100 protein-coding genes, 1 tRNA gene, 2 pseudogenes and 1 riboswitch (1 of these 104 cut by a window edge) are annotated in these 104,419 nt (G+C 40.6%); of the genes and pseudogenes, 56 read left to right on the top strand and 47 right to left on the bottom strand.

The features are described 5' to 3' along the window. From M5U24_RS01260 to M5U24_RS01305, 10 genes are all read left to right on the top strand, one after another. Positions 1-236, top strand: the 3' end of a protein-coding gene (locus tag M5U24_RS01260; protein ID WP_099326243.1) for a U32 family peptidase. It extends 1,780 nt beyond the left edge of the window; 236 of the gene's 2,016 nt are visible here — the last part of the coding sequence; its start codon lies beyond the left edge, outside the window; the stop codon is at positions 234-236. Positions 237-383: 147 nt separating this feature from the next. Continuing rightward, complete coding sequence (locus tag M5U24_RS01265) at positions 384-1,667, top strand: aspartate aminotransferase family protein (protein WP_230408008.1); 1,284 nt, start codon at positions 384-386, stop codon at positions 1,665-1,667. A gap of 98 nt (positions 1,668-1,765) precedes the next feature. After that, on the top strand, positions 1,766-2,338 hold the full coding sequence (locus M5U24_RS01270; protein WP_099326242.1) for a cytochrome b N-terminal domain-containing protein: 573 nt from the start codon (positions 1,766-1,768) through the stop codon (positions 2,336-2,338). A gap of 169 nt (positions 2,339-2,507) precedes the next feature. After that, positions 2,508-2,765, top strand: a complete 258-nt coding sequence (locus tag M5U24_RS01275) for a hypothetical protein (protein WP_099326241.1) — start codon at positions 2,508-2,510, stop codon at positions 2,763-2,765. Positions 2,766-3,102: 337 nt separating this feature from the next. After that, positions 3,103-4,401: a nucleotide sugar dehydrogenase gene (locus tag M5U24_RS01280; RefSeq protein WP_099326240.1), complete on the top strand. Its 1,299-nt coding sequence runs from the start codon at positions 3,103-3,105 to the stop codon at positions 4,399-4,401. Positions 4,402-4,403: 2 nt separating this feature from the next. Continuing rightward, positions 4,404-6,530 carry a glycine--tRNA ligase subunit beta gene (gene glyS / locus M5U24_RS01285; RefSeq protein ID WP_099326239.1) on the top strand — a complete coding sequence of 709 codons (2,127 nt, stop codon included), beginning with the start codon at positions 4,404-4,406 and terminating at the stop codon, positions 6,528-6,530. Between the two features lie 538 nt (positions 6,531-7,068). Beyond that, positions 7,069-7,755 (top strand): Crp/Fnr family transcriptional regulator, encoded by a 687-nt coding sequence (locus M5U24_RS01290; RefSeq protein WP_099326238.1) that lies wholly within the window; start codon positions 7,069-7,071, stop codon positions 7,753-7,755. A 149-nt stretch (positions 7,756-7,904) separates the two neighbouring features. Then, positions 7,905-9,491: an AMP-binding protein gene (locus tag M5U24_RS01295; protein ID WP_099326237.1), complete on the top strand. Its 1,587-nt coding sequence runs from the start codon at positions 7,905-7,907 to the stop codon at positions 9,489-9,491. Then, a complete protein-coding gene (iolM, locus tag M5U24_RS01300; protein WP_099326236.1) occupies positions 9,488-10,648 on the top strand; it encodes a scyllo-inosose 3-dehydrogenase in 1,161 nt (386 codons plus the stop codon). The genes M5U24_RS01295 and iolM overlap by 4 nt, the downstream gene beginning before the upstream one ends. Before the next feature lie 285 nt (positions 10,649-10,933). Beyond that, positions 10,934-11,779, top strand: a complete 846-nt coding sequence (locus M5U24_RS01305) for a polysaccharide biosynthesis/export family protein (protein ID WP_099326235.1) — start codon at positions 10,934-10,936, stop codon at positions 11,777-11,779. Between the two features lie 42 nt (positions 11,780-11,821). Here M5U24_RS01305 and M5U24_RS01310 read toward each other — a convergent pair whose 3' ends face one another. Continuing rightward, positions 11,822-13,192 (bottom strand): flippase, encoded by a 1,371-nt coding sequence (locus tag M5U24_RS01310; protein ID WP_099326234.1) that lies wholly within the window; start codon positions 13,190-13,192, stop codon positions 11,822-11,824. Between the two features lie 233 nt (positions 13,193-13,425). Here M5U24_RS01310 and M5U24_RS01315 point away from each other — a divergent pair, with 233 nt between their 5' ends. The 9 genes from M5U24_RS01315 (at position 13,426) to M5U24_RS01355 (ending at position 27,704) form a co-directional block, all read left to right on the top strand. Next, on the top strand, positions 13,426-15,027 hold the full coding sequence (locus M5U24_RS01315; protein ID WP_099326232.1) for an alkaline phosphatase family protein: 1,602 nt from the start codon (positions 13,426-13,428) through the stop codon (positions 15,025-15,027). Positions 15,028-15,082: 55 nt separating this feature from the next. Next, complete coding sequence (locus M5U24_RS01320; RefSeq protein ID WP_099326231.1) at positions 15,083-16,450, top strand: cobalamin-dependent protein; 1,368 nt, start codon at positions 15,083-15,085, stop codon at positions 16,448-16,450. Then, positions 16,447-18,720, top strand: a complete 2,274-nt coding sequence (locus tag M5U24_RS01325) for a four helix bundle protein (RefSeq protein ID WP_197705229.1) — start codon at positions 16,447-16,449, stop codon at positions 18,718-18,720. The genes M5U24_RS01320 and M5U24_RS01325 overlap by 4 nt, the downstream gene beginning before the upstream one ends. A 79-nt stretch (positions 18,721-18,799) precedes the next feature. Beyond that, positions 18,800-20,242 carry an O-antigen ligase family protein gene (locus tag M5U24_RS01330; protein ID WP_099326230.1) on the top strand — a complete coding sequence of 481 codons (1,443 nt, stop codon included), beginning with the start codon at positions 18,800-18,802 and terminating at the stop codon, positions 20,240-20,242. Then, positions 20,230-22,335: a hypothetical protein gene (locus M5U24_RS01335; protein ID WP_099326229.1), complete on the top strand. Its 2,106-nt coding sequence runs from the start codon at positions 20,230-20,232 to the stop codon at positions 22,333-22,335. Before M5U24_RS01330 ends, M5U24_RS01335 begins: the two co-directional genes overlap by 13 nt. 57 nt (positions 22,336-22,392) lie before the next feature. Continuing rightward, on the top strand, positions 22,393-23,340 hold the full coding sequence (locus tag M5U24_RS01340; protein ID WP_099326228.1) for a lysophospholipid acyltransferase family protein: 948 nt from the start codon (positions 22,393-22,395) through the stop codon (positions 23,338-23,340). A 254-nt stretch (positions 23,341-23,594) separates the two neighbouring features. Beyond that, the gene (locus M5U24_RS01345; RefSeq protein ID WP_099326227.1) at positions 23,595-25,037 is read left to right on the top strand and encodes a radical SAM protein; all 1,443 of its coding nucleotides are present in this window, start codon (positions 23,595-23,597) and stop codon (positions 25,035-25,037) included. Between the two features lie 97 nt (positions 25,038-25,134). Continuing rightward, complete coding sequence (locus M5U24_RS01350; RefSeq protein WP_157820659.1) at positions 25,135-26,214, top strand: glycosyltransferase family 9 protein; 1,080 nt, start codon at positions 25,135-25,137, stop codon at positions 26,212-26,214. An 86-nt stretch (positions 26,215-26,300) separates the two neighbouring features. Continuing rightward, complete coding sequence (locus tag M5U24_RS01355) at positions 26,301-27,704, top strand: radical SAM protein (RefSeq protein ID WP_197705228.1); 1,404 nt, start codon at positions 26,301-26,303, stop codon at positions 27,702-27,704. A 294-nt stretch (positions 27,705-27,998) separates the two neighbouring features. Here M5U24_RS01355 and M5U24_RS01360 read toward each other — a convergent pair whose 3' ends face one another. Both M5U24_RS01360 and ahcY read right to left on the bottom strand, forming a co-directional pair. Beyond that, positions 27,999-28,283, bottom strand: a complete 285-nt coding sequence (locus M5U24_RS01360) for a MoaD/ThiS family protein (RefSeq protein ID WP_099326224.1) — start codon at positions 28,281-28,283, stop codon at positions 27,999-28,001. A gap of 338 nt (positions 28,284-28,621) precedes the next feature. After that, the gene (gene ahcY, locus M5U24_RS01365) at positions 28,622-30,022 is read right to left on the bottom strand and encodes an adenosylhomocysteinase (protein ID WP_099326223.1); all 1,401 of its coding nucleotides are present in this window, start codon (positions 30,020-30,022) and stop codon (positions 28,622-28,624) included. A gap of 400 nt (positions 30,023-30,422) precedes the next feature. On the opposite strand from ahcY, the gene M5U24_RS01370 reads away from it, so the two are divergent. After that, the gene (locus M5U24_RS01370; RefSeq protein ID WP_099326222.1) at positions 30,423-30,977 is read left to right on the top strand and encodes a GNAT family protein; all 555 of its coding nucleotides are present in this window, start codon (positions 30,423-30,425) and stop codon (positions 30,975-30,977) included. Between the two features lie 178 nt (positions 30,978-31,155). Here the strand turns inward: M5U24_RS01370 and M5U24_RS01375 are convergent, their stop codons facing one another. The 7 genes from M5U24_RS01375 to M5U24_RS01405 form a co-directional block, all read right to left on the bottom strand. Next, a complete protein-coding gene (locus M5U24_RS01375) occupies positions 31,156-32,781 on the bottom strand; it encodes a hypothetical protein (RefSeq protein WP_197705227.1) in 1,626 nt (541 codons plus the stop codon). Next, complete coding sequence (locus M5U24_RS01380; protein ID WP_298201361.1) at positions 32,775-33,863, bottom strand: DEAD/DEAH box helicase family protein; 1,089 nt, start codon at positions 33,861-33,863, stop codon at positions 32,775-32,777. The genes M5U24_RS01375 and M5U24_RS01380 overlap by 7 nt, the downstream gene beginning before the upstream one ends. A 199-nt stretch (positions 33,864-34,062) precedes the next feature. Next, positions 34,063-34,359, bottom strand: coding sequence for a GxxExxY protein (locus M5U24_RS01385; protein WP_230405687.1), 297 nt, complete (start codon positions 34,357-34,359; stop codon positions 34,063-34,065). A gap of 84 nt (positions 34,360-34,443) precedes the next feature. After that, positions 34,444-34,725, bottom strand: coding sequence for a KilA-N domain-containing protein (locus M5U24_RS01390; protein WP_197705225.1), 282 nt, complete (start codon positions 34,723-34,725; stop codon positions 34,444-34,446). Positions 34,726-35,019: 294 nt separating this feature from the next. Beyond that, positions 35,020-36,033 carry a hypothetical protein gene (locus tag M5U24_RS01395; protein WP_205713319.1) on the bottom strand — a complete coding sequence of 338 codons (1,014 nt, stop codon included), beginning with the start codon at positions 36,031-36,033 and terminating at the stop codon, positions 35,020-35,022. A gap of 125 nt (positions 36,034-36,158) precedes the next feature. Continuing rightward, positions 36,159-37,457, bottom strand: a complete 1,299-nt coding sequence (gene ltrA / locus M5U24_RS01400; protein ID WP_099326186.1) for a group II intron reverse transcriptase/maturase — start codon at positions 37,455-37,457, stop codon at positions 36,159-36,161. A gap of 447 nt (positions 37,458-37,904) precedes the next feature. Continuing rightward, on the bottom strand, positions 37,905-38,360 hold the full coding sequence (locus M5U24_RS01405) for a site-specific DNA-methyltransferase (RefSeq protein WP_197705427.1): 456 nt from the start codon (positions 38,358-38,360) through the stop codon (positions 37,905-37,907). 59 nt (positions 38,361-38,419) lie between these two features. Between M5U24_RS01405 and M5U24_RS01410 the strand changes: the two genes are divergently transcribed. Then, positions 38,420-39,457 carry an IS630 family transposase gene (locus tag M5U24_RS01410; RefSeq protein WP_099326220.1) on the top strand — a complete coding sequence of 346 codons (1,038 nt, stop codon included), beginning with the start codon at positions 38,420-38,422 and terminating at the stop codon, positions 39,455-39,457. Here M5U24_RS01410 and M5U24_RS01415 read toward each other — a convergent pair. The 8 genes from M5U24_RS01415 to M5U24_RS01450 form a co-directional block, all read right to left on the bottom strand. Continuing rightward, positions 39,429-40,535: a DNA methyltransferase gene (locus M5U24_RS01415; protein WP_099326219.1), complete on the bottom strand. Its 1,107-nt coding sequence runs from the start codon at positions 40,533-40,535 to the stop codon at positions 39,429-39,431. The two genes, M5U24_RS01410 and M5U24_RS01415, sit on opposite strands and share 29 nt — an antisense overlap. Before the next feature lie 52 nt (positions 40,536-40,587). Beyond that, the gene (locus M5U24_RS01420) at positions 40,588-40,854 is read right to left on the bottom strand and encodes a hypothetical protein (RefSeq protein WP_099326218.1); all 267 of its coding nucleotides are present in this window, start codon (positions 40,852-40,854) and stop codon (positions 40,588-40,590) included. After that, positions 40,841-41,113 carry a BrnT family toxin gene (locus M5U24_RS01425; RefSeq protein WP_099326217.1) on the bottom strand — a complete coding sequence of 91 codons (273 nt, stop codon included), beginning with the start codon at positions 41,111-41,113 and terminating at the stop codon, positions 40,841-40,843. The genes M5U24_RS01420 and M5U24_RS01425 overlap by 14 nt, the downstream gene beginning before the upstream one ends. A 201-nt stretch (positions 41,114-41,314) precedes the next feature. Then, a complete protein-coding gene (locus tag M5U24_RS01430) occupies positions 41,315-42,373 on the bottom strand; it encodes a hypothetical protein (RefSeq protein ID WP_164995347.1) in 1,059 nt (352 codons plus the stop codon). 247 nt (positions 42,374-42,620) lie between these two features. Then, positions 42,621-42,866, bottom strand: coding sequence for a hypothetical protein (locus M5U24_RS01435; RefSeq protein WP_099326215.1), 246 nt, complete (start codon positions 42,864-42,866; stop codon positions 42,621-42,623). Then, positions 42,832-43,128: a BrnT family toxin gene (locus M5U24_RS01440; protein ID WP_099326214.1), complete on the bottom strand. Its 297-nt coding sequence runs from the start codon at positions 43,126-43,128 to the stop codon at positions 42,832-42,834. The genes M5U24_RS01435 and M5U24_RS01440 overlap by 35 nt, the downstream gene beginning before the upstream one ends. A 370-nt stretch (positions 43,129-43,498) precedes the next feature. Further along, entirely contained in the window at positions 43,499-43,657 is a 159-nt protein-coding gene (locus M5U24_RS01445) for a type II toxin-antitoxin system PemK/MazF family toxin (RefSeq protein ID WP_099326212.1), read from the bottom strand. Next, a complete protein-coding gene (locus M5U24_RS01450; protein WP_298201362.1) occupies positions 43,648-43,941 on the bottom strand; it encodes a hypothetical protein in 294 nt (97 codons plus the stop codon). The genes M5U24_RS01445 and M5U24_RS01450 overlap by 10 nt, the downstream gene beginning before the upstream one ends. A gap of 288 nt (positions 43,942-44,229) precedes the next feature. Here M5U24_RS01450 and M5U24_RS01455 point away from each other — a divergent pair, with 288 nt between their 5' ends. Beyond that, positions 44,230-44,355, top strand: a complete 126-nt coding sequence (locus M5U24_RS01455) for a hypothetical protein (RefSeq protein WP_298201363.1) — start codon at positions 44,230-44,232, stop codon at positions 44,353-44,355. Between the two features lie 126 nt (positions 44,356-44,481). Here the strand turns inward: M5U24_RS01455 and thrC are convergent, their stop codons facing one another. The 9 genes from thrC to M5U24_RS01500 all read right to left on the bottom strand — a co-directional run bounded on the left by thrC (position 44,482) and on the right by M5U24_RS01500 (position 56,104). Next, a complete protein-coding gene (gene thrC / locus M5U24_RS01460; RefSeq protein ID WP_298201364.1) occupies positions 44,482-45,750 on the bottom strand; it encodes a threonine synthase in 1,269 nt (422 codons plus the stop codon). Positions 45,751-45,806: 56 nt separating this feature from the next. Then, positions 45,807-45,928: riboswitch (SAM riboswitch) on the bottom strand. Between the two features lie 87 nt (positions 45,929-46,015). Further along, positions 46,016-47,326: a DUF1015 domain-containing protein gene (locus M5U24_RS01465; RefSeq protein WP_164995350.1), complete on the bottom strand. Its 1,311-nt coding sequence runs from the start codon at positions 47,324-47,326 to the stop codon at positions 46,016-46,018. A 328-nt stretch (positions 47,327-47,654) separates the two neighbouring features. After that, positions 47,655-48,059 (bottom strand): nucleotidyltransferase domain-containing protein, encoded by a 405-nt coding sequence (locus M5U24_RS01470; protein WP_099326210.1) that lies wholly within the window; start codon positions 48,057-48,059, stop codon positions 47,655-47,657. Positions 48,060-48,143: 84 nt separating this feature from the next. Further along, positions 48,144-48,392 carry a type II toxin-antitoxin system HicA family toxin gene (locus tag M5U24_RS01475; protein WP_298201365.1) on the bottom strand — a complete coding sequence of 83 codons (249 nt, stop codon included), beginning with the start codon at positions 48,390-48,392 and terminating at the stop codon, positions 48,144-48,146. Then, positions 48,376-48,582 (bottom strand): type II toxin-antitoxin system HicB family antitoxin, encoded by a 207-nt coding sequence (locus M5U24_RS01480; RefSeq protein WP_099326208.1) that lies wholly within the window; start codon positions 48,580-48,582, stop codon positions 48,376-48,378. Before M5U24_RS01480 ends, M5U24_RS01475 begins: the two co-directional genes overlap by 17 nt. Positions 48,583-48,741: 159 nt before the next feature. After that, entirely contained in the window at positions 48,742-49,908 is a 1,167-nt protein-coding gene (metK, locus tag M5U24_RS01485; protein WP_099326207.1) for a methionine adenosyltransferase, read from the bottom strand. After that, entirely contained in the window at positions 49,905-51,221 is a 1,317-nt protein-coding gene (locus tag M5U24_RS01490) for a 3-deoxy-D-manno-octulosonic acid transferase (RefSeq protein WP_099326206.1), read from the bottom strand. Before M5U24_RS01490 ends, metK begins: the two co-directional genes overlap by 4 nt. Before the next feature lie 82 nt (positions 51,222-51,303). Then, positions 51,304-53,946 (bottom strand): preprotein translocase subunit SecA, encoded by a 2,643-nt coding sequence (gene secA / locus M5U24_RS01495; RefSeq protein WP_099326205.1) that lies wholly within the window; start codon positions 53,944-53,946, stop codon positions 51,304-51,306. 394 nt (positions 53,947-54,340) lie between these two features. Further along, the gene (locus M5U24_RS01500) at positions 54,341-56,104 is read right to left on the bottom strand and encodes a formate--tetrahydrofolate ligase (protein WP_099326204.1); all 1,764 of its coding nucleotides are present in this window, start codon (positions 56,102-56,104) and stop codon (positions 54,341-54,343) included. A 730-nt stretch (positions 56,105-56,834) separates the two neighbouring features. Here M5U24_RS01500 and M5U24_RS01505 point away from each other — a divergent pair. Continuing rightward, positions 56,835-58,103, top strand: a complete 1,269-nt coding sequence (locus M5U24_RS01505; RefSeq protein ID WP_099326203.1) for a carbohydrate porin — start codon at positions 56,835-56,837, stop codon at positions 58,101-58,103. A 138-nt stretch (positions 58,104-58,241) separates the two neighbouring features. On the opposite strand, the gene purM is transcribed toward M5U24_RS01505, so the two are convergent. The 13 genes from purM to purF form a co-directional block, all read right to left on the bottom strand. Continuing rightward, a complete protein-coding gene (gene purM / locus M5U24_RS01510) occupies positions 58,242-59,312 on the bottom strand; it encodes a phosphoribosylformylglycinamidine cyclo-ligase (protein ID WP_099327092.1) in 1,071 nt (356 codons plus the stop codon). Next, the gene (locus tag M5U24_RS01515; RefSeq protein WP_099326202.1) at positions 59,309-60,337 is read right to left on the bottom strand and encodes a glycosyltransferase family 2 protein; all 1,029 of its coding nucleotides are present in this window, start codon (positions 60,335-60,337) and stop codon (positions 59,309-59,311) included. Before M5U24_RS01515 ends, purM begins: the two co-directional genes overlap by 4 nt. 2 nt (positions 60,338-60,339) lie before the next feature. Beyond that, positions 60,340-61,761 (bottom strand): radical SAM protein, encoded by a 1,422-nt coding sequence (locus tag M5U24_RS01520; protein ID WP_099326201.1) that lies wholly within the window; start codon positions 61,759-61,761, stop codon positions 60,340-60,342. A gap of 377 nt (positions 61,762-62,138) precedes the next feature. Continuing rightward, complete coding sequence (locus M5U24_RS01525; protein WP_099326199.1) at positions 62,139-62,387, bottom strand: hypothetical protein; 249 nt, start codon at positions 62,385-62,387, stop codon at positions 62,139-62,141. Positions 62,388-62,877: 490 nt separating this feature from the next. Continuing rightward, entirely contained in the window at positions 62,878-63,099 is a 222-nt protein-coding gene (locus M5U24_RS01530) for a YgiT-type zinc finger protein (protein WP_099326198.1), read from the bottom strand. 3 nt (positions 63,100-63,102) lie between these two features. Then, the gene (locus M5U24_RS01535; protein ID WP_099326197.1) at positions 63,103-63,387 is read right to left on the bottom strand and encodes a DUF4258 domain-containing protein; all 285 of its coding nucleotides are present in this window, start codon (positions 63,385-63,387) and stop codon (positions 63,103-63,105) included. 151 nt (positions 63,388-63,538) lie between these two features. Continuing rightward, positions 63,539-63,862: a hypothetical protein gene (locus M5U24_RS01540; protein ID WP_099326196.1), complete on the bottom strand. Its 324-nt coding sequence runs from the start codon at positions 63,860-63,862 to the stop codon at positions 63,539-63,541. A gap of 65 nt (positions 63,863-63,927) precedes the next feature. Beyond that, positions 63,928-64,689 (bottom strand): hypothetical protein, encoded by a 762-nt coding sequence (locus M5U24_RS01545; protein WP_157820657.1) that lies wholly within the window; start codon positions 64,687-64,689, stop codon positions 63,928-63,930. Between the two features lie 270 nt (positions 64,690-64,959). Then, positions 64,960-65,490 (bottom strand): hypothetical protein, encoded by a 531-nt coding sequence (locus tag M5U24_RS01550; protein WP_157820656.1) that lies wholly within the window; start codon positions 65,488-65,490, stop codon positions 64,960-64,962. A 36-nt stretch (positions 65,491-65,526) separates the two neighbouring features. Continuing rightward, positions 65,527-65,715, bottom strand: coding sequence for a hypothetical protein (locus tag M5U24_RS01555; RefSeq protein WP_157820655.1), 189 nt, complete (start codon positions 65,713-65,715; stop codon positions 65,527-65,529). Between the two features lie 155 nt (positions 65,716-65,870). Further along, positions 65,871-66,065: a hypothetical protein gene (locus M5U24_RS01560; protein ID WP_157820654.1), complete on the bottom strand. Its 195-nt coding sequence runs from the start codon at positions 66,063-66,065 to the stop codon at positions 65,871-65,873. Positions 66,066-66,078: 13 nt separating this feature from the next. Then, the gene (locus tag M5U24_RS01565; protein WP_099326192.1) at positions 66,079-67,071 is read right to left on the bottom strand and encodes a radical SAM protein; all 993 of its coding nucleotides are present in this window, start codon (positions 67,069-67,071) and stop codon (positions 66,079-66,081) included. 24 nt (positions 67,072-67,095) lie between these two features. Then, the gene (purF, locus tag M5U24_RS01570) at positions 67,096-68,523 is read right to left on the bottom strand and encodes an amidophosphoribosyltransferase (protein ID WP_099326191.1); all 1,428 of its coding nucleotides are present in this window, start codon (positions 68,521-68,523) and stop codon (positions 67,096-67,098) included. A 414-nt stretch (positions 68,524-68,937) separates the two neighbouring features. Here purF and thiE point away from each other — a divergent pair, with 414 nt between their 5' ends. The 29 genes from thiE to M5U24_RS01715 all read left to right on the top strand — a co-directional run bounded on the left by thiE (position 68,938) and on the right by M5U24_RS01715 (position 96,274). Then, positions 68,938-69,624, top strand: coding sequence for a thiamine phosphate synthase (gene thiE / locus M5U24_RS01575; protein WP_099326189.1), 687 nt, complete (start codon positions 68,938-68,940; stop codon positions 69,622-69,624). A 316-nt stretch (positions 69,625-69,940) separates the two neighbouring features. After that, positions 69,941-70,462 carry a hypothetical protein gene (locus M5U24_RS01580; protein ID WP_099326188.1) on the top strand — a complete coding sequence of 174 codons (522 nt, stop codon included), beginning with the start codon at positions 69,941-69,943 and terminating at the stop codon, positions 70,460-70,462. Between the two features lie 96 nt (positions 70,463-70,558). Further along, positions 70,559-71,239, top strand: a complete 681-nt coding sequence (locus M5U24_RS01585; protein WP_099326187.1) for a CsgG/HfaB family protein — start codon at positions 70,559-70,561, stop codon at positions 71,237-71,239. A gap of 623 nt (positions 71,240-71,862) precedes the next feature. Next, positions 71,863-73,785: a flagellar hook-length control protein FliK gene (locus M5U24_RS01590; protein WP_298201366.1), complete on the top strand. Its 1,923-nt coding sequence runs from the start codon at positions 71,863-71,865 to the stop codon at positions 73,783-73,785. 11 nt (positions 73,786-73,796) lie between these two features. Beyond that, positions 73,797-74,210, top strand: a complete 414-nt coding sequence (locus tag M5U24_RS01595) for a flagellar hook capping FlgD N-terminal domain-containing protein (protein WP_099326184.1) — start codon at positions 73,797-73,799, stop codon at positions 74,208-74,210. Positions 74,211-74,355: 145 nt separating this feature from the next. Then, complete coding sequence (locus tag M5U24_RS01600) at positions 74,356-75,954, top strand: flagellar hook-basal body complex protein (RefSeq protein WP_099326183.1); 1,599 nt, start codon at positions 74,356-74,358, stop codon at positions 75,952-75,954. A 467-nt stretch (positions 75,955-76,421) separates the two neighbouring features. Continuing rightward, entirely contained in the window at positions 76,422-76,658 is a 237-nt protein-coding gene (locus M5U24_RS01605; RefSeq protein WP_099326182.1) for an antitoxin AF2212-like protein, read from the top strand. After that, positions 76,655-77,068, top strand: coding sequence for a type II toxin-antitoxin system VapC family toxin (locus M5U24_RS01610; protein WP_099326181.1), 414 nt, complete (start codon positions 76,655-76,657; stop codon positions 77,066-77,068). The genes M5U24_RS01605 and M5U24_RS01610 overlap by 4 nt, the downstream gene beginning before the upstream one ends. A gap of 461 nt (positions 77,069-77,529) precedes the next feature. Then, on the top strand, positions 77,530-78,258 hold the full coding sequence (gene flgF / locus M5U24_RS01615) for a flagellar basal-body rod protein FlgF (protein ID WP_157820652.1): 729 nt from the start codon (positions 77,530-77,532) through the stop codon (positions 78,256-78,258). 20 nt (positions 78,259-78,278) lie between these two features. Beyond that, positions 78,279-79,067 (top strand): flagellar basal-body rod protein FlgG, encoded by a 789-nt coding sequence (flgG, locus tag M5U24_RS01620; RefSeq protein ID WP_099326178.1) that lies wholly within the window; start codon positions 78,279-78,281, stop codon positions 79,065-79,067. Positions 79,068-79,157: 90 nt separating this feature from the next. Next, on the top strand, positions 79,158-80,102 hold the full coding sequence (gene flgA / locus M5U24_RS01625) for a flagellar basal body P-ring formation chaperone FlgA (RefSeq protein ID WP_169703722.1): 945 nt from the start codon (positions 79,158-79,160) through the stop codon (positions 80,100-80,102). 69 nt (positions 80,103-80,171) lie between these two features. Further along, complete coding sequence (locus tag M5U24_RS01630; RefSeq protein WP_099326176.1) at positions 80,172-80,792, top strand: flagellar basal body L-ring protein FlgH; 621 nt, start codon at positions 80,172-80,174, stop codon at positions 80,790-80,792. Positions 80,793-81,212: 420 nt separating this feature from the next. After that, entirely contained in the window at positions 81,213-82,361 is a 1,149-nt protein-coding gene (locus M5U24_RS01635) for a flagellar basal body P-ring protein FlgI (RefSeq protein WP_099326175.1), read from the top strand. 238 nt (positions 82,362-82,599) lie between these two features. Next, a complete protein-coding gene (locus M5U24_RS01640) occupies positions 82,600-83,556 on the top strand; it encodes a sulfotransferase (protein ID WP_099326174.1) in 957 nt (318 codons plus the stop codon). A 53-nt stretch (positions 83,557-83,609) separates the two neighbouring features. Continuing rightward, positions 83,610-84,713 (top strand): glycosyltransferase family 4 protein, encoded by a 1,104-nt coding sequence (locus M5U24_RS01645; protein WP_157820651.1) that lies wholly within the window; start codon positions 83,610-83,612, stop codon positions 84,711-84,713. 19 nt (positions 84,714-84,732) lie between these two features. Then, positions 84,733-85,137, top strand: coding sequence for a nucleotidyltransferase domain-containing protein (locus M5U24_RS01650; RefSeq protein ID WP_099326172.1), 405 nt, complete (start codon positions 84,733-84,735; stop codon positions 85,135-85,137). An 8-nt stretch (positions 85,138-85,145) separates the two neighbouring features. Next, a complete protein-coding gene (locus tag M5U24_RS01655; RefSeq protein ID WP_298201367.1) occupies positions 85,146-85,283 on the top strand; it encodes a hypothetical protein in 138 nt (45 codons plus the stop codon). Next, the gene (locus M5U24_RS01660) at positions 85,283-85,579 is read left to right on the top strand and encodes a DUF86 domain-containing protein (RefSeq protein WP_298201368.1); all 297 of its coding nucleotides are present in this window, start codon (positions 85,283-85,285) and stop codon (positions 85,577-85,579) included. Before M5U24_RS01655 ends, M5U24_RS01660 begins: the two co-directional genes overlap by 1 nt. Before the next feature lie 131 nt (positions 85,580-85,710). Further along, a complete protein-coding gene (locus M5U24_RS01665) occupies positions 85,711-86,868 on the top strand; it encodes a glycosyltransferase (RefSeq protein ID WP_157820650.1) in 1,158 nt (385 codons plus the stop codon). A gap of 44 nt (positions 86,869-86,912) precedes the next feature. Next, complete coding sequence (locus M5U24_RS01670; protein WP_099326169.1) at positions 86,913-87,947, top strand: hypothetical protein; 1,035 nt, start codon at positions 86,913-86,915, stop codon at positions 87,945-87,947. 161 nt (positions 87,948-88,108) lie between these two features. Continuing rightward, positions 88,109-88,894, top strand: a complete 786-nt coding sequence (locus tag M5U24_RS01675; protein ID WP_099326168.1) for a sulfotransferase — start codon at positions 88,109-88,111, stop codon at positions 88,892-88,894. 94 nt (positions 88,895-88,988) lie between these two features. After that, positions 88,989-90,800, top strand: coding sequence for a hypothetical protein (locus tag M5U24_RS01680; RefSeq protein ID WP_298201370.1), 1,812 nt, complete (start codon positions 88,989-88,991; stop codon positions 90,798-90,800). Between the two features lie 15 nt (positions 90,801-90,815). Beyond that, positions 90,816-91,712 carry a sulfotransferase gene (locus M5U24_RS01685; RefSeq protein ID WP_099326166.1) on the top strand — a complete coding sequence of 299 codons (897 nt, stop codon included), beginning with the start codon at positions 90,816-90,818 and terminating at the stop codon, positions 91,710-91,712. A 15-nt stretch (positions 91,713-91,727) separates the two neighbouring features. Continuing rightward, entirely contained in the window at positions 91,728-92,729 is a 1,002-nt protein-coding gene (locus M5U24_RS01690; RefSeq protein WP_099326165.1) for a glycosyltransferase family 1 protein, read from the top strand. After that, positions 92,729-93,604, top strand: a complete 876-nt coding sequence (locus M5U24_RS01695) for a sulfotransferase (RefSeq protein WP_099326164.1) — start codon at positions 92,729-92,731, stop codon at positions 93,602-93,604. Before M5U24_RS01690 ends, M5U24_RS01695 begins: the two co-directional genes overlap by 1 nt. Continuing rightward, the gene (locus tag M5U24_RS01700; RefSeq protein WP_099326163.1) at positions 93,582-94,589 is read left to right on the top strand and encodes a glycosyltransferase family 2 protein; all 1,008 of its coding nucleotides are present in this window, start codon (positions 93,582-93,584) and stop codon (positions 94,587-94,589) included. The genes M5U24_RS01695 and M5U24_RS01700 overlap by 23 nt, the downstream gene beginning before the upstream one ends. A 27-nt stretch (positions 94,590-94,616) precedes the next feature. After that, positions 94,617-95,762 (top strand): glycosyltransferase family 4 protein, encoded by a 1,146-nt coding sequence (locus tag M5U24_RS01705; RefSeq protein WP_099326162.1) that lies wholly within the window; start codon positions 94,617-94,619, stop codon positions 95,760-95,762. A gap of 13 nt (positions 95,763-95,775) precedes the next feature. After that, positions 95,776-96,042, top strand: coding sequence for a hypothetical protein (locus tag M5U24_RS01710; protein WP_099326161.1), 267 nt, complete (start codon positions 95,776-95,778; stop codon positions 96,040-96,042). Next, positions 96,035-96,274, top strand: a complete 240-nt coding sequence (locus tag M5U24_RS01715) for a type II toxin-antitoxin system HicA family toxin (RefSeq protein ID WP_099326160.1) — start codon at positions 96,035-96,037, stop codon at positions 96,272-96,274. The genes M5U24_RS01710 and M5U24_RS01715 overlap by 8 nt, the downstream gene beginning before the upstream one ends. Before the next feature lie 36 nt (positions 96,275-96,310). On the opposite strand, the gene M5U24_RS01720 is transcribed toward M5U24_RS01715, so the two are convergent. From M5U24_RS01720 to M5U24_RS01735, 4 genes are all read right to left on the bottom strand, one after another. Beyond that, on the bottom strand, positions 96,311-96,616 hold the full coding sequence (locus M5U24_RS01720; RefSeq protein ID WP_298201372.1) for a HigA family addiction module antitoxin: 306 nt from the start codon (positions 96,614-96,616) through the stop codon (positions 96,311-96,313). A 111-nt stretch (positions 96,617-96,727) separates the two neighbouring features. Further along, positions 96,728-96,961: a hypothetical protein gene (locus M5U24_RS01725; RefSeq protein ID WP_099326158.1), complete on the bottom strand. Its 234-nt coding sequence runs from the start codon at positions 96,959-96,961 to the stop codon at positions 96,728-96,730. 5 nt (positions 96,962-96,966) lie between these two features. Continuing rightward, positions 96,967-97,200 carry a hypothetical protein gene (locus tag M5U24_RS01730; protein ID WP_099326157.1) on the bottom strand — a complete coding sequence of 78 codons (234 nt, stop codon included), beginning with the start codon at positions 97,198-97,200 and terminating at the stop codon, positions 96,967-96,969. A 34-nt stretch (positions 97,201-97,234) separates the two neighbouring features. Further along, entirely contained in the window at positions 97,235-97,666 is a 432-nt protein-coding gene (locus M5U24_RS01735; RefSeq protein ID WP_169704355.1) for a hypothetical protein, read from the bottom strand. Positions 97,667-98,369: 703 nt separating this feature from the next. Here M5U24_RS01735 and M5U24_RS01740 point away from each other — a divergent pair. The 3 genes from M5U24_RS01740 to M5U24_RS01750 are packed head-to-tail and all read left to right on the top strand — an operon-like array spanning position 98,370 to position 100,317. Further along, positions 98,370-99,518, top strand: a complete 1,149-nt coding sequence (locus M5U24_RS01740; protein ID WP_298201375.1) for a glycosyltransferase — start codon at positions 98,370-98,372, stop codon at positions 99,516-99,518. A gap of 15 nt (positions 99,519-99,533) precedes the next feature. Further along, complete coding sequence (locus tag M5U24_RS01745; RefSeq protein WP_298201378.1) at positions 99,534-99,860, top strand: hypothetical protein; 327 nt, start codon at positions 99,534-99,536, stop codon at positions 99,858-99,860. Positions 99,861-99,918: 58 nt separating this feature from the next. Further along, positions 99,919-100,317 carry a hypothetical protein gene (locus M5U24_RS01750; RefSeq protein ID WP_298201380.1) on the top strand — a complete coding sequence of 133 codons (399 nt, stop codon included), beginning with the start codon at positions 99,919-99,921 and terminating at the stop codon, positions 100,315-100,317. A gap of 307 nt (positions 100,318-100,624) precedes the next feature. Here M5U24_RS01750 and leuS read toward each other — a convergent pair whose 3' ends face one another. After that, the gene (leuS, locus tag M5U24_RS01755) at positions 100,625-103,126 is read right to left on the bottom strand and encodes a leucine--tRNA ligase (protein ID WP_298201382.1); all 2,502 of its coding nucleotides are present in this window, start codon (positions 103,124-103,126) and stop codon (positions 100,625-100,627) included. A gap of 422 nt (positions 103,127-103,548) precedes the next feature. Between leuS and M5U24_RS01760 the strand changes: the two genes are divergently transcribed. Continuing rightward, positions 103,549-103,624: transfer RNA gene (locus tag M5U24_RS01760), tRNA-Ala, on the top strand. 16 nt (positions 103,625-103,640) lie between these two features. Here the strand turns inward: M5U24_RS01760 and M5U24_RS01765 are convergent. After that, positions 103,641-103,844: pseudogene (locus M5U24_RS01765) on the bottom strand (tyrosine-type recombinase/integrase); the annotation flags it as partial. Positions 103,845-104,120: 276 nt separating this feature from the next. Next, positions 104,121-104,419, bottom strand: a pseudogene (locus tag M5U24_RS01770) (IS66 family transposase); the annotation flags it as partial.

The following is a 104,419-nucleotide window of genomic DNA, read 5'->3' on the forward strand; positions in this document are numbered from 1 at the left end:
AGGTATTGAGGATCGAAGCGCAATATTATGAAGAGGCTTTCATAAAAACCCTTGTTGGCTTGTATCGAAAGTATTTAAATATTGCAAATGAATATTCCGGCCTTTCATTGCCAATACAAGAAGGCGATTGGGACATGCTGGCAAAAGAAAGTCCGAGGGGGTTTAATTTGGGTGGATATGTACAAGACATAACCCATTCCCGGAGTACTGCAGCGGTAATGAGAAGTATAAAATAGCGAGGTGTTCTTAATGCAGTCGGCAAATTGCCGATCGAGGACTGAGGATTGTTCTCTCGCTTGTCCATCTCTTGCTATGCCAGCTTAGTAATTTCAAATTAAATCGCGCACGTACATTATTTCAATAGTAATCGGAGGCATACAACGGTGAACTACATAGGACCTGAAGCCATTCTTCAAAAGAAACAGGAATATCTTATTCCTTGTGTCTATCATTTTTATAAAAAGCCGATGCAGATCGTCCGGGGAGAGATGCAATATCTTTATGACCATAAAGGGAAAAAATATCTGGATCTTTATGGCGGCGTCTCGGTGATGAATGCGGGGCATTGCAATCCTGAAATTGTTGAAAAAATATGTGCACAGGTAAACACGCTGCAACATACTACGACAATATACCTGACACAACCCATTGCAGACCTTGCGGAGAAGTTATCGGAGATTACCCCGGGAAATCTAAAGCGGTCGTTTTTCTGCGCAAGCGGGTCAGAGGCAAATGAAGGCGCTGCGCTTATCTCACAGTTATTTACGAAAAAGAGCAAATTTGTCGCTATTGAGCAGGGTCTTCACGGACGTACAAAGCTGACGATGAACCTTACCGGCATTCCCATGTGGAGGACAGATCCGTATCCATCCGGTAATGTGACACACATCCCCGCTGCATACTGTTACCGCTGCGCCTACGGCCTTACCTATCCCAATTGCGATTTAAAGTGCGCCAGACGTCTTGAGGATGTTGTACGGGATGGAGATTTTGCCGCCTTAATAATTGAACCTATACAGGGAAACGGGGGAATTATTACACCGCCTCCAGAGTATTTTCAACTCATAAGGGAGATTCTCAATAAATATAAGGTACTCCTGATAACAGATGAAGTGCAGACGGGTTTTGGCCGTACCGGAAAAATGTTTGCCATTGAACATTGGGACGTTGTGCCTGATATTATGTGTATGGCAAAGGCATTGGCGAACGGAACACCCCTGGGCGCTTTTATTACCAATGACGCTGTTGCGTCGGCATATACCAGGCCCGGGGCTTCAACAACCGGGGGAAATCCCGTATCAGCAACCGCCGCACTTGCCACAATTGACGTCATTGAGAATTATCGTCTTGTTGAGAAGGCAAAAGAACTGGGCGATTATTTTAAAAACGCATTGAACGATTTGCAGCAAAAATACCGCATTATCGGCGACGTCAGAGGGATGGGCCTTATGCTGGGCGTGGAGCTGGTAAAAGAGGATAAAATCCCGGCGTTTGACGAAACAGATAATATTTTGGAACAGTTAAAGGATCTGGGGATCCTTGCGGGCAGGACAGGTATATCAAGAAATGTACTCACATTCCAACCACCTCTGGTGATTACACAAAACGACATCGACCACCTTTGCATGGTGTTAGGGATAATTTTATCAAAAGTATCAGATGGCTAACTACAGTCAAACAAATCTATGGTCAGAGGCCAGAAGTCAGAAGTCGGAAGTCAGACCATATTTGTTTGGCTATATTGTCAGGAGGTTGCAGGAATTACATGTCTAAACCAGGCGTATCGGGAAATGAATCCCAAAACACGGGTATTTTAAAGGAAATCATCGAAACAAACATAACCAGGAAACTGATCCCTAAAGGATTAAGTTGGTTAGGGTGCATGGGTGGATTATCGCTGCTTGCTTTTTTAATCCAGTTGGGAACAGGCATATTTCTTATGTTCTATTTTATTCCCAGCCCGAATGAAGCGGCAGCAAGTTTTCAGCGTGTGAGCCATAGTGTTCCGTATGGATGGTTGATTCAGCGCATACATTCCGTTGGACCGCATATTATGATTGGAATGGTTTTCAGCCATATGCTCAGGATTTATTTTAAAGGAATTTACCGGCATCCAAGGGAATTACACTGGGTATCTGGGGCAAACCTCCTTATTTTAACACTGCTCATGTATTACACCGGCAGTTTTTTAAAGGCAAATACTGCCGCGGAATTATCGAAATTCCAACTTACTTGTTTTTACACATTACACATTGCCGGTATTCCGCTTGCAATGATGCTCTTTATGGGTATGCATTTTTTTATGGTGAGAAAGACCGGGATATATGAGCAATTATAATTTTCAAAAAACGGAGGGAACGAAACAACTCATAAAAATACATAACGGTAAAATGCTGCAACATAAATTCACTAATACCCACCTCTATTCTGCCGATAAATCCGGTAGCATTGAATGTCAAATTTATTCCGCAAAACAGTAAGACAGACAATTTTAAAAAGAAATTATCATGTTAAATGCGACGGGAAGCACAAATTATACCGCCATTGCAGCACATATCGCAGTTCTCGCCCCAAAGTATGATCCCAAAAAAGAATCTATCCTTAAGAGAACCAAAATACAATCAACAAACAACTCAAACAAGTCCGGGGTAAGCACCGAAGGCGAACCGGAACAACCACATACGGTGCATTCAAAACCGCAAAGCACTGAAAACAATCCGGGATATAATGAAGCGCCTGTTTCCAACATTGACTTTGTCACATAACTTCTGTCTTATGCCGGCTTGAAATTGGAATCTATCACATGTTATACGGAGGAAAAAACCACTCTCATTACAGTATGGTATAAATTTTCTTGTAATCATTTTTTTTTGTTGCAATTTTTTACTTAACTAACTATTATCTTGTCCCTTACAAACTACAATATAGTAATATTTTTTGATGTCCCCTCGATTTTTCAAAAATCTAAATTTATGTATAGGAATTTCAATATTTTAGTAGAGACGCATTGCATGCGTCTCTTTGTTGTGTCAACATTTTCTTTACTCACAGCAGTTTCCAGACGTATGCAATGCGTCCCTAAATTATTACCAATTTTTAATCATGGAAAAATTGCTGGAAAAAATTAAAACAAAAAAGGCAAAAATAGGCATAATTGGTCTTGGTTATGTCGGCCTTCCCCTTGCGCTTGAGTTTGTGCGCAGCGGATACTGTGTGACAGGCATTGATAGAAACAAAGACCATGTCGCCTCTCTGAACAGGGGAAAATCATATATTGGGGATGTCAAAGACGAAGATATTGCGCAATTTGTAGAAAAAAGACTTTTTCTTGTAACTGATGACGCCTCTGCCATATCTACACTTGACGCCATAAGTATATGCGTGCCAACTCCTTTAACAAAAACGAAAGACCCCGACATGTCTTACATTATTAATGTCAGCCAGGAGATAAAAAAGCACATGCGCAAGGGTCAGCTTTTGGTATTGGAAAGCACCACCTATCCCGGTACAACCGAGGAGTTGGTCTTGCCGATATTAGAGGGTGATACACTCCGGGTCGGAAAGGATTTCTATCTTGCCTTTTCACCGGAACGGGTTGATCCGGGGAACAAAGTTTACAGTATCAGGAATGTTCCCAAAGTTGTGGGCGGCGTTACAAAACAATGCACAGAGCTAGCCATGAGTTTGTATGGACAGATCGTTGAAAAAATTGTCCCCGTTACATCCACAAAGGTTGCAGAAATGGTGAAATTACTGGAAAATACCTTTCGCAGCGTAAACATAGCGCTTGTAAATGAAATTGCCGTCATGGCAGAAAGGATTGGGATAGACGTCTGGGAAGTGATTGACGCTGCCAGGACAAAACCATTTGGATTCATGTCGTTTTATCCCGGACCTGGTCTGGGTGGGCATTGCATACCGATAGATCCGTTATATCTGTCCTGGGTTGCGAAAAAAAATGGCTTCGAATTGCGTTTTGTTGCGCTTGCCGACCAAATTAACAGTGCAATGCCTGAATTTGTTGTGGAAAAAATTACCGATGCGCTAAACAATTTTGAAAAAAGTGTAAAAGGTTCTGCAATACATATCCTCGGGGTTGCTTATAAAAAAGACGTCGGCGATATCCGGGAGTCCCCCGCATTGGAAATAATGCATCAATTAAAAAACAAGGGGGCGAAATTGACATATTCTGACCCGTATATCCCGGAAATCAACTATCACGGTCTTTGCACAAAATCAAAGACGCACACAAAAGAATTTTTTTCAAAAATTGATTGCAGTGTTATCGTAACGGATCACTGCTGTTTTGATTACGACTTAATCGTCTCCCATTCAAAGTTAATAGTGGATACCCGCAATGCTTTAAAAGGGGTTAACAGAAAACATATATTCCGACTCTAACAATGACTGATCTGCTTTTTGAAATAGGTACTGAAGAAATTCCTGCCGGTTATATAACGCCCGCACTCAATCAGATAAAAACATTATTCGGTGAACGTTTCAAATATTTCCGTCTGACATTTCAAAGCATTTACTGTACGGGAACACCAAGGAGGCTGGTAGTTTTTATCAAAGGCCTGCCGGAAGAACAGGAAAGCGTCACAGAAGAAATACAAGGCCCTTCTGTTGCAATTGCCTTTGATAAGGCGGGAAATCTTACAAAGGCGGGCTTAGGGTTCGCAAAATCACAAGGCATAGAGAGCAACACCCTCCAAACAAAAAAAACCGCAAAGGGAGAATATTGTATTGCAATAAAACAGATTACGGGGGAAAAGACGCTGCATCTATTGCCTGGCATTCTGGAAGAAATTATTCAAAAAACATCCTTCCCGAAATCAATGAAATGGAAAACCAACAACCTTTTTTTCGCCAGGCCGATACGCTCCCTCCTTGCATTATTCGGCAATAAGGTTGTTCCGCTTGAGATAAATGGCATAAAGGCGGGAAATGTTTTTTCAGGTCACCCTTTTCTGTCAGGGAAAAAGATTGAAATCCAGGTTGCAGACTGGGAGCAGTATAAGCAGTTGCTTAAACAGGAGAAAGTTATTGTAGATATACCGGAAAGGCGCAATATACTGAAAGAAAAAATAACGAAACTAATGAAACAGCACGGGGCAACATTTGATGATGAATCATTGCTGGATGAGGTTGCCAATCTGGTAGAATATCCCAATGCCGTAACATGCAGTTTCGACGATAAATTTCTTGATATTCCCGATATAGTGATAGAGACGGCAATGAAAGAACACCAGAGATACTTTCCTGTTAAAAAAGCAGACGGAAAGCTGATAAATAAATTCATCGTGGCGCTGAACCGCGACGAACCTAACGAAAACTACCCCATACAGGGCAATGAACGTGTTCTGAAAGCGAGGCTTTATGACGCAAGATTTTTCTGGAAAGAAGACAGAAAAATTCCCCTTGAAAAACGTGTAGAAGACTTAAAACAGCTTGTCTTCCTTGAAAAACTCGGCAATTACTACGAGAGAACCGGCAGGATTGTTGCCCTGACCGATTACCTGTCAAAACAATTAATCAGATTTAATCATCCCGATTTTAGTATTGCTGATATTGATGCTGCAAAACGCGCAGCACTACTATGCAAGACAGACCTCCTCACCCAGATGGTTGGCGAATTCCCATCATTACAGGGAATTATGGGCAGGGAATATGCCGCATGGGACGGAGAAGAACCCGCTGTTGCACTGGCGATAGAAGAGCATTATCTGCCCCGCTTTGCAGCGGATAAAATCCCGTCTTCAATAATCGGCGCTATCGTTGGACTTGCCGATAAGTTTGATACGATATCCGGTTGTTTTGCCCTTGGATTGCATCCAACGGGGTCGCAGGATCCTTATTCTCTGAGGCGCCATGCCTACGGAATAATTCGTATCATAGAGGAGCATGGATTCACCTTGATGCTTGAAGAAGTTCTTGGCCAGTCATTATCCATACTCATGTCCCAGACACAAAGCTCTTTATTTACTTCTGACAAATTAATACCGGAAATAAAGAACTTCTTCAGAGAGCGATTATTCCATACAAATATTGAAAAGGGCTGTAGTCATGATCTCGTAAACGCTGTTTTGAATGCGGGCGCAGGGTTTGACGATATGTATGATTTTTTACAGAGATTAAAGGACGTTTCCATGCTTTCAAAAGAAAAATACTGGCCAGACCTGGTATCTGTGGTGGAAAGGACATTCAACATAAGCAAAAAGGTAAAAGGCGAGGGGATGGTTAGTACAAACTTATTAAACGAAAAAGAAGAACTGCAATTGTGGGAAATTTACACCGCTAATGAAGCAAAAATCAGAACCATGATTCAGGATAAGAAATATGTTGAAGCCTCGTTTACGTATAACGAAGTTTTTGCTGAACCGGTGCATGCGTTTTTCGAAAAGGTTTTTGTAAATGTTGAAGACATGGAGATTCGCAATAATCGATTATTGCTGTTAAGGGAAATTAATCAATTATACTCGGAGAAAATAGCCGACCTCTCACAAATAATTATGACAGAAAAGGATTGAAGTTTATACCTTTTAAAATAGGTAATAATCTGGTTTTTTGAAAAAGAATTTGCCATACATATATAGCACAGTGTGCGTGGCAAAAGATTTGCTGTCTTATAACACACCCCAGGCCCCTCTTTTTATAGAGGAGATAAGAAGTTTCCGTAGAAGAAAAAGTTGAATTTTTATGCAATGTCCGGAATGTGATGTTGAATTTTTAAATAAGAAGATTGTGCATAGTGAATGTCACGAGATGAATTTTTGCGTTTTTGAAGATACTCACGCGTGGGGTATGTTCCCAGTGTAGCAGCGAGTACCTTGAACCTGAAGTTACAAAAAAAATTGACTATATAATTGACCATCATATAGAACCCGAAAAATATGAGAAGATACCCGTGTATTCTTTAAAAAATTTTAACCGTATGTAGGATGGGTCAAACTAACGTAATGGAATGGTTTTTCAAAAGACTAAAGTGTTACTGAATGGCTAAATCGATACCAAATAATTAAACACCTGCAGGACATGATAATTTTACACTTAACTACCTGATTATTTATGTATGAAACGAATATATACTTACACTTAAAAAATGTGCCGTTATTTAATAGCCTCGCCAATGAGCAATTAAAAACACTTTTTAGAGCAGGCATTACTAAGAGTTTTCCAAAAGACCACGTAATTTTTTATCAACACGATCATGGAGATACATTTTATATTGTAATCACAGGAAAAGTAAAAATTACCCTTTTAAATGAAGACGGCAAGGAGATCGTGCTTTCGCTCTTAAAGGAAGGCGATTTTTTTGGTGAAATGTCGCTCATGGACGATGAAACACGGTCTGTAAGCGCAGTCTGTGTAGAAAACACCACATTGTTTTTGTTTACAAGAAATCAATTCCACAAACTTATTTCAAATTATCCAGGCTTATTGACAAAAATATTTACCGAAATATGCTCAAGGCTCAGACATGCAAATAAGAAGATTGAAAGTTTGGCTTTTTTGGACGTTTGCGGCAGAACAATACAATTACTCCAACAGTTAAAACTTGAGCAGGGTGAAAAAACAAATGCCGGCATTGAAATATCACATGCACCAACTCACAAAGAAATTGCCAGCATGGTCGGGGCATCACGGGAAACAATCACGAGAATTATTAAAGTGCTTAAGGATAACAATACACTTGTCTCTTACAAAGGTAGAAAAGTCATTTTAAGAGAACATGCCAATAATTTATTGATATAATTTCTTTTAAATGTGACAGACGTCATATCCTTTAGTAAAAATAAAATTATAATATACCCAATAAATCAGCTTCTGCTGGAAACTATTTGAAAACGTCCGAATATGTTTTAGTCAGTACTATACAAGTCAAAATCTATTGGTGATGAGAAATGATTAAAAACATCTTAACAACAAAGAAAAGAAAAAGCAGGTTTCCGCTCCGTAAAAGACAGAAAGGATTGCAATACATAAAAGAAGTATGTTGCACTTTACCGGAAATATTAGAACGCTATGCCGCTGAGATTCCGAATAAAACGGCCATCATCTATCATCACAAAAAGATCAATTACCATGGATACAACACGTTGGCAAACAGCCTGGCAAATGAATTGTTGAACATAGGAGTGAAAAGAGGCGACCGGATAGGTTTAATGCTCCCAAGAATTCCTGAACTTGTGATAAGCTTCATGGGAATCGCCAAAGCCGGGGCCATAGTTGCGCCAATTAATTACGAGCTGACAGAAGAAGGCATACGCGCCATTTTCAAAAATATTATGCCTGCGTGTTTGATAGTCCACAGCACGCATATTGAACAAGCAATTCGGGCCTTGCCTCAAAATACCGATATACCCATTATTCTTGTGGGGGAATATACGGGATGCGGCATACCATGGAATGATATTATAAACGGCGGGAAAACAGATAACCCTAATCTTGACATTCAGACGCATGAGGTTGTTTATTTAAATTATACATCAGGCTCTACGGGAAATTCAAAAGGGGCGGAAACTACACATTCCAACATATATTGGAATACCATTGCCGCAATCGACATACTGGGATTGAAGAGTGATGATATACATCTTTGCATGTTTGCCCCCTTTGCCCATCCCCATGAAATATTTGCCCGTTCGCTTTTCCTTGGTGGAACGATTACGCTTGTTGAAAAGATTTATCCCAAATCAATAGCGAATGCAATTTCATCCTGTAAAGTAACCTGTATGATGGGCCTTGCCCCTTTGTATGAAAACTTACTGGATGTTCTCGAACATGGAATGTTTGATGTTAGTTCTCTCAGAATTCCGGAAAGCGGGGGCATGTACACCCGTACAAACCTTATAGAAAAATTTAAACAAAAAACAGGCGTCCCGATTATTCCCGTATGGGGCAGTACCGAAACTACCGGAATCGCTATTGCCAATCGCCCTGGCGACGATATCCCAAAACGCTCAATCGGGAAACCATGTCCAACATATGAGATAAAAATTGTTGACGAAAATAATAATGAACTTACTCATGGAGAAATCGGAGAGATGATCTTCAAAGGACCGGCAGTTGTGCAAAATTATTATGGCAATGCCGGCAATACCTGTTCTCAAGACGGATGGTACCACAGCGGCGACCTTGGAATGAAGGACGAAAACGGCTATTTTTATTTTATAGAGAGAAAATCGGGGATGATGAAGGTCGCCGGATTAAAGGTGTATCCGCAGGAAATTGAGCGCGTTTTGCTGGAACATCCTTCTATAAAAGAAATAGCGGTTATTTCTGTAAAAGACAGATTGAGGGGAGAAATACCAAAGGCAGTTGCCGTGCTTCAGCCGGGGGAGAATGTAAAAGAACACGAAATCCTGAATTTTTGTAAAGACCGGTTGCCTCATTATAAACTCCCAAGAATAATCGAAATCAGGAAAGATATCCCCAAAAGCGGCAGCGGTAAAATAAATAAAAACAGTTTAATCCTGGAGCATGTATGAAAGCGCTGATTGTGGATGGAGAATGGAATCCCAGAAAGAACTACCCGTTAAGCAATGAAGAACAGGCCAAAAAACGGGCAAATGTGGGTAGCCAGGTATGGCAGCATACGCAATTTGAAGTAAAAGACGTTTCGGTACCTAACCTGCAAGACGACGAAATTCTTGTGCGAATAAAAAGCTGCGGAATCTGCGGATCAGATACCCATCTTTACGAAACTGATAAAGACGGATATATCATATTCTCAGGCGTGACGGAACTCCCCCGCATCATCGGACATGAGTTGTCTGGAATAGTGGAACAGACAGGTAAAAATGTGCGAAACGTCAGTAAAGGCGATTGGATCGCCGCTGAAAGCATTATGTGGTGCGGCATGTGCCATGCATGCAGGAGTGGTTCGCCCAATCAATGCAAATATATCAAATTAATGGGATTAAGCGCAGACGGCGCTTTTGCGGAATATATTGCAATAAATGAAAGATATTGCTGGGAAATTAATGATTTTCGGGAAATATATTCAGAAGACGAGGCATTTGATATTGGCGCCCTTATTGAACCTGTGGGCTGCGCATACAATGGGCTGTTTATTGTTGGGGGCGGATTTCAGCCTGGTGCCACGGTAGTCGTATATGGCACAGGCCCTATTGGATTAGGCGCTATTGCATTAGCAAAGATTGCAGGCGCAAGCCAGATTATTGCCTTTGACATAATAGATGAAAGGGCGAATATTGCATTAGAGATGGGGGCAGACTACGCTTTTAACACAAATAAAATGCGCGATTGTCTTTCCGGAGAAAAGGTAATGGAGATAACAAAAGGCTGGGGCGCTGATATACAAATAGAAGCAGCCGGTGCAGCACCTGCCACCATTCCCGAAATGGAAAAATCCATGGCGATTAACGGTAAAATAATATACCTTGGACGCGCGGCGACAACAACATCGATGCATCTGGATCATCTTGTATCCGGCGCAAATAAAATTGTTGGGGCAAGAGGGCATTCAGGATACGCAATCTTTCCTTCCATTATTAAACTTATCGCAACCGGGCGGCTTAAGCTGGACAAAATGATCACTGCAAGATACCCTTTTGCAGGAATAATGGAGGCAATCAAGGCTTCTTCCGAAAGGACAGATGGAAAGATTTTAATACATATATAATCGATGACGTCATGCTAAGTTTCCCTGGTTAATAAAGTAAGATTTAATATCTTATAAGTAATTTCTTTGCATTTTCTGGCAAAATATTTAAAGTTAAAATCCAAGTATCAATTTAGTTTTTGAAAAACATATTATCTATTAGCTCCATAGGAGCGATCTGTTTGTAGAGATTAGTGCAAAAATAGAAAGAAAGCTCCGTAGGAGCGACCTGTATTATGCCGAATACATATTCGTAAATTTACATTCAAAGTGAACTATTACAATTAACAAAAAGGTTACACTCAAATGAAAACGGTAAATACTTGTGCAGTTACGTATGACAAAGAAAAATGCACCACTCCGATGCTGTTGACAGCATTCATCTTGCTTTTAGTTTTTTTAAACGGTTGCGCCTCCACAGGGGTAAAGCCTGTCGTCGAAAATCCTGCAGCGCCTGTAGATCAAGGTGAAGAATTCGAACGGTTAAATACGATAAAGATATCCCAGTTTATACTGGGAGTAGGCGATTCAGTGGAAATCTCCGTTTACCGGCATGACGATCTTCAAAGATCCGTAAGGGTAAACAATTCGGGAAAAATCATGTTCCCGTTAATCGGAGACGTGCAGGTTGCCGGTGTCGGCGCCTTTGACCTCAGAGAACAATTGGAAAAAAGGCTATCCCATTATATTGTCGATCCGCAGGTACTGGTTAATGTTACCAGCATACAAAGTAAAAAGACCATCGTGATCGGAGAGGTTAATTCTCCTGGATTTTTTGTGCTTGATACGGACATCAGTGTTATAGAAGCGATTTCCAGGGCAGGCGGAGCAACAAGCAACGCAAAACTGGAAAATGTAATTTTAATGAGACGGGGTGAAGGCAAACCAACGATTTACGCCTTAAATACAAAAGATGTGTGGAAGAAGGGGGATTTTTCTCAAAATATGATGCTGGAACACGGGGATATAATATTTGTGCCAACAATGGTTATCGCAAACGTCGCAAGGTATTTTTCTTATTTTCAGCAAATAATCAGCACTATCATTGGTTTTGAAAGCGGTATAATTTTATATCCGCAGGTAAAGGACGTATTGACACATGGCAAAACAGATGCTGGCGGCGGAACCACAATTAACATCCCTGTGAACTAAAATATGGGGTGTGGCAGAATCTGTCAGCTTTTGCTCTGAAACTCATGCCCCTCTCTTTATATTAAAAACGTTGGTAATTGAAAAGGTAGAGAATTTATAATAATACCTGACAGCAATAAAGAGCAAGATATTTAACAGCATAACACTCACCATATTTGTAAATGCAGTGCCGCTTATACCATATTTAGGAATAAGCCATACATTGAGTGTGATATTTATTATTGCTACCAGAAACATTATATTACGGAAAATTTTTTGTTTTCCCGTCATGTTTAAAATATATGCAACGGGACCCGACATGATATTTACCATCTGCCCGGCAGTCATCATTATTAAGGCGTTTTTCCCTGCCCCAAATTCTTCACCAAAGATTTTGAGAAAAAATGATGGAAATACAAAAAACATAATCAGTATTGGGGTTGTTACCCAGAAAATAAGTTTTGTTACCTGCCGGGCTAGTTTTGCAAGGGATGCAATATCGCCATTCCCATAAAATTGGGCAAACTTAGGCGCGGCAATACTATTAAATGCGAAAAGGGGAATGCTTGCCAGCATTGATAATCTGAAAGCGACATTGTAAATTCCCACATCACTTTCCGTTTTAAAAGCGCCAAGCAGTATTTTATCCGTCCATCCCATAAATAAACATAACGAGTTCGATATTAAAATAGGCAATGATATAGTAAAGAGAGTTGTGTATTTCATGCCTGCTTCAGGTAACACACGAGTAACGTTTAATTTCTTCAGCCATAGGAATACCGACAGAAAAAATACCATAGAAATACTTACAGCATATGCAGCAAACGGCATATATTTCCCTCTGCTGAAAAAGAGAAATATCACCAGTAGGAACACTGAAAAAAGTGGTATGGCCAGGTCCTGTAAAAATGCGTATTCTTTAATCTTCTTCAGCGCCCGCAAACTTTCTGAATTTATAAAGATAATAACCATTGGAAGTATCATGAATGATACTATCTGAAAATATGCAGACAGGTATGTTTTGTTAAACAGGTTTCTGGCAATATAGGGAGAAAGGAAATATAAAAGGATACTGATAAAAACACTAACGGGAATAATTATTTTCAGCGCTTTCACATAAATATCGGCAATAAGAGCATTTTTGTTTTGAGAAGAATATTCGGCGATAAATCTTAATAATGTAGTCTCTATTCCAAGCCTGCCCAATACGGTGCAAATATTCAAAAATGTAATAAAAAGGGTGAATATCCCTGCGGTATGAGCGCCATATTTCCTCGTAATTAACAACATTAATAAATAAGAAGCCAGTATTCCCGAGATCTTGAAAACAAAAGAAACAAAACCGCTTTTAAGAAGTTCACGCAGATTGATATCGCTTAATTTAGCAATAAATTTATGGATTATTTTGGAGGGAGTTATATGCGCAGGATACATATTCTGGTTATAATTCTGAAAATGTAAATATAAAATGGAATGTCTTTGGGAATTGTGTTATATTCGCCGCTTCATACAATCCAGATACAGTACATCTCCAAAAGTAAAAAAATATCTGCTAAAAACAGTATCTGTTACGGATTGCCGTTTGACTTTTAAGCTTTATAGCAATTATTTATTTACCATGCAACGCAAAAGTATTTTATGCAGTTTCAAACTCGTAAAGGTATTTTATGAAGAATAATGAAAAGGTTTTTGTAATAGGCATTGACGGCGCAACTTTTGATATTGTTGCCCCATGGCTGGAACAGGGAAGGTTGCCGCATTTAAAATCATTGATAGACAATGGGTGTTCCGGCGTCCTGGAATCTTCTGTACCGCCGGTAAGTCCTGTAGCATGGCCTTCTTTCTTTACCGGCGTAAATCCAGGGAAACATGGGATATTTGATTTTATAGAAAAATCGAAAACAGACCAAAGTATTCATTTCATGAACAGAACCCATTGCAAAGCGCAGCCTATCTGGCGGTATCTTAATCAGGAAGGCTATACAACAACAATAATAAATATTCCAGGCACATACCCGCCTGATAAGGTTAACGGGTTTATGATTTCCGGTTTAGATACACCGGATACAAACAGCGAATTTACCTATCCCGGAGCATTAAAAAACGAATTAAAGGCGGCAATAGGTAATTATATTGTTGATATGGAGCACAACCCGGCTTTAATGAACAACCCTGGAAAATATATTGCTCATATGATTGACATGATAGAGGCGCGGGAAAAGACGGCCCTCTACATGATGGAAAAATACCCGGTTGATTTTTTTATGGTTGTATTTACTGCAACAGACAGGGTGCAGCATTCTTTTTGGAGATATTACGACAAAAAACACCCTGGATATTCCCCAGGGACGGAGAATGCTATATATACTATTTACAAAAGGGTTGACGATGCTATTGGCAGGCTCCTGGATAAGGTAGACGAATCAACGAGCATTATTGCCATGTCCGATCACGGCATGCATGGAATATATAAAAGCGTTGATGTAAACCGATGGTTGCTTGAAAACGGGTTCCTTGTTTTAAAGAAAGAATCTCCTGTTTTAAAAATAAAAGATTTCTATAAGAGGTTAAAAAGAAGGTATCTGAAAAAAGCGGATAAAATCCTGTTTGACCACTATATTGACTGGTCAAAAACACGCGCCTATTTCCTCGGTACATGGGGAAACATTTTTATCAATGTAAAAGGAAAAGAACCCTATGGCATTGTAAGCCTTGGGGAAGAGTATGAATCAATAAGGGAAGAAATCATACGTAAGCTGAGTCTTCTTGCCGATCCTGAAAATGGAAAACCTGTAATTAAAACTATTTTCAGGAAAGAGGAGGTTTTTTACGGTGAATATTTAGATAAGGCGCCGGATCTCATCATCATGTGGAATGAGAAATATAACAGCATAAAAACTCTTTACGAAAAACTGAGATCCGGAGGGAGACACGGCGTCATTCAACCTTACAAACAATTGTGTGGAGATCATGCGCCGAATGGAATATTCGTATACAAATCTCCCCATGTAAAAAAGGGCATTACAAACATGAAGGCTGAAATCATCGATCTTTTGCCTACCGTACTTTACACAATGGATGTTACTGTGCCAAATTCTATAGACGGAAGAATTTTAAATGAGATATTTACCGAAGAGTTCCTTGCTGAAAAATCAGCGAAATACGATGATAAAGCGTGTGCATTTGCAGCGGAAGATGAAGATGTTTATTCCGATGAAGACAGCCAAAAGATCGCAGAACGGCTTACGGACCTTGGCTATTTCGATTAAATTTCCCTGTTAACTATCACTTGAATAATATAAAAAAATTCCTTTTTTGCTCAATATGAAAATTTTATTAGTACAATCATATCTTAAAGGAGATGTTTTCCCTCCGGTATATCCATTGGGAATTTCATATATCGCAAGCTTTCTCACCAAACATGAAGTACGGATTTACGACCCGAATCTTTCTTTGAACCCAATCGATGATTTAATAAAAGAAATCAATGGGTTTAGTCCGCAGATAATTGGTATTTCACTAAGAAATATCGACAATCAATCGAGGAAAAACCCTCTAAACTATTACGGGGATTTTCAACATCTTTTGCGCACTATAAAAAAAAGATGCCCATCCACCCACATTGTTGCCGGCGGTACCGGATTTTCAATGTTTGCACAGGAAATAATGAATACCAATCCAGAAATAGATTATGGCGTATATCTGGAAGGAGAGGAAACATTATCTGAGCTTACAGACAATCTTGACCATCCGGATAAAGTGAAAGGCGTATATTACCGCAAAAACGGGGTTGTTTATTACACAGGCACAAGGACACTTCCCCAATTTGAAAAATTCCCGGCGCCGGGAAGAGATATTGTTAATCCAATCCCCTATATAAACGGAGAAGCTGCAATCGGAATTCAAACCCAGAGGGGTTGTCCGTTAAAATGCGCATATTGCAACTACCCGGCATTAAACGGCAACCTTTTGAGGTCGCGACCTCCTGCAAATGTAGTTGACGAGATAGAAAACCTACTTCATTCGTACGGAATACAGCAGTTTATGTTTGCCGACTCCCTTTTCAACAAACCGCTGGAACATGCCATCGGCATATGTAAAGAAATAATGAAACGGAATCTTCAGGATGAAATCAAGTGGATGTGCTGGCTAGATGTAAGGGGCGTTACGAAAGATTTTTTACACTTATTAAAAAACGCCGGCTGCAGCGGAATTTCTTTTTCACCTGACGGATTATCGACATCTTCATTAATTTCTCTGAGAAAAGGCATAAAGGAAAGAGATGTTTGGAACATATTGAAAATCATTACCACTGATCCCGTAATTAAGGATACCAAATTTATTATCACCATGTTTATAAACTCACCCGGAGAAACCTATTTTGGAATGATAAAAATGCTTTTTTACAAATTCCTTTCTCTTGCGGCTAAGAAAATCTTAAAAAGAAACGTTAACGTCCAAATTGGATGGATACGGTTAGAACCGGACACAGAAATATACCGTGTTGCGATGAAACAGGGCATTATATCGCCTGGAAAGTCACTTCTTCCTGCAAATGCCAATGACGTCAAAACTTTATTTTATTTAAATCCGTCTTTACAGTTTTTAGACAGGATTGTACTGGCTATGGCATCTGTAACTGAATCTATTAAAGGTAAAATAAAACATACATTAATTAGGAGGGCATTATGATGTTGCAAAAAACACAGCGATTTATTTGCAGTATAACGACACTTCTGCTGATATTCTCTTTCGGTTTTTTCGAGGGATCAATTGTTCATGCATGGGACGAGGCGGCTCTCGATTCTCCTTTTGGATTTACCACCTCCTTTTATCCACCAAAAAGAAAAAGCAATGAGGAAATGCTGGCAAAAAGAAAGAATTTCGAATTTGACGGCATCACGGGAGATAATCCGCCTTATTCAACCGCAATAGAACTTGGTGTTAAATGGGAACGTCAGTCAAACCCCGTTTTAGACTGGTCTTTTGTGCAGAGGGATAAAGAATCTATTCAACAGGGAAAATACAACTGGACGATCCCTGATAATTTTTTAAAGAGAATTCCTGAAGAAATGAACATTGTTGTTACCATTAATGTTAACACAAAGCTGTTACGGCCTGGCACATGGGAGTTTATTGTTCCACAGGCAAAAGAGGCTTACATAGAATTCGTAAAAAAAGCTGTAGAACGATATGATGGAGACGGCAAAGACGATATGCCGGGGCTCAAAAATCCTGTAAAATACTGGCAGGTTGAAAATGAACCCGTTATTCAGGTTAAAAAGAAGCAAGGTGGTGGACCTGGAGCTGGCGGACAAGGGGCAGGCGCCGGAAGACAAGGTGGACCACCGCCTGGAATGGGTCAAAGAGGCGGACCACAGGGACCCGGCTTTATGGGCGGACAAAGGGGGCAACCACCTGGCTCTGACAGGATGGGCGGTCAAACCCAAAAAGGAAGTGAATGGAAGGGATATGTGGAACTCATCAATATCACTTCAAGCGCAATAAAAAGCGCAGACAAAAACGCAAAGGTACTTAGTGGTGGAATAGTAAGTCCACCGCCAAAAATGAGGACTGAAATATTAAATGAGTTTTGGCTTCCGGTAATTAGAGCGCTTGACAAGGATTCTATCGATATATTTGATTTCCACTGGTTTGACGACAGCATTATAGATTCTTATACCACCTATAAAATATTACGCAATGCCCTCGATGAAAGCGGCTTGACTAATGTTGACGTATGGATGACCGAAACGGGCGCCAGCAGTAAAGAGGGAGAAAAGGGTCAGGCAATTCAGGTGATAAAACGGTATGTCTATCCACTCAGTTATGGCATTAAAAAAGTATTCTGGGCATGGGCGCTTGTGGAAGGCTGGCCACCATTTGATTGTGAATCAATGTTTGAATACACCGGTTTGATATATGACGGCAATTGCGCCGGCGATCCTGGATATGGAGTGAAAAAACTCGGATTCTATACCTACAGGCTAATGACGGAAAAACTTAAAAATTCAGATTGGAACAATGTAGCGGCAATCTCTAATGGCAAAAACGGCATATACGCATATAAATTCCCACAGGCAGAGAAAGACGTTTATGTGCTATGGTACGAAAAAGAAAACGGGAAAACGACAATAGACTTGAAAGTCGCAGAAAACAGCAAATATACAGTAACGGAAGCGATACCAAATGTCTCTGAAGGAAAACAGCTACACTCTGCATCAAAAAATATTTTTAACACAAAGACTCTGATATCTTCAGGAAAAACCCTTCCGGTGGAAATATCTTCCACCCCCGTGTTCGTCGAGGGCAAAAAGAGTGGCGATACGGAATATGTATCAGATGAAATAGATGATGACGATGAATCATCCGTCTCTGAGATTGTGGATAGCAAAGAACAACCACCGACAGGAAAAACCCCACAAATGCCAGGTGGATATGGACAGTCGCCAACGGGCGGACGTCCGATGCAGCCTAAAGGCCCTGCCATGGGAGGACAACCCGGAAACGGCCCGCATCGTGGACAGCCTATACCTGGAGGACAAATGCCGCCGCAACGCGGACAATCCTCTGATAATCTTCCAACGACAATTAGCGGTAAATCTTATCGCGATTTGGAAGTGTGGCAAAGCTCAATGGACTTAGCAGTAGAATGCTATAATCTTACAAAAGAGATTCCGCAGGGGAAAAATGATGCGCTGGCTGGACAGTTACAACGCACTGCTGCATCAATCCCGGCAACTATTGCAAAGGGACAGGCAATGCAAAATCCCAAAGAGTTTTTCAATCATCTTTCCATTGCAAACGGCTCCATTGCAGAACTGGAAACGTATCTTCAAGTTGCCGAACGGCTGGATTATATCGATTCTGACAGTATAAAGCAGATTAAGCAAAAAGCTGAAACAATTGCAGCCTCAATCAGTCGTTTACAAAAACCTTTTGCAGATAAAACACAACATTGAACCACTTTGTGAAATACAATAGTCCTGGCCGTTTTCAAAAAAACGGCCGGGATGATGTATCCTGCACCATAAACCATAGATGAACTATTCTCTTACGCACAATAAAAAACTAAACATCTACCGATGGATTATTGTTATCCCTTTTGGCATGGCAATATCTTCCACAGCATTTATCAACCCCCTGGTAACCCTCATCCTGCTCGGCATTACTTCCGTGGCAACCATTTCTATTTTGAAGCCGCATATTCCGTATCTTTTTGCGATACTCCTTACTTCTTATATCAGCATTGAAATCAGGCTCTGGGGCGATTATCGAACATTTTTCACTATTTCAGAACCGTTCATACTTTATTGCTTACTCTGTTGGTTTATATCGCGCGGTTTAAGGATTTCAACTGAAGACTTTCAGATCAAAAGATATCTCCCGCTGATATTATTATATCTATGGGGAATAATTTCCATTCTCTGGAGCACTGAAAAAACAATGGGAATATACTATATGGCAATGTTTTTTATCGCCATATGCTTCTTTTTCCTGACCATAGTAACATTAAACAGTTTTCTAAAAATCAAAATAGCAATCGCCTTTTTTGTTGGTATGGGTTTTGTCAGCAGCATTGTTTGTTACTATTCTCTCCTATCGAATAAAACAATAGAAGATATATTGTATCATCATAATGAACATCTGGTTCGTTTTGTATTCAATCCTGAGCAAATGTTACGCGGACAAGGATTCATGCATCCACTTGCCACCGCATACTACCTTTCATTATCGCTCATGTTGTTGCTCGGATTTATTTACACGGGAAACAAAATCACCAGGGTATTCCTGTCAATCGCAGTACTCTCTATGTTTGTAGCGCTATTAACGACACTTAGCAAAGGGCCGTTACTTTCATTACTATGCGGACTTTATATCTTTTCCCTTTTAAATGCCTCGGTCAACAAGCGTATTATCATTGTATGGACGCTTATTTTTTCTCTTATCATAATTGGATTTTTTCTATCAAGAATCCCTACCAATGATTTTGCGAAGGCATTGGATTACACCTCTAAAACATCGACGGAAACTACCGATGAATCATCATCTCTCGGTTCGAGGATAAAACGCTGGAAGAAAGGTATTCTTTCTATAAAGGACCATTATGGTTTAGGTGATGGGGCTGGCGGATTTTTTTCGTATCTCGACCCGGAAATCAGCTTTGACAATCTCTATGTTCATATATTTGCAGAGTATGGATTACCTGGCGTGTTATTGTGGCTTTGGTTTTTGGTACTCTCTTGCAAGAGGTTTATCCATGCATACCTTGCCTGTATTTCATCCGAATACAAAAAATGGATGCAAATTTACATTTCAGGCTTAGCAACATTACTGCTTAATGCAGTCACCTCTTTTTCCCATACCTTTTTGCCCTTATGGTTTTATTTAGGAATCGGACATGCCATGGCAATTGTAATTGACCGTGAAAACAATAAAAGATTAGAAAACGAAAGATTGGATACCCTAAAATGTCGCTCTTAAAACAATTTCTTGATGTTATCTCCAGAAGAAAGAAAATTATTATCGTTATTGTGCTCGCCTTCACATTACTGCCACTATTGTTATCCCTTTCTTTCCGATCGGTATACAAGGCCTCTTCGCAGCTCTGGATGCATACAAATGCAACACAAACGCAATATCTTGCATTACCAACAAACATTAGCAAGTTCGAATATTCTGACAAAAATAAACTGGATAACACATTCTTTGCAATGCTAAAAAATCCTAAATCCATGAAAAGGATTATTTCAACCTTGCATATTACCGATGAAAAGGAACGGTTGGTTGATCCTGATAAATTTATCATCGGAAGTGAATTTAATCTTTTTTTCAGCAGGGAAGGGATTAGTGTTGACGTAGTAGAAAGCGGTGACGTTATAGAAGTATCTGGATACTCCTCCACTCCTGAACGGGCAGGGAATGTTGCGAATGCTGCGGTTGACGCGTTTATGATACTTTATGCGGATATTTTCAAAGACGAGGCAAGATTGGCACAAAAAGCAATGAAAGTGCGGCTAGCGTACGTAAATAAAGAATTAAGAAAACTGGAAAGAAGGTTGTACAGATACAGGAAAAAATACGGAATTATTGATGTCACCATGGAAATAGAAGAGGGACTCAAGCAATATTACAGCTATCTTGACCTGGTTCATCAAAATACTAAAACAATGGAAGAAGAGAAAAAGGTGTTAGAAGAGGTAACCAAAACTATTACATTAATTCCGGAACTATATTTATCCAGCAAGGCTATCGAAAGAAATCCTACATTAGAAACATATAAACAGGAAATCGTAACACTTGAAACGACTATTGCTAAACTGAAGGTTGACTTTACCGAAGCACACCCCGATATTGTTGCGTCCAGAATGCAAATAGCAGAATATAAAAAGGCAATACATAAAGAAATAGAACGAATTTTGGGAGACGAAAATTTTTCCAGAAACTCGTATTATGCTGAATTGGAAAAACGTTATTATGATACAAAAATAAACCTGGAAATTTATAAAATAACTGACGCGATACTGCTTAATATAACCGATATCATTTACAAAAAAATGCTCAATGTAAAGAAAATAGAACTATTGTTTAATAAAATAGAACGTCAGCAATCTTCTTTAAATACCGAGTACACAAACTTGACAAAGGGCATTTCAGACGCCGAAATATTGCTAAACATGAGCCCTTCAAACTTGGCCGTCCTTAATTACGCAGATGCATCAACAATTTCTTCTCCTTATTTTCCGAACAGGGTAAAATTTTTAGCTATCTCCATGTTTCTTAGTACTATCATAGCATTTTCAATAATCCTTCTGGAAGAATCTGTCGACAAATCTATAAAAACGCTTGCAGAAGCACAAAAGGCCTTTCAGGGAAATCTGCTCTATGGTTTGCCAAGGTATAAAAAGATATTTGGCTTCAACATTATCCCGAAAAGACTGCTTCGTTATTTCCCTACATTAAGAGATGAACTGTTATTGCTTAAACAGCGAAATTTTGTCAGAAAAGTATTGAAAAACAACACCATCAGACGTTCCGTCTGGAACATTATTTCCGGCATAAAGGTCGTTTCAGGCGATACCATTGCACGGTCAATTCTTTTCACCGGAGCGGAGGAGGAAGTAGGAACCTCTACACTCGCTCTTCTGGTGGCAAGAGAATTAGCCGTTTCCGGCAAAAAAACCCTCTTCCTTGATATTTCTTCAACAGATGATTGGCATTTGCAGGGAAAAGATATTCTTCCGGTGGATAAAAAAATAACCCTTAAAGACCTTATAAGAAGCAATGATATCTATGGCATTGATGTTTTACTTATGAAAGAAATTACCGATATCCCGGCTATTGCCATGATCGATGGACTGCCAGAACAGTTAAACAATCTTGACTATGAACATATTATTATTGATGCCGACCCTGTTATTGCCTGTAACGACACCCTGTTTCTCTCTGCAACGGCAAATGTTGTCCTTTTAACAGCAAAACTACATAAAACTTCTAAAGAAACAATCGAGGAGGCTTTCGGCAGATTCAAACATCTAAAAACATCTAAAACAGTAATAATAATTAACCAAATTTAGTTATTAACAGAAATATATTCTCTCCTATTCAAAATAACTTTTAATCATAAAATATTTATGAAAGGAACTATTCATTTTTCTGAAGCGGCAAAGGTGTTTTTTTTATATACCCTTCGATACACAATACCTTACTTGCCTTTAAAATTAAAACATAGCCTTGCCAACTGCCTTGCAGCGCTGACGTCACATGGAGAAAAAGCTGTAGTCATGAAGGGTGAGCTGGAATTGTTATTTGGCAAAGGAACATTTACCAGCCCGGAAATGAAAGAAATCATCCTGGAAACCCTTCGTAATTTCAGAAAAGATCTCTTTGAAATATGGTCATTCCCAAGATTAAATAAAAAGAAGGCCGAAGAACTTTGCACCATTACCGGTATGGAACATTTAGAGAACGCCTTGAAAAAAGGTAAGGGCGTGATAATTGCGCTTTGCCATTTTGGGTCATATAAAATGATACTCCCCTGCCTGGGGTATAAAGGATATAAAATAACGCAGGTTGCCGCAAATCCTATCGATCTGACCGGCAAAGACAAGTCGATGGTAAAGAATAAAACCATGCAAATTGAATATCAATGTGAAAAAAGCCTGCCCGCCAATTTTTTTTACATAGGAAGCACTCCAAGGCAAATATACCGTGTGTTACAAAATAACGAAATACTTGTTATGTCACTTGATGGAATTTTGGACCCTAATAGAATTTCAGTACCTTTTTTAGGAAGGAAGATACGTCTATCCCCCTCCCTTATAAAAATAGCAGAAAGAACAAAGTCCCCAATATTGCCTGTTTTTACGGTAAGGGGAAAAAACGGTAAACACCGCATTATTATAGGCAATGAAATCATCCCCGACGATGGCAATGATAAAGGTACACCGGAAAAACTTGTCGTCTTAAAGTTTGGCAGTTTAATGGAACAGTTCGTCAAAGAACATCCCAGTCACTACCTCTGGTATTTATATAAAAACAAAACCGAGCCACCCCACATCGGTAGTATTATTGTTGATTGATTGATTGATTGATTGATTGATTGATTATCAATCAGGACAAAGCCCTGGTAAAATAAAAATTATTATTAGAAATAACAAATCTAACAGTAAGAAGCCCCATTTATTAGGAGTGGATTTGGGGGGTTAAATTAGAAAAAACTCCTTACTCTATAAAAACAATGAATTTTATTTAAAATTTACAACTATTCATTTTTCGAAAACCTTAATTGTCTGACTATGATTAATATCTATATACCGGGAGGTATTTTCTCACCATGAACAAAAAAGTCACCTTTATCGCACCATACGATGATTTAATGGCATATGGCATTAGAATCCTTTCATCATCTTTGAGAAAAGAAGGGTTTTCCACCGAAATTATTTTTACGCCCCATATCTTAAAACAGATGGATACCCATTCTATAAGCTTATTATCGGATGCTATAAAAGAGATGACCCATGATTCATTCTTTGTGGGAATATCATTTTTCTCTTGTCATTTCAATGCGGTTAAGGCGCTTACCGAAGCAATACGAAACAAAATAAGGGCGCCTATAATGTGGGGAGGAAAGCATATCTCTGCCAGGCCGGAAGATGCGGCAGGCTTTGCCGATATTGTCTGCATAGGTGAAGCAGAAATCGCAATAAAAAACCTTTTAAACGCCATGGCAAAAAACGATAATTATTACGACTTGAACGGATTTTGGTTTTTCAAAGACGGAAATTTCAAAAAAAACAGGCTTGCCCCTATTATTGAAGATCTTGATTCATTGCCATACCCCGATTATTCTTTGGAGGGGCATTACCTGTGGGATGGAAAAACCATGCACAAAATGACCGGGGAATTATTGCAGGCGCATTTAAAAATAGCGGAGAAAACCGTTTATCAAACCCTTTCTTCACGAGGATGCCCTTATAGCTGTACTTATTGTTCCACATTTAAAGCCCTTTATTCGGACAGCGGATATTTGAGATTTCGCACTGCAGAAAACGTAATTGGTGAGCTGAAAGAAATGAAATTCCGCTTTCCACGGATGCAGGCAATAACGTTTTGCGACGACAATTTTTTTGCTTTGAAAGAAGACCAGTTAGAAAAATATGCCGCTTTATATAGAAATGAAATCGGTTTGCCTTTCCGCTGTCTTGCCCATGCACATGATGTCAATAAAAAGAAGCTGGAAATCCTTGTTAATGCAGGCATGAATGAATTGCAAATTGGCATACAAACAGGTAGTGAAAAAACCAGAAAACTGTATAAAAGAGGCCCTTCTACCGACAAAGTTTTGGATGCTGTAGGACTGATTCACCAATTTAAGGGAAGATTAATGCCTTTCTACGATTTTATTATTGATAATCCATTCGAAGAGGAAGAAGACCTAATTGAAACCCTGCATATGATTCAGAAATTTCCCAGACCATATCACCTGAACGTATTTTCCCTTATTTTTCTTCCTGGCACTGAATTACAAAAAAAGGCTCAGGAAAAAGGACTTATCATTGACTCGACCCGGCAATTTGAATCCCGAAAAAAGAGTTATATTAACTTTCTTTTTTATCTCTATTGCCGTACCATTCCACGACGGATCATGTGGATACTCGTATCCAAACCAATGCTAAAAACAATGAAGCACAAATACATAGTCAATTTTTTATACTTCATGAGTGATTCAATAAAAAGACTGTTAAAGAGAAAGGCTGATACGTGGGCGATAGAATAATATTTTCCTGTTTTCTCCGGAAACCTGCAGGAATAGTTTTAGGACGAGTGGCTAGGGATGCTGCCATTAAACGTTATGATGAATGGCAGCAAAGCAGATGAGTAGTAATATTTTATTAATCAAGACCCATGCTTTCGGTGATGTATTGCTTACGACTCCGGCAATACATGCAATTTACAAAAATAACCCGGCAAATAAGATTTATTATCTTACCGGTAGGTGGTCGTCAGAAGCACTGTACAATAATCCTTACCTTACAAAAACTTTTCGATTAGACGACGATGCACTTTTTGGAAAAAAATTATATAAAATTATCCCTTTAATACTAGAATTAAGAAAATACAAATTTGAAGCTATCATTATTTTCAGCGCATCAAAATATATACATTTTCTTTCATGGTTAATAGGGGCGACAACGAGGGTCGGATTCGGCAATAGCAGTTTTATTACCCACAAAATCTGTCCTTCAGTGCTACAAAACGATTATGCCGCCAGAGCATATAATACATTGTTAGAGCCATTGTGCATACCATGCAATGGAACTAAGCTTGATTTTCAGATAAAAGAAGTATGCATTCCTGAAAATCTGAGTACTTTTCTCGAAAAATACAAATCTAATGTAATTGGACTTTTTTGCGGCGGCGGGAAAAATCCCCGCGATACGGTATTGATAAAACAATGGGGTGCTAAAAAATTTATTGAACTGGCAAAATTGCTTTCTGCAGACGGTTATGGATTTCTGCTTTTTGGATCGATGGATGATCGTAAAATAAACACGACACTAAAAGATGAACTTAATGATGCTATTTTTGATTTAAGCGGCCAATATTCTTTTAATGAAACGGGATATTTAATGAAATTGTGCCGGCTTTTTGTTACAAATGACTCTGCTCCCTTCCACATTTCTTACGCACTCACTATCCCGACAGTGTGTATTTTTGGTCCCAGCAATTCAAAATTACTTTCACCCCAATTGCCATTTTGCAGATATATTCAAAGCCGTGTAGAATGCAGTCCGTGTTATGGAAATGATATTTTTATCGGGTGTGCAAATCCTATTTGCATGGAAAACATTTCTGCAAATGATGTTTACAAAGAATGTAAATCGCTATTAAGTAAAAACTTTAATTATGAAAATGTTATTCGTTTCGTTGGTACACAACAACAAAGAATTTAATTTTTAGAAAGGCAGATGCAGTGAAAGTCTTACTTATCAATCCCCCATATTTAAAAAAATTTTCCCGTCCACAGCGGAGTCCTGCAGTGACCAAAAGCGGCACGCTCTATTTTCCCCTGTGGCTGGCATATGCAACAGGCGTTTTGGAAGAAAAAGGGTTTGAAGTTAACCTCGTGGACGCGCCTGCAGATAGTTTATCCATTGATGACATTATTGAAAAAACCCTCACATTCCAGCCAAACCTTATTGTTCTTGATACAAGTACGCCAAGTATTGATAATGACGTTGCCGTTGCCCGCAGATTAAAAGAAACCTGTCCGTCTTCTTTCATAATACTGGTAGGAACGCACGTATCAGCGCTTCCGGAGGAAGTCCTTAACAAAGAAAATAGCGTTGATGCAGTTGCCAGAAATGAATATGATTACACACTGCATGACCTCGCTAAAATTTTATCTGAAAAAGGCGACCTGAAAACCGTTCGTGGCATAAGCTATAGGAATGGCAATGAAATCATCCACAACCCGGGAAGGCCATATATTGAAAATCTCAACGAATTGCCTTTCGTAAGCAAGGTTTACAAAGAATTTCTCCGTATAGAAAATTATTTTAATCCTAACGCCCTCTACCCAATGGTCACAATTACCACTTCCAGAGGATGCCCTTTCCCATGTACCTTTTGTGTTTATCCTCAAACGTTAATGGGCAGAGGTTTTCGGCAAAGGAGTATTAATAATGTAGTGGAGGAAATGGAATATATTACAAAAAATTTCCCGCAGGCAAAGGCGGTTTTTTTTGAGGATGATACATTAACTGTTAATAAAAAACGGTGTAAAGAACTTGCAGAATGCATAATTCAAAAGAAAGTGAACATTTCATGGACAGCAAATGCAAGGGTTGGTCTGGATTACGAAACAATGCGGACAATGAAGACGGCAGGCTGCCGGTCACTTTGCGTCGGATTTGAAAGCGGAAGCCAGCAAGTACTTGACAACATGAAGAAAAAGCTGAGTCTTGCGGAAATGGAGGCTTTCATGGCAAATGCAAAAAAAGCCGGGATGTTAATACATGGCTGCTTTATGGCAGGGCTTCCCGGCGAGACAAAAGAAACACTTCAGGAAACACTACAGCTTGCAAAAAGGCTGAATCCGGATACTGCCCAATTTTATCCCGTCATGGTATATCCGGGAACGGAAGCATACACATGGTATAAGGAAAAAAGATTGATAACTACCGATAATTTCTCAGAGTGGCTTACGCCGGAAGGCTTGCATAATACTGTTATCAGTACGGAAGAATTATCATCCTATGATCTTGTAAGGTTCTGCGATGGTGCAAGACGGTCTTTTTATCTAAGGCCTGGCTATCTTCTTTACAAATTAAAACAAATGATTACACACCCAAGAGAAATAAAGAGGACGTTAAAATCAGCAAGGACGTTTTTAAAATATTTGCTAAGAGGTTCTGATGTGAAGCCAAAAATTCAATGCTGAACTGAGCGACCACTTTTAATTCCCTAATTTTGGCAAAATATTTAATGGTGAAATCCTAAATCCTCAATCTCATATCTGCAATCTTGTGCGACTGCCGATTACTGATTTTAATCCGGTTTCTCCTTTTCGTCCTTGTTTGATTCTGGTTTACACAGAGGGATATGTGTTTATGGTAACCCCCCTAAATCATCCTTAAAAAAGGGGCATGAGATTATAATTCTTTATGTATTCTGCATATGCTGAACTATTATTAATATTCTCAGCCTCTTTTACCCTGTTCCTGCACTAATATTGCTATAGCTGACAGCCACCGGCAATGGCTGGCACTACAGATATATAATCTCCGTCTTTTACCGGTGTTTCCAGATTATTGAGAAATCTGATATCCTCATCATTGAGATAAAAGTTGATAAACCTTCTTATCTGGCCGGAATCATCGCAAATCCTTTCTTTAATACCTTTGTAATTTGCTTCCAGATTGCTAATAATCTCGCCAATATTCTTTCCCTCTACCTTTACCTCCTCAACTCCATCCGTAAAGGTTCTCAAAGGCGTTGGTATGCGCACAGTTACCGACATAATTTTGCTCCTTTAAATTAACCCTGGTAAGGTGGGCGGCGCCCACCAAAATATCGCTCACTCGTTCACGTTGTTTGTTTTTCGGCTCTTGGATATGAAGAGGAACGCAGACCGTCTGATAAACAAAGCCTGCCCTGTGGAATGAGTTTATCCCACAGGACAAATCCACACAGATTTACGATTTACGATTTTTCTAATCTGGAAAATCTGTGATTTCTCTTTTATTAATTTATAATTTGCACCACGCGGAAAACCGCTTATATTACAAACAAATTAGAAATTTAGCGGTAATTTGGCTTTTTGAAAATATCCACACAAAGATGCTAAGATCAAAAAAGTTAGTACCGGTACGTATCCGGTTTGAACGGCCCTTCTACAGGGGTGTTGATATATTCAGACTGCTGTTTGGTCATACGGGTAATCACTCCTCCAAAGCCTTTCACCATTTCAGCGGCAACCTCCTCATCCAGTTTTTTTGGAAGAACCTTAATATACACCGGGCTACGCTCTGATTTGGGTTTGCTTGCCCATGCCTCACGATAGAGGTACATCTGTGCAAGCACTTGATTTGAGAATGACCCATCCATAACACGTGAGGGATGACCTGTAGCATTGCCAAGGTTTACAAGCCGTCCTTCAGAAAGAAGAATAATATAATCTTCAGGGTCATCGGATCTGTATATCTGGTGAACCTGCGGTTTCACCTCTTCCCACCTCCAGTTTTCACGCATAAATTTAGTGTCAATCTCCAGGTCAAAATGTCCAATATTACAAACGACTGCCCCGCGTTTAATAGCAGACAGCATATGACGGTCGCATACATTTACATTGCCTGTCGTCGTTACAATCAGATCGGTCTTGGCCAACAATTGTTTGTTTATACCTTCCGCAGAACCATTATTTATTCCGTCTTTGTAAGGAGAAACCACCTCATATCCGTCCATACATGCCTGCATACCACATATGGGGTCTATTTCAGAAATGCTCACAATCATGCCTTCCTGCCGCAAACTCTGGGCGGAACCCTTGCCAACATCACCATAACCAATAACAAGCGCCTTTTTACCGGAAAGAAGAATATCGGTGCCACGTTTAATAGCATCATTTAAACTGTGGCGGCATCCATATTTATTATCATTTTTAGATTTGGTTACAGCGTCATTGACATTTACCGCGGGAACCTTAAGCTCCCCTTTTATTAACATTTCGTGCAAACGGTGAACGCCGGTAGTCGTCTCTTCTGTAATGCCATGTATTTTTTCAAGCATCTCAGGATATTTCTCATGAACCATTGCAGTAAGATCTCCGCCGTCATCTAGCAACATATTAGCATCCCAGGGCTTGCCTTCTTTCAGAATAGTCTGCTCAATACACCACTCATACTCTTTTTCCGTCTGACCCTTCCATGCGTAAACGGCAATACCGGAATCCGCAATAGCTGCGGCCGCATGGTCTTGTGTGGAAAAAATATTACACGATGACCAGCGAACTTCAGCACCGAGAGCGCGAAGCGTTTTGATCAATACGGCTGTTTGGATTGTCATGTGGATACAGCCGATGATTTTAGCACCCTTAAGCGGCTGCTCTTTCTCATATTTTTTCCTGAGATTCATCAAGGCGGGCATCTCAGCTTCCGCCAGGGCAATCTCGCGATATCCCCAGTCTGCAAGACCGATATCCGCCACTTTGTAATCCTGCTTAGAACTAACGTCGGCTTTTTTGTAATCCAACATAACCATTTTAAACTCCTTTTTGACAAGGCCAAAATTGCACTAATACACAATGTTCGCAGAGTATACTCGGCAAACAAAACATTAATTTTCTCATTTCATAAGAGCACTTTATTATAAGGAATGCTGAGAAATATTCAACCATTTTCCCAAATATTATCTATACTTATCTTATTATAATACAAAATGTTGTAAGAATTCCCCGAAAAGAACCGATGTTGCCTTAACTCCAATTTAAGTTGAATATTTTCTGTTTTTTTGTAATTATTCAAACACTGACAATCGTCATTAAGAACTGTAGAACCGCAACCAAAGAGTTTACCGTGAAACACTGAACGTAAGGCAATTTCCTTGCACCCTTAGCGACTCTTTAGCAAAAAAATCTTTTGATAAACAACGCCAAAATAACATGAAATCGAAATTCGAACTTACCGACGGTAATATTATCATACGCCCCTGCCAGTTGAAAGACGCTGCCGTAATCTACGAAGGTGTGAGAGATTCAATAGAGGAAATGATAAAGTGGGCGCCATGGTGCCATCCCGACTACTCAATGTCTGACTGTACATCATGGCTTAGTACCAGAGCCCAAATGTGGTCGGATGGTATTGAATATGATTTTGTCATATTTGATACGAAAGACAATACCTTTCTTGGTGGTTGCGTGCTTGACCAAATAAACCGGAAGCACAACTTTGCCAATCTTGGTTACTGGATTCGTTCAAGCCGTACAGGACAAGGCATAGCTACCGCTACCGTAAAACTCCTCAGCCGGTTTGGACTTGAAACGATAGGATTCACGCGCCTGGAAATAGTCGTGGCAGTGCCAAACAAGGCAAGTCAGCGGGTTGCGGAGAAGGCAGGCGCCGTCAGGGAAGGCATTCTGCGAAATCGCCATGTAGTGCGTGACACGATATACGACTCCGTCCTATTTTCCATAGTACCTCATGATTTGCAGAAGTGAACACCATTATGCAATAAGCTTATCTACAAATATACCGCTCCTAACGGAGCTTTTCATGGTATTTTTTCAAAATACTAAAGTGTTACTGCAATAAATAATTGCCGTTCCTTTTTCTCCAATCATACAGCCGTCCTCAATGGAAATTCTTTTTCCATGACAAAAGGGGACATTGTAGGTATTAGCCGGCCTTGTCATCTTTATATTTCCTGAAATTCTTTATAAGACTTGAAAATGAATCCGGTTTATATTTCTTGAAATCCTCCTCATCAACGAATACATAATCAAAGCGTGCTTTATTTTGTGAGGCGTTGATATCTTCGCACCATTTTTTCAAACGAGCCATTTTCAGGGGAACATCCGGGTCTTCAATGCCTTTTGTTTCAACAATGAATAAGTCCTTATCGCTCACCTTCACTATAAAATCAGGATAATAATTGGAAATGTTGCCGCCCGCGTTCACATAGTCAATTGTGAAATGCACTGCCAGATAATTCTTTGCATAGGAAATAACGTCGGTACATTTTTCGAGAAATGAAGCAAAAAGCAGTTCAAGGTGACTATCTCCGATAATCTTGTTGAACAGACTTTTCTGCGGAACAAGAAAGCCCTGCTCCCTGACAACAAACGGACGAGTCTGCCTGAGCTTTATATGATCCCGGATTTCCGCGCTTCCTTTGTCCTGAACTGTCAATTCATTGATTTTCTTAGTGAAGGTCTCAATGATGGTCTTGGTTGCCGAAAGTTCAGAAAGGTTGCGGAGGGTATTCAGGTCGTCAATATCAACCATAGAATCGAACAGGTGCAGAGATACAAAATCCTTTACCTTGCCATAAAGAACGTCGTATCCGCTAATAAGCCGCAGGTCTTTCATGATGATTTGCGTAAAATATCCGATGACACTCCGATAGTCCGTTACCGCACTGGAGTCCAATAATGTCGTATGGTTGATTTCCCCGGTGGTGATATCCTTGAACACTATTTCCCGTTTTTCTTCCTCTGAAAACTGCCGGTAAACGATTTTCTTAGCCCAGAAGGAAGAAGGCTCCAGGGCCTCAAGGCATTTGTATTCACGATAGATGCGCGGTGAAAGGATAGGGATTTCAATATCCAGCTTGTCAATGTCTTTTTTGGTATTTTCGTTATCAACCTCAATGATGATAGGTGCTTTGGGGGCTGTTCCGCTTCCCATCGGTTTACGTTCCAGTTCAACGCCTTCACTCCGGATAGATTCCACGAAGTCCATAAACGCTTCGATGCCGACCACGCTGACGTATTCGATCGTATCCTCGCCCGGATACATCCGGCGAATACCCCTGCCGAGAATCTGTTCCGGGAGGATATTGCTTTTTGCGGCATAGGCACGAAGCCCGACGATGGTTGTCACATTGCGGACGTCCCATCCTTCTTTGAGCATAAGAACAGAAACGATCACTTTATACGGACTTTCCCAACTGTCTATCTGATTGGATGCCTTGCGTAGTTTCTCCAACTCATCTTTACTCTTCTTTGCATCGGATTCAGACACTTCACCGTTGTTGTTGGTATGAATGACCAGTACCGCATCCTTGAATTCCGGGTAGGTACTTTCGAGGTATTCGCCAACATCGTCGCAGTTCTTAGTGTCGTCGGTCATGACGAACAGCACAGTCTTCTTGCCAAGCTTTTCATGTTCACAATAAACCTTGCGCCATTCTTCAACACCGAGGGCAATATAATCGGCGTATTTTTCCGTGTAACGGGAGCTTTTCACTTCGGCAAGCTTTGTCCTGCTTGCCAAATCAGGAAGTACGGGACGTTTCACCACGTTTTGGGTAATCGCTTCAACCAGCGGATAATCGCATACGGTTTGAACGAAGATTGCGCCGTTATTGTGCTTCGGCGTCGCGGTGACGTCGATTTGCAGAGAAAGAAAATGTCCTTTCTGTTTGAGCCGGTTATGGATATCTTCAATGGATTTAAACCACGCCAGCCGCGAGTCATGGACGAGTCATGTATATGATGAGCTTCATCATTAATAACGACAATCTCATCAATCTCGCGGACAATCACGCCAAGATCAACCTTTGAATCGGTAGTTTTACCGGACGGACGCTTGCCGAGAAAATAATCCTCAAGATTTTCGTCTTCAAAACTCGGTTCAATATCATTTCCGGCATAGACGCGGTGAATGTTGGTCAGAAAGAGGTTGCCTGATTTACGAATAATAGAAACATCATCCTGGATATGCAGGGTCATCTGGAAATCATCCTGCCAGTTCTGCCCTTCGTAGCCGTTGTCGGGCAACAGAGGATCATTCCAGAAGATTTTTAAGCCGTCAAAGTCGGCACGCAGGCGGTCAAGGACAATGATGTTTGGGGCAATGACAAGAAAGTTGGTGGAAAGTTTTGAATATGCTTCGTAGAGTTTATGGAAATAGCACCATGTTATTATGAGACTCATAACCTTGGTCTTCCCGCTTCCGGTCGCCATTTTTATCACAAGGCGGAGCCATTCCTCATCGAACATGCCGGTCGATACCGCACCGGAGGAGTCATAGCGGATCAGGTCATACTTATCTTTGACCTTGGCGACTTCGTAGAGGTAAATGACGGTCTCGATGGCTTCCCGCTGGGCAAAGTAATACCGGAATTCAACCATCATCCCGTCAGCCCCGGGAAGTATATGCTCCGTGTGAAACCACCACGAAAGCAGGGCTTTAGATGTTGCCGAAGCCCCTTCATAATGATTGTCGCGCCATGCTTTAACTTCTTTGCGAATTTTGGAAACGAGAGGCGGCAGCAGCTTTTCGTAGCTTGTCTCTCGCAAGGTTTCATCCGCCGGAAACCAGCGATATTCCGGATTGAGTATTTCGTATGGGGATGTGGGGAAAGAAGGATGAATTGCCATTAATCATCTCTCCGGGTTAACCGCGAATACACGCGAATGGACGCTAATAAAAAATATTCGTATTCGCGTTCATTAGCGTTCATTAGCGGTTCCTTTTGTATTTGCATATCTTTTCCATTCAAGTTTTTTACCGCCGAAGTTTACAATTAGTCCCAGCGGCAATTTTGTTGCATTTAGATAGTTAAGCAGTTGAGCTTCTTCAATTTTCAGTTATTTTTTTTATAGCCTTGATTTCAACGATTATCTTCTCAAAACATAAAAAATCAGCTACATATTCTTTTTTTAAAATTCTGTCTTTATATGAAATTTGTATTCTTTTTTGCGGTTCAAAAGGAATTCCATTTTCTTCCAATTCTATTTCCATAACTTCTTGATATACCGCCTCAAGAAAACCGCATCCAAGCGTATTCGAGACAGCCATTCCCGCTCCAATTATCTTGAAAACCTCATTTTTAAAAAGTAATTCATTATTCCATTCGCGTTCATTAGCGTCCATTGGCGGTTCCTATATCTTTGAGTTTTTTAATACCCCTGTCATCGGCTAGGAGTTTCATCTGTTGAATGGCGATTTTATTCAGATTTACGAGCCGTTCGCCCTGCTTTGAGGCGACAGAACAAAGTAATTACTTCCGGCTTCACTTTTAAACCTCTCGAATTCGAGAGGTTTAAAATCGAGATTGCTTAACTTTTCCCACAAACCCAGGAACTCAATCGTGCTTCTATTTCGCATCCAATTATTGATAATCGCAAATGGTTCTTGTTTGTTTCGATATTTGGCGATATCGGTCAATGAAATATAATCCTCTTGCTCCCTTGAGATGATGCTAATTTCATTGCCCTGTACAGATATTTTCTCTGCCATTGCAATCTCCTGTTTGTGGAATTATGATCAAACTTTCTAAACCCGTTGAATTCGACGGGTTTTAAACTCCGGGTTATTCAATTTTTCCCAAATTCCCAAAAACTCAATCGTTGTACGGCTGCAAGCCAATTCTGGATAATGTAATCTGTAGGATCAGGGTCTTTGTACCTGGCCATATCCGTCAGGCAGATATAATCCTCATCATTTTATACATAAATTGTGCTGTCTTTGTCTAAAACATTGATTTTTGTCATGTTAATATCCTTCATGCCTTTTAATTATGGCAAATTCGCCCTAATTAATTTCGATCTTCCCTATTATTTCCCCCCCCACGCTGACATCAATAATCTTCATGGTGTCGTTCCCGAAAATATCCACCACCTTGACGGCAATTTTATACCGTCCGGGCTGGCAGTCGTGAAATGATGTTTTTAGTTCCAGCGACCGGTCTTTCTTTGTGCGGAACGATTGCCATTCGTTTTCAAATATAAAGTCGCCCGTCCACACCTCCTCCATTTCTCCGGTAGCTTCATTTTTTGTGCGGACAATCTCACGCTTGGATTCGAAGTTAAAATCCACGCTCCAGTAGTCAATCCAGTCCATCCATTTTTTAGTGAGGACATCGCGGGTAACGATGCCATCCTTGTCTTTTGAAACCTTAATGATCTTGCCGCATTCCACAACGATCTTGTTCTTGCCGTTGCCGAGTGAAGCAGCGGCGTTGTTCACCGTATCCTGATTGTAGAATACGGAAAAATCGGTTAGTTCAACTGCGATGCTGTTCTTTTTCACATGAGGCTTGACTTCGATATATGAAACATCATGGAAGACGATTTGATTTTTTTCGATGGCGCGTTTATCAAAGACCTCGCGGGGAATGTATTTGAGTGCAAGGTCGATGCCCTTGGACTTGGCTTCTTCCTGAATGTTGGGGAAAAGACCCATCTCAAACTCAAAGGCAAGGATGTCCACACGGCTGATGCGCTTTTCGCGGCATTCGAGGATGATTTCTTCCACAAACAAACGGGTGACAGGCAGATTGACCGGACCCACTGCGACAATACGCCCTGCCTTCTTGCCGTGGAAGCACCTGAAGTTATCCACCGTCTCGGCCTTGTAGGCTTTGAGAATCAGGGCGATAAAGTCCTTTTCCTTCTGCTCAATGATTCGACGCTTCATTTCTTCGCGGGAAAGATCAGTAACCGCTAATGAACGGTAGAGTAGAAACAGACGACTAGAACTTAGGCAGAAGTTTGTTTTCTCTGTTTGCTGGCTGGTTTCCCGCCAGTGCCACCATATCTCCGCCATATACTTATCATCTGCCCCCCTCGTCAAACCGTGCATGCGATTTTCCCGCACACGGCTTTCCGACAGTCTTCTTCTTAAGCTTTCACAGGTTGTCTGGCAGGAACATATTTTGTCGGGTCTATTAGTCAATATCTATTGACTAATTCCTTAAACGCTCCTCGATTATAGAGCTTGCTCCTGCGCTGACTTTTCCTCTTATAATATCTCGTTAATCTCCTGAAAAGATAATATCGTAGGTCTCTTTTCGCCTTGTTTGGATACGTTACTCCCTTTATTGTGAAGTAATTTATCCATCCTCTTGTTATTGCATTCAGTTCATTAGCTACTTTTTCCGCCGCTTTATGCCCATTGCTCTTTAGGTAGTTTCCTATCTTTTCCCTAACCTTCTTCTGTGATTTCCTGCTTGGTTCTATGTTCCAGTATTTCTTGTGTTTCCTACCAAACAAATCTTCTGAGAAGGATATGGTATGTCCGAGAAAGTCAAAGCTCTCTTCTTCAGCTTTTACTATTTTACTCTTATCCTCGTTAAGACTCAGCTTTAACTTCTTTAACAACCTGTTGAGATAGTCTAATGCTTCACGAGGTATTCGCTTTGCCATCAATACCCAATCATCCGCATAACGTATGATTGTTATCCCATACTTATAGAAAACCCCATTCTCTCTATTGACTGCTTTGTCGAGCATGTGCAGATATATGTTTGCTAATAATGGTGATATTACGCTTCCCTGCGGTGTTCCTATCTTATTTTTCCTCCCGCCTCCTGGTTTGCCTTCCTCTATCACCGGTGCTTTTAACCACATTTTTATCAAGTGCAGTACGTTCTTGTCGCTTATCCTCATCCCTATTAACAGTAACAATTCCTTGTGCGGTATTGTGTCAAAATAAGAACTCAGGTCTGCGTCAAATACCTCTGTTTTCCCTTCTCGCAGTTTTTCTTTGATTTTCCTCACAGCATCGCCCGCTGAACGTCCCGGTCGGAATCCGTAGGAGCTATCTTCAAAGTCTGCTTCGAATATCGGCTCTATTACAAGCTTTACACTCATCTGCACTACCCTGTCTTTTATCACAGGGATTCCCAATGGTCGTGTCTTACCGTTGGTTTTAGGTATGTACACTCTCAGTACCGGCTGTGGTTCGTAGGTTTTGTTTTCAAGTTCCTCTATTATCTCTCCAAGAAACTTCTCCACCCCGTATGACTCCACATCTTCAAATGTAATCCCGTCTGCCCCGGCGCTTCCTCCATTGGATTTGCAGCGCTTGTACGCCTCTCTCAAAAAATGCAACATTCTCACCTTGTCATACAATACATAAAAGCGAAATCCTTCTTCCTGTTTGGCTTTTCGATATAGTTTACGCTGAAAGTCTCGGACTCTTTCATCATCGCTCATTTGCGATTTCGGTATTGCTTGTAGGTCTCCCAATACAATTTCCTCCTTTCTTTGTAAACGTTAACTGAAGTAATGCCCCTTCGCTACGGTGAAGTTATGTTGTCTTCACCATCTTCACTACTATGGGCATCTCCGACTTCTCATTATCCCGCTATACCCTTCGGCTTCCCTTATAGTATGCGTTACGGTCATCAACCTGAACAATGAGACCTCCCAAGTTCATATATATACCTTTTACAGTCATACCGTCACTCTCAACTCCGACGACACCGCATAGTTCTACCGTTTGTCTCTTTCTACCTATGCGATTACAGATTTCGCCCAATCCGGGAGGCTCATCTATCGTATTTTTAGCGTAACGAAGCCTGCGTGTTCGCTTGCGCTACGGTCTGACTGCTCGCTACAGGGGACTCGAACGTATTCATCGCTGTTTACGTTCTCCCGTGAGGTTTTCTGCCTCTTTCACTACCGCCCGAACGGTCAATTGGCGGGTTGGATTTGCACCAACTGATATATATACGCTTCTTGGCGTACCGAATTAACGCTAATGTCTTTTTGTTTTGATTTGCGTCCATTAGCGTCTATTCGCGGTTCAATAAATGAGGAAACGCCGATGTAATGCGCCCGCTCGTACTTACCGAGGTTGAGTATCTCAAAGGCGCGGAAGTCCTTGCCATCTTCTTTAAGCTGACGCTGAACGCCAATCATGCGCTTGCGGGTGGTATGGATAGCAAACTTGCCTAGGTCTGCGCCGATCCACTTACGCCCCAGTTTTTCGGCCACAGCCGGCGTGGTGCCGGAACCGCAGAAAAAATCCGCAACGATGTCGTTTTCGTTGGAGGATGCCTTTATAATACGTTCGAGCAGGGCTTCGGGCTTTTGGGTCGCGTACTTCGTATCTTCAAGGGCTTGAGAATTATAGTAAAAAGCATTTATTTTTAGAAGAACCTGTTTTTTTCTTGCATTTGAATTGTTTCTAGAGTATTAAATTCTGCATGAATCCATTTCTCAGTGAAAAAACCCGAATAGAATTTAAAAAAGCACATAAGAAAGAGCCTCATAGACGTCATGCCGACCAAATCAAAGCTATACTTCTTCTTGATTCAGGATGGAGTTATGAAGAAGTAGCAGAGGCGCTCTTGTTAGACGATCAAACAATCAGGAATTACGAAAAACTATACAAAGATAAAGGTTTTGACGGGCTTTTATCTGACAATTATATTGGCTGTGTGCCAAAACTCACCTGCGAACAAGAAGAACAATTAAAAGATCATATCAGGAAAAACAACTATAGTGCGGCAAAAGAAATTGTTGAATATGTAAAACAGACATTCAATAAAATCTATACACCCGAAGGAATGGTACATACCCTCGATAGATTAGGCTTTACTTACAAGAAAACTACAATAGTTCCAGGCAAAGCAAACCCTGAAAAACAAAAAGAATTTATCGAAAACTACAAACAACTCAAAGAAGAGAAAGCCCCTGGAGATAAGATACTTTTTATGGATGGAGTTCATCCACAGCACAATTCTACGTCTGCATATTGCTGGATAGAGAAAGGCAAAAAGAAGGAAATACCCTCTAATACCGGCAGGAAAAGAATAAATTTAAACGGGGCTATTGACATAGAAACCTTTGAAGTAACAATCCGGGAAGATGAAAGCATCAATGCTCAATCAACAATAAAGCTTTTCCATGAAATAGAGTCAAGGTATGCTCAAGCCGGTACTATTTACATAATCTCTGATAATGCTAAATATTACAGGTCTAAGTTGGTCAAAGAATACCTTGCAAATTCGAGAATAAAGATCAAATTTCTCCCTTCCTATTCGCCCAATTTAAATCTCATTGAAAGATTATGGAAATTCTTTCGCAAAAAAATATTGTATAACAAGTATTATGATACTTATGAGAAGTTTAAAAACAAATGTTTAAGTTTTTTCAAAAATATTAACGAGTATACAGATGAATTGTCTACTCTTTTAACTGAAAATTTTCAAATTATTGGCGAGCAAATTTCGAAAATCTGATTTGTTTGACTATAACTTCATTAATATCCAACCATATATCTGTAATTGCTTCGCCTTTTGCTTCATCAAGATAACGAATTAATCCAACCTTACCAGATGGATAGTCATATATTCGTCCTTTTTTACGGAACTCCGCTATCGACTTTTCAGAGTAGTCACCAATGTTATCTATTCTATACCAACGACCATCCTTATCTTGCTTGTTAAATTTCGACAGAATGTATTTTTGATCGTATTCTTTAAATTGTGCGTTCCATGTATATGAATCACTTTTTGTGTAATACAGCATACTGTCTGATGAACGAGCATACTGGCGCGATATGGCTTTTGCTCCACGAGGAGGCTGTCTTTTCCAACGAATTTCATTTCGATAAACACTTGTACCGAAAACTTCCTCCATGACAAGCCTCATGAAGGAATTCACCCGCCAATCACAATGCACATAAATACTCCCATTTTCCACCAGCAAATCCCGCATCAGCACAAGGCGTTCGTAGATCATGGCGATGAAGCTGTCAGCGCCCTTGCCCCAGGTATCGCGGTATGCCAGTTCTTCCAGCACATTGGGTTTCTTGGTGAAGGTGTCGTCGCCGATCTCTATGTCCATCGAGAAATCCGCGCCCACATCAAATGGCGGGTCGATGCAGATGAGCTTAATGCCGCCCTCCTTTTCAATTTCCGCGCGGAGGGGGCCGTTTTTCAGGGATGAAAGAATGAGCTTGTTGTCGCCCCAGATGAGTTTGTTCGTCCATCCGGATTTCTGACGGCCTCTTGTGTCGAAAAGCGGACGTTGAACAGGATATTTGTCAACTGCGGCGGTACGGGAATGATCACCAATAACCTTTCCGGATTTGCGTTTATTGACGGCCATTATCGGTTTCGAATTACGAGGTTCATCCACCTGTTCGATTACCTGAAAAGGCAAAACGAGATTAGTCACTTCACTGGTTTTGCCGTTCCATACCAGTTCCACCTCACGCTTGTCGTCAAAGAGCATAAAGCGGTACTTATCGGGTAGCGGCTTATCCGCTTCAATAAGTTTCAGTATTTCGCGTTTTTCGGTATCAGTAAGTTTCATTTACAACATCCCTTTGTTTCTGATCAGGGTTGTTTAGCGGGCTAACGCATAGCTAACCGGCATGCAGCTTTTTTACGCGTCCGGTTGAGCGTTTTGTTAAGCGTGTAGTTTTTTGCGCAAGCTTTATCAATGACAGAAGTGCAGTATTAACGGCTTCTTCGTTTGGAAAAGCCTCAGCAACTTCCGGTTTAAGAATAATAACATTTGATGACTTACGCAGGCGACTTACATACTTGCCACGCACCAAAGGGACTGGGAAGTCTGAACGTTTATACTCCGCACGCAATTCATCTTTTTCTGTCTGTTTAACCTTCTTCATAAATCTTTCGCTCTCCTTTGCCCGCTATGCGAGCGCTTATAATTCGTATAGTCTCGCCTCGCTCGGTGTGTGCGACCACTAATAACCGACCTCGTTCCGAAACGCCGAAAGTAATGTATCTGCATTCGCCAATAGAATGATCCGGGTCAGCGCCAGTTGCAGCCATAGGGTCACTCAACGCCATTGAAGCTTCCTCGAATGAGACCTTGTGCTTTCGCAAATTTGAGCGTGCTTTCTTCGGATCCCATTCGAATTTCATTTCATGTTCCTTTAAATATTATATCAATAATTGGATAGCGTTAAGCAAATTTATAATTTATGACAGTAATTAATCCCACTGTTATTCTTAGAAATTGGGAACCGGGAATTTGGACCATTTGTTTAACAGTCGCTGTCCCTATTTTCTCCAAACTCAAACGAGCGCTATTCATGGTCGGATTGAATGATTCGTTAGCTTTTCTTATTTCTCAGGATCCCTTTGCCCTGACATAATCGCAATGGTATTGATGATTGCTCTTGTCGCCTCCGCGCAGAGAGCGGCTTCTCGGAAGCTTGCTGTGCGCTTATGCTGAAGGCCTACTGCAAGCTGAACAGTTGTTTTGGCAAACTTCCGGTGTGTCTCATTGGAGTTTCCAGCTAACTCTGCGGCTATGTAGCTTTCCAGCATTCTCGCTGCATCAGTATTACTAGGCGATATGCTGTCAACACTGCTATGTTTCGTTGAGTCGTAAACTGCTTGAGCCAATGAAATAATAGCTTCTCTACATAAAAAGCCAACCGTTTGAAAATCTTCCTCATTTTCTGCATAGGCTAATGCATTATTTATCTTATCGACGTTACGATCAACCCGCGCCCAACCAGTAGGTTCTTGCGGCTGAACTGTCGAAGTTGTTTTGCTTTTCATCGTTAGGGCATCCAACAATGGCTGATAAAGAGTGCCAATATAATTTCTTCTTGCTTGCCAACTGGGGAGACTACCGTCGCTCCACTTTCCGTACCAACCCCAAAGATCATGATAAGGATTTGGGGCGTCAATCCCCATATCCTGCAATTTTTGCAGAATTTCAAATCGTCTGTGGTTATACTGGGCATTAACATCTTTAATCTTAGGACCTCCGGTGGCAACTGCAATCATCAACCCTTTTTGCGACTCTATCTTTTGAATTAATTCCTTCAACTCAGGCATAGGTATAGTATTGTTTATCTGCATACGAGTTTCCTCTGGCAAAGTGACCGCACGTATTCGTAAGTTCTTAATATAAGTGCTGCCAGGAAGGATAGCCGAAAAGGCATATAATATTTCTTCTCCCAATGGATGGTCATGTCTTGAAAGAATCTCATATGCCGTGCGAGGGCCTCGCAGTTCTATAGATAAACCGTCCAATTGATTACTCCCATTCATCCAGGAATCTACAACTTCACAATTTTCCACAGTGCACATTTTGAGAATATCTGCTGCCTCTTGTTCTCCGCCATCTATCAAGAATTGAATGGCTTCATTAATAATCTTATCATCCATTATCATCAGTAATATTTGTCGTTATTTAAGAAGCAAACGAAATGGAGGGCACGCAGGGGCAACCGCCATTGCAAAAACCACAGATGCTATTCCCGGCCGGGTCGAGCCGGATGTTATCTGTTCAAGTTGTGTAGGTTGGGATAAGTAAAGCGAAACCCAACAAATTAAAATATTCATGTCCTACCTTTACGTCACATTTAGTTTTAAGTAGCAATGAAAGCTGGAATTGGTCACTCAACGATTAAACTCAGCGTCGGCTATCAACCGTCCGATGGGGGGACTTGTTGGACGTCCTTTTTTGCCTTTTAATAATTTCGGTTAATGATCTCAATGCCTCATTTACAGAGTCGTGGTCAGGGAAAAACTTTGCAACATCCGGATCTATAACCACGACATTTGTTCCTTCATTGTATTTTTTTGCATATTTTCCCTGAATCCCTTTGCTGAAATCGTACTCTTCAAGCATGTCTGGATCTTTTTGCTTTCTCTTCATATTGTTTCCTTTCGTTTTTTGTTGTTTTTCTTGCGCTGATTATTCTGATTTTATCTTCTCTTTCCGTATGAACAATTACCAAAAGACGATTTTTACAGGAATTTCCAATTAAAATGAACCGGTCCTCTTCGTCAGAGTGCAAAGGATCATAAATCGTTAATGACAGGATATCTTTGAAAGCAGTGCTTGCCTCATCAAAAGATACGCCGTGAATATTTATATTCCTTCCCGCCTTGATTGGATCCCAATCAAACAAAAGCATGTTTCATCTCTTTTTGATTTAATTATCGTTGTGTAGGTTGGGTTGAGTAAGGCGAGACCCAACAAATTAAATTATTCATGCCCTACGTTTACGTCAAATTTAATCTCAGTACCTGCTCCCTAATTGCTATCATAAGCGCCTTGCTTTATTTAATGGATAAAAAACAGTGGAAAATAAAAAAGTGCCTTTCTATTTTAATCGTAAGATATTTTTCAAAGCCTTATCAAGTGCTTCCATTTCTGAATTTGAAATGTCTCCGTATTTTTTATGATTCTCTTTGTACTTACGGTTTGAATTTGGTCGCAGCAACCCTTAGACTCGTTGAACAAATATTTTGATTTAATCAGGAACTCAAAAGGATAGATTTTACTTACATTGCCGGTAATTGGAATAACAATGGCTCGATTGCCGTGTATAGCCATTTCTTTTGGGGGAAAACAACGACGGCTGGCCGTGTTTTTTGAATTTCAGTGCCTGAAGGGTTAGCGGGGGCTTGGACGAGAACAATATCGCCTTTTTTCAGTTCCATTCTTCGTCCTCAAATCCTAATTTTTCCCAATCCTCGAAATCCTCTACAGGTTTTTTGAAGCCCTCAATCATCTCCGATCTAATCATCAATTCCTGTTGTAATTCGTGAATCAAATGCTCTTTTTCTTGTATTGACAGGTTTTCAAAGCTTTGAGGCACATTCAAAACAACTTGCATTCTTAGCTCCTTTCCGGGATAAGCAGGGACTAACGATGATTCCAATTTTGCCACAATATTACACAAGGGTATTAATTTATTGTATAGCAATCTCTGGAAAATGGCCATTTGGCCCAGTCTGAAAGCGAAACCCCAAATCAAATTAAATTATTCGTGTCCTACCTTTACGTTAAATTTAATTTCATTACCTGCTCTCCAGTCGCTAGCATAAGCGCCTTGCTTTACCTAGCAATGAAAGCAGAAATATGGCCACTCATCAGGTGATTTTGCCAATCCGTGTTTAAGCTGAATAATTACGCACGGACAAACCTTGTTTGTCCGTGTTGAACTGGTACGACATTGTCTATAAATCACAAATGGTGAGCTTCTTAAGTATCCCTATACAAAACAGGAGTTATGAGGTTCAGGATTGCTTTGCGGAGTTTTGCACTGAAGCAAAACAATACGATACTAATCATTGCCGGATGTGCATACCGCAAAGCAATCTATTCTAAGGAAGAGAAAGATATATTATACGTATAGAATACGTGTTTTCCGCGAATACAACTCAAAAAAAATATTTACATAAGATTATAAAGATATTGATAAAAAAAAAAATAAATAAAAAAAAAAGGAATCCGACCTCTGTTTTCCCAAATTAATTATCTGTTAACGCACGGCCGCCATTTTTTCTTCCATAACTTTGTCAAATTCGGCAAGGGAAGGGTTAATAATTTTTGGCTCATATAATTTGTTAATCACGGCTTCCTGTGTTTTTAAACCATTCCCGGTAATGGAAATGACGATGGATTCATCACGCGGTATCTTTCCTTGTTCGATCAGTTTTTTCGTTACCGCCACGGTAACGCCGCCAGCCGTTTCCGTAAAAATACCTTCTGTTCTGGCAAGCAATTTAATACCCTCAACAAGCTCATCGTCCGTTACATCTTCTGCCCATCCACCGGAAACATTAATGCTTTTCACCGAATAAAAACCATCCGCGGGGTTTCCAATTGCTATCGACTGCGCTATGGTATTGGGCTTTACCGGCCTTATCACATCCGTCTTGCCTTTGACCGCCGTAGTAATCGGAGAACTTCCACTGGCTTGAGCACCATGTAATTTTGTATCTGCGCCATCAATAAGACCTAGTTGTACAAATTCTTTTATTGCCTTTCCAATCTTTGTAATTAATGATCCGCCCGCCATGGGCACGACAATATGCTTTGGCACTTTCCAGCCCAGTTGTTCCATGATTTCATAACCAAATGTCTTTGATCCCTCACCGTAATATGGTCGTATATTTACGTTTACAATCGCCCAACCATATTTATCGGCAATTTCAGAACATAACCTGTTTACCTGATCATAATTTCCAGTTACTTTTATCACATTAGGATTATATATCAGCGTGCCAATAATCTTGCCCTGTTCCAGGTCTGCTGGCATAATAATATAACTTTCCAGGCATGCCTGAGCCGCCTGTGCAGCTACTGAGTTTCCCAAATTGCCGGTAGTTGCGCATCCAACAATCTTGTAGCCAAATTCTTTTGCCTTTGACAATGCAGTTGAAACCACTCTGTCCTTAAAGGAAAACGTAGGATAATTTACCGAATCATTTTTTACATAGAGTTCTTCTACGCCCAGAATTTTTGCCAGATTATTCGCCTTTACCAGCGGCGTAAATCCCACCTGGCTTCCAACAGTCGGTTCGCCGTCTATCGGGAGCAGTTCTTTGTAACGCCACATTGTATTGCTGCGCGATTGAATAACTTCTCTGTTTATAACCTTTTTAATGCCCTCGTAATCATAATCTACCTCTAAAGGCCCGAAACAAAAACTGCAAACATGTAATGGTTCTTTTGGATATTCTTTTCCGCATTCCCTGCATTTTAATCCGTTTACATAACCCATTTCTTTCTCCGTATATTTCAGCAATAAAAAAAGCCTCTTTCCTAAAAATAAGATAGGATGAGGCTTTTATTTGTTCTCCTATCTTATCTTTTCCCAAAAACTTGAGACAGGAATTAGCACCTGCACCATGTTCAGACGTAATCTGAACAGGCCGGTTGCTGTGGCTTCACAGGGCCAGTCCCTCTGCCACTCCGGATAAGATACTGTATAAGTTAGGATTCTATCTGAAATCAGGTAAACAGTCAACCGTTAATCTGGAATACCAAATAATCAGAGTGCGATTCCCCTTTTAGTTAATTTTGTTTATCACAACACCGGTAATTAATTTGGGATAAAAATAGGTTGACTTTGGCGGCATTACCTTGTGCGCCAGAGCGATTTCCCTTACTTGTTCTATCAGAGTCGGCCGCAAAATAAATGCCGCCTGAAAAGCACCTGATTGTACGAGTGATACAGCTTCTGTTTCATTCTTTACATACTTTATAAAATCTTTCAAACCTGCTTCGTCGGAATTTATTCCCAATATCCTTTTTAAAACGATGCTATGGAGTATGCCTGCGTCTAAATGCTTCCATTCCGGATGATCATTTGCAAACACCTTTTCTAATATCCTTTTATCATTTAACCGCAACAGGCTGTATCTATCACCCTGCCCTGCGTACATTACGAAGCAATGGGGAGCACTATCGCTATTGAGTTTTCGCATGATAGCATCAATCCCACCGCTGTTTTCCATATATTCAATCTCAAAGAACTCTTTAAGCCTATGCAGGACATGGTCTGGGTTAAAGTCCTTTATTTGCCGGACTACACGATGAAAAGGGAATATTTGCAGCCCCGGATTATTCATAGAAACACACACCATCATCACATAATCCGAAGGTAATTCCCTATTTTGCCCGCCATTTTCTTTATGTTTCTGCTCTTTATAAACTAACGATGTTTCATAGCGATGGTGTCCATCAGCGATAAAAAGGGCTTTTCCCTTCATTATTTCAATGAGCTTATCGATAGTCTTTTTTTCTCTAATGACCCAAAGTTTGTTTGTTACACCGCTGTCGTCAACAAAATCGATTTCCGGTTTTGTTGTGGTTATTGAATGTAAGTAATTATCAGCGGCATTGTCTTCATCTGGGAAAAGAGCAAATATTGAACTGAGATTTGCCTTACATGATTGCATAAGTTTCAGGCGGTCTGCCTTGGGACCTGGAAGGGTCTGCTCGTGAGGATAAATGGATCCTGTATCAAACGGCTCAAGCCTTACCAACGCAATGAAGCCCCGGCGAATAAAATGCTTACCGCCATAGGAAAATTCCTGATCATAGATGTAAATTGCCGGTGCATCCTCTTGTTTCAATATGCCCGCCTTCATCCACTCCTCAAGAAATTCCGAGGCGCGGGTATATCTGTTATCCGCTTCCGTATCTTCGGGAAATTCCTTTCCCAAATCCAAACGAATCATATTATTCGGATGATTCCTATAATACCGCTCCTGTTCTGCGGGAGATATGACATCATAAGGAGGCGTCATTACTGCCGAGCAATCTTTTATAATGTCATGATTGTATCTCAAACCACGAAAGGGTTTTATTATTACCATATTTTATGACCACTCACCTTTCTTATACAACATCAGTTTCCGTTCTTATACAACATCAGTTTCCGTAATTAAATACGCTGATAAAAACCGAATTTTCGTAACACTTTAGTTTTTTGAAAAAGTAGGGGCGAAGCATTTGCCCGTTTGGGTATGAACGCATTTATGACAATTTATAGCAAATGCTTAGCCCCTACACTATGAGACAAACATCGCTATTATTGGAATTTTTCAAAACCCTAAATTGTTACAAAACTTTTAAGTTCCCCATAATAATTCTTAAGGAAATTAAGCTTGCCTATAAAAATCTCTTTATTGTCAGGAAGCCAATTCATCTGATTCTTTCGACATAATTCTTTAATAGATATTCTTTCATCTTTCTGAATTTTTTAGTCTCCCAATACTTTTTGATACTACGAAGCCTGAATTCCATCAGTATTTTATAGTTCTCACAGGCCATAGGTTTGCCATTTTTTATAACCTGATATAAGAGCAATGGAGGCGCCTCATTTAAAAAAGCAACATCTACTTTTTCAGTTTGAAAGAAATCAATGACGGTATCGTAAACAGCGGTTTTATCATAACGCCGGTTTTCAAAATAAACACCAATATCAATATCGCTATCTTTATGAAAACTGTCTGTAAGGATCGAACCAAATAAAAAGATTATGTCTGCACCTGTAAGGTGCAGTAATCCATCATAATCCCTGTTGAGTATAATATCTTTTGTTATCATGGATTTACAAGATGTGTTCAGATTACAACTCTGAACACACAAGAATCTGTTTTAATTACTGGGCGCAGGTTACAAACTTAGCAATTATTCCAAAAGTTTTTTAAACTCCTCGATAGATAAGTATGCATCTCTTATTAATGACCGCAATAGACCACGATCCAAGGTGTTATGCGCTGGAATAGAGAGGGTTGTAATAACACCCTCTTTTTTCAGTATTATGTGACAATTACTACCAACTCTTACAAATTTCCAACCGGCTTTCTCAAACGCTTTTACCGCCTCTTTACCAGAAATTACCGGCAGTTTTGATGCCACTTTATATTGTAACCTCAAAATAAGCCAACTCTTTGGTTTGCGTTACCAAATCCTTATCCAAAGCTTCCAAACAGGCCTTAATGGCGTCTTTTATATTTTCTATAGCATCCTCAATAGTGTCCCCTTGAGAATGGCATCCAGGTATGGCAGGACAGTGGGCTACAAAACCAAAGTCTTCACCCTTTTCTATCAATACGCGATAAACCATAATATGGCACTCCAGGATTCACACCTTCAAAAACTTATCAATAGTGTAGGTATTGGAAGCCAGAAGCTGGATTACTGTTTCTATTCTCCAACTTCTAGCCTCTCATGTATTTACTTCCCAACGTTCTTTGCACCCTCAGTAATAAACGATTACCGCACTTCAAACACCCGCTTCCTTACGTAACGTATCCACCATATCAGTCTTTTCCCAGGTAAATGAATCCTCGGTACGGCCAAAATGTCCATGTCTGGCGGTAATCTTATAAATTGGCCTTCTCAGATTCAATCTCTTGATAATACCGCTGGGCGTCATATCAAAAACTTTTTCACAAATCTGAGTAAGCCTTTCATCCGGGAGTTTACCGGTACCTTCTGTAGTAATGTGAACAGACAATGGTTTTGCCACTCCAATAGCATACGCCACCTGCGCCTCACACCTGTCTGCCAATCCTGCTGCTACTAAATTTTTTGCGATATGTCTGGCTGCATAACAAGCGCTTCTGTCAACCTTTGTTGGATCTTTTCCGGAGAAAGCACCTCCGCCATGACGACCCCATCCGCCATACGTATCAACGATAATCTTCCTGCCAGTCAAACCGCAATCCCCCTGCGGACCGCCGATTACAAAACGCCCTGTAGGATTGATATGATAAATCGTTTTGCTGTCCAGCAAGTTTGCCGGTATCACCTGTTTGGCAACCTTCTCGATCATGTCCGTTTTAATAGTGTCATGTTTAACATCAGGGGCATGCTGTGTAGAAATAACAACAGTATGTACTCTGATAGGTTTAAGGCCTTCATACTCAACCGTAATTTGGGATTTAGCGTCAGGACGCAAATACTTTAATGTCCCGTTTTGCCTCAATTCGGCATGCTTTATGATTGCCCTGTGTGCCAGCATAATTGGAAGGGGCATTAATTCCGGCGTATCATTGCAAGCGTAGCCGAACATCATTCCCTGATCTCCAGCGCCTTCTTCTTTATGTAGTCCTTCACCGCTTACCCCCTGTGAAATATCCGGCGATTGTTTGCCAATGCTTGTAAGAACCGCGCAGGTATTATAGTCAAATCCCATAGACGCATCGCAATAGCCTATTTCTTTTATCGTATTCCTTACGATATCGGGTATATTTACATTCGCCTTAGTGGTGAATTCACCCGCAACAAAAGCAACCCCTGTTGTCACCAAAGTTTCACAAGCAACCCTGCTCATAGGGTCTTGTTCCAGCATAGCATCTAATACGCTATCGGATATCTGATCAGCTATTTTGTCAGGGTGTCCCATTGAAACAGATTCCGAAGTAAATAAATACCTTCCGCTCCTCATAACAATACAGTCCTCTCTTCCAAAAAATGTTCTCTCAATATATTCATATTACGATTTACAACGCCCTTTTGTTTTGTTACCGCTAATTGTGCCCTCCTGCCAATTTCCCTGGATTCTTCCGGATGCTCCAATAAATATGTTATCGCTTTTGACAAAGAATGTTCATCATCCACTATCAAAATCGCATCTGCCTTTTTTAACAGATCAACTTCCTCTTTAAAATTAAACGTATGAGGACCTACAATAACAGGTTTTGCCAAACCAGCAGGTTCTACCATATTTTGTCCGCCATGGGGAATCAAACTTCTTCCCACAAACACACAATAAGCAATGCTATAAATAGTAGACAACTCCCCTACCGTATCAACAACAATAATTGGATTCCCCTTATATCCTGCACCCTTCTTTCCCTTATCAAGCGATGACTTTTTTGCATAGTCAAACCCCAGAGAAGCTATCTGTTTTATAATATAGGGAACTCTTTCAATATGACGCGGCGCAATAATCAACCTTAATTTACCAAATTTTACACAAAGATTTTTAAACACCCTCAAAAGAATAATTTCTTCGCCTTCAAAAGTGCTGCCACAGACGATCACCTCTTCATCCGCTTCAATTTCAAACAATTCCAGCAAACGTTCTCTTGTGTTTGCGGGAATATCGGTGACAATATTATCGTATTTCATGTTACCGGTGATCTTTATTTGAGTCTCCGATATGCCCAGCTCTTTAAGGCGGAAGGCGTCAGCCTGCGTTCTCGCACAAAAAAGGTTTTCTTTTCTAAGCAAACTTTTTGAAAACATGCACGAAATCCGGCAAAACAACCGGTACCACTTCGCTGATTTAGCAGATATTCTTGCATTTACCAAAACAACGGGAATTTGTTTTTTTGCAGCGGCAGTTATAAAATTCGGCCATATTTCCAGTTCTATTAATAGTATTAATTGCGGCTTTATTCTGTTGAATGCTTTATTGACCACCCAGCTCAAATCAAGCGGAAAATAAAAAATCCTCTTTCCTTCAAAATATTTTTTTGCAACAGAAAACCCCGTATTTGTATTAACAGACAACGCTATTTCAAACCCGTCGAACTCTTTTTCTATGGACTTTATAAGAGTCTTTGCGGCTAGAACCTCTCCAACCGAAGCGCAATGAATCCATATACAAGGTTTTTTGCCGGCTTTTGCCGGAATAAAGCCAAAACGTTGTAATAAACCAGTGCGGAACCGCTTATTTATTAAAATTTTCAGGAGAAAATAGGGAAAACCAAAGGTAAGTGCTATTATATAAAAAGCATCAAAAATTGTAGGCATGCAAATAGGAAAGGATTTTATAATAAATACACAGCGCTGCTTCTAACCGGTTCATTAATACAATGATAACGCATCTAAATTATCATGCCCTGCCGCAACACTGTTTAAATTTTTTGCCACTGCCACATATGCAAGGCTGGTTTCTCCCGACTTTAACACCGACTTTTATCGGTTCCACTTTTCTTTCCACCCGTTCTTCCGCTCTTGCATTATTTTCCCGAACAGGAGCAGTTATTGGGTCTGGAGGTCCCTGTATTCTTTCCCGTCCGGAAACTTCCTTATGTATGTATGTTTCCGGACGCAATACTTCCTTTATCTCCGATTCCTCTACCTTCTGCAGTTTAAAAATAAGACTTGTCACTTCATCTTTTATGGACATATTCATATTTTCAAACATGCCAAGCGCTTCCCGCTTATATTCTATCCTTGGATCAATCTGGGCATATCCCCTTAATCCTATGCCGGACCGCAAGTGATCCATTGCATATAAATGGTCTTTCCACTTTGTATCAATCTTCTCCAACAAAAGGATTTGCGCTATTTTTTCCATTCCGAATTTGCCAATAGCATTTTCCTTTTCCTTGTAAGCATCAAATGCCTTTTGCGTCAGGAACTCCTCAATATTCTGGCGGGTCTTCTCCCCAACTTCATTTAGATCAACCGGTATGCCGAATTTTTGCTCAAACCATCCAGCCAAATCAAAATATTCTTCAGGGTAGTCATCATCATCCTCATAGTTTTTTTCACTCCCGATGCTTTTTGTTTCAAATGCATGGCCTACCATCTCGCAAATGCTGTCTTCTATCATTTGTGTGATATAATCGTATAAGTATTTTCCCTCAAGCACATTTTGTCTAAGACTGTATATTGTTTTTCGCTGATGGTCCATTACTTCATCATAATCAAGCAAGTGTTTACGTATTTCAAAATTATGCGCTTCTACTTTTTTCTGCGCCCTTTCAATAGATTTAGAGACCATCGAGTGTTCGATAGCCATGCCTTCTTCCATGCCAAATGTTTTTAGCAGAGAACTCACACGTTCGGAAGCAAAAATGCGCATTAAATCATCCTGCAATGAGACGTAAAAGCGTGATGATCCCGGATCGCCCTGCCTGCCTGCACGTCCGCGAAGCTGATTATCAATACGCCTCGCTTCATGCCTTTCAGTGCCTATGATATGAAGTCCACCCAGGGAAGCGACGCCTTCTTCTAAAACAATATCAGTACCCCTGCCTGCCATATTCGTAGCAATGGTAACATTGCCCCGCTGCCCTGCCTTTGCAATTATCTGAGCTTCCCGCTCATGATGTTTTGCATTCAGCACCTCGTGTTCGATACCTTCCCTTCGGAGCTTCTCGCTTATAAATTCTGATTTTTCAATAGACACTGTCCCGACCAATACCGGCCTTTCCTGTTTATGCACTTCGACAATTTCCCGGACAATAGCATCGTATTTTTCTTTTTCCGTTCTATAAACCCTGTCCGGGAAAATCTTACGTTGCAAAGGCTTATTCGTGGGGATAGTGACCACTTCCAGTTTGTAAATCTTATCAAATTCCGCAGCCTCTGTTAAAGCAGTACCTGTCATTCCGGAAAGTTTATCATATAATCTATAGAAATTCTGAAGGGTTATGGTGGCAAGTGTTTGATTTTCTTCCTTAATACGCTGATGTTCTTTCGCTTGTATCGCCTGATGCAATCCGTCACTCCATTGTCTTCCTTCCATCAATCTTCCGGTAAATTCGTCAACAATAATAACCTCACCATTTTTTACGATATAATCTGTTTCATTTCTGAACAGGTAATGGGCGCGCAACGCTTGTTCAATATAATGAGGCCATTCCATGTTTGTGCCTGTATAAAGACTTTCCACATTTAAAAACTTTTCAACCTCTTCAATGCCTTCCTCGGTAAGATGCGCCATGCGTTCTTTTTCTTTTATTTCGAAATGCTCTCCCCGTTTTAATCTCCTTGCTATTTTATCTGCTACATAATATTTCTCCGTAGATTCTTCCGCAGGCCCGGAAATGATTAAAGGTGTACGTGCTTCATCAATAAGAATACTGTCCACCTCATCAACAATAGCAAAATTTAAACCACAGCTAACTTGTACCTGCTCCTCCAGTCTCACTTTCATATTATCGCGAAGATAATCAAAACCAAATTCATTGTTTGTACCATAGGTTATATCGCATAAATATGCCTCTTTTTTTTCATCATAGGCCTGATGTGACTGAATAGCCCCTGCCTTTAATCCCAGAAATTCATATAATGGAGACATCCAGTCTCTGTCACGCTTTGCCAAATAATCATTGACCGTCACTACATGGACGCCTTTTCCCGATAAAGCATTTAGATATGCAGGCAGAGTCGCGACAAGCGTTTTACCTTCTCCAGTGGTCATTTCAGCAATTTTACCATGATGCAACACAATGCCACCTATAAGCTGAACATCAAAATGCCTCATCGTCTTGTCCGGACTATCCGCATTTGGAACCACAAGAATCCTTCTGCTTGCTTCTCTTACCGTGGCAAATGCTTCCGACAAAATATTATCCATCGTTTCGCCTTTTGACAATCTTTCCTTATATTCATCTGTTTTTTGACGTAATTCGGAATCAGTCAAAGACTTCATTTTTGGTTCAAGGGAATTTATTTGCTTTACAATTGGGTATATCTTTTTTAATACCCGATCGTTCGATGTCCCGAATAATTTTGTTATCATAATTTCAAAATAATGCTAAAAAAGAATTTTTATAATTAAACAACGACAGATTTCACCTGTAATTGTTATTTCGCCCCCCCTCGCTTTTATCATTTCAGGAAAAGAAATAGCAAGAAATCTTCCGCTCAGGGCAGACGGCGGGGAAATCCTTGTTCCAAATCTTAAGATTTCCCTCTCTGTCAGGAACGACTGCCGAAGGGGTATTTTCGCGCTCCTTAGTAACCAAAGGTAACAGGCATTTCATTTTAAGCGAAGATGAATGTTTATGTCAAGGCATTGTTAACAAGGCACTCAAAAAAAAAGGCTGTGGACTTCATTATCATCCGCCAGCCTTCTTCTTTTGCCCTGAAATGTGCAGCCTTTTAAATCATGTTGAAAAAAATAATAAAATATATCAGAAAAGCCCTTTTACTTTTCCGGTTTCCACATCAACATCAACGCGGCGATACGCCGGATCGGAACATGTTCCCGGCATCAGTTTAATATTCCCCGCAATGGGCACCACAAACCCCGCACCCTTAAATGTCAGAATATCCCGGATACTCAGCCTCCAGTTCTTTGGCGCTCCCTTTATATTGGGATTATCCGTGAGTGAAAGATGCGTCTTCACCATGCATGTTCCAAGCTTTGAAGTTTCAGGATCAGCTTCCATGGCCTTTACTTTTGCTAAAGCGTCCGGACTGTAATCCACGCCGTCCGCACCATACACCTGCTCCGCAATTAACTCTATACGCGTTCTTAGCGGCGTGCTGAGTTCATACAGAAATTTAAAGTCATTTGGCTCATTGCAGGCATCAATTACTGCATCAGCAAGTTCCACCGCACCATCTCCCCCCTTTAGCCAATGCTTTGACAACGCAACGCGTGCCCCTGCCCGCTCCGCAAGCCTCCTTACAGCATTAATCTCCGGCTCTGTGTCCGTATAAAATGCATTAATACACACTACCGGATTAATCCCCGCCTTTTTCACAACATTAATAAGATGGGTCAGGTTTTCCGTCCCTTTTTCCACCCACCCGACATTCTCCTCCTTATAGCACGGATCAAGCGGATGTCCCGGCACCGGCACAGGCGCACCCCCATGACACTTGAGCGCCCTCACAGTAGCAACCAATACAGCAGCATTCGGTTTGCTGCCAGAAAAACGGCACTTCAGATTCCAGAATTTCTCAAATCCGATGTCCGCGCCAAATCCTGATTCGGTAACCACGTAATCCCCTAGTTTCAAAGCAATCCTATCCGCCACAATTGAAGACTGCCCGATAGCAATATTGGCAAAAGGACCAGCATGCACAAAGACCGGCTGACCTTCAATAGTTTGCATCAGGTTCGGATTGAGAGCCTCCACCATCCATGCCGTCATTGCGCCGTCTACTTCCAGATCAGCCGTTGTTACAGGCTTTCCTGATTTGTCATACGCCACTACGATCTTTCCCATGCGTTCACGCATGTCTTTCAGGTCTTTGGCAACAGAGAGAATTGCCATGATTTCTGAAGAAACTGCTATGGCAAATCCGGACTCCATCATGAACCCGTCCATCTTGCCCCCCAATCCAATCACAATCTGGCGAAGCGACTGGGCGCAAAAGTCTATGATCCATTTCATTTCAACCCTGTGGGGGTCAATATTCAACCGCCTCAGGTTTTTTTTGGCAAGTGTCGCATCGTCATAATTAAATTCGTGCTGCATTCTTGAGGTAAGCGCCACCATCGCCAAATTATGCGCATTCATTATCGCGTTAATATCACCGGTAAGCCCCAAAGAAAATGGCGTGAGGGGGATGCACTGCGAAAGACCTCCTCCGGCTGCCGACCCTTTTATGTTCATCGTAGGGCCGCCGGACGGCTGCCGTATTGTACCTATAACGTTCTTGCCTCTTTTCCCTAGTCCCTGCACCAACCCTATCGTGGTTGTTGATTTGCCTTCACCAAGTGGCGTAGGAGTTATGGCGGTTACATCGACAAATTTGCCGTCAGGTTTGCCTTCATATCGCTTCAATATTTTCTTGTAATCAACCTTGGCTACATAGTGCCCATGAGGAAGCAGCTCTTCTTTCGCAAGACCTAATTTATCCGCTAACTCATATACAGTCTTCATCCCCTTTTCTGCTTCTTCCGCTATCTGCCAATCCGCAAATTTGGTAGGATCTAATGACATAATATTAACGCCTCCTTTTAATGTAAATTTTACATTTGTAATAAATTAAAAAAGTATTTTTGCTATCTAAGATACATACCTAAGTGTCTCTCTTATCACTCACTATCGTGGTATTATGGTCTCTGCGGCATATAAATCGCTCGATTATACTTGTAAAACTGTTAAGGTCAAGAAAAATGATTCCCTAATCAATACCCTCCTGCGAATTTTGTTTACAAAAAAGTCAATAACTGTAAAATACCCCCCCCCTATAACACGTATGAAGTGTTAACGGAGCATATCGGCCACTCTTGAAGTGTTAATGGAGCATATCGGCCACTCTTAATGGCAAATATATCCCATTTTATAAAAAATGACCAATTATATGCTTACTTTATAAATGTATGCAAGATTTTTCATTTTAACCTCTTTTGTATACCTATGCCATATAGTGTTATTTTATAAGTAGTTGTATTAATTTTTTTGCAAAAATAAGTTTAATAATAATAAATTATTCATATATAATGATATATTATTGCAAAGGCACTCTCTTTGCTCGCTTATTATTTTCACGGAACTAAGAAGTGTTGTTTGGGTCTTTCGTCTATTTCGTACGTAGTATTGTGTGTTTTATGTAAAAATCTTTTAATAGTAAAAAAGAGGAAGAGGAAAGGAGGGATATTTTACAACAATCTTACGTTTCGTTAGAATTGGTTTTTAACAATCTTACAAGAATAGGAGAAAAGTAATTATGATACATAAAAAGTTTTCTTTTATGCTTCCACTGCTTGCTGCAGGAATTTTTTTAGCAAGTCAAACTACTTTTGCACAGGATTTTGACAGAGAAGCATTAAAGGCAGAGTTAAAAGAGGAAATATTAGCAGAGGTAAACGAAACCGTGTGGGATTCACCCTTATTAGGTGGCCTAAAAAACGTTTCTTTGAGCGGATTTTTGGATGTGAATTATTTTTACAGTTTCAAGAAACATAGCAATTCTCCTCAACAGGATGAACTTGCGAGTGGCTTGAACTTTATTGGTGAAAACGAAAATAATTCATTAACCTTCGAGAGCTTTACCCTTTTCTTAGATAAGGAAGCCACTGAAGAACACCCTATAGGCTGGCAGTTACATACCTATTTTGGTGAAAAGGCGAAAAGAATTACTTTCTTGGGAGAAGCAACTCCCCGGGGTACGAATGATCCCGACAGAGACGATATTTTTACCGTAGCCACAGCAAATATTTCATGGATTGCGCCAATAGGTAAAGGATTAACCATTACCGCAGGTAAGATGTATACATGGATTGGATTAGAGCTGGTTGAAAACATAGGGAACCCTAATTATCAGCACGGCACGCTTTATAACAATGCAATCCCTTTTACCCACACCGGAATTAAGGCAGGATATGATTTAACGGACAATGTTTATGCCGCACTTTATTTGGTGAACGGATGGGACTCTTTCATCGATAACAACTCCGCAAAGTCTCTCGGATGGTACATTTCTTATACTTCACCATCAGAAAAGACCTTTGTTTCCTTAGCAGGTATTCACGGCGCTGAAGGTTGGGATCAGGAAAAGGGGCCGATTGCGAGCGATGCTCAACGAAGCAGTTCTACCGGTGGTTTAACTCAAATGTTTGACCTGGTAGCATCATACCAGTTAACAAACAAGTTGAAGTTAATGTTCAATGGAGATTGGGGTGTTGCAGAAGATGCCGCAATGGATATTTCCAGCGGTATGGCCACTGGTACTACCGGCCATTGGTGGGGCGTTGCCGGATATAGTTTATATGATTTTACCGACTGGTTCCAGGGTGTTGTTCGATACGAATACCTCGACGATACCGATGGTGTAAGATGGTTTGATACTTCAGTATGGGACGTAACCGTCACTGCAAACATAAAGGTGAGAGAAAATCTCTTATTCAGGCCTGAATTCAGGTATATTAATTTTGCCGGTGATGACAGCGCTGACGAAGAGGTAATTGTAGGGGCAGGCGTAGAATACTTATTCTAGGTTTAAAAACAAAGGAATTCAATTATTGCTAATGATAAATGAAAATCCCCCTGAACATAAGGTTCAGGGGGATTTTTCTTTTGCTGGTATTTCGTTTTTACATAAAACGAAAATTCCTCTATTATTTAATTGATTCCGTTAAATAACCTGTACGCTTCTTTCCCCCTCAGTTACCTCGCCAATAACCGATACTGATTCACCGGCAGCGTTTAGGTCATTCATTATTTTTTTCACATCCAACGCAGAAACAATCAGCGCCATACCTATCCCCATATTAAAAACACGAAACATTTCCCGCTCATTAATATTGCCGATATCCTGCATTATTTTAAATATTGCCGGAATGTCCCACCTGGTTTTGTCTATTTTCACCGAGCACCCTTCCGGCAGGATTCTCGGTATATTTTCCAGCAAACCGCCGCCGGTGATATGCGCCATCCCCTTAATAACAGTTTTATTTTTATATTTATTTAATATTTTGAGAATTGCTTTTACGTAAATCCTGGTAGGCTTAAGAATCTCCTCTCCCAGGGTTGTTTTCAACCCATATTTCCGTAAACTCCGGGAAGGCTTCATTCCCGCTTCCTCAAAAAAAATCTTTCGAACAAGTGAATACCCGTTGCTGTGAATGCCGTTGGAACCTAACCCCAATACAACGTCTCCCGGTGTAATGTTTTTACCATTAATAATCTCGTCTTTTTCTACCACCCCCACAACAAAACCAGCGATGTCATATTCTCCTTTTTGGTAAAATCCCGGCATTTCAGGTGTTTCACCTCCAATGAGTGAACAACCGGCCTGGCGGCACCCTTCAACGATACCATCTATAACTTCATGAAGAACTTCAGGTATGATTTTGCTGCTTGCAAGGTAATCCAGAAAAAACAAAGGCTCGGCACCCAACACTACAACATCGTTCACACACATGGCCACTAAATCAATGCCAATGGTGTCATGCTTATTCATCATAAAGGCTATTTTTAATTTTGTGCCCACGCCATCGGAGGAAGAAACAAGAACGGGCTGTCGATATTTTTTCAGCCTTGAATTTAATGCAAACAACCCGCCAAATCCCCCTGGGTTCTCAATTACCCTGCCGTCAAATGTTGTTTGCATTTTCGAATAGATATTCGACGTAAAACAACCTTTCGTATCAATATCAACACCGGCATCTTTATATGAAACACTCTTTTTTGTTTTTTCTTTCATAATTTTTTCTTTCCCTGTTTCCTCTTCCATGAAGGTTTCAAGGCGGATGGCTTACCTTTACAATAACCAAGAAACATGCCGTACACATACGCAAATTCCCGAAAAATAGGCAGGATTGCCAGTAGCGGCAATGTTTTTGCCAAACCGGTATCCCCCGTTCTTATCATAACGATTGCGCCTATCGGGACATATACTAATGTTAATGCACTCAATAATGTTCCAAAAAATAATCCGGGTACAAAGTATACCCTCATTCCGCAGGGTATCGTTGCCAAAAACACAACCAGGCTCACAAAAAGTGCCATAAATACGGTGGGACGTATCCATAATTTCAGTCTGAAAGGCATATGCTGACGGAATTTCAATCCCATCGCATATCCCCAGTAAAACTTCCTCCTCCATATGCCTTCCCATGTATCAGGATATTGTGTATATACAACATTCTCCGGATCATAAATGACCTTGCCGGTTTTATCCAGTTTCCATCCTAATTCGGAATCTTCGCTCCACCATGCGCTTTCATTAAACCCTCCCAAATCCAGCAATGTATCCCTGCGTATCGCAGAGTTTACTCCGGATACTTTGTTCGGAATAAACGTTTTTCTGAATGTGCCGTTCAAAATCTGATCTAATACACTTGTTGCATTTGCCAGCGGATTACCCTTGTTTTGCGCTTTATAAGCGCCCCCAACCGCAATAACCTCTTCATCTGCAAAATGACGTTCAAACAGGGTTAACCAATGGGGAGAAACGCCGGTATCCGCATCGGTTGTGACGACAATCTCTCCGGTAGCCCGGGATAATCCCGAGTTCAAGGCGGCAGCCCTCCCGCCGTTTTTTTCTCTTTTTACCAATATAACGCCCCTGCTTGCAAACGTTTCGACTTCTTTTACGGTATGGTCCGAAGAGGCGTCGTCAATAACAATAATTTCTTTGTCGGGATAAGTCACGGAAAGAAGAGAATCAAGGCAGGTGGAAATGGATTTTTCTTCGTTATAAGCGGGTATAAGGATTGAAAATTTCATTGTTAGAAAAGCTTTCGAAACATCGCTTTCAAAGCATCAAGCGAACCGATTCTTCTGATATTTTTAAGAACAAAACGGGGGGAAAGGAAAAATGCAAAATTGGCACTGCGCACCGCTCTTTCAAGGTCTGTCTTGCTCAGATGGGGATAGGCTATGTTGGCTTCCTTTGCCACATTCACCGGTTTATAGTCACCATAAACAAATAAATTGTTTTCTTTCGCCGTTTTATAAAAATCAGTCCCGGGAAATGGATTTGCGATATTATACATTACCTGATCTACCTTTAACCGTTTCACTTCTTCTGTATTTTTTCTTATGGTTTCCATTGTTTCTAATGGAGAAGCCCCGAACATAATATTTATTTTTGCAGATATGCCATATTTTTTTACCAGTCGTATCGCCTCTTCATTCTTTTTAACGTCAATATCCTTTTTCACATAATCCAGTATTTCCTGGTTAAATGATTCCACGCCAAGATCAATAAATTTACAATTTGCCGCAGCCATTGCCCTTACTATGGGTTCCGTCAGATGATCCGACCTTGCGGAACACCCCCATACTATGTCTAAATCTTTAATGCCCTCGCAAATTTTAATAGTCCTTTCTTCTCCCCACACGAATTGGTCATCTTGCATATTCACTGCCTTATACCCCTGCGATTTCAATAAGGCAAATTCCCCAATGATATTCTCAGACGACCGCTTCCTTACGGGCGGTTTTTTGTCAAAGTAATGCTTGTATTCAAGTTCTCTTGAGAAGCTCAGTGAAGAAGGAACACAGTAAATGCAGCGGTAGGAACAACCCCGTGAAGTACAAACGGCAGTAAACGGCCGCATCCCCAGTTTGGGATTATAATAGACGTCCTTCTCTTCCAAAAGATGTCTTGCGGGAAAGGGAAGTTCGTCCAGATTTTCTATTGGCTCTCTGGTATCATTATTGATAATTCCATTATTGCTTCTGAAAGACACGCTTTTGATACCGTTAATGGCTGATTTATCCTCTAATGCATTTACCAGTTCAAGCATCGTGTATTCCGGTTCACCCCTGACGGCATAGGTATCGTCGTCTGCAACAAATTCCAGCGGTCTGTCTGATGGTGCAGGGCCAAAAAATACAACCGGTATATCTCCCCTTATCTCACGGATGTCATGCAATGCCTGCATATCGGTCTTTTGTGAGAGATTGACTGAGTAGAAGCTGTAAATATCACTCAAATCTTCCCTGAGGAACGTCCGGAATTGTCTTCGGTCCCATTTTTTAATGGTAGTTTCAATATATCGAACTTCGCAACCTGCCTTTTCCAGAACAGCCGCTGCGCTGAGGAGGAAGATATTCGGGACATAATAGAGCAGGTATGCACACCCGGCAACCCGCTCCGGGATATTTCCATCAATGGGTGGTGGTACTAGAAAAGTAATTTTCATAATTGTATTTATTAATCAAATTCAGGAATAATGGTTATCTTCATCTTATACAAAACAACTTCTTTAGTTTATTATTTACTTCACTCAGAAATTTGGGAGATAACTCTCCCAATTCACGTTGGCACAGTGAAGTCGTTACCGTCATTAAACGATGCAATCGCAAAGTTGAAGCCACCTTTAAACCAGTTCCACTAAAGCCTTCGTGTGATGTATCTATTATTAAATCTGTTTCGAGTAAATCTGATGGAATTCTGCTACTTATAAATGCAAGTATAACATGAGAGTGTGAACCAATTGGATTCGTCAAACATACTGCTGGTCGTACTTTTGATGTTGAAAGGTCGTCGAAAGGAAAATTAACTAATACTACTTTACCCCTAGTCATGAAATGGTTTTCCATCAAAAGAAGTATAAATATCCTCTTCAGGTTCTTTTAAAAAATCAAACGCATTATTCACACTTGCCAACTTGAGCCATTCCTTTTCATCTATGTCTGTTTCTTCTTGCAATAATATAATAACACGAACTTTTTGGGGACCAGCAACAGGTAATGGTTCATCTAATACAAGTTGTCTTTTTGCATTAATAGTAGCAGTTGTTTCAATAGCTTTTTCTATTTTGTCCATGATATATACTTTCCATATTTTATATCATATTAACTTTTCTATATTTTCCATAGGTAACTATTTTTCTCATACCTAAAAATCCTCCAACAAATAATTAACACTACAGCATGTTAACTTACTGCCCTGATTTCTTCACTTGCCAATGTTTTGGCCGCATAATCGAGAGTCGCCAGTATATCCTCGCGTGTAATCTCATACTCAACCATAACTTATTCGTAAGTCATCCCCCCTGCCAATTTACCGAGGATAAGATCAACAGGAACTCGTGTCCCTGTAATGACAGGTTTACCAAAACGCACTTTCTCATCGACACCAATTCTTGTGGCTATTTCCACAGTTTATCTTCCGATTTATTATTGGTCTTTTTTTTATCCACTGCGTAATACATAGTCTTAGACTTAGTTTCGACCTCAAAACTTGCTTCTTTTGTCTTATCCTGGAAGTCAGACAAACTGTATGTATCAGCAAATTACGAGAAAGTAATCATAATTTATAGGCTAACGACTTCCACATTTATTCGTTCTTTTACGTCATGTTCCTTTTCAAGAAGGTGGTCTATTTCATCGAGAACCTTAGCATGGAAATAACGCTCACCGCACTCAGGACAAACCTCAGCCTCAACATTTTCTACAATATATAACTTGCCATGAAGCCAGTGTTGCCTTTTTACTTTTTTCTTTACCGTATTGCCTTTACAAAATTCACATATCATATCTCATATCTCCTCCGTTAAAGCATATGCCGTTATTATAATAAGGCTGCCATCTTCTCTATACCTACAAATGATATGAATTATTCTATCGTCTCTGGCAGTTCCTTCTATTCGATACCTTGTCCCCCTTACATCTTCTGTAAATTTCTTTACAATCTTCCCTTTAAGAATAGCATTCTTAATATCTGCACGTTCCAATTTATCGTCTAACATTTCATCTTCAGCATGGGATGAGATGTAATAGTCCTTATCAATAATCTTCTGCCGTATCTTTTGTATTTTAGACATTCCTAAATACTTTCATTTGACATTTTCGATGTCAAATGGTCAAGGATGAGTTAAGTGAAGCAAACCCATCATTATCATTCCTTGTCCGTTGGCAAATGCACGTTTTTGTTAGAGATGCTTTGCTTCACTCAATCTATTCAACTCACAATCATTAGTACCAAGATGCCAGATAAACATAATATATATACTCGCTCGATACTCCACCGCCTCCATGACTGTTATCATTATTACACTTCGGATGGCCAAAAAATTTTCTTATCAAGGTATCCTCAACTGTAATAGCATTTTCGGAACTATTAGTTTCGTACAATGCAAAAATATCATCACAACCATGCCTCGATTGGGTAGCATTGCAATCATTGGTCCGTCCAATATAAAACTCTTTAATTTCTCGTCTCCTGATAATATCCGAAATCAAATTATTGAGATTATTTACCACATCGGCAGGCCAACCTTTAATTGGAAATTGGGACATATATACCACCTTTTACAGCTATGAATATAATTACGTGCGTCATTTTAATTAGTTGCACCTCATTTTTATTCAATTTTATAAGGATTTACTAATTTCCAATCTGCTTTATAATCAGGGTCTTCTTTTGTATAGTGGTTTTTTATAGTTTTTTGGCAAGTATTAATATTAGTTTCTAGACCTTTCAGTTCTAAATTTGTAAGTTGAAAATTTAAGTCATGTTCAAAAGGTTTTACGACATGTTCTATATATACTTTAATTTTCGCCGAGTACTTTCCAACCTTCCAGATGAATGAATTTTTGAAGTAATCCAAAAATTCATTATACTCCTTTGATATTTTAAAACTATCAATGCCCGCGCTACTTTGATAAATATTATTGTAAATTTCATTAGTGGAATTAAATAATTTGTTATATGCCTCTTTAAATTCTTCTTTTTGAAATCCAAATTTCCTTTCTATTAATGTATCTGTTAGAACTTTGATAGCTATTGCCTTTTGGGTTTTTTTAAACGGCATTGAACCCAAATCTGGATCTGATATTTCCATTTGAAGAAATTGCTCTTCGAACCAATCCCATAAAAATTGATGCGTTTCGTTGTTTTCGTGTCTTAAAATAATATCAATTTTTTTAATTAAAGCTTCTTTTTTTTCAACAGAAAATGCCAAGTTTATATTTAATATTGGCCCATCTATGGAATATCCTATCTCTAATTCTTTATGGGAAATTATAGACAAATTAGGCTTTAACAATAAATTTCTTATCCAAGAAATCAATGGAACAAGCCACGCTAAAGCCCCCAATACAGCTAAAGAATCATAAAAATCCATCTTATTATGTGTACCCATACTGGTTTGGATGTATAGTTTGAGACTTATAAATACCCACCCGCCTTACAATTTTATTACGCATCAATTTCCAACTTTTAAATCAAAGCGACTCCCACAACAGTAATTAAATCTTTTCCACGTACTTCTTATAAAACCGAATTATCACATTTATATTTCTTTTACTCCTGACCAAGTAAATATTCACATCGTAAGAGTGAACTATCTCGTTTCTGAAAAGGATAAAGAATTTACAAATAACAAGTTATCTTCTTAAAACGAAATAATTGGAATATAGTCCAACCCTTTATCGACTAATACTTCAGATATATAATTGATTCGACTAGGAGGTGTATCATAAAGAATTATCCATGTTACCCATTCCCTTGAATAACCAGCACATTGACCAATACAACGATCCATTTCAGATTTGTTGGGATTATACTTTACTTCAAGGGCTAACACACCACCAATCAAAATATCTGGTTGCCCAATTAAAGTATTTGGTGTAAGTTCAATTTCAAAATCTGTATATTTAGTTAAATATTCAGCCAAAACATCACGGAAATCATCTTCATCTTCCATTTCATCTAAAATCTCTAATTCATTCAATAGCTCATTAATTTTGTAACATGCCTCATTCACAAAATCCGGGCTTTCACATTCGGCTCTACTTTTCTTACTTTCTGCAATCTTAGCAGATTTCCACCAGCTTCCAGCAAGCACTCCAATGACACCAGCAAGAATGAGTTTAGGGATGTGTGATTTATTGTCGTCACTCATATGATACTTTAAAAATTTCACTTATTGACATATTTCTCTTTATAAGAACTATTTTCACTAAACACAGACAAACAATTCCTGTTCAAAGCGCACAGGAACAGGGTTTGTCTGTGCCACCCAATTTTTCCAGTTAATCCAGTCAGGAATAATCATAGCTTTTTCAGGTCTTCCATGATTAATTCGTCCAATCCCTTGTGAAACCTCATATTGTCCTCGTAGGTAAACCGTGCCCAGTTTAAGAAGCAAATGTAAACTTCTTCATCTTTCTCATAGACAGGTTCACCATATTTCCCGATTTGATACAGTAGCAAAGGATTTTTTAAAGAACCGCCTGCCCGCCGATGATCATATAAGGGATCATATCCTGATCCAAACTCACAGCAATTCTTTCAATAAGTTCTTTAAACACTATTGCTCACTCGGGCAATTTTTATATCTACTTCCAGCCCATCCAGCGGGTCTTTCAAAGGGATTGCGTTGAGATAAACCGCCTCCTTATACATTCCTTCAAAGATTTCCATGTTTTTCTGATAGTCAGGTTTTTCTTTTTTAAGGCTTCGTTCAAACTGCTGGAGTAGTTTACTATTTTTAACCATATTCAATTTATCATTATCCAATTTGTTTCAGCCGCAATGCGTCACAATTGCCGCAAATATCATTCTGGTTTTTGCGAAAATACTGCATATTTTCACTATTCCAGATTTCGTCAATGTCTTCTTTTAAAATATTGCCGACTTCATGCCTGGGAAGGTCGCAGCATGGCGTAACCCTGCCGTCAATGTTAATATACAAGTAATCATATGGCTTAGGGCAATATTTATCAAACCGGTACATTGCCGGACGCATTTTTTTATAGAGGAAACGGAACAAAATATTGTCAAATGCGGTATAATTGTTGTCCACCTGTAATCCATATTCACTGGCTATTTGCTCCGATTTCTCATAAATTTCCAGTTCTTCTTTTAAGCCAGGCCTTTTAAAACCGCTTTTATCCATAGGCATATTTAACCGTATTAAATAAACACGGTCTGCGCCAATTTCTCCCGCCAAACGAACGGCATCCAAACACTGTTTCTCATCGTGCATGGTAATTTGTATGGTAACAACAGGAATGGGTTTTGTACCCCGCAGTTTAACAAGCGACTCTATATTCTTTTGCACTACCTTGCTGGACGGATGTCCCTCTTTTGCGCCAGATTCATCATCGATACTATCCAACGAAATGGTAAGTTTATCTAACCGTATTTCTATGAATTTTTCTGTATATTGCGCCAGCAATAAACCATTCGTCGTTAATCCGACTTTATGCCCTTTGTTTTTTGTATAGGCAATCATTTCCATTAATTGCGGATGCAACAAAGGTTCTCCCCAGCCGGTAAGCGTAACGTTATAACGGGAATCAATCCTGTCAATGATATGTTTAAAGAGGTCAAAAGGAATGTCTTTTTCCGGCAGGTTGAATGTCTCTCTCGGGCACATACCGCAGCTATAATTACAGCGGTTGGTAATTTCTATCTGAATACGTTCCGGTCGTTCCGGAAAGATATAAAATGTTCTGCCAAATATACCTTTTACCAGATAGAGGGGATTTATGAAATACATTTGCCTATAATCCAAGGGGGGAGTTTATTTAATTACACATCGGCTCAATCTTTCCGCTTCATCAACGGAAAAACTATCCGTTACATTATCCATTTCTTCATTAACGTTTGTTGGATAATCACTGGTGAAACAAGCGTTGCAGAAATTCTGCCTCGGCTGTGTGGTACAGCTCATCATTCCTTCCACGCTAAGATAACTCAGGCTCTCTACATTCAAAAATTTTCTTGTCTCTTCAACCGTTTTATTGGCTGCAATAAGTTCGCCTTTTTGCTGAAAATCAATTCCATAATAACAGGGATGCCTGTGGGGCGGACAACTAATCCTCGCGTGTATTTCCTTCGCACCTGCTTTTCTTAATAAACCAAACCTGGATTTCGAGGTAGTACCCCGCACAATCGAATCATCTATTACAATAACACGTTTCCCAGCCACTGTCTCTTTCAGCGGATTTAATTTCAGCTCGACAAAACGATGTCTCATATCTTGCTGAGGCAGGATGAAAGTCCTTCCAACATAATGGTTTCTGATAAAACCTCTGTCAAAAGGTATTGATGCGGCGTGCGAATATCCAATTGCTGCGGAATTTCCCCCTTCCGGCACGGAAATTACCACGTCAGCATCAACAGGCGACTCTTCCGTAAGCTTCGCGCCTAATTTCTTACGGAACAAATGGACGCTTTCCCCGTACACGCTGCTATCGGGTCGGGAAAAATACACCAATTCAAATATACAGAAGGCATGTTTTTTTTGATTACTATAAAATTCACTGCGAAGGCCGCCTTTACTTATAGAGACTATTTCCCCCGGCTGCACATCCCGAACGTATTCTGCGCCGATCTGGTCAAGGGCACATGTTTCAGAAGCAAAAACATATCCGTTATTAAGTTTTCCCAAAGAAAGCGGCCTGAAGCCATACGGATCACGTACTCCAATCATCTCATTTGGGGTTAAAATCAACAATGAAAATGCCCCTTTCAGTTGATTTAATACGCCTGGCAGCCCGCTTTGCCTTGAAACCGAAGGCTTCGCCATCAGGTGCACAATTACTTCAGTGTCAGAAGTTGTATGGAATATCGACCCATTTCCTTCAAACTCATCCCGCAGTTTTTTTGCATTAGTCAATTGTCCATTATGGGCAATTGCCACTTTCCCCCGATAATAATCCACCAGCATAGGCTGTGCATTTTCAATATTGCTCGAACCAAAAGTAGAATATCGCACATGCCCGATCGCAACGGGGTTTTTTAAGAATTTAAGCATACGGGCATCCAGGGCGTCACTGATCAACCCCATTCCTTTACGGCAAATGATATCTTTGCCATCCGTTGAGGCAATCCCGGCGCTTTCCTCCCCACGGTGCTGTAAAGAATATAACCCATAATACACCTTCTCAACAGCATCTTCACAGCCGTAAACACCAAACAAACCACAATGTTCTTTTATGTAACCCATTTATCTATAAGCCCGTTAAAATTGTTAAGTATTTTATAAAAATCCATTTACGATTTTAAATTTACGAATCCTCCCTTTGAGGGAGGGCATCTTACGATTCCTTTGAAATTCCATACACAAACCAGTATTATATAAAATATTGCTTAAAATGAGGAAAAAGAGAAAAACGCTGTTCTTTAATGCTGACATTTTTCCGTACAGGGCAGGAATTGTGGCATTGGAATATTATCCTCTGCACAATTTTTTTAACAATAATCAGTTGTTTTGTGTCATTAATATGCGTCAATTTGTTTTGAAGATTGTTCACTAAGAGATGCAAATAATTGAATTTTTCGGCAGGTTTGGTAACGAAAAGAAATTATATCAAACATACGTTTAGTGTCAATATTATAATTATGTCTCAGGAGCGGGTACATGAAGAATAGTACGATAAAATATAAAAAAAGATTTTCGGATGTCCTCCTGTATGTCATAATAAGCCCCACGCTGGTACGGAAAAACGGAGGAAACATCCTGCAGGAAGTTATCCGGGGTGGCGCAGATGCGGTACAACTCAGGGAAAAAACAATGCCAGACAATGAATTCCTTGCCATTGCAAAAGATTTCAGGGAAATAACCGGACAAACAAATACACTATTTATCATAAATGACCGGGCGAAAATCGCCGGAAAAGTAAATGCAGATGGATTACATATCGGGCAGACAGATATGAACATCAATAACGCACGCAAAATCATTGGAAATGACAAAATAATCGGACGCTCCACACACAACATATTCCAGGCACGCCTGGCAGAACAGGAAGGCGCTGACTATATTAGCGTTGGTCCCTTATTTTATACCGCCACAAAATCCCATGAGCCCCCCGTAGGCCTACGCTATTTGCAGCAAGTCCGTCAGGAAATTTCTCTTCCTTTTGTAGTGATTGGCGGCATTACCGCCAACAACGCGGCTGAAATAATACAGGCGGGCGGAAACAGGATTGCTATTTGTTCTGCAATTATTTGCAGTGAAAATATAACGCAGGCAACACGCACCCTTAAAGACCTCTTAGTCAAAAATAATCCCTTTTCAGGACAGGAGAAAAAATTGCCTTTATAAAAAAACCGGAAAATATTTCACCATTGATGTTTTTTCCGCCGCCACGAAATGCAGGAATGAAGATTTCAATACAAGGCTTGAATAATATCATAAGTGTCTATTTTTGAAACAATTAAAAAATATTTCCAACCAAATGACAAGGCAATACCCTGCCGGTACTATTTAAGGCATTCTATTTGCGCCACTATTTTGGTATTATTTTCCTCAGTGTAGGAGCCGAAGCATTTGCTATAAATTGTCATAAATGCGCTCCTGCCAAAACTGGCAAATGCTTAGCCCCTACAGATAAGATTTTACATTAATTAAGGAATACACCATGCAGAAATTTTTATTTTTACTTTCTCTGTTATCTTTTATGCTCTTAACCTGCCTTGGTTGTGAAAGCATTATGAACTCTTCGCTTTCAACGGAACCACCGCCCCCTCCACCCAAAAGCAGTGGCTATCTTACAGAAGGGGCTACCGTAAAAATAGATACCGGCTACAAAACCAATAGACTCTCTATCCTGGAACAGCTTGATCAGGCAAACAAAAACCTTACAACGGAAAAAGAAAAGGTCGCTTCACTCGAAAAAGAAATAGCAGAGCAAAGGGAAATTCGCAAGATGCTTGAATACAAGATTGAAGAAAACGAGCGGCAATTGCAGTTTCTGGAAACACTTCAACAGGAAAATGAACAACTTAGAAAACAACTTGTGAACGCACAGGCGCCTTATGAGGATAAAATTAAAGAACTGACCCTGGAATTAGCCAGGTCAAGGCTCGAGGAAACAAAAGCGAAACAAGAGCTTGTTGGCCTAAAGATAGAATTACTGGTAGATAAAAAGAAAAACCAGTAAATGACGTGTAAATCTCTTGAAAAATAGTGTAGGGTGGAGTGAACAGTCGGCAGTCGGCAGTCGGCAGTCAGCAGTCGGCAGTCAGCAGATTGCAGATTGGAGATTGCGGATTGTGAACAGCCACTATTTTTTATAACGCATCTGGAGGTGTTTGTGTATCGTAGAATCAGCGTAAGTATCATATTTTTAATCCTTCTTTCCGGTTGTATAAGCAGCCCTAAAATTACCCGGTATTCAGGATTGAGTTATAACAAATCCGAAGAATTAAGAGTAACCCATTTGCAACGGGTATTGCTTTTGCCCTTTGAATACACCATCGACCGGGAAGCCGTTATCGATGAAATTGCAGAGGCATTTTCTGTAGAGCTGAGGAAAATAGGCAGGTTTGAAGTTGTTGTACTTGAAGGAAAGGCAAAAATGTTATCGGAAAATAAGATATGGGATAAAGGGTCTATCAATCTCAACACTGTATTGCAATTAAGGAAAAAATACGACGTTGACGCCATTGTTTTTGGCGCCATTACTCACTATCGTCCCTATGAACCAATGCTGCTTGGTGTTAAAGCAGGAATGGTTTCCACCGATACCGGCACAGTTTTATGGAGCGCGGACGGTGTATATGACAGCAACGAAAATGAAGTCGCAGAACTGGTAAAATATTACTTTGAAAGCACCCACCAAAAAAGCGCTCTCTACGGCTGGAAGCTTATCCTGCTTTCCATGAGACGTTATTCTCAGTTTGTCGCCAACCAGATTACAAAGACGCTATTATATTAAAACAGAGACAACGCATGTGTTGTCTCTACATATCAAATTCCCACCTTTTCAATCTGTGCAATCTGCGAAATCTGTGGTTTCCGCTTTTTCATCATCGTAAATCGTAAACGGAAAGAATTACCTGCTCATAGGAAAAAAAGCCCCCTTGTTTCCTCCTCGTTTTCCCTAATCCACAAAATAGTCCTAAAATTTTTCATGTAATTTTATATCTCCGGACAAAATATTTTATTACCTGAAAAATACCATTAAACCCGCGATTTGTACTCAGGGGTGTTTCCTCCGGACAGTCATAGTATCAGGGGTTGCAGGAATAAACCACCGCCAACATGGGAAAGGCGTCTTAAGGCTTATAGCGCTTTTTTCTCTATCAAAAAGAACTGAGTATGAAAGGATAAAAACCGTGCATCCCCCCGCTCTTTTCCCTGAAAAATAATCATGGCATTATTCTTGCTCATGTTCACATACAGGAATTTCAAACTGTTCATGCAGTTGCAAGGCGTGCCTTGCCACTACAAAGAAAAATGATTTTTCCGTGTAATACCAACCCTTTTAATTAAAAAAAATTTTCCGTGTGTTCCGTGGTTGTAGCACTATACTCATTTTAACCAAAAAGGGAAGAAAACATGTCTGCAATACTCGAACTTTTTAACAGCGGCTATTCCTCACCAAAGATGCTCAATGAAGCACGGCAAGACGCAAACAATGCCAACATCAGCGCTAATGGTTCAAATACTGGTTTCGCCGATAATGAAGTAGAAGACCTTGCAGAACCGTTTGAAGAATTTCTTACACACCACACTTCCCCATCCGCAAAAAAGCCAGAGGGGAAAAGTGCAAAAAACGCCCTTGAAACCCTTTCAAAAACAATTACTGAAAAAATCGCTGAAGGCGAAGAACCGGAAGGCGACACGATTTTTGCAAACATGTTAAATCCAGATGCTCTGGCAAATACAATAATCAACGTACTTCAGGGAAATGCAAACACTGCGGAATCCGAAAAACTTTATAATTTTTTTAATACACTTACCGCAGAAAAGGCATTGTTTTCTGATACTGATAAAGGGGAAATACTTGCCGCATTGAAACAGTTATTAAACGCACTGAAATCCCCCCCCTATCCCCCCCAAAGGGAGGGGATTAAGTTGCTCAACACCTTAACGTCATTCTTTCAAACAAACCCCTCAAAGAACGATGGCGTTTCTTTGCAATCAGGTGTATTTGCAGAAAGGCATCTCCCTGCTTTTGCCGGAGAGAGTATCTCTTTGCATCCAAATATACTTGCGGATAACGAAGGAAATACAAAAAAACACCTCCCGGGTGGTGATACACGTTCAACCCTTTTAGAATCATTCATTTTTAATGCCAATACTAAGGGAATGGCCTCATCAGGGAATTCCTCGATAACAAATATGCCGCCTGCTGCCGGCGAAGGTGTTGTTTCGCAGTTGAATGGATTGTTCAACAATTATGAGGGGAATATTACCGTATCAGAGATTTCTCTCACGGATTCAAAAACAAGAGAGGCACACAATGCGCTAAAATCCCTCCTGCAAACAATGGTAAACGAAGGCAGGAATAGTGCATTCTCGTTTAACACCCCTATGGACGCCGGTATTTCCATGCAGGAGTTTGCAGGATTAACTATGAACAGGGCGTCAAAAACCGCTGAAACACTGAAGACATTTTTGCAGCATACCACAGGGGAAATCAATGGATTCGCACATAAAATAACAAACGACCCTAATAATTCCGCGGGAAAGAATGAGGCGAAGGATGCCGGTACAAAAGAACAGGCCGCTTCCCCTCTCAACACATCTTCCGGTTCCGGCTCATTCCAGAGAAATGAGGAGGGTAATTCATCCGGCAATCTTTCACAACAAGGGAAGGATACGTTTGCTTTTGCCCCCAATAATCAACAGGAAAAGACGCCGGTAAATAACTCCCAGTTAAACAACTTTGATTTCCGGCAAAATATATCAGAACCCCTCACTGGTTCAGCAACTACGATATTGTCTTCCGCTGAAAATCAAAAGAATGTTGCGTCCCCCTTGTTCCAGGGCAATACCCCTGCCGGTACAAATACCCTGCAAAATAACGTAATGGAACAACTATTGGAAAATATCAAGACGTTACGCAACGGCAATACGTCTGAAATCAAACTACAACTAACCCCACCCGCGCTGGGCACGGTAAGACTTCATCTCACCGAGGAAAATGATGAGGTCAGGGCAAAGATATATGTGGAAAATGCGGAGGTAAAGGCGGCAATACAAAACAATATCCATCGCCTGAAGGAATCAATCGCCACAAATGGCGTTGAGATACATAGGGTAGAAGTGTATGTACAAAATGAAAGCAAAAACAACCACGAACGGCAATCCCAGGCATATTTTGCCGAAGGCGATTCACCGCGCCGGGACGGGGCCAGAGACGGCAGCCATAAAGAAGAAAACCTTACAGGAGAAAATGAAAATAGTCATAAAGTGCTATCAATTAAAAATAAAATCGCAGCATCATCAAATTTAACAATAGATTACATTTTTTAAGGAGATTACCTATGAGTACTACTAGTACCACAAGTTTAGGCTCTGAAATCACAACGGATAGCTTTCTTACGCTTTTTACCACGCAGATGCGCTATCAGGACCCCTTAGACCCACAGGACAATTCAGAATTTCTGTCACAGTTGGCGCAATTCACCACGCTGGAGCAGACATCGCAGCAAACGGAATACCTTGCTGACCTGTCATCGCTTGATACCGCTTCACTGCAACTGGATCAAATCGGGATCGCTTCCGGATTCATCGGCAAAACCATTACCTACAGCGATGACGATGGAGAAGGAGAATATAGCGGAGTGGTGGAAGGGGTAAAGCTGGAAGAAGACGGCACGGTATCGTTTGTCATAGACGGCGAATCCGTTTCCATATCGAATTTTATACAAGTGGAAAGCACCGCCGCCACCGTATAAGGAGAAACCGAAACTGATTCGGGCGACGGGATATCATCCATAGGCGCGGAGTCAAAATGGAAGATATAAAGAAACCACAGATTGCATAGATTACACAGATAAAAAAATCGTAAATCGTAAATCTAAAAATGAAAGGAGGCACACAATGGGCTTAGGAGGAGCATTATACGCGGGTGTAACGGGTATCCGTTCGCACCAGAGCTGGCTGGATGTTATCGGAAATAACCTGTCCAATATTAATACTTACGGGTATAAATCATCCCGGTTGCTGTTTTCCGACCTGATCAGCCAGGATAAAGGGAGCGGCGGGGTTAATCCTATGCAGATCGGCATGGGCGTGAAGGTCGGAAGCATTTCTTCCCTATTTAGCCAGGGAACCCTTGAGGCAACGAACAATGAATTCGATTTTGCCATTCAGGGTGATGGGTTCTTTGTATTGAACGGCGGCAATAAAAACTTCTTTTCCCGGGTCGGGACGTTTGCCACAGACGCCAGTAACCAGCTCGTTGACTCAACCACCGGTTATCAGATATTAGATTCATCCGGTAAAACCATTACCATTCCTTACGGTTCGTCAGTTTCAGCGACAAAAACATCAACGATGACCCTGACCGGTACCCTGGAATCAACACCGTCTAGTTCTTCGGGTGAGGTATTGATATTGTCCAGCGCCCTTACTAGTAGCAGCGTAGCTGCAACCGGAGCAACCACATTAAACGCCTTGGATACCAATACGACAGATTACACCTCTGGAACAGATATAATCACTATCTCTTACACAGAACCTGATGGTACTTCGGGTTCTGTAGATTTTACTTATGGTGCAGCAAACGACGGCACCACGGTAGACGATTTGCTGGCATATATAAATACAAATGCTTTTGGTGATACCACCGGAACGGCGGGTGATGGATCTGCATTTGCCACTCTTTCTTCCAGTGGAAAAATTATTGTAACATCAACCACCGCTGGCGAAGATGAACTCTCTCTTTCGATATCAGATAGCAGCACTGCTACCGGCACATGGACAAATTACAGTTTAAAGGCTTCAACTTATACGACCTCCACAACCATTTATGACTCACAGGGAACAGGACATAACGTAACGCTTTCCTTTATTAAGAAAAATGATGGAGAATGGGATATGCGCGCAAGTATGCCAAGCGCTGACGGCACAATTACCACCGATACCATAAGCGCAATTACTTTTAATGATGACGGTAGCCTTAAATCATCAGGGGATACAACCCTTACCTTTAAATTTGATGGAATAACCACTTCACAAACTGTGAAGTTTAAACTTGGAACATTCGGAAAAACTGACGGTATTTACCAGAGCGGCAAAGGTTCTTCGGTTACCGCATCAGAGCAGGACGGTTCCGAATCGGGTAGTTTCAGCAGTTTTTCGGTGAATACTGACGGCACTTTGTCCGCATTATATTCAAACGGAACATCGAGCAAAATTGCCCAGTTACAACTCGCCACCTTTGGCAATGTACAGGGACTAAGAAGGTCTGGAGACAATTTATATGAACAAACAGACTCCTCCGGAGAACCGCTTTACACAGTCGGAGGTACGGGAAGCGCCGGAGATATATACAATGGATATTTAGAGGCGTCCAATGTGGACATGACGTCGGAACTAACGTCGCTCATCATGGCGCAAAGAGGTTTCCAGCTTAACTCACGTGTTATCAGCACCGCAGACGAGGTACTCGCGGAAGCCGTTAACCTCAAGAGGTAATTTCCAGCCTTTTCGATAATAATTTGGAGCTCCTCTCTCTTTTTCACTTGCCCACAGAGAGAGGAGTTCTCCAAATTAACATTTCCCAATATCCGCTCAATAAATAGAAGAAAACACGTGTCAAGGTAAGCATCTATCAGGTTTATACGGGGAATGTAAATGTATTACCCTTATTTATTGAGCCGATACTGGAAATTGTCATTTGTAGTGCGACGAACCTCGCCGCAATACATGAATTTAGTGGGCTTAGCCATGTAAGGCAGGCAATGCCATGCCCTACCCGACTGGCTATGCCAGCTTAGGGAAAGCAGGGATAACTCAATAACCCTTTTAAAAAATTAAGATGATTTCAAATCCAATTACTTATATCATTATTGATGCGATAAGCGATAATCACAAAAAATACTATAGAGAAATAAATATAATATTCCAGAACAATTATTTTACATTTAAAAAGAGGACTAAAGATGGGAAAAACAATTAAAGCCAGATTTTCCAGGGGAATAATTGAGCCTATGGAGAAAATAGACATTGCGGAAGGAAAGGAAATTACTATAACCATAATCGAAATTCCTTCTGGGAAAGAAGAAGATGCCTTTGAAAAATCCGCGGGAAGTTGGAAAGGAACCATTGATGCAGAAAAATTAATGAAGGATATTTATGCGGATCGCCTTGTATCCACCAGAAATGAACCAAAATTATGACACCCTCATATCTTATCGATACCGACTGGATTATTCATTATCTCAATGGACAAGAAGAGATAGTTAAACGGCTTGTGGCTCTTAGAAAAGAAGGACTGGCCATTAGCGTTATCTCTTTAGCAGAATTATACGAAGGTGTTTATTATTCAACGAATCCTAAAGGAGATAAAAAAGCTTTAGACGATTTTCTAACCGGAGTCTTGATCCTGGGACTTGAAGATGAAATATGTAAAATCTTCGGAAAAGAGCGGGGAAAACTGAGAAAACTTAAAATAGTAATAGGTGACTTCGACCTTTTAATAGCTGCAACTTGCCTTTGTTATAATTTAACCCTTCTCACCAACAATATAAAGCATTTTAAAATTGTGGAAAAGTTGAATATCATTTCCATAAACAAACCTCATAAATAAACGGAATAGAAATACTTTAGCTTTTTGAATACCGCGAATGGTTAATGTTGGGTTTAGCTGTACTCCTCCACCGCCTCTCTGCATAACCATTCAACCACTACCGTTACTCCCATCCCAACCGTGCTAAACCATTAACCATAAATTATGAGCCATGAGCCATTAGCCATTAGCCATTAGCCATTAGCCTTTTCCCTGTAAGTTTTTTCAACAATACCCTCTCACACCAGGAAAATTTATTCACCCCAGACAGGAAATAATTGCCCCCTTCTTTCACAGCATATTGAAAATGTATTATTCCATACCCGGTGCAACGATATTGTAACCATTTGCAAATACACCCCTTAAGCGCACATATCATGCATCATTTTATTTATTCCTGCATTTGGTATTGGGATTGCTGCCTTAATGCAGCAACAGAGTTTTTTAATCCTTTTTTTTTGCAACCATGGAGGATAGATAGAATGATTAGCGGCTTATACACCGGAGCAACGAATATGATGGGACAGGGGGAATACCAGGCCGTTATTGCCCGGAATCTGGCAAATGTAAATACCGTCGGATACAAAAAGAATATTGCCGTATTTGAGTCTTTCGTTGCCGGTGCAAAAAACCAGACAAAAGAGGCTTCAGAAGGGACGGGCAGTACTTTAGGAAAAGTGGCGACCGATTTTTCACCAGGGGTGATGCAATTCACCGGCAATGAACTTGACCTTGCAATAAAGGGCGACGGTTTTTTTGAAGTTCAAACCAAAGCAGGGATCGCTTATACCAGAAGCGGACAATTTATGCTTTCCCGCGACAGGACAGTGGTAACCCCTGAAGGTTGGCCGTTGATGAGCAGTGGGGGCCCTATTCAAATACCGGCGAAAGCACAATCATTTACCTTTAAAACAGACGGCTCTGTTTCCGTCGACGGCAAAACGATAAGCAAACTCAATATCGTTAATTTTTTGAACCCTGACGGTCTTAAATCAATCGGTGGAAGCGCTTATATCGCATCGGATAAAGCAAACCCTACCACCGCAGATGGAACGGTTGAGATTGCACAGGGTTATCTGGAAAAATCAAATGTAAACGTTATCGATGAAATGGTAAATATGATTGCCAATATGAGAAGCTTTCAATCCGGCAATAAATCAACTGACTCCATAAACGATTCTTTGAAAAAACTTATCGGACTTGTCTCATAAAAATCTAAGGAGAATATAAAATGTTACGAGCGCTCTACACAGCAGCAACAGGTATGAAGGCACAACAGCTTTTTCTGGACAATGTTTCAAACAACTTATCAAATATTAATACCACAGGGTTTAAAAGGAGCCAGGTCAACTTTCAGGACCTCCTTTACAGCAAACGGTATATAGCGGGTTCTGAGTCTGCGCAGGGTTTCGAGATCCCGGCAGGTATTCAGCTTGGCGGCGGTGTGAGAACAATTTCCATTTCCAAGGTGTTTTCCCAGGGTAATCACGTAAACACTGAGAGAGAGTTAGATCTCGCCATCCAGGGAAAAGGGTTCTTCCAAATCCAGCAGTCTGACGGCAGCATTGCATACACAAGAGACGGTTCATTTCAATTAAACAGTAAAGGAGAAGTCGTGACAGCAGACGGATTGCCGTTATCGCCCTCCATTACGATCACTAACGCAACGGAAATTTCCATTGGCACCGACGGCACGGTCTATGTGAAAGGGTCAGACCCCAGCGGGACGCTTCAAAACGTCGGGCAAATTATGTTGACAATGTTCCCCAATCCTTCCGGACTCGACAGTCTGGGCAAAAATCTCTATCTTGAAACTATGGCGTCGGGTTCCCCAATTGTAACTGTGGCGGGGGAACAGGGAACAGGAGAGATTTATCAGGGATTTCTTGAGAACTCCAATGTTGAAACCGTTACGGAACTCGTAAGCCTTATCACTGCACAGCGTGCTTACGAAATTAACTCCAGGGCAATATCAGCAAGCGATGAAATGTTATCCACCATTAACAGTATGGCCAGGTAAAGAATGAGGGGCGAAAAATGAGGGACAAAAGACGAGGGATAATTCCCCTCCCTCTGGGGGGGCTAAGGGGGGATATTCATAATATTCATAATGTTTGCAATCGTTTCTGTATCCTTTGGACAACAGATTACGGTCGAGTTGAAAGAATCCGTATCACTTCCCGAAAAGGAAGTTACCCTTGGCGATATTGCAGACCTGTCATGCAGTGACGCAGACCTTTTAAAAAGAGCGCATAACGTATTTATCGGAAACACTCCGTGGCCGGGCAACGTCAGAAAAATAGAAAAGAATATTATAGCTTCACGTATGCTGGACGCAGGAATAAACCCCAATAAAGTCTCGTTTGGCAGGAATGATTTTACCATGATATCCGTAGAATCATTCACCATTACCGGCGACGAGATTTTACAAACCGCAAAAGAGTTTGTCATCACAAAGCTTGCATACTCTGAGAGAAATGAAGAAATCGTTGTCGAAGCCGAAAGGCCTCCAAACGATATAATGCTGCCACTGGGCGGAGGAATTATGCGCATAGAGGTTTCACAGGTAAATGCAAACAAAAGCAGCGGCAGGGTTCAGGTAGTGGTACGGATTTATCTTGATGAGAAACAATATCATAAAATACCAATGTATTTTACTATACGGCGCTATGAAGAAATCGTAGTCGCCAACAGGAAAATCAACAGAAACGATATTTTAACCACTAAGGATATTTGTATAAAACGTATCGAAACAACAAGCATGCCAGGGTTTACTACCATTGACAGTGTAGAACCTCTTTTGGGGAAACGTGTCTTATATACCATTCCTCCCGGCAAACCCCTTACGCAAAACATGGTAGATGACCCCGCAGTGATAAAAAAGGGCGAACTCGTCAAGATTCTTGTAAAAATCGGCAACCTTAGTATTCTCACAAAGGGAGTTGCGAAAGAAGACGGTTACAAAGGACGGGCGATTAAGGTTATGAATTTAGATACAAAAAAGGAATTATACGGCGAAGTGCAGGATGATTGTACCGTGAAGATAATCCTTTAGGGCGAATAATTATTCGCCCCTACTTGGTCAAAATATTTTAAATCAGAACAACCACTGGCGGAGTCTCTTATGAAAAAGAAAACTATTCCCTATCTTATTGCATGTTTCACTTGTATTGCATTCGTAACCGATGCTATGGGAGAATCTCTCTGGCAAAAACGCATTACGTTAAATACAAACCTTTATAATGACAACAGGGCAATGCGTATCGGCGACATTGTGACGGTCACGATAAATGAGTCAACGGCAATTACCGGAAAAGAAGATTCCAGCGCAGACCAAAGCACAAGCCATAACATAAATGTGGACGCTTCAGATTTTTCCAAGAAATTAGGGGCATTGCAAGACTATTTACCCAATGTAAAATCACAAACTGAGCACACTTTTGGCGGTACGGGGCAATACGACAGCAGCCGCAGCCTTCAATTGGAAATCACCGCTGTGGTAACGGAAATATTATCAAATGGGAATCTTATTATTGAAGGGAACAGAGAGGTGGATATTAATAAGGAAAAATACAATATAAAGGTATCAGGGATCATACGGCCAATCGATGTAAGTGTGGATAATGTAATTCAATCAAGCTCGATTGCAAATGCCAGTATAAGCCTTGAAGGCAAAGGTTTTTTGACAAATGCCGCCAAACGGGGCTGGTTTTATCGCCTGAAGGAATTTGTATCGCCATTTTAAGCTAGTTACGAAGCACGATTTAAAATCCTAAATTAATAAAAAAAGCCACAGATTATACGTAACACTTTAGTTTTTTGAAAAATGTATTACCTATAAGCTCCGTAGGAGCAGCCTGTTTGTAGCAAAATAGAATATTATAACAGATCGTAGAGACAGGTTTGAAACCTGTCTCTGCAATTAGGAGCGACCTGTCTCTTGTAAATCCATATTAAACAGGTCTGCCTGAATACGGACAGGCCGCTCCTACGGAGCTATTTACCTTATTGAATTTTATTGCGCTACAAACAGACCGCCCCTGACGGGGCTACATGGTATTTTTTCTATAACGGGAATTTTTCAAAAAACTAAAGTGTTACGATTATACAGATTTAATAAAACACAGAAAGACAAATTATCCATTAACAACTTACGGTGAATGCTATGGGAAAAAAACAGTTTACAATAAGGTTTATGTTGAAGTGTGTTATAACGTCTTTTATTATCGCAGGCACAACACTGATAAGCCTCTTTGTACATCACGTACAGGCCGCAGTCAGAATTAAAGATATTGCGTATGTTCAGGGCGTGCGTGAAAACCAGCTTTACGGATATGGCATAGTTATCGGACTTCAGGGAACAGGCGATAACAGTCAAATCTTTAAACTTACCAGCCAAATGGCAGTAAATATATTTGAAAAACTGGGGGTGCTAATGGATGAAAAAGACTTCTTTTCCAAAAACACCGCGGTGGTCATGGTCACCACGAATATCCCTGCATTTGCAAGGCCGGGCGATAAGCTGGACATAACGCTTTCTTCCATTGGTGACTGTAAAAGTCTGGAAGGCGGCGTGCTGCTTCAGACCGCATTGCAGGGCGCTGATAATGAAGTGTATGCCGTAGCTCAGGGCGCGCTTACCGTAGGCGGTTACAGCATCAAAGGCGATGCACAGTCTGTCAGGAAAAACATATCCACTACCGCCCATATTTCAAACGGAGCGATCGTTGAAAAGGAGATTCACACCACCTTTTTGAAGGGGCAGGCACTGAATATTGTGCTGAGAGACCCTGATTTCACCACCTCCACAAGGGTAACAGAGCTTATTAATAATATTTATCCAAATTCTTCAGTTGCGGTTGATGCGGCGGTTATCAATATAAGACCTCCGCAGGGGTTTCAGTCCGATGAGACTATAGTAAAATTTATCTCTACCCTGGAAGAACTTTACATTAAAACCGACAGCGTCGCTAAGATAATTATTAATGAACGCACCGGCACCATTGTTGCAGACCAGCATGTAAGAATATCCACGGTTGCAGTTGCCCATGGAAACCTCAGTATAACGATCAAGGAAGAAAAGGAGGTTTCACAGCCAAATATGCTGGGTGCAGGTGAAACAAGGGATATGGCACGCACGGATATACAGGTAAGCGAAGAAAAAAGCAGATTGACCGTACTGCAGGAAGGCGTCTCTATTTCCGACGTTGCGCGTGCACTTAATGTATTGGGCGTAACCCCAAGGGACCTCATCTCGATATTCCAGGCCATTAAAAAAGCCGGCGCATTGCATGCGGAACTGGTAATTATGTAAATGTGAAAACAAAATAAATACAATCGGCAACCGGCAAATTGCAGGCTGTAGATTGCCAACAGCCGACTGTCTCCCCCCACTGCTTCCCCTTCAACTATCTCTCTATTTTCCGTTTCCTTCTCTTCCGTATTTTGATATACTGCCGCCTTGATTTTACATACACTAAAATAAAAGTAATACACGCAGGCGGCTGCTGTTTTGTCTCTCATTCTTTTCCACTCATGGGGGGGGATCGTAAATGAATGTTTTTATACAGGGAATGCGCCGGTCAGGAACAACAATTGTTTATGATATATTGTGTCAGGACAAGAATCTTGATTTATATTATGAACCTTTTGCCGCAGGTAGAATTCCAAAACACGGAGGGGGTAGCGGCATACAAAATGTTGATCTTTTTGAAAAGATCAGAAAATGCAGGGAAGATTTTCAAAAAACATACCCCTTATTAAAAGACATCGATTTGTTAAATTATGGCACACCAAGGGACGCCTCCCTGGAACTCGAAAGAGATTTACCGCAATATTGCATTGATTACATAAAATATTTGATTTCCCGCTCTGAAGATACCGTTATTAAATTTACACGAATGTACACCAAAATCCCGGTACTCAAGAGAATCGACCCGGATTCAAAACTCATCCTTATCGTTCGGGACCCGCGTGCAATCACCACGTCGTATATTTTTGGCAGAGAACAGAAACACAGAGAAAAGTATTCTACGAAAAAAACCTTTTTCAAAACCATCATCGAAAGGAATCCGTGGGGAAGTTACGAACTTTATAAATTATTGATAAAAACACCCGAATATGCCCATATGAAAAATTGCAACGACTATTTGAAGGTTTTAATGATTTGGAAATATACCTTTCAGCAAACACACGAGGCAGGCAGGAAAACATTCGGGAAAAATTTTCTTTTATTACGCAATGAGGATTTAATAGCGGAACCGCATGAAACACTGAAATTGCTCTATGATTTTATGGAAAGAACATTACCCGGTAACGTTCTTCAATGGACGACAGAACATGTGAAAAAAAAGGTAACGCTATTTGCCCCATCCAGTAATTACTGGAGAAAAGGTTTTACCCTCCTCAATATGAGAGAAGCACTTGAACAGGCAGGATATCACGATTGTCTTAAGCTTATGAACACGCAACGATGGTACAACAACCTTACCCATTTTTTTCGCCGATGAAAAAACTCAGCATAGGAATAGTTAGCTCCTGGTGGAATAGGGGACAAAGCACGGTGTCCCGTTATCTCAGGTCTGTTTTTGACAATTTGGGACATCACACATTCGTACTTGCCCGCCCCACAAGCGATACCGATGATTTGCCCAATTTTATCTCTACGGCTGACGTATGGAACCAGGGGGACGTTACCAGGGCGTCTCGTTTTTTCATCCCCTTAGAAGAATATCTCTCCTGGATAGAAAAAAATGCCATCCAGATCATTTTTTTTGATGAAAACAATGAGTATGACAAGATTAAATATCTGCGGTCAAAGGGCATTAAAACCTTTGGCCGTTTCGTCTGGGAAGGTTTTGGAGAAAAACATGCAAAAGGCCTTAAAACAATCCTTCGGACAAGGGATATGAAGGCTTTTTGCCGGTATATGCGGGAGTGCTTTACCAACAAGGACGTCATTGGTGCAAAGGAGGCATTTGATATCGTCTATTCTCTCACAAAATGTGAACAGGCGCGATACAAAGACTTTGGGATTGACAGCCCCTGGATCCAATGGGGCTGCCATCCGGAACTACTTGCAGTAAAACCGCAAAAACGTGAAGATGCTATTTATTTTTTCTTTCCGGGCGGTTTTCAGGGGGCGAGAAAACCGATGAGAAAGACGGTTGAAGCCTTTATGAAGGTAAAAAATCCTGACATTCGCCTGATTATTAAAGCACAGGGAACAAGGACAACGACCGAGAATATTGAAGACTTCCCGGATACACGACTCATAAAAATAGTGAAAGACCTGCCCGCAAAGGAATATTATAATTTATTCTCCTCCTGTCATGTATGTTTGGCGCCAAGCAGATGGGAAGGTTTAGGGCAACATTTTTATGAAACAATCTCCTTCGGATTGCCCACAATCACCAATAACATCCCCCCTCACAATGAAGTCATTGAAGACGGAAAGAATGGGCTGCTTGTAAAATCGGTAAAAATTGGTTATAAACAATCGGGAATACCCATCTACGACCCTGATGTGGATGACCTTGCAAGGGCAATAGAGGAACTGTCTGACGTAAATAAAATAACGGAACTCTCAAACAATACGATACAATTGCAAAAAAAATATTCATGGAATACCACCACCGAACATATAAAAAAGACTTTTAGATTATAAAGAGAGAGAGAGGCCACTGATGAACATTTTAATGTCAAAGCCTGAAATTGATCATATTGCCAGGAAATACAACCTCTTGTTAGTTATACTTTATGGTTCTCATGCAAGCGGGCGAACTTGTAAAGAAAGTGATATTGATATTGCTGTTTTGGGAACAAGACCCATCACCTTTGAAAATCTGATTGATTTGAATAACGAATTTGCTGAAATATTTAAAGTTAAGGAAATAGATGTAAAATCCCTTCATAATACCAATTCCCTGTTTCGTTATCAGGTAATGAGTAAAGGAGTTCTGCTTTACGGTAAGAGTTATGATTATAATTCTTTTAAATCCTATGCCTTCCGCGATTATTATGATAGCCAAGACCTTTTAAGGTTAAAAGAAGTGCTTATTAAGAAACGGCTGCAAAATTTAGGCGTTTAGTATTTCAGATGATTGATAAAGAATTTTTAAAAGAAAAACTGAATTTAATTACCCGTGATTTGGAAAGATTAAAGATATTCTATGATTTTACAATTAGCCAGATTGCGGAAGATTTTATAAAGTATGCGGCGCTAAAAATATCTTAATGGAGATCATTGGCAGGGCTATCGATATTAATGAGCACCTTATTTCTGAATTGGCCAGACCGGATATGGAAGCGCCAAAGACATATAGAGACACATTCTTACTCCTTGCTGACTTGAATGTTTTGCAGAGGGATTTTGCCGAAGAAATCTCGAAAAGCGCCGGATTTAGAAATGCAATTGTTCATGAATATAACAATTTAGATAAAAGTATTATCTATAAAACAGTCGGAGATGCTATAAATCAATATGCAAAATATTGCAATTATATTTTGAAATTCATATTAAAAACCTCTTGAGAACAACTGCGGCACAGTCATATAAAAAATAAAACATCCGAAAGTAAGAGAACTCATTGCACACCGCCGGCATTAACGTATCCTCAGCTTTTACGATTTGTTTGACGATAGTAAAATTAAAGAAAGGCAAAATGATGCATATCGGCATAGTCAGCACCTGGTTAAACAGAGGACAGGCTACTGTTTCACGTTATCTGCGCTCTATATTAGATGAACTTGGACACAAGACCTTTGTGCTTGCAAGGCCCACAAGGGATAATGACGCCCTGCCAAAATTCATTGCCAAATCAGATGTATGGGAACAGGAAGGCGTTGCCCATGCCTCTAATTTTGTAATCCCCTTAAAAGAATACAAAGAATGGGCTGTTCACAATTCACTCGATCTGATATTCTTTGATTCAAATTTGCAATTTAAGGAAATTGCGGCGTTACGCGCAATGGGGATAAAGACCATCGGAAGATTTATCTGGGAAAGTTTCGGGATACAACACCTAACCGGTTATAAAAAAATACCGTTGAAACCATTTATGTGGAAAATGGCAGGAAGGTGTTTATTAAGTAATTCAGGCATACGCCCCATGAAAGGCGCCATCGACGCATATGACATAATTTATTCTTTAAACAAATGCGAATGCACACGATACGCCGACTTTGGCGTTGACAGCCCGTGGGTGCCGTGGGGATGCCATCCGGAACTTCTTAATTCCGTGTCGAAAAAACGGGGAGACGCCATTTATTTTTATTTTCCTGGCGGCTTTCAGGGCGGCAGAAAGCCCATACGAAAAACAGTCAAGGCCTTTACACAAGTACAAAATCCCAATATAAGGCTCATTATCAAGGCGCAGGGGGAGCGGTCAAATACGGAACATATTGATGATTTTACTGATAAAAGAATTATACACATTAAAGAAGATTTATCCGCAAAGGAATATTATGATTTGTTTTCATCATGCCATGTGTGCCTCGCACCAAGCAGGTGGGAAGGGTTAGGACAGCATTTTTATGAGGCAGTCTCTTTCGGATTACCCACAATCACCAACAACATCCCGCCCCATAATGAGGTGATACAAGACCGGTATAATGGCATCCTCGTTAAATCACACAAGACAGGCTACACCGCTTCCGGTATTCCCTACTTTGACCCTGATGTTGAAGACCTTACACGTGCAATAGCGGAATTATCCGATCCGGAAACGGTCGAAGCATATGCAAGAAATACGGTGGCCTCACAAAAAATCTTTTCATGGGAAAATACGATAAAACATGCAAAAGACGCCTTTGGCCTGTAAAATGTTGTTTTGGTTTAAATACTTTTTTGCGGAGATATAAGTGAATGGAAGTTTATTTTAGCACGGTGGTACGACAGGGGCCTATTGCACAGGGCGGGGAATTGGTTAGCATTGACTGGGCAACCAAAAAAATAAAGAGGAAAACAACGTTATCGCCTACCGATCCGCTTATTACAGAAAAAGACGATGCTAACCCACGGGGCAACTCAAGGGGCGGAAGGGGCATCGTTAAGATTAATGATACAATCTATGTCGCAACCTACCATAGCCTGATTCTTTTTGACCTCTCCCTTACGCCAAAAGGGAAGATATCAAATAATTTGTTTGTCGGATTGCATGAGATTTTTCATCATGATAACGTAATTTGGCTTACCTCCACCGCAATAGATTGCGTGATTGGCATTGATACACAAGGAAATTCCATCAAATCCTGGTGGGCAAGAGAAAGTCCAACCCTGCAGAAGCATTTTTCCCTCTCACCGTTGAAAATTGATAAAACAACCGACAACAGACTGCTGTGGCTTAAAGTCTTGCCCGCCAGACAGCCAAGCCATACGCATTTAAATGCAGTTGCAGTGCATAATAATGAGTTATACGTCCTCTTTAACCGGTTTGGCGCCGTTTACAATACGACAACAAATCGCCTTGTACTGGAAGACCCCTCTATAAAAGGATGCCATAATCTTGTGTTTTTTGAAGATAAAATAATAATTAATGACACCCAGGGAAAAAGGGTTATGGTCTATACACAGAACGGCACATTGATCAAGGCTTTATCTTTATTAGACTTTCCTGAAATAAATGCCCTATACAAACTTGCAATCAAATCTTCTAAGGCAAAGTCATCTTCTTTTTTCAGAGGCATTCACTTTCTTTCACGTTTTTTAAACATGGAGCATGAGATTAAAAGCCCGTTATTCTTGCGCGGACTTTGCCCTGCCGGTCAATCCCGTATCCTTGTGGGATTTTCTCCTGCGACTATTGCGGAAATTGATATTGAAAAAGGAAGGCTTCTCGACCTTTTTCAATATTCTCAGGATATTGCCGTATGTGTGCATGGATTATTGGCATGTAGTTGATGTATAATTTTCAGGAAGGCAACAGTTCACCCCTTCCGGATTGTCCCGGTATTTGAAAAAAACCCACCCCTAAATCCCCTCCCAGGAGTGGAATACAAGAAGTCCCCTCCTGGGAGGGGATTTAGGGGTGGGTAAACTGTTACCCAGAAAGATATAATTTTATGCAAAAAAAACCCTTTATTTACATCGCCTCTCTAAGAAGAACGGGCGGCACTGTACTCAGCGAGGCATTAACCATGCTGCCTTATTCTTTTATTCTTCGGGAACCGAATTTGGGGAAGAACAAATTCCGCATACAGGAAAATGATTATACATTGTTTTTACAATTGGGGATTGATCTCAAGGCATTTAAACAAAAATATATGGATGAAGAAGATAATTCCCTTATCAATGCCTTGAAAAGCCAAATAATGCCAAACCTTGCCCCTCACATCCATCAGTTGGGAGTAAAAGAAATCCATCACCGCGGCTGGCAAAATTATTATCGGGTATTTGAAGATATACGGTTTATCCTGACGGCAAGAGACCCACGGGATATATATGTTTCCCTTTATTACCGGAAAAAACAGGGGAAGGGAAGCTGGAAAAAAGAATTAACGCCGGAAACATTATCGACACACCTTAACAATGAGTTTAACAGACAATTGGAAATGGCTGAACAGGCAAACTGCATAAAGGTAAAATATGAAGAATTATGTACAAATACAGAAATATATCAAAAAATAAAGACCTTCCTGGAAAGTGAAATCCCAGATACCGGAGACATCGGGAGTTTTAATGCGGCAAACGTTAAACGGAAGGATGAATATGAACTGCATGGCAACATCATTACTGACAAAAGGGTACATCGCTGGCAGCAGGAGCCGGATAAAAGGTTAGTTGCCGAGGCAACCAAAATTATCGATTTAATGCCGCACTACTGCGATTTCTGGGGATATAAAAAATAAAACGCCCTCCCCCTTTCACCATTTTCTCTGCATTCCTTTATTCAATTACACTATGAACATCTACTGCTTTTTAAAGACACGATACGACGGTTTTATGAAAACCTTCGATCAGTACCGTTTGGTGCTTAAATGGCTAATGGGAGATTCTATCTGGCGGTTCAGGAAAGAATCATTCCTCATCCTTTTTACCAATTTTATCGGGGTATCATTTCAGGTATGGACTATTGGCCTTGCAATTTATTACGCCAAGGCTATGCAAAGCGGCAGCACCATAAAACTCCTCCACTATGAATTCAATGCACGAACATCTAATGTATTTCTTATTTTATGCGGATTATCAATCCTGTTCTCGCTGTTGATCGCCGCATGGGCTATTTATTTTTCAAACTCTAATGGCTTAAAACTAAGGAGAAAATACGAAGAATTTTGTACAAAGAGAATATTTCTGCACTTCGGCTCAGGCTTTAAAATCGGAACATCCCTTGAGCAGGATTTCAGCAACGACAAAATTATCGTGCGGCTGGCAAGAAGGGATTCAAGGTTCTGCAGCAGGGCATTATGGATGATACTTGATACGATCATACCTTTGGTCACTTTCATGGTCGCCATTGCTACATTATTATACATCAACACGCTTTTAACACTTTTAAACTTTACCCTTATGGGCATTTCTGCCATATTTCTTTATAAAGTAAGTGTTTATGCGGCGAGAAATTCGTCATCACTGGAAAAATTCGCAAAAGGAACAAGCAGGGAATATTTAAAAATTATTCAGCGGCAAAAGACATTGCACGTCTCAGCGCATGAAAACGAACAATGGCTGGGGAAAACCCTTTTTTCCTCCGGGGCAATAAAGAAATTTCACGATGCCTATGAGGGAAGGTTGAGATCCCTGGAGTATAGCCAGTTAATCAGCAACATTGTCTTCGCACTGGCGATTTTTTTAATATTGCTCATCATGGGCAGATCTATTATTTCTGAAGGCAAAGGGTGGGGCGAATTAATTGTCTATTTAATAGCGCTGCGCTTTATGTTGACAAATATGCGGCAGGTAAACAGAAAGGCAACCGGTATCAACCGCCTTTATCCGCAAATCAGAAGATATTTCCAGTTTCTCTGCGCTACAGTCATTACCCCAAAGACAGGGGCAGTTCCACCGGCAAGCTATATCATTGTCCCAACAACTACTCATCCTGCAATAGAAGGTTCTCTTGAATACGGGGAGCTAAAGGCAGGAAGCCGTATGGGACTCCTGAGCACAGTTACATTAAATCGTTATACATTGGGATTTTTGACCGATTGCATACTCGGGCATTCTGTGGAGAAGACAAAAACCGCCCTTGAATCCATGTGGTTTGTAACTGCGGATTATGAATTTCTCCCGAACCGTTCTTTACGGGAATCCCTGGGTTTCTCAGAAAAATACACCACCGATAATTTACAAAAAGATTTAACAAAAATGGGCCTGTGGGATAAATACAACGCACAGATGCCTGACAACTTGGATACATCTTTATCGCCTGATATTTGGAGAAGGATAGACCCGTGCCTGAAATTTTCGCTGGCATTACTTAATGCGCTGCAATCAAATTGTCAGTGGATAATGATTGCGGAAAAGGGGTTAAGAACCTTGCCGGATAGCGCAGGAAATTATATGCTTAACCACTGTTCCGATAAAATAACAACAATCGTCTTCTTTGAAGACTATGTCGCTGCAGGCAATTACGGGGAAGAGGTTATAGCGGCAATGGGGCATGGCGAAATTATAGGTTTGGGGTCAATAGAATGGTTTAGAAGGAATCAGGACGCCATCAAAGAAATACAAATGCCGGAATATAACAGAACCACTGAAAAAGGAGCCGATGACTTCGACCTTGATGACGACCTGGACGATGATGATTTTTAAAAGCCTTTATTCATTATGAAACAACCTGATTTTTTTATCGTGGGCGCACCAAAATGCGGGACGACATTTTTATATAGCCACCTTAAAAACCACCCTGAAATCTTCATGCCGGAGAGAAAGGAATTGCATCATTTCGGGACGGATATATATCATCCTGATTTTGTCAGAGACACAACAACCTATCTGTCTTTTTTTCAAAACGCGGAAAATGAAAGGAGAATAGGAGAGGCGTCCGTATGGTATCTTTATTCAAAACAGGCGGCGCGTGAGATAAAGGCTTTTTACCCTTCGGCGCAAATTATCATTATGCTTAGAAATCCCGTCGATATGATATACTCCTTACACAGTCAATACCTGTATAATGGATGCGAGGATATTATTGATTTTGAAGATGCCCTTAGAAAAGAGGATTTGAGGAAAAAAGGGTTATTCTTACCGAAAAACGCTTATCCTGTGGAAGGTCTTTTATATCGTGAAACGGCAAAATACACGCAACAGATAAAACGATATTTTGAAATATTTGATAAGAAAGCCATTCAATTCATTATTTTTGACGATATAAAGAATAATCCCCAAACATCCTTACAGGATACCTTCCGCTTTTTGGGGGTGAATGAAGATATCAGCAATGATACAAAATTGATTAACCCAAACAAACGCGCAAAAAGCGTTTTTTTAAGAAATTTACTGCAAAACCCCCCTCCCTTTTTACTGAATATGTCAAGAAGATTAATACCCCACGCAATTCGCAGCAGAATGAGAAAGGGCATGTGGAATTTCAATATCCGGTACGAATCCCGTATTCCCATGAGACCGGAATTACGAAAGAGATTGCAGGATGAATTTAAACCTGAAATCAAACAGTTGAGCGATATGCTGGGAAGAGATTTAAACTATTGGTGTGCACATTAATCATTTGCGAATTAAATGAAAATATCCGTCCTTACCCGCCATAAAATCCCTTTTAGTCTGGAAACATACCGCGAAAGTATCAGGAGGGAGTTATCAATCCTTGGCGTAGAGATCACTCCCTTTACGGAATCCGGCCCTGCCCCTGAAAATTGCGATATCATCTGGGAACCTGGCCTGGCGGGAAACCATACTCCGCCTGATATATATAAAAACTCGCGCACAACAATTGTTGCAACCGTTCACGGGGCGGCGCTGTTTACCATGAAATGGAATGAAATTAACACCTCTTTTTTGCAGGTAATAAGATGCAAATTGAAAAACCGTATAACATTATCCGCGTGGAAATGGTTTCGGGAAAAGACCTCCGCAATCATTACCGTTTCAGAATTTGCCGTACGGGAAGTGTCGCATGTCTTTGCGCTTCCTCGCGGAAAGATACACCCTATCTACCATGGCGTCGATCATGAGACGTTTCACCAGAATGGCGACATTGCAAAGGTATCAGAACCCTATTTTCTCCATGTCTCACAATATAGTCCAAAAAAAAATGTTGACAGGATTATCCGTGCATATGAAAATCTTTCAAATAACAGAAAGCCGGAACTTATCATGATAGCGCCCGGATACACAAAAACCATCCGCGTTAAAGGAATAAGGCATATTCAGGAAAAGTGCTCTCCCCATGAATTGGCAAAATGGTACAGAGGGTCAATTGGATTTATATTCCCTTCTCTGCATGAAACATTCGGCATGCCTGTTTTAGAGGCAATGGCATGCGGCTGTCCGGTAATAACATCAAACGCCACTGCATGCGCCGAAATAGCAAACGACGCCGCCCTTCTCGTAAATCCGCGTTCAGAACATGATATTACTCACGCAATGCAGCGTTTGAGAGAAGATGTTTCCTTACAAGATGCATTAAGAAAAAAGGGCTTGGACCACGCGCAACATTTTTCATGGCAAAAAAGCGCAAAAGAACATTTGTTGGTGTTTGAAAAAGTATTGAAATTAAAATAATGAATAAAACCGCTCTTCAACCAGTAATAATCATGGGTATGCACCGTTCCGGCACCACAATGCTTGCTTCACTGCTGGAACAACTGGGACTATTTATCGGCGCAAAAAAACAGGAAAATGATGAATCTTTGTTCTTTTTCAAATTAAACGACTGGCTGCTGCGCCAGGCAAATGCCACATGGGATAATCCGCATAATTTCACCTTTATAAATGCCGTCTTTAAGGAGAGGGTTCTTCACGTGCTAAAGCAGCACCTGAAGGGTATGCGAAGGTTTGAATATTTAGGTTTTGGAAAATTTTTGCGCTATGGCGACATCCGGCATATTGATTTTCCATGGGGATGGAAAGACCCAAGAAACACCTTTACCATTGATATCTGGAAAGATATCTTCCCCCATCCAAAGCTATTGCATATTTACAGAAATCCCCTTGACGTTGCAAACAGCGCAAGAAAAAGAGAAATTGAGATTCAAAATAATTTTAAGCATAACTGGAAGTGTTTTTTTAAAGAACGTTTGGTATTAGGAAAGGCTTTCTACCAGGACTCCGTAAGGCTTCAGAATATTTATGAAGGGATTCAATTGTGGAGGGTTTATGTACAAAAAGCGCTTTCCTTAGAAGAGGAATGGAATGGAAACATACTCCATGTACGATATGAAACATTTCTGGACAATCCGGCGGACACCCTTGGCAAAATTGTACGCTTTATCGGCCTGACCGCTGATGCTCCATTAATAAATGCCGTTTCAAAAAACGTGTTATCCGGGAATAAATTTACCTTTATAAAGGACAGCGCCCTACTGGAAATTTACCGGCACATAAAGGAAGAAGATATCATGAAAAAACTAGGCTATGATACTATCACTGAAAAATAATCCGTCACACCTCGCCCCTTATTGGTCAACAATCTCTATGGAAAAAGATATTACTCCTGAACAACAGCATACAGGTAAAATCTCTGTTATTATCGTAACGTGGAATGCGTATTCATGGATAGCTAATTGCCTGAAAAGCCTTAAAAGCGATCTCAGCGCTTTTTCTCATTCAATCATCATCGTGGACAATGCATCCTCCGACCAAACCGTATCGTATATCAAAACACAATTTCCGGAGATAATTCTTATCGAAAACAAAACCAATAATGGTTTTGCGCAGGCGTGCAACACGGCGCTGCAAAAATCATGCTCTGAGTATGTCCTCTTTTTAAACCCCGATACAGAAGTGATTCCAGGCATGACGAAAAGCCTGTTGGCATTCATGGAAAAACATCAGGAAGCAGGTGCAATTGGCCCCACGCTACTTAATCCTGACGGAACACTCCAGTTGAGCGGCAATACCTTTCCCAATCTTAAAAATATTCTGAGTGAATCATTTTTCCTTGATCGTCTCTTCCCAAACAGCCGTTTTTTTGGGTTGCATAAGATGAGCCATATCGACCGTTCAAAAGTATTGAAGGTTGACTGGACTATGGGGTCGTGCCTCTTTGTACGCAGAGAAGCACTCGATAGAGCGGGAAATTTTGACAGCAATTATTTCCTCTTTTTTGAAGAAACAGACCTGTGCCTACGGCTGAGAAATGCCGGGTATGAGATATACCTTCTGCCCGGGGCCAGACTCATACACTTTGGCGGGGCAAGCAGCCCTGAACTTTATAATGCAGAAAAAATCATCCACTATCACAAAAGCCTCTTTTATTATTTCAGAAAACACATGCCACACCAGTTGATTTTTCTGAAGATGATACTATTCTCAAGATCACTGCTTCGCATTATTCTTTGGCTGACACTGTACCCTGCAAATGCAAAAACGGCAGCGGAAAAACTATCCGGCTACGGAAAGGTATTAAAATTATGTTTTTAAGTTATAAACAGATTTACAGGAATAGCTATGTCTTTAGTGGTAAATAATTCTCATACATCTGCTACAAAATCCAAGGCTTACAAAGTGGCTATGATCACCGGAAGCTTTCCTGATGCGCCATGCGGTGTAGGCGATTATACCGCAAGATTGTCGCAGGAGTTAGCCAGACAAGGGATACACGTTTCTGTACTGACAACTGATCTGCCTGAAATCAAGCCCCCTCAGCCTTCAATAACTGTATGCAAAGTCGTTAAATCCTGGCAATTGTATAATACATTTCGATTTGTTCGATTCCTGAAGGCAATGAAACCGGACATCATCCATATCCAGTATCCTACGCGGGAATATCGGCGGTTTCTGTTGCCCAATTTTCTTCCCCTTATTTGTTGGGCGATCTTTCCCAAATTATGTAGAATAGCTACAATCCATGAATTTAGCATTGCACATAAGTTTCGCAAGATTGGAATGATCTTTTTCTTGCTCCTTTCAAATAAGATTATATTCCCTGACAAGCGTGAAGCATCAGCCGTTTTAAAGTGGTTTCCCTGGCTTAAAGGACGATATACGGTCATCCCGATTGGCGCCAACATTGAGCCGGTTCCTAACATTGTTTCAAGCAGGCGCATAGCAGAAATACCGTACATCGTTTATTTTGGTTTTGCCACAAAGTCAAAAGACGTTATTACTTTATTCCATGCATTTAAACAATTGCTCATACATGGGGTTAAATGTAAATTGGTAATGATAACCTATCTTTCGGATGATGATCATCATGTTATGAAAGAGTTAGGCATTGAACATGCAATAACGGTTACCGGCTATTGTACCCCTGAACAGGTATCTGTTTATTTTACGAATGCAACGGCCTGCGTTCTGCCATTTAAGGATGGAGTCTCTTTGCGGCGGGGAACATTTCTCACTGCGCTTCGGCATGGTCTCCCCGTAGTAACCACTATAGGTGAAAATGTCCCGGAGGTATTAAAAAATTGGGAAAATGTAATTTTAACGCCAATCGGCGATTATCAGGCCATGTCCGATGTCATTTTAAAACTGTTCCATGACCCCGTCCTGAGAAATAAAATCTCAGATAACGCCATGGAGTTGGGAAAGTGTTTTTCCTGGGATAATATCGGACTTCAGCATGTAGCGCTATATTCGTCTATGCTTACTTAAGGAGAATAAAGGAATGGAATTTTATACAATGGTGTTACGAAAGAGTAGAAACTATTGGGTAGCTTTATGTTTGGAAAATGGTATTGTAGGGCAGGGGATTACAAAAGAAGAGGCGATTGAAAAACTTAAAGAGGCCATTGATTCTTTTGATGCCGTACACAAAACAGAGAACGACATCTATACTTCACCATTATCTGTTAAAGAACTCCACGAATTTTTAACTGTTGAAGGGGTAGAACCAACCACAGAAACATACGAATTAAGGGCTGTACATGCCTAAAAATGTTCCTTCTCTCAAGCCAAAAGAATTAATTCGCCTATTAAAACGTGGAGGCTGTATGTTTCACAGGGAGGGCAAAGGAGATCATCGAATATATGTTCGCTATTGTCAAGGCAAGAAAAGGGTTGTTCCTATTGATATGGGAGCAGGGGAACTTTCTCCCCCGTATGTGCTTCGTATTTTCCGACAATTTGGTTTTACCGATGATGAAATAGAAAGACTTTTATCATAATAATTCAAGGAGAAATGCTCTTCGCATGATATTAATTTATACAATCTTTGTATACTCTTTTACTTCGCGTTCGAGGCGTTCGCCAAGTTCGTCAGAAGTAACATCCAAATCGTACTGTGCCTGTAATCCAAGCCAAAACTCAGGGGAAGTACCAAAAAAACGAGCCAGTCTGAGAGCAGTATCCGCGGTTATCCGTCTTTTTTGAAGTACAATCTCGTTGATTCTCCGGGGAGGAACACCGATATTAAAGGCAACTCTGTTTTGACTCAAGCCCATAGGTTTGAGAAATTCCTCCAAAAGAACCTCTCCGGGGTGAACCGACTGTAATCTCTTCTTTTCCATAGATTTTCTCCTCAAAACGGGGTCATGGAACAGTTTCAAAATGACATCGTTCGCCAACGATAAAGATTGGTCCCTCTAACCCCTCCTTGCCGGGTGATATTTCAGATACGATTAAGATACCAGCAGCAGCGCTTTTTCTACAGCCTTGGGCAACTCAATCGGAATAAAATAATCTTCAGGATATAGGTAGTCATCTCCTGATTCATCTATGACTCTTATATAGTGATGTTCGGCCGCTTTAGCGTCATGGAGAACTTTGTAAATTTTTCTCAATTCCAGCGATACTTCATAGTCTTTGTTGTTAATGCAAACAGCAAATATTGGTTCGACCTTGTGGTGTTTCATAATTTTTAATCCAAGAAATGTTTTATTTTAATTTCTTTTTTGCCTATACCATGCGCCTCGTACCAATGTAATTCAACTTCATGTATTGTGCCATCAGAAAGACGCACTGTTGCAAATCCTTTACGCTTTCTCCAACGACCAGCACCGAAACGTTTCTGCAACCGCTTAATCTCGCGGATTGAGGTTCCTATTGCAAAGGTCTCAACGTCACGAATCCTTCCTATAATTTCAAAAATCATTATTGTGTGCTTTATATAAAAGCAAGTCCCAATGTTAGGTCTTTACTCTTGCTATTAAAGCTGATTCTTTTTTAACAATAAACAGGACACGATTTGTATCGGTAATAAATATGGGTTCATTTGCGTTGCCTCTTAATGTAACGTGATAAAAGTGCGCCGTCAAATGTTTATCCTTATCTGTTATTTCATAGTTTGATTCTTCTTTACCAAAAAGAGAATGAATTATTGATAACGGGTTCACAACTTCTGGCTTTGCAGGACAGTGTTTTTTTTGAAGCAACGGTATTCGCGTCATTATTTTTTTCGCATAAGGGGTATCAAGCTGTGCAATGACAATGTTAACTTTATTTTCTAGGGTATCTCTTCTATTTTCGTACCTTTGAGAAGCAATACCATACATAGCAAAATAAATCCCTATTACCCAAATAAAAAAAAACGGAAGGGGGTTGTTCATCTTCTTTTTCATTAAGTGGCCGAATCTTTCGCCAGAGGTATCGAATACCCAAATATTCAAACATAAAGTAAATAATTACTTCCGGTATTATTTTGTACATTGTTTTGCCACAAAAGGTTTGGCTTTTTTGATGCTAGGCAACGCAAAATAACCTTTAAATAGAACAGACTAAGTCCTCGGGTCGGGTCTTTATTCTTGCTATTGAAGTTGATTCCTTTTTAACGATCTACTTATGATAGAATAATGCCGCCCAAAATAATCGGCCACTTCCCTATGGCTATAATTGTCTTTCCCCATATATTTTTATCTTTCCTCTTCAATTTTCAGCATACTATCTCGTAAAATGACAGATGTCAACCTATAAACCGTCATTATTACATTGAAAACATGAAGATAGTTTCAATATAATAACAAACGTTTTAAATTACAGAGACCCCAGCTTTGGTCGAGTTTGCCTGGGTGTATAGGAATTTTAAAGTTGTAGGACGAAGCGATTGCTTCGTCACTGGCGAAGTGGCACTTCGCCCTACATCATCGAAAAAGTTGCCGAAGGCCTAATTTATTATAGGGTTTGTTGGGGTGACCCGACTAACCCTCACGACCCAACGGACTCAAGATACCTAAAACCAGTCGTTCAAACCACGCTTTCTCTGCACTCCCGGCATCTTATGCGGTGAACTAACGTCTCTTAAAATAGTATCGAACGTAAAATAATATGAAAAAAATTGCTATTATTCACGATTGGCTCACCGGCATGCGTGGGGGGGAAAAGGTACTGGAGTGTCTCTGTGAGCTTTTCCCGCAATCAGATATATTTACTTTACTCCATATTCCAGGGTCAGTATCGCCCTTAATAGAAAACAGGACTATCTACACCTCCTTTTTACAGAAATTACCCCTGATAAAGACACACTACCGCACATATTTGCCCTTGTTTCCACTTGCAATAGAGAGTTTCTCTGTCGATGCATACGACATGGTAATCTCCAGCAGCCATTGTGTCGCAAAAGGGGTAATTACCCCCCCTTCCACGCTTCACGTATGTTACAGCCACACCCCCATGAGGTATGTGTGGGAACACTACCATACGTATTTCGGGAAAAACAAGAAGGGATTTATGACAAGGACGGCAATGAATATCTTTGCCCATTATCTGAGGATGTGGGATGTATCGTCTTCAAACCGGGTGGATTATTTTACCGCCAACTCGTACAATGTGGCAAACCGCATTAAAAAATATTACCGAAGAACCGCAAAGGTAATTCATCCTCCAGTGGATTGTTCATTATTTACTCCACCGGATACCTATGAAGAAGGCGGCTACTATCTTATCGTATCCGCATTTGCCCCTTACAAGAGAATTGATATTGCCATTGAGGCATTCAGGGAATTGGGATTACCTCTTGTAATTATCGGAGGGGGACAGGAAGAGCAACTCATTAAAAACATGGCAAAGAATAACATTAAGTGCCTCGGCTGGCAACCGGGAGAAGTATTGAAAGATTTTTACAGAAATTGCAAGGCACTGATCTTTCCCGGAGTGGAAGATTTTGGCATTGTGCCTCTTGAGGTACAGGCATGCGGGAAACCGGTAATTGCCTATGCTAAGGGAGGTGTGCTGGAAACCGTACGTGGAATTTATCCTGACTCTGAATCCAGACCCGAAATGAAACAAAAACAGCCAGAAACACCAACAGGGGTATTTTTTACAGAACAAACAACAGAATCTCTCCTGGAGGCTGTAAGGTTTTTCGAACATAATAAAAATATATTTGATCCGCTTTCGATTCGAAAACATGCTGAAGGCTTTGATAGCCTGATATTTAAAGAAAAGTTTAAACGGTATATTGAGACAATTATTTAACAAAACAGATAGAAAATGGGTAAAAGATTTTCGACATTTTTACTTGATAGAATACTTGAGCAAGAAAAAAAAGAACGGGAAGAGTTACGACTTCGGTTGATAGAAAAACTATTTAAAACATTTGATATGCTGAGCCATGAAATACCTATTAAAGAAGCCTATCTCTTTGGTTCGATAACGAAGCCATATAGGTTTCAAAAAGACTCTGATGTTGATATTGGTTTTATTGGGCTAAAGGATGAGTATTTTTTTAAAGCAATGTCCGTCATTTCAAGAGAAATTGGCAGAGATGTAGATGTGGTACAACTAGGGCAGAGTGGGGGTTGGAGGAATGTAACATAGATGTGGTACAACTAGAGGAACACAGGCTGATAGAAAAAATAAAGAAGAATGGGGTGAAATGGATAAAGGAAAATTCACAGTATTGAAAGCCGATATAGATGCGCAAATAAGAGAGATAGAAAACATCTATGCCAAACTGGAGGAACGAAGACAGGAAGAAAACAGACCTACAGGAATAGAAAGTATCGCGTATCAATTACACAATCTTTATTGTGCTTTTGAAGATCTTTTCAAAATAGTAGCAAATACCTTCGAGAACAATATTCCAAATAAAGCTTCATACCACGTGGAATTATTGAAACGCATGGCTATATCGATAGAAGGAATCAGACCTTCTTTGATGTCTCAGGAAAGCTATGCGCTATTAGAGAACCTGCGATCCTTCAGGCATCTGTTTAGACATGCCTACTCTTATGAACTGGGTGCCAGAAAAAATTTAAATAAAAAAAAAAAATAAAAAAAAAAATCTCTGGATAGTTTCCTATGCTGAAGTAGAGACGCACGGCCGTGCGTCTCTACGTTTTGAATATTAAAAAAGATCGGAACACCGTTACAAAATATTTGAAAGCGTCTTTTGATCCCAATATTTCTTATTAAATGGAAGCAGGAGCTTCCAGGACATGTGTGCCCCCGAGTAGCGACAAGGCATGCCTTGCCGCTACTTGAGAACGAGAATGGAGTTAAGCCTTCGGCGTTTTTTTTGAGATAGAGCGAAGTTGTACTTCGCGCTACATTCAGGAATCCACGGTATCAACAACTACTTCCTATTTCACCACAATATTCACCAGTTTTTTGGGAATAATAATGGTCTTGACCTCTGTCTTTCCTTTCATGCATAAAATAACACTTTCGTCTATCATTACACGTTCTTTTAAATTTTCATCGCTGATATCCACCGGTACAGAAATGTGGCTTCTTACCTTACTATTGACCTGAATAACAATCTCAACCTCTTCTTCCTGAATCGCATCCTTGTCGTATTCTGGCCATTTATTATTGAAGATACTGGGTTTATGCCCCATCGCCTCCCATAATTCTTCACAAATATGAGGAACAAACGGGGCCATGAGCAATAGAATCGTTTCCATAGAATACCTAAAAACCCGGAACTCCAATTCTTCTTCCGTATTGCGAGGCGCAACAACCTTAAATGAATCAATATTATTTAGTAATTCCATAATCGAGGCAATCGCCGTGTTAAAATGCCACGAAGTGTCTAAATCATCCGTAATCTTTTTAATCGTCTGATTCGTTTGACGGTAAATTGCCTTTGCCTTCGGGGGAAGTTTTTGCAGGTCAATTCGTGTACGCCCAACCTTTGCATAACTCTCTTCAAATTCGACAACCTTTTGCCAGAGCCGGTTCAGGAACCGGTGCGCTCCGGGCACACCCCGGTCGTTCCATTCTGCATCTTTCTGCGGCGGCCCTATAAAAAGGGTGTAAAGACGCTGGGTATCCGCGCCATACTTTTCGATAAGTACATCAGGGCTTACCACATTCCCCTTTGACTTCGACATCTTCGCGCCATTCTTAATAATCATCCCCTGTGTAAAGAGATGGTGAAACGGTTCTTTACATCCGATGAAATCAAGATCATAAAGAGCCTTCGTAATAAACCGTGAATATAAAAGATGCAAAATGGCGTGTTCCACACCGCCAATATACTGATCCACCGGCAGCCACACATTTACCTTTTTTTTATCGAAAGGCTGATTATTATCCTTAGGAGAAAGGTATCGGAGGAAATACCAGCTCGAATCAACAAAAGTATCCATCGTATCAACCTCGCGCTTTGCAGGCGCTGCACATTTAGGGCAAGTCGTGTTGACAAACAAATCAATCTTTGCCAGGGGGTTCATGCCTTGTGGCAGAAACTCGATTTCTTCCGGGAGAAGTACAGGAAGCTGTGATTCCGGAACAGGAACCGTTCCGCACGTCTCGCAATATATAATAGGAATAGGCGTTCCCCAATAACGCTGCCTCGATATTAGCCAGTCGCGCAACCGGTACGTCACCGTCCTTTTCCCAAGCCCCTTCGTTTCAAGATGCTCAGCAATCGCAACCATTGCCCTCGTATTGGGCATGCCGTTAAATGCCTCAGAATTAACCAGAACGCCTTCACAGGTAAAGGCCTCTTTCATCGCTTCGGCGTCAAATGATTCCCCTTCCGGTTGAATAACGGCCTTAACCGGCAAATGATATTTTTTTGCAAAAAGGAAATCCCGCTGGTCATGCGCAGGTACGCCCATGACAGCGCCCGTACCATATTCCATGAGCACATAATTTCCTACCCACAGGGGTACTTTTGTATTATTAACCGGATTGATAACATACATTCCGGTAAAAATCCCCTCTTTTACGGCATCTTCCGCCGTACGTTCCACCATCCCCTGGTTTCTCGCTCTTTCAACAAACGCCATCACCTCGCCCTCGCGCTGAGAACCGATGACTAGTTGCTCAATTACCGGATGTTCCGGCGCCAAAGAGACAAAAGTAACGCCATAAAGGGTATCGGACCGTGTGGTGAAACAAGGCAATATCTCTCCCGAACCTTCCAGCCGGAAATCAATGCGCACCCCCTCGCTTCTCCCTATCCAGTTCGCCTGCATTGTTTTTACCCGCTCCGGCCATCCTTCCAGCAACGAAAGATCGTCAAGAAGCTTCTGGGCATAGTCGCTGATACGAAAGAACCACTGCACCAGATCCCTTTGCCGCACAGGGCTGTCGCACCGTTCGCAGCATCCATCTACCACCTGCTCGTTGGCCAATACCGTACTGCACGAAGGACACCAATTCACCGCCGCCTTCTTTTTATATGCAAGGTCATTCTCATACAGTTTCAGAAAAATCCATTGCGTCCATTTATAATAATCAGGATTGCAGGACGTAATTTCCCTGTCCCAATCATATCCGACTCCCCATCGGTGAAGCTGGTGCTTCATGGCTTTTATATTTTTGTGCGTCCATGCGGCAGGATGCGTACCTCCTTTGATAGCGGCATTTTCAGCAGGCAGCCCGAAAGCATCCCATCCGATGGGAGAAAGCACATTGTATCCCTTCATCATTTTGTACCGGGCGACAACGTCTCCGATAATATAATTCCTGCCGTGTCCTACATGCAATGTGCCGGATGGATACGGAAACATTACCAGGCAATAGAACTTGTCCTTTTTCTTTGTATCATCCGTATAAAATAAGCCGCAGCCTTCCCAGTATCCCTGCCACTTCGTTTCAATACCGGTAAAATTGTACTCCCTTTGCGCCATTAGCTACTCCTTAAAAGCGAGGTATTGCAAAAAAATTAGTAATAATTTTTAGTTTTAACAGGGATACACAGGATAGATAGGACAATAAAAACAAACGTAACTTCTAAATAAGTTGAGGTTTTTATAATAATTTTTATCCTCCTCAATCCTCAATCTGCAGATTACAGATTGCCAACTGTACCGTATTCCCCATTAAAAAAAGGCGCAAGTGGGTAAATCTAGCCCTGTGCCTTTCTTCATCTTTCGCAACGATACAAAACAGATTCAGATTCTAACAGAATTTCATACGTAATCAATTGAAAAGACCATTGATTTCTGTTGAAAAACCTTGACAATCAGCAAGTATCATGGTAGCTTTTTATCTCATCGATATTTGAAACTTACCAACACTTCATCTAAAAAAACCATCACCTATTCTATGTGGGGCTGTGGCGCAGTTGGGAGCGCGTTTGAATGGCATTCAAAAGGTCAGGGGTTCGAATCCCCTCAGCTCCACCATTATTTTCAATGGTTTTCAGGAATTTGATACTACTTGTTTTTCCTCAACTGTAGTCAAATTGTAGTCAGTCCATAAAATCTGAACACCATCCCGCAGACTATCAGGACAGTGATGGGCATAACGCAGTGTCATACGAATATCTTTATATCCCAGCAGTTTTGCTATTTTGTAAATATCCACACCTCTTTGCGCCAAACGCGTCGCAAAGGTATGCCGGAATGTATGCGGAGTACGTCTCTAATACCCGCCTTCTGCAATGCCCTGTCAAGTGCCCTTCGGAGATTGTCACTGTCAATTTTGGTCCCAGCGCCACCGGTAAACACAAGGTCATTCTTAATATTCCTTACTTTGTAACACTTTAGTTCTTTGAAAAATTAACAAACGATATTATAAGCTAAGCCGGAAGAGGTATTTGTTAAAAGAGCGTTTTTGGCGTATGCCAGAAGGTTTTCCACAGGATTATCTCCTTGCAATTCTGCAGAGCGAAGTAACGTCTAAGACAGCGCTTGCGGAGACTTTTTGGCCAATCTCGTTATACTGGCTCCAGGAGTGTTGCAAGGGACTTCCATGCCTGGGTTAAACCACCGGCGCTTAGGGGAAGGTTGAAAAATACGGAAAGCATCTTTACGATGTTGTTTACACTGATACCGATTAAGTAGTGAAGCCAGGCGGTAAAGACAATGAGGCGCAATCCGAGTCGTGCCCCTGGCAAGGCATCTGTGACCTTGGGTTGAACTATCTTTTTGCAACAAGCACACCAGTAACCATGAACTGTATGTTCCGTCACAACAGGG

It is taken from the genome of Candidatus Kuenenia sp., assembly GCF_027493735.1.
In the GTDB taxonomy this organism is placed as follows: domain Bacteria; phylum Planctomycetota; class Brocadiia; order Brocadiales; family Brocadiaceae; genus Kuenenia; species Kuenenia stuttgartiensis_A.

Bases quoted from the DNA above. Each gene is read 5' to 3' on its own strand.
- M5U24_RS01280 (WP_099326240.1), top strand. From the start codon at position 3,103: ATGGAAAAATTGCTGGAAAAAATTAAAACAAAAAAGGCAAAAATAGGC.
- M5U24_RS01315 (WP_099326232.1), top strand. From the start codon at position 13,426: ATGAAGAATAATGAAAAGGTTTTTGTAATAGGCATTGACGGCGCAACT.
- M5U24_RS01390 (WP_197705225.1), bottom strand. From the start codon at position 34,725: ATGGCAGAGAAAATATCTGTACAGGGCAATGAAATTAGCATCATCTCA.
- M5U24_RS01275 (WP_099326241.1), top strand. From the start codon at position 2,508: ATGTTAAATGCGACGGGAAGCACAAATTATACCGCCATTGCAGCACAT.
- M5U24_RS01675 (WP_099326168.1), top strand. From the start codon at position 88,109: ATGCAAAAAAAACCCTTTATTTACATCGCCTCTCTAAGAAGAACGGGC.
- M5U24_RS01560 (WP_157820654.1), bottom strand. From the start codon at position 66,065: ATGGTTAAAAATAGTAAACTACTCCAGCAGTTTGAACGAAGCCTTAAA.
- M5U24_RS01350 (WP_157820659.1), top strand. From the start codon at position 25,135: ATGAGTAGTAATATTTTATTAATCAAGACCCATGCTTTCGGTGATGTA.
- M5U24_RS01740 (WP_298201375.1), top strand. From the start codon at position 98,370: ATGAAAAAAATTGCTATTATTCACGATTGGCTCACCGGCATGCGTGGG.
- glyS (WP_099326239.1), top strand. From the start codon at position 4,404: ATGACTGATCTGCTTTTTGAAATAGGTACTGAAGAAATTCCTGCCGGT.
- secA (WP_099326205.1), bottom strand. From the start codon at position 53,946: ATGATAACAAAATTATTCGGGACATCGAACGATCGGGTATTAAAAAAG.
- flgA (WP_169703722.1), top strand. From the start codon at position 79,158: ATGTTTGCAATCGTTTCTGTATCCTTTGGACAACAGATTACGGTCGAG.
- M5U24_RS01430 (WP_164995347.1), bottom strand. From the start codon at position 42,373: ATGGATGATAAGATTATTAATGAAGCCATTCAATTCTTGATAGATGGC.
- flgF (WP_157820652.1), top strand. From the start codon at position 77,530: ATGATTAGCGGCTTATACACCGGAGCAACGAATATGATGGGACAGGGG.
- M5U24_RS01340 (WP_099326228.1), top strand. From the start codon at position 22,393: ATGAAAGGAACTATTCATTTTTCTGAAGCGGCAAAGGTGTTTTTTTTA.
- M5U24_RS01450 (WP_298201362.1), bottom strand. From the start codon at position 43,941: ATGGCCATTTTCCAGAGATTGCTATACAATAAATTAATACCCTTGTGT.
- flgG (WP_099326178.1), top strand. From the start codon at position 78,279: ATGTTACGAGCGCTCTACACAGCAGCAACAGGTATGAAGGCACAACAG.
- M5U24_RS01335 (WP_099326229.1), top strand. From the start codon at position 20,230: ATGTCGCTCTTAAAACAATTTCTTGATGTTATCTCCAGAAGAAAGAAA.
- M5U24_RS01535 (WP_099326197.1), bottom strand. From the start codon at position 63,387: ATGTCTAAAATACAAAAGATACGGCAGAAGATTATTGATAAGGACTAT.
- M5U24_RS01750 (WP_298201380.1), top strand. From the start codon at position 99,919: ATGGATAAAGGAAAATTCACAGTATTGAAAGCCGATATAGATGCGCAA.
- M5U24_RS01515 (WP_099326202.1), bottom strand. From the start codon at position 60,337: ATGAAATTTTCAATCCTTATACCCGCTTATAACGAAGAAAAATCCATT.
- M5U24_RS01725 (WP_099326158.1), bottom strand. From the start codon at position 96,961: ATGAAACACCACAAGGTCGAACCAATATTTGCTGTTTGCATTAACAAC.
- M5U24_RS01395 (WP_205713319.1), bottom strand. From the start codon at position 36,033: ATGGCGGAGATATGGTGGCACTGGCGGGAAACCAGCCAGCAAACAGAG.
- M5U24_RS01385 (WP_230405687.1), bottom strand. From the start codon at position 34,359: ATGGACGCTAATGAACGCGAATGGAATAATGAATTACTTTTTAAAAAT.
- M5U24_RS01710 (WP_099326161.1), top strand. From the start codon at position 95,776: ATGGAATTTTATACAATGGTGTTACGAAAGAGTAGAAACTATTGGGTA.
- M5U24_RS01530 (WP_099326198.1), bottom strand. From the start codon at position 63,099: ATGATATGTGAATTTTGTAAAGGCAATACGGTAAAGAAAAAAGTAAAA.
- M5U24_RS01305 (WP_099326235.1), top strand. From the start codon at position 10,934: ATGAAAACGGTAAATACTTGTGCAGTTACGTATGACAAAGAAAAATGC.
- ahcY (WP_099326223.1), bottom strand. From the start codon at position 30,022: ATGGTTATGTTGGATTACAAAAAAGCCGACGTTAGTTCTAAGCAGGAT.
- M5U24_RS01415 (WP_099326219.1), bottom strand. From the start codon at position 40,535: ATGAAACTTACTGATACCGAAAAACGCGAAATACTGAAACTTATTGAA.
- M5U24_RS01520 (WP_099326201.1), bottom strand. From the start codon at position 61,761: ATGAAAATTACTTTTCTAGTACCACCACCCATTGATGGAAATATCCCG.
- M5U24_RS01295 (WP_099326237.1), top strand. From the start codon at position 7,905: ATGATTAAAAACATCTTAACAACAAAGAAAAGAAAAAGCAGGTTTCCG.
- M5U24_RS01360 (WP_099326224.1), bottom strand. From the start codon at position 28,283: ATGTCGGTAACTGTGCGCATACCAACGCCTTTGAGAACCTTTACGGAT.
- M5U24_RS01420 (WP_099326218.1), bottom strand. From the start codon at position 40,854: ATGAAGAAGGTTAAACAGACAGAAAAAGATGAATTGCGTGCGGAGTAT.
- M5U24_RS01630 (WP_099326176.1), top strand. From the start codon at position 80,172: ATGAAAAAGAAAACTATTCCCTATCTTATTGCATGTTTCACTTGTATT.
- M5U24_RS01545 (WP_157820657.1), bottom strand. From the start codon at position 64,689: ATGGATTTTTATGATTCTTTAGCTGTATTGGGGGCTTTAGCGTGGCTT.
- M5U24_RS01640 (WP_099326174.1), top strand. From the start codon at position 82,600: ATGAATGTTTTTATACAGGGAATGCGCCGGTCAGGAACAACAATTGTT.
- M5U24_RS01685 (WP_099326166.1), top strand. From the start codon at position 90,816: ATGAAACAACCTGATTTTTTTATCGTGGGCGCACCAAAATGCGGGACG.
- M5U24_RS01690 (WP_099326165.1), top strand. From the start codon at position 91,728: ATGAAAATATCCGTCCTTACCCGCCATAAAATCCCTTTTAGTCTGGAA.
- M5U24_RS01480 (WP_099326208.1), bottom strand. From the start codon at position 48,582: ATGGTTTATCGCGTATTGATAGAAAAGGGTGAAGACTTTGGTTTTGTA.
- M5U24_RS01735 (WP_169704355.1), bottom strand. From the start codon at position 97,666: ATGAAAAAGAAGATGAACAACCCCCTTCCGTTTTTTTTTATTTGGGTA.
- M5U24_RS01540 (WP_099326196.1), bottom strand. From the start codon at position 63,862: ATGTCCCAATTTCCAATTAAAGGTTGGCCTGCCGATGTGGTAAATAAT.
- M5U24_RS01610 (WP_099326181.1), top strand. From the start codon at position 76,655: ATGACACCCTCATATCTTATCGATACCGACTGGATTATTCATTATCTC.
- M5U24_RS01670 (WP_099326169.1), top strand. From the start codon at position 86,913: ATGGAAGTTTATTTTAGCACGGTGGTACGACAGGGGCCTATTGCACAG.
- M5U24_RS01440 (WP_099326214.1), bottom strand. From the start codon at position 43,128: ATGCTTTTGTTTGATTGGGATCCAATCAAGGCGGGAAGGAATATAAAT.
- M5U24_RS01500 (WP_099326204.1), bottom strand. From the start codon at position 56,104: ATGTCATTAGATCCTACCAAATTTGCGGATTGGCAGATAGCGGAAGAA.
- metK (WP_099326207.1), bottom strand. From the start codon at position 49,908: ATGAGGAGCGGAAGGTATTTATTTACTTCGGAATCTGTTTCAATGGGA.
- M5U24_RS01470 (WP_099326210.1), bottom strand. From the start codon at position 48,059: ATGATAACAAAAGATATTATACTCAACAGGGATTATGATGGATTACTG.
- M5U24_RS01660 (WP_298201368.1), top strand. From the start codon at position 85,283: ATGGAGATCATTGGCAGGGCTATCGATATTAATGAGCACCTTATTTCT.
- M5U24_RS01730 (WP_099326157.1), bottom strand. From the start codon at position 97,200: ATGATTTTTGAAATTATAGGAAGGATTCGTGACGTTGAGACCTTTGCA.
- M5U24_RS01700 (WP_099326163.1), top strand. From the start codon at position 93,582: ATGATACTATCACTGAAAAATAATCCGTCACACCTCGCCCCTTATTGG.
- M5U24_RS01680 (WP_298201370.1), top strand. From the start codon at position 88,989: ATGAAAACCTTCGATCAGTACCGTTTGGTGCTTAAATGGCTAATGGGA.
- M5U24_RS01325 (WP_197705229.1), top strand. From the start codon at position 16,447: ATGATGTTGCAAAAAACACAGCGATTTATTTGCAGTATAACGACACTT.
- M5U24_RS01665 (WP_157820650.1), top strand. From the start codon at position 85,711: ATGATGCATATCGGCATAGTCAGCACCTGGTTAAACAGAGGACAGGCT.
- purF (WP_099326191.1), bottom strand. From the start codon at position 68,523: ATGGGTTACATAAAAGAACATTGTGGTTTGTTTGGTGTTTACGGCTGT.
- leuS (WP_298201382.1), bottom strand. From the start codon at position 103,126: ATGGCGCAAAGGGAGTACAATTTTACCGGTATTGAAACGAAGTGGCAG.
- M5U24_RS01320 (WP_099326231.1), top strand. From the start codon at position 15,083: ATGAAAATTTTATTAGTACAATCATATCTTAAAGGAGATGTTTTCCCT.
- iolM (WP_099326236.1), top strand. From the start codon at position 9,488: ATGAAAGCGCTGATTGTGGATGGAGAATGGAATCCCAGAAAGAACTAC.
- M5U24_RS01635 (WP_099326175.1), top strand. From the start codon at position 81,213: ATGGGAAAAAAACAGTTTACAATAAGGTTTATGTTGAAGTGTGTTATA.
- purM (WP_099327092.1), bottom strand. From the start codon at position 59,312: ATGAAAGAAAAAACAAAAAAGAGTGTTTCATATAAAGATGCCGGTGTT.
- M5U24_RS01445 (WP_099326212.1), bottom strand. From the start codon at position 43,657: ATGGAACTGAAAAAAGGCGATATTGTTCTCGTCCAAGCCCCCGCTAAC.
- M5U24_RS01650 (WP_099326172.1), top strand. From the start codon at position 84,733: ATGAACATTTTAATGTCAAAGCCTGAAATTGATCATATTGCCAGGAAA.
- M5U24_RS01425 (WP_099326217.1), bottom strand. From the start codon at position 41,113: ATGAAATTCGAATGGGATCCGAAGAAAGCACGCTCAAATTTGCGAAAG.
- M5U24_RS01705 (WP_099326162.1), top strand. From the start codon at position 94,617: ATGTCTTTAGTGGTAAATAATTCTCATACATCTGCTACAAAATCCAAG.
- M5U24_RS01290 (WP_099326238.1), top strand. From the start codon at position 7,069: ATGTATGAAACGAATATATACTTACACTTAAAAAATGTGCCGTTATTT.
- M5U24_RS01310 (WP_099326234.1), bottom strand. From the start codon at position 13,192: ATGTATCCTGCGCATATAACTCCCTCCAAAATAATCCATAAATTTATT.
- M5U24_RS01715 (WP_099326160.1), top strand. From the start codon at position 96,035: ATGCCTAAAAATGTTCCTTCTCTCAAGCCAAAAGAATTAATTCGCCTA.
- thiE (WP_099326189.1), top strand. From the start codon at position 68,938: ATGAAGAATAGTACGATAAAATATAAAAAAAGATTTTCGGATGTCCTC.
- M5U24_RS01590 (WP_298201366.1), top strand. From the start codon at position 71,863: ATGTCTGCAATACTCGAACTTTTTAACAGCGGCTATTCCTCACCAAAG.
- M5U24_RS01380 (WP_298201361.1), bottom strand. From the start codon at position 33,863: ATGGCAATTCATCCTTCTTTCCCCACATCCCCATACGAAATACTCAAT.
- M5U24_RS01580 (WP_099326188.1), top strand. From the start codon at position 69,941: ATGCAGAAATTTTTATTTTTACTTTCTCTGTTATCTTTTATGCTCTTA.
- M5U24_RS01270 (WP_099326242.1), top strand. From the start codon at position 1,766: ATGTCTAAACCAGGCGTATCGGGAAATGAATCCCAAAACACGGGTATT.
- M5U24_RS01595 (WP_099326184.1), top strand. From the start codon at position 73,797: ATGAGTACTACTAGTACCACAAGTTTAGGCTCTGAAATCACAACGGAT.
- M5U24_RS01435 (WP_099326215.1), bottom strand. From the start codon at position 42,866: ATGAAGAGAAAGCAAAAAGATCCAGACATGCTTGAAGAGTACGATTTC.
- M5U24_RS01525 (WP_099326199.1), bottom strand. From the start codon at position 62,387: ATGGACAAAATAGAAAAAGCTATTGAAACAACTGCTACTATTAATGCA.
- M5U24_RS01370 (WP_099326222.1), top strand. From the start codon at position 30,423: ATGAAATCGAAATTCGAACTTACCGACGGTAATATTATCATACGCCCC.
- M5U24_RS01655 (WP_298201367.1), top strand. From the start codon at position 85,146: ATGATTGATAAAGAATTTTTAAAAGAAAAACTGAATTTAATTACCCGT.
- M5U24_RS01605 (WP_099326182.1), top strand. From the start codon at position 76,422: ATGGGAAAAACAATTAAAGCCAGATTTTCCAGGGGAATAATTGAGCCT.
- M5U24_RS01330 (WP_099326230.1), top strand. From the start codon at position 18,800: ATGAACTATTCTCTTACGCACAATAAAAAACTAAACATCTACCGATGG.
- M5U24_RS01345 (WP_099326227.1), top strand. From the start codon at position 23,595: ATGAACAAAAAAGTCACCTTTATCGCACCATACGATGATTTAATGGCA.
- M5U24_RS01465 (WP_164995350.1), bottom strand. From the start codon at position 47,326: ATGGTAATAATAAAACCCTTTCGTGGTTTGAGATACAATCATGACATT.
- M5U24_RS01455 (WP_298201363.1), top strand. From the start codon at position 44,230: ATGAGGTTCAGGATTGCTTTGCGGAGTTTTGCACTGAAGCAAAACAAT.
- M5U24_RS01490 (WP_099326206.1), bottom strand. From the start codon at position 51,221: ATGCCTACAATTTTTGATGCTTTTTATATAATAGCACTTACCTTTGGT.
- M5U24_RS01410 (WP_099326220.1), top strand. From the start codon at position 38,420: ATGAATCCATTTCTCAGTGAAAAAACCCGAATAGAATTTAAAAAAGCA.
- M5U24_RS01695 (WP_099326164.1), top strand. From the start codon at position 92,729: ATGAATAAAACCGCTCTTCAACCAGTAATAATCATGGGTATGCACCGT.
- M5U24_RS01745 (WP_298201378.1), top strand. From the start codon at position 99,534: ATGGGTAAAAGATTTTCGACATTTTTACTTGATAGAATACTTGAGCAA.
- M5U24_RS01720 (WP_298201372.1), bottom strand. From the start codon at position 96,616: ATGGAAAAGAAGAGATTACAGTCGGTTCACCCCGGAGAGGTTCTTTTG.
- M5U24_RS01505 (WP_099326203.1), top strand. From the start codon at position 56,835: ATGATACATAAAAAGTTTTCTTTTATGCTTCCACTGCTTGCTGCAGGA.
- M5U24_RS01600 (WP_099326183.1), top strand. From the start codon at position 74,356: ATGGGCTTAGGAGGAGCATTATACGCGGGTGTAACGGGTATCCGTTCG.
- M5U24_RS01565 (WP_099326192.1), bottom strand. From the start codon at position 67,071: ATGTATTTCATAAATCCCCTCTATCTGGTAAAAGGTATATTTGGCAGA.